At 39.4% G+C, this 115,343-nt stretch carries 82 protein-coding genes, 2 tRNA genes and 1 other RNA gene (1 of these 85 only partly in view); 50 read left to right on the top strand and 35 right to left on the bottom strand.

Translation table 11 applies throughout. The annotated features are described in order from the left end of the window. Positions 1-83: 83 nt before the first annotated feature. Both WDA22_06675 and WDA22_06670 read right to left on the bottom strand, forming a co-directional pair. Entirely contained in the window at positions 84-1,553 is a 1,470-nt protein-coding gene (locus tag WDA22_06675; GenBank protein ID MFA5833143.1) for an amino acid permease, read from the bottom strand. 55 nt (positions 1,554-1,608) lie between these two features. After that, positions 1,609-2,757, bottom strand: a complete 1,149-nt coding sequence (locus WDA22_06670) for an MFS transporter (protein ID MFA5833142.1) — start codon at positions 2,755-2,757, stop codon at positions 1,609-1,611. Positions 2,758-2,804: 47 nt separating this feature from the next. On the opposite strand from WDA22_06670, the gene WDA22_06665 reads away from it, so the two are divergent. From WDA22_06665 to WDA22_06620, 10 genes are all read left to right on the top strand, one after another. Beyond that, positions 2,805-3,497: a DNA alkylation repair protein gene (locus WDA22_06665; protein ID MFA5833141.1), complete on the top strand. Its 693-nt coding sequence runs from the start codon at positions 2,805-2,807 to the stop codon at positions 3,495-3,497. A gap of 101 nt (positions 3,498-3,598) precedes the next feature. Then, complete coding sequence (locus WDA22_06660) at positions 3,599-4,807, top strand: aminotransferase class V-fold PLP-dependent enzyme (GenBank protein ID MFA5833140.1); 1,209 nt, start codon at positions 3,599-3,601, stop codon at positions 4,805-4,807. A gap of 599 nt (positions 4,808-5,406) precedes the next feature. Beyond that, positions 5,407-6,312: a helix-turn-helix domain-containing protein gene (locus WDA22_06655; protein ID MFA5833139.1), complete on the top strand. Its 906-nt coding sequence runs from the start codon at positions 5,407-5,409 to the stop codon at positions 6,310-6,312. 136 nt (positions 6,313-6,448) lie between these two features. Next, positions 6,449-8,416, top strand: coding sequence for a hypothetical protein (locus WDA22_06650; GenBank protein ID MFA5833138.1), 1,968 nt, complete (start codon positions 6,449-6,451; stop codon positions 8,414-8,416). 73 nt (positions 8,417-8,489) lie between these two features. Continuing rightward, complete coding sequence (locus WDA22_06645) at positions 8,490-11,639, top strand: hypothetical protein (GenBank protein MFA5833137.1); 3,150 nt, start codon at positions 8,490-8,492, stop codon at positions 11,637-11,639. 19 nt (positions 11,640-11,658) lie between these two features. Continuing rightward, on the top strand, positions 11,659-19,185 hold the full coding sequence (locus WDA22_06640) for a fibronectin type III domain-containing protein (GenBank protein ID MFA5833136.1): 7,527 nt from the start codon (positions 11,659-11,661) through the stop codon (positions 19,183-19,185). Between the two features lie 19 nt (positions 19,186-19,204). Further along, a complete protein-coding gene (locus tag WDA22_06635; protein MFA5833135.1) occupies positions 19,205-20,278 on the top strand; it encodes a hypothetical protein in 1,074 nt (357 codons plus the stop codon). Positions 20,279-20,314: 36 nt separating this feature from the next. Next, a complete protein-coding gene (locus WDA22_06630; protein ID MFA5833134.1) occupies positions 20,315-21,997 on the top strand; it encodes a DUF11 domain-containing protein in 1,683 nt (560 codons plus the stop codon). A gap of 52 nt (positions 21,998-22,049) precedes the next feature. After that, positions 22,050-23,720 carry a hypothetical protein gene (locus WDA22_06625; GenBank protein MFA5833133.1) on the top strand — a complete coding sequence of 557 codons (1,671 nt, stop codon included), beginning with the start codon at positions 22,050-22,052 and terminating at the stop codon, positions 23,718-23,720. An 89-nt stretch (positions 23,721-23,809) separates the two neighbouring features. After that, positions 23,810-28,474 (top strand): OmpA family protein, encoded by a 4,665-nt coding sequence (locus tag WDA22_06620; protein ID MFA5833132.1) that lies wholly within the window; start codon positions 23,810-23,812, stop codon positions 28,472-28,474. Between the two features lie 101 nt (positions 28,475-28,575). Here WDA22_06620 and WDA22_06615 read toward each other — a convergent pair whose 3' ends face one another. Next, complete coding sequence (locus tag WDA22_06615; GenBank protein ID MFA5833131.1) at positions 28,576-29,448, bottom strand: c-type cytochrome; 873 nt, start codon at positions 29,446-29,448, stop codon at positions 28,576-28,578. 503 nt (positions 29,449-29,951) lie between these two features. Here WDA22_06615 and WDA22_06610 point away from each other — a divergent pair. From WDA22_06610 to WDA22_06505, 22 genes are all read left to right on the top strand, one after another. Further along, positions 29,952-30,026: transfer RNA gene (locus tag WDA22_06610), tRNA-Val, on the top strand. Positions 30,027-30,486: 460 nt separating this feature from the next. Beyond that, on the top strand, positions 30,487-32,679 hold the full coding sequence (locus WDA22_06605) for a S9 family peptidase (protein MFA5833130.1): 2,193 nt from the start codon (positions 30,487-30,489) through the stop codon (positions 32,677-32,679). Positions 32,680-32,788: 109 nt separating this feature from the next. After that, positions 32,789-34,708, top strand: a complete 1,920-nt coding sequence (gene thrS, locus WDA22_06600; GenBank protein ID MFA5833129.1) for a threonine--tRNA ligase — start codon at positions 32,789-32,791, stop codon at positions 34,706-34,708. A gap of 25 nt (positions 34,709-34,733) precedes the next feature. Further along, positions 34,734-35,321 carry a translation initiation factor IF-3 gene (infC, locus tag WDA22_06595; protein MFA5833128.1) on the top strand — a complete coding sequence of 196 codons (588 nt, stop codon included), beginning with the start codon at positions 34,734-34,736 and terminating at the stop codon, positions 35,319-35,321. Between the two features lie 15 nt (positions 35,322-35,336). Next, positions 35,337-35,528 (top strand): 50S ribosomal protein L35, encoded by a 192-nt coding sequence (rpmI, locus tag WDA22_06590; GenBank protein ID MFA5833127.1) that lies wholly within the window; start codon positions 35,337-35,339, stop codon positions 35,526-35,528. Between the two features lie 46 nt (positions 35,529-35,574). Next, on the top strand, positions 35,575-35,922 hold the full coding sequence (gene rplT, locus WDA22_06585) for a 50S ribosomal protein L20 (GenBank protein MFA5833126.1): 348 nt from the start codon (positions 35,575-35,577) through the stop codon (positions 35,920-35,922). Between the two features lie 72 nt (positions 35,923-35,994). Next, entirely contained in the window at positions 35,995-37,008 is a 1,014-nt protein-coding gene (gene pheS / locus WDA22_06580; protein ID MFA5833125.1) for a phenylalanine--tRNA ligase subunit alpha, read from the top strand. A gap of 10 nt (positions 37,009-37,018) precedes the next feature. After that, on the top strand, positions 37,019-39,454 hold the full coding sequence (pheT, locus tag WDA22_06575) for a phenylalanine--tRNA ligase subunit beta (protein ID MFA5833124.1): 2,436 nt from the start codon (positions 37,019-37,021) through the stop codon (positions 39,452-39,454). Beyond that, the gene (locus WDA22_06570; GenBank protein MFA5833123.1) at positions 39,454-39,789 is read left to right on the top strand and encodes a hypothetical protein; all 336 of its coding nucleotides are present in this window, start codon (positions 39,454-39,456) and stop codon (positions 39,787-39,789) included. Before pheT ends, WDA22_06570 begins: the two co-directional genes overlap by 1 nt. A 48-nt stretch (positions 39,790-39,837) precedes the next feature. Beyond that, the gene (locus WDA22_06565) at positions 39,838-40,131 is read left to right on the top strand and encodes a cell division protein ZapA (GenBank protein ID MFA5833122.1); all 294 of its coding nucleotides are present in this window, start codon (positions 39,838-39,840) and stop codon (positions 40,129-40,131) included. A gap of 294 nt (positions 40,132-40,425) precedes the next feature. Beyond that, positions 40,426-41,985: a ribonuclease Y gene (gene rny, locus WDA22_06560; protein ID MFA5833121.1), complete on the top strand. Its 1,560-nt coding sequence runs from the start codon at positions 40,426-40,428 to the stop codon at positions 41,983-41,985. 9 nt (positions 41,986-41,994) lie between these two features. Then, positions 41,995-42,603, top strand: coding sequence for a dephospho-CoA kinase (coaE, locus tag WDA22_06555; GenBank protein MFA5833120.1), 609 nt, complete (start codon positions 41,995-41,997; stop codon positions 42,601-42,603). Next, the gene (locus tag WDA22_06550) at positions 42,600-43,781 is read left to right on the top strand and encodes an aspartate aminotransferase family protein (protein MFA5833119.1); all 1,182 of its coding nucleotides are present in this window, start codon (positions 42,600-42,602) and stop codon (positions 43,779-43,781) included. The genes coaE and WDA22_06550 overlap by 4 nt, the downstream gene beginning before the upstream one ends. 196 nt (positions 43,782-43,977) lie before the next feature. Further along, positions 43,978-44,664, top strand: coding sequence for an OmpW family outer membrane protein (locus WDA22_06545; GenBank protein MFA5833118.1), 687 nt, complete (start codon positions 43,978-43,980; stop codon positions 44,662-44,664). 80 nt (positions 44,665-44,744) lie between these two features. Next, entirely contained in the window at positions 44,745-46,340 is a 1,596-nt protein-coding gene (gene nadB / locus WDA22_06540) for an L-aspartate oxidase (protein ID MFA5833117.1), read from the top strand. Continuing rightward, positions 46,341-47,843: an amidophosphoribosyltransferase gene (gene purF, locus WDA22_06535; GenBank protein ID MFA5833116.1), complete on the top strand. Its 1,503-nt coding sequence runs from the start codon at positions 46,341-46,343 to the stop codon at positions 47,841-47,843. Then, positions 47,843-52,078: a S8 family serine peptidase gene (locus WDA22_06530; GenBank protein ID MFA5833115.1), complete on the top strand. Its 4,236-nt coding sequence runs from the start codon at positions 47,843-47,845 to the stop codon at positions 52,076-52,078. The genes purF and WDA22_06530 overlap by 1 nt, the downstream gene beginning before the upstream one ends. Continuing rightward, positions 52,078-52,632, top strand: coding sequence for a CDP-alcohol phosphatidyltransferase family protein (locus tag WDA22_06525; protein MFA5833114.1), 555 nt, complete (start codon positions 52,078-52,080; stop codon positions 52,630-52,632). The genes WDA22_06530 and WDA22_06525 overlap by 1 nt, the downstream gene beginning before the upstream one ends. Before the next feature lie 36 nt (positions 52,633-52,668). Next, on the top strand, positions 52,669-53,622 hold the full coding sequence (gene ftsY / locus WDA22_06520) for a signal recognition particle-docking protein FtsY (protein ID MFA5833113.1): 954 nt from the start codon (positions 52,669-52,671) through the stop codon (positions 53,620-53,622). Further along, complete coding sequence (locus WDA22_06515; GenBank protein MFA5833112.1) at positions 53,619-54,632, top strand: dipeptide epimerase; 1,014 nt, start codon at positions 53,619-53,621, stop codon at positions 54,630-54,632. The genes ftsY and WDA22_06515 overlap by 4 nt, the downstream gene beginning before the upstream one ends. Then, the gene (gene mutL / locus WDA22_06510) at positions 54,632-56,473 is read left to right on the top strand and encodes a DNA mismatch repair endonuclease MutL (GenBank protein MFA5833111.1); all 1,842 of its coding nucleotides are present in this window, start codon (positions 54,632-54,634) and stop codon (positions 56,471-56,473) included. Before WDA22_06515 ends, mutL begins: the two co-directional genes overlap by 1 nt. A gap of 311 nt (positions 56,474-56,784) precedes the next feature. Next, on the top strand, positions 56,785-58,452 hold the full coding sequence (locus WDA22_06505) for a methylmalonyl-CoA mutase family protein (protein MFA5833110.1): 1,668 nt from the start codon (positions 56,785-56,787) through the stop codon (positions 58,450-58,452). A gap of 78 nt (positions 58,453-58,530) precedes the next feature. Here the strand turns inward: WDA22_06505 and WDA22_06500 are convergent, their stop codons facing one another. Next, complete coding sequence (locus WDA22_06500; GenBank protein MFA5833109.1) at positions 58,531-59,559, bottom strand: STELLO glycosyltransferase family protein; 1,029 nt, start codon at positions 59,557-59,559, stop codon at positions 58,531-58,533. Positions 59,560-59,623: 64 nt separating this feature from the next. Here WDA22_06500 and WDA22_06495 point away from each other — a divergent pair, with 64 nt between their 5' ends. The 16 genes from WDA22_06495 (at position 59,624) to polX (ending at position 76,011) form a co-directional block, all read left to right on the top strand. Next, on the top strand, positions 59,624-60,379 hold the full coding sequence (locus WDA22_06495) for a glycosyltransferase (GenBank protein MFA5833108.1): 756 nt from the start codon (positions 59,624-59,626) through the stop codon (positions 60,377-60,379). A 3-nt stretch (positions 60,380-60,382) separates the two neighbouring features. Beyond that, a complete protein-coding gene (locus WDA22_06490) occupies positions 60,383-62,419 on the top strand; it encodes an NAD-dependent epimerase/dehydratase family protein (protein ID MFA5833107.1) in 2,037 nt (678 codons plus the stop codon). After that, positions 62,419-64,089 carry a M14 family metallopeptidase gene (locus WDA22_06485; protein MFA5833106.1) on the top strand — a complete coding sequence of 557 codons (1,671 nt, stop codon included), beginning with the start codon at positions 62,419-62,421 and terminating at the stop codon, positions 64,087-64,089. The genes WDA22_06490 and WDA22_06485 overlap by 1 nt, the downstream gene beginning before the upstream one ends. Positions 64,090-64,160: 71 nt before the next feature. Then, the gene (locus WDA22_06480) at positions 64,161-65,363 is read left to right on the top strand and encodes an ATP-grasp domain-containing protein (GenBank protein MFA5833105.1); all 1,203 of its coding nucleotides are present in this window, start codon (positions 64,161-64,163) and stop codon (positions 65,361-65,363) included. A gap of 2 nt (positions 65,364-65,365) precedes the next feature. After that, on the top strand, positions 65,366-66,100 hold the full coding sequence (locus WDA22_06475; protein MFA5833104.1) for an SDR family oxidoreductase: 735 nt from the start codon (positions 65,366-65,368) through the stop codon (positions 66,098-66,100). Further along, positions 66,097-66,987 (top strand): DMT family transporter, encoded by an 891-nt coding sequence (locus WDA22_06470; GenBank protein MFA5833103.1) that lies wholly within the window; start codon positions 66,097-66,099, stop codon positions 66,985-66,987. The genes WDA22_06475 and WDA22_06470 overlap by 4 nt, the downstream gene beginning before the upstream one ends. Further along, positions 66,987-67,262, top strand: coding sequence for an acylphosphatase (locus tag WDA22_06465; protein MFA5833102.1), 276 nt, complete (start codon positions 66,987-66,989; stop codon positions 67,260-67,262). Before WDA22_06470 ends, WDA22_06465 begins: the two co-directional genes overlap by 1 nt. Next, positions 67,262-67,741 carry a 2-C-methyl-D-erythritol 2,4-cyclodiphosphate synthase gene (gene ispF, locus WDA22_06460; GenBank protein MFA5833101.1) on the top strand — a complete coding sequence of 160 codons (480 nt, stop codon included), beginning with the start codon at positions 67,262-67,264 and terminating at the stop codon, positions 67,739-67,741. The genes WDA22_06465 and ispF overlap by 1 nt, the downstream gene beginning before the upstream one ends. Positions 67,742-67,747: 6 nt before the next feature. Next, the gene (locus WDA22_06455; protein MFA5833100.1) at positions 67,748-68,359 is read left to right on the top strand and encodes a DedA family protein; all 612 of its coding nucleotides are present in this window, start codon (positions 67,748-67,750) and stop codon (positions 68,357-68,359) included. Beyond that, a complete protein-coding gene (locus tag WDA22_06450) occupies positions 68,352-68,939 on the top strand; it encodes a phosphatase PAP2 family protein (protein ID MFA5833099.1) in 588 nt (195 codons plus the stop codon). The genes WDA22_06455 and WDA22_06450 overlap by 8 nt, the downstream gene beginning before the upstream one ends. Then, positions 68,936-70,555, top strand: coding sequence for an apolipoprotein N-acyltransferase (gene lnt, locus WDA22_06445; protein MFA5833098.1), 1,620 nt, complete (start codon positions 68,936-68,938; stop codon positions 70,553-70,555). Before WDA22_06450 ends, lnt begins: the two co-directional genes overlap by 4 nt. Before the next feature lie 2 nt (positions 70,556-70,557). Further along, positions 70,558-71,595, top strand: a complete 1,038-nt coding sequence (gene ltaE, locus WDA22_06440) for a low-specificity L-threonine aldolase (protein MFA5833097.1) — start codon at positions 70,558-70,560, stop codon at positions 71,593-71,595. Between the two features lie 53 nt (positions 71,596-71,648). Further along, complete coding sequence (locus tag WDA22_06435) at positions 71,649-72,110, top strand: thioesterase family protein (GenBank protein ID MFA5833096.1); 462 nt, start codon at positions 71,649-71,651, stop codon at positions 72,108-72,110. 9 nt (positions 72,111-72,119) lie between these two features. Beyond that, entirely contained in the window at positions 72,120-73,604 is a 1,485-nt protein-coding gene (trpE, locus tag WDA22_06430; GenBank protein ID MFA5833095.1) for an anthranilate synthase component I, read from the top strand. A gap of 88 nt (positions 73,605-73,692) precedes the next feature. Continuing rightward, positions 73,693-74,262: an aminodeoxychorismate/anthranilate synthase component II gene (locus WDA22_06425; GenBank protein MFA5833094.1), complete on the top strand. Its 570-nt coding sequence runs from the start codon at positions 73,693-73,695 to the stop codon at positions 74,260-74,262. A gap of 6 nt (positions 74,263-74,268) precedes the next feature. Further along, on the top strand, positions 74,269-76,011 hold the full coding sequence (polX, locus tag WDA22_06420) for a DNA polymerase/3'-5' exonuclease PolX (GenBank protein MFA5833093.1): 1,743 nt from the start codon (positions 74,269-74,271) through the stop codon (positions 76,009-76,011). A gap of 83 nt (positions 76,012-76,094) precedes the next feature. Here polX and dapF read toward each other — a convergent pair whose 3' ends face one another. From dapF to WDA22_06355, 13 genes are all read right to left on the bottom strand, one after another. Further along, the gene (gene dapF, locus WDA22_06415) at positions 76,095-76,922 is read right to left on the bottom strand and encodes a diaminopimelate epimerase (GenBank protein ID MFA5833092.1); all 828 of its coding nucleotides are present in this window, start codon (positions 76,920-76,922) and stop codon (positions 76,095-76,097) included. A gap of 63 nt (positions 76,923-76,985) precedes the next feature. Beyond that, positions 76,986-77,346: a transfer-messenger RNA gene (ssrA, locus tag WDA22_06410) on the bottom strand. Between the two features lie 16 nt (positions 77,347-77,362). After that, positions 77,363-78,220, bottom strand: coding sequence for a transglutaminase-like domain-containing protein (locus tag WDA22_06405; protein MFA5833091.1), 858 nt, complete (start codon positions 78,218-78,220; stop codon positions 77,363-77,365). Further along, positions 78,217-79,053 carry an LOG family protein gene (locus tag WDA22_06400; protein MFA5833090.1) on the bottom strand — a complete coding sequence of 279 codons (837 nt, stop codon included), beginning with the start codon at positions 79,051-79,053 and terminating at the stop codon, positions 78,217-78,219. The genes WDA22_06405 and WDA22_06400 overlap by 4 nt, the downstream gene beginning before the upstream one ends. Continuing rightward, entirely contained in the window at positions 79,050-79,544 is a 495-nt protein-coding gene (locus tag WDA22_06395) for a GAF domain-containing protein (protein MFA5833089.1), read from the bottom strand. Before WDA22_06395 ends, WDA22_06400 begins: the two co-directional genes overlap by 4 nt. Further along, positions 79,531-80,391: a hypothetical protein gene (locus tag WDA22_06390; protein MFA5833088.1), complete on the bottom strand. Its 861-nt coding sequence runs from the start codon at positions 80,389-80,391 to the stop codon at positions 79,531-79,533. Before WDA22_06390 ends, WDA22_06395 begins: the two co-directional genes overlap by 14 nt. A 2-nt stretch (positions 80,392-80,393) precedes the next feature. Beyond that, on the bottom strand, positions 80,394-82,631 hold the full coding sequence (gene purL / locus WDA22_06385; protein MFA5833087.1) for a phosphoribosylformylglycinamidine synthase subunit PurL: 2,238 nt from the start codon (positions 82,629-82,631) through the stop codon (positions 80,394-80,396). Between the two features lie 2 nt (positions 82,632-82,633). Beyond that, entirely contained in the window at positions 82,634-83,131 is a 498-nt protein-coding gene (locus WDA22_06380) for a biotin/lipoyl-containing protein (GenBank protein ID MFA5833086.1), read from the bottom strand. Continuing rightward, on the bottom strand, positions 83,124-84,614 hold the full coding sequence (locus tag WDA22_06375) for an acetyl-CoA carboxylase biotin carboxylase subunit (protein MFA5833085.1): 1,491 nt from the start codon (positions 84,612-84,614) through the stop codon (positions 83,124-83,126). The genes WDA22_06380 and WDA22_06375 overlap by 8 nt, the downstream gene beginning before the upstream one ends. Before the next feature lie 5 nt (positions 84,615-84,619). Continuing rightward, on the bottom strand, positions 84,620-86,989 hold the full coding sequence (locus tag WDA22_06370; GenBank protein MFA5833084.1) for an endonuclease MutS2: 2,370 nt from the start codon (positions 86,987-86,989) through the stop codon (positions 84,620-84,622). A 6-nt stretch (positions 86,990-86,995) separates the two neighbouring features. Beyond that, entirely contained in the window at positions 86,996-87,535 is a 540-nt protein-coding gene (locus WDA22_06365) for a CvpA family protein (GenBank protein MFA5833083.1), read from the bottom strand. 2 nt (positions 87,536-87,537) lie between these two features. Then, positions 87,538-87,975 (bottom strand): GatB/YqeY domain-containing protein, encoded by a 438-nt coding sequence (locus WDA22_06360; GenBank protein MFA5833082.1) that lies wholly within the window; start codon positions 87,973-87,975, stop codon positions 87,538-87,540. Positions 87,976-87,977: 2 nt separating this feature from the next. Next, positions 87,978-88,697: an SDR family NAD(P)-dependent oxidoreductase gene (locus WDA22_06355; protein ID MFA5833081.1), complete on the bottom strand. Its 720-nt coding sequence runs from the start codon at positions 88,695-88,697 to the stop codon at positions 87,978-87,980. A 123-nt stretch (positions 88,698-88,820) separates the two neighbouring features. Between WDA22_06355 and bshC the strand changes: the two genes are divergently transcribed. Beyond that, positions 88,821-90,461, top strand: a complete 1,641-nt coding sequence (gene bshC, locus WDA22_06350; GenBank protein ID MFA5833080.1) for a bacillithiol biosynthesis cysteine-adding enzyme BshC — start codon at positions 88,821-88,823, stop codon at positions 90,459-90,461. A gap of 73 nt (positions 90,462-90,534) precedes the next feature. On the opposite strand, the gene ugpC is transcribed toward bshC, so the two are convergent. From ugpC to WDA22_06265, 17 genes are all read right to left on the bottom strand, one after another. Continuing rightward, positions 90,535-91,623, bottom strand: a complete 1,089-nt coding sequence (gene ugpC, locus WDA22_06345) for a sn-glycerol-3-phosphate ABC transporter ATP-binding protein UgpC (protein ID MFA5833079.1) — start codon at positions 91,621-91,623, stop codon at positions 90,535-90,537. A gap of 9 nt (positions 91,624-91,632) precedes the next feature. Next, on the bottom strand, positions 91,633-92,916 hold the full coding sequence (gene aroA, locus WDA22_06340; protein ID MFA5833078.1) for a 3-phosphoshikimate 1-carboxyvinyltransferase: 1,284 nt from the start codon (positions 92,914-92,916) through the stop codon (positions 91,633-91,635). Between the two features lie 57 nt (positions 92,917-92,973). Continuing rightward, the gene (gene pnp / locus WDA22_06335) at positions 92,974-95,094 is read right to left on the bottom strand and encodes a polyribonucleotide nucleotidyltransferase (GenBank protein ID MFA5833077.1); all 2,121 of its coding nucleotides are present in this window, start codon (positions 95,092-95,094) and stop codon (positions 92,974-92,976) included. A 36-nt stretch (positions 95,095-95,130) separates the two neighbouring features. Continuing rightward, positions 95,131-95,400, bottom strand: coding sequence for a 30S ribosomal protein S15 (gene rpsO / locus WDA22_06330; GenBank protein ID MFA5833076.1), 270 nt, complete (start codon positions 95,398-95,400; stop codon positions 95,131-95,133). Positions 95,401-95,409: 9 nt separating this feature from the next. After that, entirely contained in the window at positions 95,410-96,360 is a 951-nt protein-coding gene (locus tag WDA22_06325; protein ID MFA5833075.1) for a bifunctional riboflavin kinase/FAD synthetase, read from the bottom strand. After that, complete coding sequence (gene truB, locus WDA22_06320) at positions 96,357-97,073, bottom strand: tRNA pseudouridine(55) synthase TruB (GenBank protein MFA5833074.1); 717 nt, start codon at positions 97,071-97,073, stop codon at positions 96,357-96,359. Before truB ends, WDA22_06325 begins: the two co-directional genes overlap by 4 nt. Next, positions 97,073-97,432, bottom strand: coding sequence for a 30S ribosome-binding factor RbfA (gene rbfA, locus WDA22_06315; protein ID MFA5833073.1), 360 nt, complete (start codon positions 97,430-97,432; stop codon positions 97,073-97,075). Before rbfA ends, truB begins: the two co-directional genes overlap by 1 nt. Continuing rightward, positions 97,432-100,062, bottom strand: coding sequence for a translation initiation factor IF-2 (infB, locus tag WDA22_06310; GenBank protein MFA5833072.1), 2,631 nt, complete (start codon positions 100,060-100,062; stop codon positions 97,432-97,434). The genes rbfA and infB overlap by 1 nt, the downstream gene beginning before the upstream one ends. 25 nt (positions 100,063-100,087) lie before the next feature. Continuing rightward, positions 100,088-101,377 (bottom strand): transcription termination factor NusA, encoded by a 1,290-nt coding sequence (gene nusA, locus WDA22_06305; GenBank protein ID MFA5833071.1) that lies wholly within the window; start codon positions 101,375-101,377, stop codon positions 100,088-100,090. Between the two features lie 28 nt (positions 101,378-101,405). Further along, positions 101,406-101,858, bottom strand: coding sequence for a ribosome maturation factor RimP (gene rimP, locus WDA22_06300; GenBank protein MFA5833070.1), 453 nt, complete (start codon positions 101,856-101,858; stop codon positions 101,406-101,408). A gap of 153 nt (positions 101,859-102,011) precedes the next feature. Beyond that, entirely contained in the window at positions 102,012-105,494 is a 3,483-nt protein-coding gene (locus WDA22_06295) for a hypothetical protein (GenBank protein MFA5833069.1), read from the bottom strand. A 93-nt stretch (positions 105,495-105,587) separates the two neighbouring features. After that, positions 105,588-105,672: transfer RNA gene (locus WDA22_06290), tRNA-Leu, on the bottom strand. Between the two features lie 108 nt (positions 105,673-105,780). Then, the gene (locus WDA22_06285; GenBank protein MFA5833068.1) at positions 105,781-106,107 is read right to left on the bottom strand and encodes a hypothetical protein; all 327 of its coding nucleotides are present in this window, start codon (positions 106,105-106,107) and stop codon (positions 105,781-105,783) included. 35 nt (positions 106,108-106,142) lie between these two features. Beyond that, the gene (locus WDA22_06280; GenBank protein MFA5833067.1) at positions 106,143-107,375 is read right to left on the bottom strand and encodes a hypothetical protein; all 1,233 of its coding nucleotides are present in this window, start codon (positions 107,373-107,375) and stop codon (positions 106,143-106,145) included. A 29-nt stretch (positions 107,376-107,404) separates the two neighbouring features. Beyond that, positions 107,405-107,866 (bottom strand): T9SS type A sorting domain-containing protein, encoded by a 462-nt coding sequence (locus WDA22_06275; protein ID MFA5833066.1) that lies wholly within the window; start codon positions 107,864-107,866, stop codon positions 107,405-107,407. 441 nt (positions 107,867-108,307) lie between these two features. Further along, a complete protein-coding gene (locus WDA22_06270) occupies positions 108,308-109,366 on the bottom strand; it encodes a N(4)-(beta-N-acetylglucosaminyl)-L-asparaginase (GenBank protein ID MFA5833065.1) in 1,059 nt (352 codons plus the stop codon). Between the two features lie 143 nt (positions 109,367-109,509). Continuing rightward, entirely contained in the window at positions 109,510-112,875 is a 3,366-nt protein-coding gene (locus WDA22_06265; GenBank protein MFA5833064.1) for a T9SS type A sorting domain-containing protein, read from the bottom strand. A gap of 159 nt (positions 112,876-113,034) precedes the next feature. Here WDA22_06265 and WDA22_06260 point away from each other — a divergent pair, with 159 nt between their 5' ends. Continuing rightward, a complete protein-coding gene (locus WDA22_06260) occupies positions 113,035-114,357 on the top strand; it encodes a YCF48-related protein (protein ID MFA5833063.1) in 1,323 nt (440 codons plus the stop codon). Positions 114,358-114,423: 66 nt separating this feature from the next. Here WDA22_06260 and WDA22_06255 read toward each other — a convergent pair whose 3' ends face one another. After that, positions 114,424-115,343 carry the 3' portion of a T9SS type A sorting domain-containing protein gene (locus WDA22_06255; protein MFA5833062.1) on the bottom strand. 784 nt of this gene lie beyond the right edge of the window, so 920 of the gene's 1,704 nt are visible here — the last part of the coding sequence; the start codon falls outside the window, past its right edge; the stop codon is at positions 114,424-114,426.

Here is a 115,343-nt window from a genome sequence, read left to right as displayed (position 1 = left end):
CCGTGCGAATAGTGAAAAAAAAAATTTGCCCGCTTGTGTTAAACACAATACAGAGCGGGCAAAGATGTTCTACAATACATCGATTATTTTTTTTGCAATTTACTGTTTTTAATACTGTACGTAAAATAGATTACGAAGCCGATAATGAGCCAAACACCTAGTCGAGCCCAATTTTCAAGTCCTAACCCAAAAATCATCGCACCGCAGACAAGCATTCCTAAAATGGGAATAAGAGGTACAAAAGGTGTTTTGAAACCTCGCACCATGTCCGGATTTTTTACTCGCATAATCCAGACACCGGCGCAGACAAGCACAAACGCAAACAGCGTACCGATACTAGTCATATCACCGGCGACACTTCCAGGAATAAATGCCGCAAACAATCCTACAAAAAGAAAGAAGACAATATTTGATTTGTACGGTGTTTTAAATTTCTCATGAACGTCAGAGAAGATACTTGGTACCAAACCATCACGCGACATGGAAAAAAACACACGTGTTTGTCCCAGAAGCATCACAAGAATAACGGAAGAAAATCCTGCAAGAATAGCGACAGTAATCAGCAATGCAAGCCATTCAAATCCAGGCATGTAATGTAAAATTGCGTAGGCAACGGAGGCTTCTTTTCCAGCCACTCTAAAATCTGTATACGGTGCTATACCAGTCAATACATACGAAAAGAGAATGTATAAAATTGTACAAACAACAAGAGAAGCCAAAATGCCGATCGGCATATCCCTACCCGGATTTTTCGCTTCTTGTGCCGCGGTCGAAACGGCATCAAATCCAATGAATGCGAAAAAGACGACGCCTGCACCTCCAAGAATCCCCATAATACCGCCAAAATTAATGTCCGACCCGAGGTGAGATTTAATGACCATCGGTTCCGGAATCAGTGGTGTTTGATTCATAGGATTGATGTAAGCCCATCCAAATCCGATAAAAAGAAGGACGATAGAAACTTTGATCACAACAATAATTCCGTTGACAAATGCAGACTCTTGAGTTCCTCGAATAAGCAGCATGGTAATTAAAAATAAAATTAATACCGCAGGTAGATTTACCAACCCGCTAATTCCATCGGGAGAAACCTCAAAAGGAGAGTGACTCCATTCAAATGGAATTTGAATATTCCAATTTCCAAGAAGCTTGTTAAGATATTCGGACCACGCAATGGCAACTGTTGCGGCGCCGAATGCATATTCCAGAATTAAATCCCAGCCAATAATCCACGCAACAAATTCACCCATAGTAGCATACGAATACGTGTAGGCACTTCCGGCAATAGGAATGGACGATGCAAATTCAGCATAACATAAACCTGCAAATGCGCATCCAATGGCGGCAACAATGTAAGAAATTGTCACTGCCGGTCCGGCATGTTCAGCCGCAGCGGCTGCCGTGCGAACAAATAACCCTGCACCGATGATAGCACCGATTCCAAGCAAGGTAAGATTAATCGGGCCGAGTGTTCGTTTCAGAGAATGATCATTCTCCTGCGAGTCTGCCATCAAGTCTTTTAGTGGTTTAGTAACAAACAGTTTTGACGCCATTACTTTCCTCCTATGGTTAAGATTTGGTATTAGATACGGAAACCGTTGTAAGAAATCAAGGTGAATTTTTATAAGAAATGATAAACGCTACAAGTACAAAGAGCGCTCCGGCGATAAAAGGGAAGGAGGCGTTTTGTTCAAAAAGTATTCCGGCAGCTATAGGACTGACCACCATTGCACCGGTCATAACCGACGCAATAATTCCCATTACCTCACCCTTCATTTTGGGATCTGCATGCTTCATGGCTTGGTTTGCTACTACAACTCGGTACACAGCCTGACTTGTTCCTACAAATGGAAATGCTAAAAAGAACAAAAGACGATTTTGTGTGGCGGTAAGGAGCAAACCAATAATCATTAGACCGAGCATAATCAGTTCCAATTGATTGTTGGTAAATTGTTTCACCCAAAATTTGTTGAGCAATAACGTTTGATTTATTGCGATAACGATGCCAATGAGAGTGAACAAAATACCCGTTTGGAATGAGTCATAATTGAATACTTGTTGAGCAAATAATGCAAAAACCGTTTGAATAATAACAAATGCAACGCTTGCTAAAAACCATTTCAGATATAACGACCGCAGGGAAATAGTATTATATGCTCGAATGAGAGGAGTCAGCGGATTATATCGTAATGGTTCGCTATTTCGATTGTGATGTGATTCCTCCAAAAAGAAAAAAGCTGAAATACCATTTATCAATGCCATTCCGCCGGCAAAATAAAAAGGGAATGCGTGAGAAATCTTGCTGAGAATGCCGCCGACCATTGGTCCTAAGATAAATCCTATTCCAAACGTTGCGCCAATGATTCCTAAATTTTTAATTCGTTCTTTTTCATCATTCTTTGAAATATCAACAAGATAACTTTGTGCTGTCGAAAAATTACCGGCTGCCATTCCGTCTATGATCCTTCCCAAGAAGAGAAACGGAATAGAAGCTGCACTTGCAAAGACGAACCAACCAATAGAAGTTGAAAAAATAGAAAGAAGCAAAACAGGACGACGCCCGATTCTATCAGATAATGCACCCAACAATGGTGCGCTGAGAAATGCACAAAATGAAAATGTAGAAAAGAGTATTGTGATGGTGAATGCTGATGCGCCGAATTCAATCAGATAAAAGGGAAGGATGGGAATAACAATTCCGAATCCAAGGACATCGACAAACACGGTGGAGAGAATAATTATTTTTTGTTTGGACATGACTGCAGAAGATACTGAATTATTGTATATTCCCCAAAAAAGAACATATGATAGTTTCTCAAATCCTTACTGAGCTACGTTTGCTTGGTAGTCAAAAAAATGTAGAAGGAATGAAGCGGTACAACATTACCGCTCAAAAAGCGTTTGGCGTTTCCGCCCCTGATATTCGAGCACTTGCTAAACATAATAATAAGGATCATAATCTTGCACTTTCATTGTGGCGTACAGAATATCACGAAGCAAGAATCCTTGCAGCATTTATTGCCGATCCTGGAAAAATGAATCTACGTTTGCTCGATCACTGGGCAAACCAGATCGTCAATTGGGCACAATGTGACTGTTGTTGTGCTGAACTGTTCCAAAAAACAGCATATGCCTTTGTGTTGCCGTTTCGATGGACAAAAAGCAAAAAGGAGTTTGTACGTCGCGCGGGATTGGTAATGATCGCCGAACTGGCAGTGCACCATAAACAGACCGATGACAGCGAGTTTGAAAAATTCTTCCCGTTAATTTATACCTATTCTACAGATGAAAGAAATTTTGTAAGGAAAGGGGTGAATTGGGCTTTACGACAGATAGGGAAAAGAAATCTTCGATTGCACAAAAAAGCAATTGCACTTTCGAAAGAAATTCAGAACATTCCCTCTCCATCGGCACAATGGATAGCCAGAGATGCAATCAGGGAACTTAACGATCCAAAAACAATCGCGATGATAAAGCGAAGAAAAGGTGTATTATGAATTTCAATGATATCGACCGACGAACATTCATCTCCAACATAGGAAGAGGTCTTGGTCTTGCAACTCTTTCTTCAACTTACCTCATGTCCTTACAAGAACGATTGTTTGCAAAGACCAAAGAATTTGACCATCTCAGCCCTATTGAATCTGCCAATAACGAGGATTTCTGGTTTCCCATCCAGCAATCGTTCTCCATTACACGCGGTATCATCAACTTGAATAATGGTGGTGTTTCACCTTCACCTCGTATTGTCACAGAAGCATTGATTCGATATCAGTGGCAACAGGAAGATGCTACGGCGTACACAATGTGGCAGATTCTGCAACCTCAAGTTGAAACAATCAGGACGGGGTTATCTGAGCTGTTTGGTTGTGATAGGGAAGAAATTGCCATAACGCGAAATGCTTCGGAATCACTGGAAATATTGTTGATGGGAATGGATTTGAAAAGCGGTGATGAGATTTTGACAACCACACAAGATTATCCTAGAATGCTCACAACACTAAAACAGCGCGAAATACGTGAAGGTTTGGTGCTTAAAATGGTAAAAATACCGGTTCCTGCAAAGTCAAATAAAGAAATAGTTGATGCATTTGCGAAAGGAATCACAACAAAAACCAAAGTAATTTTAATGTGTCATCAGATTAACCTGACCGGTCAAATATTACCAGTCAAAGAGGTATGTGAGTTAGCAAAATCCAAAGGAATCGAGGTAATCGTAGATGGTGCACATTCATTTGCACAGATTGATTTTAAGCAAAATAACTTGGAATGTGATTATTATGGAGTTAGTTTGCATAAATGGCTCTATGCACCAAAAGGAACAGGGCTTTTGTTTATTAAGAAAGACAAAATCGAGAAAATATGGCCTTTAATGGCTGCTGAAAAGAAACAAGCAAATGATATTAGAAAATTTGAAGAAATTGGTACAAATTCCATAGCACCTAAGCTTGCGATAGGAGAGGCAATAGCATATCATAATGGGATTGGTGGAAAGCGAAAGGAAGCAAGACTACGATATTTAAGTCGATATTGGATGAATAATCTTAAAACTACTCCAAAAGTATATTTTAATACCTCGTTTGATGATCAATTTTCGTGTGCTATTGGTAATTTTGGGATTGAAGGGGTAGAACCCGTCGAATTGGTTGGACATTTAATGTCAAAATATAAAATTTATACGACACCGATTGTACATGACGAATTTAAAGGTGTGCGTATTACCCCAAATCTATATACGACTACTCAGGAATTAGATAGATTTTGTGAAATTGTCAAAGAAATTGGAAAAAACGGCATATCGAAATAGTCAATTTTGATTTTTGCAGAGCGAGTTTAGATATAAAAACGTTACTACTCCGCAGAAATACATAAAAATTCAAAAACATTCCACCAAATCACGAAAATGTAATTTTTGTTAAACCATTACACCAAAAAGATTGGTAAAATTTTGTGTTTTCGTGTTTTTAGTGGTAAAGAATCATAAAAACTGAGTATTTACAAAAAACAAAATAAAGTAATTATACACATTCGCTACACAGTAATCGTTACTAAAAAAGACCCTACCTAACTTTCCCCTTAGTTTCTTTAGCGAAACTATCAAATTAACTACATTTTAATCTTGCATTTGTGTGTAACCTATCACAATATACAAATAATGTGTTGTAAAACTCTACAATAAATCAGTCAAAATTATCTCTTATTAAAACATTCTAATTATGTCAAATATTTAATATGTAACCCATCATTATCTATAAAATATTTATTAGAGAATTCTAATGTGTCTTAACTCAAGCTAAGAATTGTATTAAAATACTCTAATTCACATTGTATTGCTTGGGTTTTCTAAACTTCCTACCTTTGTAGTAGAAAATAGTTCAAACCGCTCATTTAATTTTTGAGGATCGTATGGGAGAAGTTTTATTCACAACACATGACGTCGCAAATATTTTGCACGTGGACAAGTCAACAGTAAAACGTTGGACAGATGAAGGAAAACTTAAATGTTTTCGTACTCCGGGTGGACATCGAAAATTCCGTTCGGAAGATCTTTACAATTTTATCACTGAAAACAATTATGGAACTCAACCCGCTCAGGCGCTTCCTCAGTTGATGAGTGATGAAATGATCATCCGTTCAATCGTTCACAAAAAAGAATACAACGTTTTACATTCCGTCTGTTTTTCTTCGGCGATCAAAGGAAAGAAGCAAGAGATCCTCACATTGTTTAGTGAAAGTCTTAATGCAGGGTTATCAGTTGCATCGTTGTTCGACAATGTTGTAAAACCAACAGTAAAGAAGTTAGGGTTTTTACTTGTTCAAGATAAACTCTCCATCAGCGAATTTCATTTGGCACAAAATGTTTTGACCTCTTCGCTCAATCAATTAAATGAAACAGTGAACAAACAATCGCGCAATTATAAACCAGTGGTTTGTGCCTCTATTGAAAATGGAAAAAATGATGTCGAGTTAGCAGCAGTGATGACTTTGCTTGAAGTGAATGGATATACGGCGATGAATTTAGGTTCTGGTATCAGTGCAGAAGCAATCAATCAATTTGTTGTTCGCACAAAACCATTTGCAGTTTGTCTGTATACATCATTTACCGAAAATAAAGAACAATTGGTCAATGAATTAAAGAAGGTAGCAGAGTTGGCAAAATCGAGCGGTTCGCATTGTATCGTTGGCGGCAACGCATTTAAAGATCTCTTGGTAAATCAACTTGACTCCGTAACATATTACGCATCATATGCTGAGCTTGAATCAATGCAATTTGGAAATATGAATTTAACAACAATACATAATCACAAATAAATTTATCACTATTAAAAAGGAAAATAATATGTATAACAAACCACCATAGTAAAAAAAGTGTTAAAAGAAAAACAGATTAAATAACAAAAAATTAAAAAACAAAATGAACAAACTCACAACACAAGGAGATACACATATGAAGAACAATAAAATGTTCTCTCGCTTAAGCATAGCATTAGTCATAATGCTGGTGCTTTCTTCAGTTCAGTCTGCATTCGCAACGGGAACGACTGCAGGAACAGCAATTAGCAACACAGCTAGTGTTACATTTACCGATGGAAGTAATTCTCGTTCGAAAACATCGAACACAATTTCCTTCTTTGTAGGGCACAAAGTTGCCGGTAGTTTTTCGACTGTTGCTGACCAAACTGCGTTGCAAAATCAAAGCGTATACATTCCGGTATCATTTTCAAGTACTTCAAACTATTCGACAACATTTTCAGTTGGTTATAGTCTTCCCTCTGGTACTGGAACAGGTAAATTTACTCCAAGTACCTATGAATTGTATGTCGACAATGGAACCCCTCTAGTTTTCGATGGGGCTGATGTATTAGTTTCTGGAAACGAAGTTTATGTAGAAGGATCACCGACAACAAAAAACTATTTATTAAAAATTACAACTCCTGCATCATTAAACAATGACGATTCTGCAAGGGTGAGAGTTACATTTACAAATTTCCCGGTTGATAATTCTGGGGCAGATGTATTTTACGTAAATAGTGGTTTCTCAACTGATAGAGATGTTAGCGTCAGGATACAAAAACCAGTAGTTAGCGTGACAATTACACAAACCCCACCAACCCCTGCAATACCTGGGGCACCAGTACAGTACTCAGTTGTCTATAGCAATACCGGAACAACAAATCCTACCAGTGCAGCAACATTCACTTTTGTTGTTCCTTCTGGTTTAACATGGAATGGTGGAGCAGGGCCAACAACATTAGCTACCACCAATACTCTTAGTTCTCCTGTTCCACCAACGCCTTCTGATGTATCATATTCCTATTCAGCAGGTACTGTTACTATTACAATACCACAAGCAAATCTTGCATATACAAATTTCACTACCACATACAATACAAATACACAAACATTTAGTTTTGGCAATTTGTTAACAATTGATACAACGGTAGCTACAGGTCCTGCATCCGGTGCAACTATTACTACTTCAGGAACAAGTGCATGGCCTGCGGGTAGTTATAGTATATCAACAGGTTCAATTAATTTCACACCAAATAGTACATCTAGTGTTTCAAATATCACGGTAGCAACCTCATATGGATTTAAATGGATTCCAGTAAATCCAATCAACTCGACTTTATCGACGGGTTCTAACGAAATAGTAGAGTTTCAGTACTTCTTAAAAAATATGGGAAACACTACCAATAGTGTTAACCTCACAAAAAGTCATAATGCAACTGGATCGATTGCTGATTCTGCTACTGCGACCACCGTGTATTTTGCATCGTCGCCGTTGACAGCAAATGCTGCGATTACTGAAAACTCAATAACAAGTCTATCAAATGTGGCAAAAGGAACCGGTCAATATGTCTATGTTCGAGTTTATACTCGTTTGTATAAAACCGGATCAACACCTGCTGTGTTAAATGATTCATTAAAGAAAACCATTACAGCATCAGCCGTTACCACGACCGGAAACATTTTCTATGGTTATACATCGACTGATGATAATGGTGTGGTAGTCACGAAGATCACAATGCAAACACTTTCTATCTCAATGGAAATTGACAGTGTACTTCGCGTTGGTTTTAATGATAACTACACAGCATTTTTAGGAGCGTCAATGAAAATTGGACCTTCCGATACAGTGGTCTATAAAATCACAGTATCGAATGGATCGGCAGCTTCTATTTCCAACATCCTCATTTCAAACGCGATCCAAACGGAATTGACCCATTTAACAAACGGGTACGGTTCAGGCGAAGGTATTACCATCGATGATGGAGTAACTGTCTCCAATTTAACAACGGGTGCTGATATAGACGTTGCTCAGGTAGTTGGTACAACATTCAGTACAAGTTCTTCATTTTCTTTGAATGGTGGGGCTACACGTATTTTTAGATATCGTTGCATAGTGGACTAAGTATTTTTGGTCATATCGGGAGTGATCTCGATATGACCACAAAAAGAAATAAAAAAATAACAAAATAGAGCAAATGCTCAACACCTTAAAAAAATATTATTCACTTGTTATCATCAGTCTGACGATGCTGACTTCTTTCGCAGAGGCGCAACTCATCATTACTGAACCGAAGGAAGGAACGACTAGTCATTATACAAGTCAGTTTTTATCCGGCGTCGGTCCGACAGGTGTAAAGGTTGTCTTATTCGCAAATGGTGTTGCTCTAGATTCTACTTCAATTAGACCTGATGGAGTATTTGAATTCAACGGTGCAATTGTAAATCCTGGTCCTGTTCAATTTACAGTTGAAACAAAAACAGTTTTTGGGAAAGTGATCAAAGCAACAAGAAATATACATGTATTTGGTACTCCCGATTCTATTATTGTTAATATGCCAGAGAATGAAGTTCGCGCCGATGGCCGTTCAATATTGAATGTTACTGCAAATGTAGTGGATCAATGGGGAGCAAAGATTCCAGAAGGTTACTTTGTAACTATCGAAGCAGACAATATGAAGATTGATGTGAAAGATGCAGATCCTAATACGATCGGTGTTCAGGTTCGATTGAATAATGGAGAGATCGCTATACCAATGCGAGCTCCAAAAGATGCTGGAAATTATACTCTAAAAGTTTCAACAGCATCAATTGCAACTCGAGTTTCTAAACAATTCAACACACCAATCGAACCATTAATGTTGGTTGGTTCTGCAAATGCTGAAGGAAGCATATTGTCAGCATCCGGCAATCTTGCTGGATTGAAAAATGAAAGTAAATTGAATAACGGATTCCATAGCGACGGTCGCTTGGCATTTTATGGCCGCGGTTCAGTGTGGACTGATTATCTGTTGACCGCATCTTACGATAACAAACGACGTGAAGACAGATTGTTCAAAGAACTTGATCCGGATGTGCTGTATTCTATTTATGGCGACAATAGCACAGTCGATTATACAGCGCAATCCAACAATCCATTCTTCGTAAAATTAGAAAAGAATCGTTCATACGCATTGTTTGGTGATTTTAATACCGGTCTTGCTCAGAACGAACTTGCTCGTTATGATAGAACGTTCAACGGTGTAAAAGCACATTATGAAACAAAGAAAGATAATGCGGATGTGTTTGCAACCTTGACCGATCGTAAAGTTGTGCAGGATGAAATTCGTGGACAGGGAATTTCCGGATTCTATTTCTTAGGAAAGAGCAATATTGTTATCGGAACAGAAAAAGTGCGCATCGAAACACGCGATAAAATGCATAACGAAATAGTTCTTTCACGCAACGAAAAGAGCCGCTTTGGTGATTATGAAATTGATTATCAACAGGGAACATTGTTCTTCAAACAACCGGTTGCAAGCATCGATGGCAGCGGTAACCCTGTCTATATAATAGTATCATACGAAGCGACCACAACCATTGCGACAGAATACAGTTATGTAGTTGGTGCACAAGGAGAAAAAGAGATTATTGACGGATTGCGAATTGGTGGAACACTGGTCCATGATCGATCGAACAGCAATTTCACGTTGTTGGGTGCAAACACAAAGTATAACCTTGATCAACAATTAACAGTAGGCGGAGAATTTGCACGCGGTTATGATAAAATCAATACCGGCGGTAATGCTTGGAAAATTGACGCCTCCGGATCACCAATTGAAAAACTTCAACTGAAATCATACTTCAGAAAAGTTGAAAGCGGCTTCATGAATCAAACAATGGGCGCAGGCGGATTGGCGAACGAATCCGGTTCAACAAAGTACGGTGCTGGTGCAACGTATAATGGTTTTGAAGCGACAAAATTGACAACAGATTACTATCATACTATTCAATCAGTCTCAGGCAACGAAGTGATCATCAATTCTATTATTGCCGGTGGTGAACGTTCATTTGGAAACACAGCAACACTTGGTGCACGAGTAGAGAATATTTCGTATGAAACACCGAGTGACACAACGGCAAGTGCAAAACAATCAACAATGGTTGCATTACGCGGTTCTGTTCGCCCGATGGATCGAATGAATATTATCGGCGAATATGAACACAGCATTAGTGCTTCAGAAAAGAATGAAGTAAAACCGTCAGCCGCTACAATCGGTGTGGAATACAGAATATTTGATCCCGTAACACTCTCATTAAGTCAGAAGTTCTACGGTAACGGTGCTAACACATCATTAATTGGTATCAGTTCAGAACTTGGTTATGGAACATCTGCTACAGCACGGTATCAAATTGGAAATAGCATCAGCGGTCAACGAAATCAAATGAGCATTGGCTTAAAGAATACCGTACACATCACCGATGAAGTAACATCAAATGTTTCCTATGAACGAACACGCGCTTTGGATCGTAATATTGTAGAAGTTCAGACAGATGATAATGATGCCGTCTCCGTTGGATTGGAATATTTACCGAATGAATCGTATAAAGGATCAATCAAAGGTGAGTTCGCAAAGAATTCCCAATCGATTCGTCGTAATCTCACATTTGGCGGTGATATCCGATTGGCAAATGATTTCACCCTGATCGATAAAATGTCGTATTTCGAAGAAGATCGCGTCCAACCACAGTCGTCTTCCAATACATTTGCAGGTGGAACGTTATCAACCGGACAAATTGGTAGCGGTATCAACAGTGGATTGTTGAAAAAGTTTGAAAACATCGTCGGCCTTGCATATCGTCCGGTGAATATTGATTGGTTCAATGCGATTGGCAAATTTGAAAAGAAAGTAGAATTTAACGGACTGGTTGAACCGCAAACATCATACAATGTAAATATTCTTTCTATGCACACTTTTGTTGAACCGATCATCGGTCTTGAAATCGGAACAAAATATGCTATGAAGTATGCTTCAGAACAGGCATTTGGATTACATGTTTCTACCATGACCGATTTCTATTTGCTTCGAGCAGAATATGATTTACAATGGAATAATTTCGATGTTGCATCGGAATATCGTATTTTGAGCTCAAGAATCGTTGGCCAGGAAAATTCTACATCGGTAAAACATGGATATAGTGCCGAAGTTGGAAACGTTGTATTCGAAAATATTCGTGTAGCAGTCGGTTACAACTTTATTGGAACAGAAGATCGTGATCTGGTTGGACAAGATTATCAATCAGCCGGATTCTTCCTTTCATTCCGTGCAAAATTCACGGAAAAGATTTTGGATTTATTTAGCAAATAAACTGTCAAACAACAATCGAATGAACAACGGATTCAAAATATTTCTTACCATCTTTATGAAACAGCGAGCGTTGATTCTGTTTTTGGCATTTCTCTGTACCGGTTCGATACAAGCACTTTTTGCACAAAGCTTGGCAAATTATAAAACTCCCAACGGAAATCTTGTTCGAACAACCGGAATCACTTATAATTCAATTGAATTTACAGGGAATGCAGTTCCGTCGTGGAGATTCACCGGAGCCGGTGCAGAAGATGATGATCGAAGTTATCCAATCAATATTGGATTTGATTTTTGGTATTTAGGAACCCGCTATACGACATTTTCAGTTTCTACGAACGGTTTTATTGATTTTTCCTCTTCTACAAGAGATGGTGGTCCCGCGACAAACCAATACGGATCGACAGATAATGATTTAAGTCAGCCATCAAGTGCCACAACAAGGACAATGCCGTTGACGATCGCCCCTCTATATTATGATCAAACAACCGATACGAGCGCTGGAGGTTTAGATGCCCTTGGGAATGGTCTTAAATATTTAACGTCGGGAACGATAGGTAATCGTGTGTTGACAGTGGAATGGATCCGTACTCAACCATGGTATACTGGTGCAAACGGACGTCCTCAGTTTAATTATCAAGTAAAATTGTATGAAGGGACCGGCACTATTGAATTTGTGTACGGAGCCATGACGATTGGGTCATTTAGTTTTGCTGCGCAGTCAGTGAATATCGTGCAGGGATACACAAGCGGAATGAACGGAACAACCATTAGTACAGCCCCGACAGCAGCTGAAATGCTTGTTCAACAAACACAAAATTCGACAACTTTTTCTAACGGGGGCGTAAATGGCGGTCCGACGAATGCGCCGCATACGCTTCAAACGCTTCCGGCGTCAAATTCATCGATAAGTTTTTCGCCGCCAGTTCCTACGGCACCGTCGAATTTGACGTTCCCAAGCGTGTTACAGACATCCATGCAGCTTCAATGGAGTGATTCTCCAGATGAATATGCCTATGTCATATATCGCTCAGATGACGGTGGAGCTTCCTACAATTGGATCACTCAACTGTCCGCAGGCGTAACGACCTATTCACAAACCGGATTATTGTCCGGAACAACATATTATTGGAAAATATATGCTATTTCAGAAGGTGCGTTAAGTACTGCGTTAGCAGGATCACAAGCAACTTTGCCACCGGGAAATGATACGTCCAAAGTTTCAGTCTCTGGGTTATGGAGCGATCCATTAACCTGGAAGAGCGGTGTTGTTCCTGGCACGTCATCCAACGTAGTTATTGACGATGGTACAACGGTAACCATAGATCAAAACGTTTCGGTGAATTCTGTGGCAATAGGAACAGGAACAAGCGGCGTTTTACAAATCGGTAATAATGCTACTGCTCGTACAGTTTCTGTTACGGGAACAATTGATGTTAGAAGCGGCGGTATTTTTAGAGTTAATACAACCTCGAATACTTCGGCACATGTGTTAAATACAACTGGAAATATTCAAAATAGTGGAACATTTGACATGTCTTCGGATGCCGATAGCAGGGCAACAGTCAATTTTGTCAAGTCTGGAACTCAATCAATAAGTGGCACCGGCGTTACCTCTCGATTTTATCTTATCACGATGAATTTAGGTGGTATTGAATCGAACTTCTTGGATGTTTTTGCAACAAATTTCACTTCAACCACGACAAATTATTTAACTCTCACGAGCGGAACATTTAATCTAGCAACTGGTGTAACAACAACTCCCTTTACTGGAAATGTAACGATACCGTTGATTGGTGGTTTGCGAGTGAATCACAGTTCTGCAATCTTAAATACAACCGGAGGTAGTCTTACCGTCGTTGGAGAAGTGAGAGTGATGTCTGGAACATTGAATGTCGGAAACGCTTCTGATAATAGCTTAATTTCAAATGGGGGAACGTTTATATTTTCTGGTGGTGCTGTAAACGTTGCTGGCAGATTTGATCAAGCAAATAGTTACGCATTGACAAATCTTACAATGAGTGGTGGAATATTGACAGTGAATACTGTGGGAAGTACTTCTACCACAAGCGCTCCATTTACTATGAATGTTGCCGGATCTGTCTTTACAATGTCAAGCGGATCTATCATTATACAAAATCCAGGAAATGCAGGGGGACAAAACTTAGGATTCGTCAATACCACCTATACAAATTATAGCATCACCGGTGGGCTTATTCAAATAGGAAATGCATCAACTCCAGCAGCATCTACAATCAAAATCAATAGCTCCATTCCTGTATATAATTTTGTAGTGAATAGCTCGAACGTTACAGCACAGTTAGCCACAAATCATTTGACAATTCTGAATAATGTCACAATTACGTTAGGTACATTAGATGCAAATGCTCTTAATATGACGGTTGAGGGTAATTGGGTAAATAATGGAACATTTACTCCAAGCACAGGCAAAGTAACGTTTAATGGATTTGGCAGTCAGAGCATCACAGATCCTTCCGGTGAAAACTTTTATAAACTTACAATAAATAAAAGCAGTACTCTCTCCTTATCAAATAATGTTACAGTTGCAGATTCTTTTGCCGTAACAGCTGGAACGCTGGATATTTCAACTTTTACGTTGACGTTGAATGGTAATGTCGTAGGAGGCGGAACTCTGACAAGTTCAGTCACTGGAACGGTTAACTATAATAAAGGAACTGCTGCACAAACTATTTTAACGGCAAATTATGGCAATCTTATACTCAGTGCGTTCAGTAAAACATTTCCTTCAACTGTAGTTGGAATAGCGGGAAATTTCACAGTTCCGAATCCCGCCACAGCACACATCACAACGGGAAATACTATTGATTTTAACGGAAGCGGTGCTCAATCAGTAACAGCGACGACTGCAAATTTTGTCTATAATAATCTAACACTAAGCAATGGCTTATCGAAGACTGCTGCAGGAGCAATTACTGTTGCTTCGAGTCTTTCCATTGGTTCTTCAATAACTTTTGACGGAGGGGTGAATGTAATTACTGTTAATGGAAACGTGAGTAATGCAGGAAGTATTACAGGTAGTGGTGGAGGTGTATTACAGCTATCAGGTGGATTTACGGCACATACTCTTTCCAGTGGTGGTTCATATCAATCCGTAACGTTGAATGATGCAAATGGAGCGCTGCTTTCCAGCGGGATCACAGTAAACGGAACACTGACATTTACTAATGGAGTTATTACAACGAATACCGACACTGTAACTGTTTTGGGAACTATCTCAAGAACAACGGGACATGTGAATGGTTGGTTAAAGAAATCAGTCGGAACCGGTGCAACATCAGTCATCTATGAACTTGGTGATGCAACAAATTACACTCCTGCTACCTTTGCTTTTGGTAATGTTTCAAACGCAGGGGATTTAACAGTAAGAACAATGAATACTGAACATCCTAATATTAATACATCGTTTGTTGATATCACAAATAATGTTAATCGATATTGGGAAACTCGATACTCTAATCTCGCCTTCGACACATATGCTCTTACACTGACTTATGTTGCAGCTGACTGCGATGTTGCCGGAAACGCTAACTTTAGGTTAAACATCTTTAACGGTACAACGTGGGATAGTACCACCGCCGGCACTCGAACAACAACAACAAACCAAGCTACCGGTATTAGTTCGATAGGATCATATGCCATTGGTATGCAAGATGTTACCGGAGCGTATCGTACCAAAGCAAGCGGACGTTGGACTGAGTATTGGAATGTATGGGAACGCTATAATGGATCGATCTGGGTTGCAGCGACTGTATATCCAAACAGAAATGATGGTTTAATTACGATAAGCAGCGGACATACAATAACCGTTGATACTATTCTCACCGCAGCGACGAAACGTGTCGACCAACTTGTGATTGAAACCGGCGGACAAATTACCATTACTACAGGAGGTAATCTCCGATTAAACGCCGGTGCCGGAACAGACTTGACTATTTATGGAACATTAAAATTAACTGGAACCGGAATATTTTCTGCTAATACCGCCGCTGTTACGGTAACAGTAGGCAATGGCGGAGTGTATGAACATAATATTAACAGTGGCGCAATCACAACTAGTACGAATGCGACAGTATGGGCATGGGATGTGAATTCAACATTATTAATTTCTGGTATTACGACAACGCTTCCAACAAGTATGAACCAAACATTTGGAAATGTAATTTGGAATTGCACTGGGCAAACAGCAACATTGAATCTAGCCGGCTCTCCTGCAACTATCAACGGCAGCTTTACTGTTCTGTCAACCGGATCAGGGAGACTTGGACTGACGACTACGCAGACAGCATTAACAATCAATAAGAATTTTATTGTAAGCGGTGGATCTGTATGTTTCAAAAATGGTGGTACGGGTAATCTTACGGTTTCAGGGATAGATTCTTTTTATGTTACAGCTGGTTATGTTACACTCGATTCTAATTCTGCGGCAACAACAACAACAGTGAATATTGCTAACTATTTTGGAGTAACTGGTGGACAAGTGAACATAAATAGTGTGAATAATCTTGCGAATGGTGGTGTCATTAATCTGTCCGGTAATTATGTTCATACTGCTGGCACAGTAAAAGTTGTTGCTACAGGAACTGGATCCGGGGTTATTAATTTTAATGGAACATCGCCTCAATCGTTTATAAGTGGAGGGACAATATCCGGTAATGTTGATTATACGGTAAATGCAGCATCCTATCTTATGTTGGGAACAAATATCGTTCTCGGTCGAAATTTTACAGTATCAAGTACATCAACATTAGAAATTGGTTCACCGGATGGAATCACTTCATCTGGTGCGACTGGGAATATTCAAGGTACCGGAACACGAACCTATAATTCGGGTGCAAATTATATTTATAACGGTTCAAGCGCTCAAATAACCGGAGTTTTTACAACATCTCCCACAGCATTTACCGTGAATGATCTTACGATAGATAATTCAGCAGGAGTAACGTTATCTGGTAATCTTACTGTCGTTGACTCCCTTAAACTGTTAACCGGTGTCTTAAGTATTTCATCGCAGACATTAATGCTCAATAACGTGGCATTGTTAACCAGTGGTAGTTTTACAAGCGGGGCTACCGGTACGGTAAATTATAATAAAGCATCAAACGGTCAAGTTGTATTGGTAGCAGACTACGGTAATCTGATCTTGAGTAATTTTAATAAAGTATTTCCATCAAGCGGAACAGTTCGTATTGCCGGAACATTTACGAAAGGTCTTGCTAATCCAACGTCGCATACCGTTACCGGGAGTACGTTCGAATTTAATGGTGCATCTCAAGCAATTCCAAAGTTTACATTTGAAAATCTTATTTTCAGTGGTAGCGGAACGAAAACCGTTGACTCTTCAATCATCGTTAATGGTAATTTAACATTCTCCGCCGGTACGGTAGATCTTAGCACCTCCAGTGTTATTCTGTATGCAAATGGTAATGTTGTCAACAATGCAGCAACTTCCGGTAGCGGTAAAGTATCGTTAGCAGGTGGATCGACAATGCACGTACTTTCTGGCGTTGGATTCTATAATAATTTAGAAATTAACGATGCGTTGGGTGCTTCCACATCATCCGATATCACAGTGAATGGGACATTATTTTTAACGAACGGTGTTTTTGGAATGGGATCGAATACAATGGTGATAGGGAGTTCCGGAACCACTGTTCAAAGTTTAGGGTATGTGAATGGAAAGATGCGGAAAACCATACCGGTGAGTGCTGTGCCGCAAACAATATCATTTGAAATAGGAGATGCTGTCGCTTACGCACCTGTTGCGTTAACATTTAACAACGTATCAGTGAGTGGAACCTTGAATGTTTCAACAACCGGCATAGATCACCCGAATATTAAATATTCTGGTCTTGATAAATTCAAGGATGTGAATCGTTATTGGACATTGACGAATAACGGTATTGTTTTTACAAATTATGATATTACGCTTAATTTTGTTGCAGGAGACCTGGATGCCAGTGCAAATACTAATGCATTTTTTGCAAAACGATATAATACAGCATGGTTTGCGGCAACAACAGTGCTTCGAAATTCTTCTTGGATAAAAAATCTAAGCAATACAGACTTTGGTGAATTTGCGACAGGCGAAATCTCCTCCGTTATTTATTGGACAAAGGGAGCTGGAACGAACAACTGGGCCGATAATAATAATTGGAGCACGAATAGTCCGCCGACAATTTTCAATGATGTGATCTTTGACATCAATGATTCCATTGCCGTTAACATTGATGGCACAACAAAAAATCTGACGATTCAAAATGACACTTTACGGTTAACAATACTCTCTGGCAATACATTAACAATTGCTGATACCTTAACACAGTATAATGGAACAGTAAGTACGCTTGGAGCATTTCCGACAGTGAGCAAAGCGCTCTTTTATGGCGGAACATTTGGATATGATGCTCTCAGTGGCGGTCAGACCGTTTCTTCGCAGACATATAATAATTTAAGAATCAGTGGCGGTGGTACCAAAACGGCCGACGGATCGTTTACCGTGAATAATATTCTATCAATAGGATCGAATGCAACATTTGCAGATGCCGGATATATTGTAACGGTAAAGGATAGTGTCATCAATAACGGAGCACATACCGGCACAGGAAAAATTTTATTGAATGGCACCGCTGTTCAATACGTTTATGGAACCGGCACTTTTGCGAATACCGAGCTGAATAATTCCAACGGTGCAAATTTCCGGGGAAGTTTAAGCACCTCCACAATTGCAGTAACTACTGGAATAATAAATACAGGGACAGATTCTCTCACCATTACCAATACTCGGACTGGTAATGGAATGATTATTGGCAAAGTTCGAAGACTCCATTCATTCTTACCGAATGTATCATATGAGTTTGAATCTCCGAATACAACACTGAATTTCTCTAGTGGCTCGTTACCGACGTCCATTACAGTGAAGACTATTCTCGACAGTAGTTCTGTGACGAATACGTATATGAATCCGATTAATCGGTATTACGAAATGTCACAAGTTGGCGGTACAGGATATCAATACAAACTTCGGTTGCATTACGAAGATTCCGAACTCGGTAGCGCAAATTCAGAATCTACTCCGCCATTACGGTTGTGGAAGAACGATTCGTTGAATGTTTGGACGAGAATGGGAGTTAATTCTAATGACAATGTGAATAATTGGGTCCAATGGGATTCAGTTACTTCAGTCGGCAGATTTTCAATATCTAGCCGGACGATTACGAATGTCACTATGGCGCTTTCTGCCAATGTAACGTACCCTGCACCGCAGGATACGGCAGAATATACAATTTCATATTCTAATTCAGGCGACGGGAATGCCACAAATTTTATTATTGTTGCACCCATCCCTTTAAATACATCATATGTTCCGGCGAGTGTCATCATCAACGGTACTCCGACATCCGATGCGGTACTCGGGATACCGATAAATCCTACGTCAATTAATATCAATTTGAGTACATTAGTAGGCGGAGCATCGGGTACCATTGTCTATAAAGTTATTATTAATTAATCAAAATACAGGAGTTTACATGAAAAAAGGAATATTGTTGATCACGTTAATATTTGCTGGCATGGTGATGGTGACTGCACAGCAAAAACAACCAAGTGTTACGATAGCTTTTCCTAATCATATGGTTGAATTTTTTGCTCAACCGGCAAATGCAAATTCTAAAACACTTCCGCTTATTCAGGCAAAGACTAAAGCAAATGAGTCGTTTGGATTGAGTTTCCAAGGAGTTGATGGGAATTCATCTGTTATTGAATTACTTGATTCAACTGGAAAAATGGTAAAAGCAATATCCGTGAATGAATTGTTGGGGAAAACATCTAATAAGGGAGTGAAACTCCTTTCATCCACAGTTGCCGGTTCGTTCAATCGTTCTGAAAATGAGTATGAAATAGCTTCTCCACAGGGGAAATATTCTGTTGTTGTAACTTCGTTAGCAACATCAGGAAGATCAACAAAAGAAGCACCGGCAAAAATGCTGATAAGAATTGTTCTGAAAAATCAACCCAAGACAATTTCATCCACTCGAGTGATATTGCCGTTTGACGGAATAGCAGAAACCAAAGTGAATGGATTTATTCTTTCTGGAAAAAAATCGACACAGCCGATGTTTGCCTCCGTTTTCCCGAAGGCAGAAAAGTTAACTGTTGAGAAAAAAAATATTGTTGTTACAACTAAGGTGTTAAAAACGGACTATGAAACAATTGCTTTATTACTCTCATTTGATTGCACAAATACAAAAGAAGAGGCTGCTGCAGCTTTATTAGCACTCGATCAAAAAAGTGAAATAAATATTTCCATTGTGAGTGTTTCAAATGCAACAACAGCCAAACCTACGGATACCGTTTCCTATCAAATAATTTGCACAAACATTGGTACAGGAGGTGCAAAGGACATTGTCATTTCAAATCCGGTGTCTGCCGGAACGCAATATCTGGAAGGAAGTGCGGTTGGTAATGATACGCAAATAACATTCGACCGAGCTTCAACTGTTGCACCGGGTCAGGGTGAAGTGAAAACAATTAATTGGAAAATGACGAAAGTCTTAAATGTAGGCGAAGAAAAAATTGTAAGTTTTAAGGTTATTGTTCAATAATTGATATACGCTAGAAAAATTAAAAATGGTGTTCATATGAAACAGATAAATAAAATATTGACAGGGTTCATGCTGACAGCATCATTGATGTTGGTGAACAATGTGGCATTTGCCGTAGGCACTCCGGCAGGAACGGTAATTCAAACTCGTTCCACAGTAGTGTATACAACATCCTCAGGATTGGTGAGTGATACTGTCTACTCAAATATTGTCAGCATCACAGTAGCGCACGTCGCTGCGGTGAATATGAATCCGTTGACAAATGCATCAACCACCACATCGGATAGTGTATTCGTATCGTATCCTGTCACGATAACAAACTCCGGTAACGGTTCGGATCAATTTACTCTTACGAGTACTTCTTCACGAGGGTGGAGTCGATCACTATTCTATGATACAAACGGGAATGGTGTTTTGGATACCGATGAAATTACGGAAGGAGGGATTACGCAGACATCCACATTTGCTGCTGATGCAACCTACAAGATTATGTTAAGAGTTTTTGTTCCGCGGGATGCTTCATTGAATGGACTAAAAGATACTACCACAGTGACGGCAACATCCGTTTTTAATACAACGAAATCCATTTCAGCAAAAATGATTACCACGGTGAATACGGTAAATCTTTCGGGAATTGGGACTGGTCTTAGTGTACTTCCGTCAAATCCAATGCCTGGTGATACGGTTACCTATTCTTTGACATTGACAAATACTGGTAGCGTATCTGCAACGAATGTATTCCTTACAGATCTCATCAATACATCGCAATTTAGTTTTGTATCGGCAACAACTGACCAAGGAACATTCAGCGCTGCAAGCGTTCCTGCAACATGGACAGTTGGAACAATACTTTCCGGTGGAAGTGTATCAGTGACTATCCGACTTAAAATACTTCCATCGTTATCGTTTGGTACTGTTTTGAACAATACTATTGTCGCAACGTACACAGTCGGCGGAAATACAACGATGGTAAGCAGTAACAATCCATCCGCCGCAATTGGTGCAGTACGAGGAGTTGAGATAACTCCGACAACTTTATCAATTGCTGCTGAACGGGAAGATACCATTGTCTATGGAATGCGGATAAAAAATACCGGAAATACAAGCGATGTACTGGAACTATCCTACACTTCAACAAAATCGTTAGTGTGGAGGTTATATTTGGACAGCAGTCCGTTTGGAGCATACAATTCTGGAGATGCTCTATTGACAAATACCAATGTAACCCCGAATAGCGTTGACGTTAATACGGTAACTTCTTCGGATACAGTGCGAGTTCTGGCATTGGGTGTTGTGCCAACTTCCGTAACTGATCAAGATCAAGACGTTACGACCTTTACGGTATCATCTGCTGATCAAACAAAATCTCAAGATGCAATCGCTACAACTACTTTTAATGTACCGGTACTTTCATTAGTAAGAAATGTTACACCTGCTGGTGAAGTCCCTCCCGGTGAAGAAATGGTATTTGCTATCACGTATCAAAATATTGGGCATGGAAAAGCCTACGGTGTAAAATTCACCGAAAATGAACCGGACAGCATGACCTATGTTTCTAATTCCGTAACCATTGACGGCGTTGCTAAAACAGACAGCGAAGATGGTGATGGAGTAACGGTTACCACAGTATCAGGAAGAAAAGTAATTACATTTACGTTGGGAACATTAAATACCGGTACATCGGCGGCAGTGATACGATTTCGAGCATTGATCAATTAATGTAACCGTACTATGACTCACAGGAATATTTTGTTAAAAAATTAACGAGCATATGAAAAGAAGATTCACAACATATTTGTTCATTGTCTTTCTGATTGGTTCGTTTGCAGAACTCTTTGCTGCGGGCACACCCGCCGGAACGGTCATTCGAAGTCGTTCGCAAGTGACGTTCTCATCCAAAAGTGGATCTCAAATTGATACTGTATATTCTGCCTATGTCAGTTTTACTGTTGCGCAAAAGGGAGCGTTTAACGTCACTCCATTGACAAATTCTATAACAACTCAGAGCGACAGTACATTCGCAGACTATGCGGCAGTGTTGATCAATTCTGGTAATGGTAATGATCGGGCAAAGATTTCTGCCGTGTCATCGAAAGGATGGGTGATTCAACTATATAGCGACGGTAACGGAGATGGAATTCTACAAACGAATGAAGTTAATTCAGGATTGATTTCACTCTCTTCATCACTTGCAGCAGATGTTTCCTATCCGATTATAGTTCGTGTCGCGGTTCCGCGAGATGAGACATTGAATGGAACAAAAGATACAACATCGGTAACGGTAAAATCGAATTTTGATTCGACAAAATTAATCACCGGAAAATATATCACCACTGTCCGAACGACCGGATTAAATGCGCTGAATCCTGGATTAACTGTGAATAATCCTACACCGTCTGTCGGACAACAAATTACTTATTCATTTGTGTTGACGAACAATGGTGGAGTTCCGGTGAACTCGTTATCGATCAGTGACAAAATTCCAAGCGGTTTATCCGTTGTTTCAGGTAAAACTACACAGGGAACATTCATCAATAATACAAATCCCATTACTTGGAATATTGGAACTCTCTCTCCGTCACAGTCGATAACCGTTTCCGTTACGATGCAGTTAAATTCCGGATTGACCAATGGTATGGTGATTCCTAATCAGTTTGGTATTCAGTATTCAACTGGATCTAATACATACACAATTGCGTCGAACATAGTTTTGGTGACTGTGAGCGGAAAATTTGAATATGGAATTGAAATAACGCCGATGTTTACATCACTCACAAAAGAGGCATCCGATACCGCTTGGCATGGAGTGAAAATTAAAAACACCGGGTCATTGAAGGATCTCTTTGAACTTAATGTGACATCGTCTCAAAATCTTGCATGGAAATTATATCGTGACAGAAACAACAATGGGATTTGGGATTCTTCCGATCCAGTGTTAACAAATACAAATGATTCTGCTGATGTGGATATTGATACATTGGTTGCTGGAGACAGCGTTAGAGTATTTGCTCAAGCAATTGTTCCAAGATTTGAATCCGATTTATTGCAAGACACACTTCATTGGCATGCTGTTTCAGCAGGGGATCACTCAAAGTTTGATACGAAACACGTAGTTACCATAATGAAAGTTCCAATGGTAAGAATTGAAAAAAGTGTTTTTCCCGTTGGAGACCAGCCGGCAGGGTCAATTATCGGTTACACCATTAAATATTTTAATGACGGAAGTGTCGGTGTAAAAGACTTTTCTGTTATTGATACTGCGCCAATTCAGACAAATTATGTGATCAATAGCGTAAAAGTAAATGGTGTCTCTGTTTCGGATAATGAAGGTGGTGTTTCAATAACAAAAGATGAAAGTAATGGCACTGTCATAACTGTTTCGATTGGTGCATTGGCGGCGAATACAAATGGTTCCGTAGAATTTAAAGTGAAAATTAAATAATAACGCTGTAAGTTATGTCGGCAAAACAATATTCCATATCGTTGAAAAATCGCATTATAACAGTTTTTACATTCCTGTTTGGATTGTGCATGTTTGTATATTCACAGACTGCTCCGAATACTGTGATTTCGAACCAGGCAAACGCGAAATTCCAATTCAAATCGTTTCCGATCGATTCCATTAAATCGAACAATGTGCAATTCAGTGTTCTTGAATCTCCTAACTTTGAAATGAGCTTCAGTAATCCTGATAGTTTTGTTTTTAATCGGGAAACGTTGATTGTAAAAATCACGTACAAAAACATCGGTAATAAAACAGCCGATACGGCGATTGTTGAAGGAATGTTACCTCCGGCGGGATTGAGGTTTGTCCCTGGATCGACTGGCGGTGTCATTTCCGGAAGTACCGTTACGTGGAAAGTATTCAATGTTCTCGCCGGCAAGTCCGACTCCGTTAAAGTGAAAGTAGTAGTAGACAGCACGCTCGTTGTCAATACACAGTTGAATATCCAGGCTGATCTTAGTTGGCAGAATACGAGTATTAATTCATCGAAGATGTTTATTGTCAGCAGTTTCCCTCGTTTGGATCTTTCATTAACCCCCGAAACAAATATTGTAGGTTCTGGTAGAACGTTGATCTATCGAATTTTGATAAAGAATACAGGAAATGTTCCGACAGCGAATACAGTACTGTATGATACAATATCGTCATTTGGAACATTCCTGAATTCATCGATCGCACCGGATAGTATTGCAGGGAACAAACGGTTGGTAAAATGGAAGCTCGGTTCTGTGCCGGCATTTTCTACAAAAGAATTGACCATTGGTGTATTAATCGAACCAAATCTGATAGAAGAACAAATAACAAATGCAGCATTCATTACTGCTTCCAACTTCTCTCAGGGTGATAATGCTTTCACATCAAGTATGATAGTACCGGTAATTCCAAAAACAATTGCAATTACCCCTGAACCTGATTTTATCTTTGGGAAATTGAATGGAGACAGTTCAAAAATATCAGTTGTCTTAAAGGATTCGTTAGGTCAAGAACTTCCGGATGGTGTTCCGGTGCAGTTTTCTTCGACACTTGGCACATTCTCAAATAATAGTACGTCTTTTTCAACAACCATCATGGATGGCAAGGCTATCGCGATTCTTCGTTCTATCAACGTTGATAATAATATTTTACGATCAAAAATAACGGTGATTGGCGGGCATCCTGCGGCTAAAACAATTCAAGACACCACGAATGTGTTTTTTTATCCCGGAGCTGTTACAGGTGGTGTTGTTAGCGGAATCAGCAGATTGCCATATAAGGGGGCTATTGCACGAGTATTCAATGCATCTCAAGTAATTGTTGGTACCGATACTACAAAAGAAGATGGAAAGTTCTTTATTGCTCTTAGAAAAGATGTAGAGAAATATAAGCTGGAAATATTAGTCATTGATAAATTCGGCGATTCTATCAAAACAACTACGGATATTGATCCAACCAAATTCCCGCTGCCTCCCATTATTATTCCTAATATTATTTCGGGAAGAATTGAATATAGTATTACCGGTAATCCCGTACCGGCGGAAAATGTAACGGTGGTATTGGATTCCATTGGACCCGCACAATTAATACGGACGAATCGTTCTTCCAGTGCACGGAAAATTAAAAACCCTGACGCTTTAATACGCGTTCAGGAACAACGAACAGATGCACAAGGTAGGTTTAAATTTGAAAATTTGCGTCCGGCAAAATACGTCATTTCCATTGACAGTGCTGAATTTCCAAACTTTACCGGTTTTTCATTCCTCTCCGATACAGGATCTGGAACATTTACAATTAATCTCAATTTGCAGATAACATTAGACTCCAATGTGGTTCTCTTGTCAACTGCTCCTTCTGTTGCAAATGCGGGAGATACAGTGAATGTTGGAATGAGCATCATAAACAGCGGTACGGCTGAGCATCATGCAGTTACGGTTAGTGATACACTTTCACCATTTGCAAAATTTGTATCTGCAACCAAGGGAAATTTTTCATCTGTGTCGTACGATTCAATAACTCGGATAGTATTATGGCAGCGCGATACACTAAAAACTCTTGATAATGACACAATGAACTTACGTGTGGTCATTTCAAAAAATATTCCGGACAGTACAAAAGTATCCAATCATATATGGTTTAAGTCACATATCCGGGCAACGGGTTCCTTAAACAGTACAATAATTCGTTCAAAAGGATTGGTGCAATTCTTTAACAGATTTGTTGTCTCTAATGATACAATCGTAGCAGGCGACAGTATTCAACATGTGTTTAAGATCAAAAATGTAGGTACGGATAGTCTGCGTGGATTAAAGATTATAGATACATTGTTTTCAGCCGGTTTAAGCGGAATTTCTCTGGCAAAAGCTGCACATGATTCTATACGTATTGTTGACAGTATTTCCATCATCTATATTAAAGCAATTGCTCCGGAGAAGGAAGATTCTGTTTCTCTTAAACTACTTACTGATTTTGGATTGCGGAAAGATGCAAAAATTTTATCGCATGCATATTTACTGCAGGGTGATTCTATTGTTGCTCGAAGAGACACGTTGTTGGCAGTAAAGGAAAACCAAAATCTTTCTACGTTCCTGAAGATTGTAAAAACGGCAAACAAAAAAACTGCCGAAATTGGTGACGTTGTTACATATCAAGTACAAATCAGTAATACTAGTCCGCAATTTGTAAAAACGATCGGCGTCTACGATCTGTTGCCATATGCATTCCAGTATGTAAAGAATTCAGCACGATTTAACGGGAAGGCGATTGAGCCAACAATAAATCCGACAATTAACCAATTGAAATGGAATGTGCCCGATACAATACTAACGTCCAAACATGCAACATTGGTCTATCAGCTTGCTGTTGGAGCTGATGCGTTAGAAAGTGAAGGAGTCAATACGGCATATGCGAGTGCCCTTGCCGGTCTCGGAACATTGCTTGTCTCAGATAAATCACAATGGCAGGTTACTGTACGGCCTGGTGTGTTTACGGAAAAAGGTTTAATCATTGGGAAAGTATTTTATGATGATAATAGAAATACATTTCAAGATGGGGGAGAAAATGGTGAGAAGGGGATTGAAATATGGATGGAGGACGGAACCAGAATCATCACTGGAGATGATGGAAAATTCTCATTACCAGAGGTGAAACCCGGACAACATGTTATGCGTGTGAATGAAGTTACACTTCCGAAAAAAACAGAATTGCTTATTGGTAATAATTCTTTTGCCAAAGATCCCACATCAAGATTCGTGAGAGTTACCGAAGGAGGAATTGCCAAAGCAAACTTCTATCTGAAACGAAATGTGGCAGATTCTCTTGTCCAAACCTTATCAAAAGTCAATAAGCTCATCGCCGTTCGGCAATTGAAACCGAAGTATTTGTATGAAGATACGTTGCGAAAACTGAAAGTTGATACTGTTCAAATGTATGTCTCCTTTACGTATTCGGGAAATAAGCCGGTCGCATCGATTGAGATTATTGATCAACTATCCGATCGGCTACATATTGTCCCCAATAGTTTTACATATAATGGCAGGACAATTAATCCAATGGTTGGTGATAATATCATCAATTTCAAACTTGGACGAGCGAGAGATGTTTTCAGTGGAGTGGTTAGTTATAAGGTAGTTGCAACGGATCTCTCTCATACTGGAATGCTTCTCCCGTCGACATCAATGATAAAAGTAACATCGATGGATAGTATTGTTGTTGAGAGTAATAAGATCTATGTCGAAAACGTTATCCGCGATACTACCAAGAATAGAATTGAAACTTCCGAGATCATGATCAGCTCAAACAATCCAAGAATTTCGAATCATTTATCTGATTCGATTTCGATTACAGCAGGCGACGCAGTGTTTTTCAAGACATCATTGTATATCGATCCGAAGAAAAAAATTAAAACGGTAAAACTATTGGATTCTCTCGAATCTGCCTTTATAATTAATGAGCGTTCCTTCACTGTTAACGGTGTTCCATTATCATCGAAGAATCTTTCGGTTAAAGTCCGATCGTCTTCGCTCTCTATGAATACAAGAGAAATTCCGGATGATTTGGAATTTATTCGAGTTGCATCGGTTAATCTTACCGATCTGCTTCGTTCAGGGAAGAACGAAATAACCTATTCTGCTACGTTACAACGTGCAAATAGGGATACAATGTTTCGAAAATATTCGTATGCCATTATTACCAATCAGTTTAATGAAGAAAATATAGTGCGAACGAATGATGCGAAGATCTTTGTGAGAGCTGGTGTAATGTCCCAGTCGCTTCCGTTAGAAACAACTTATGTGAATATTCCTCGCTCTTCATTAAAAGTTGAAGAAAAGATCGCTGAAGCAGTAAAACTTATTGAATCTCTCAAACAAATATCCACAAAAGCAGTTGTGATGGAAGGGATTACGTTTGAATTAGCAAAAGCAACGCTAACGACGGAATCTAAAGTTGTGTTGGATAACATTGCCAGGATTTTGTTAAGCAATAACGAAATTAATATGCAAATCAATGGTTATACCGACAATACCGGGAATGCTGCATCAAATCGTAAAATGTCACTGAACCGTGCAAAAGAAGTGACTGCATATTTAGTCAGTCAAGGTGTTGATTCGAAAAGACTATTACCGCAGGGATTCGGTCCGACGAATCCTATTGCATCGAACAAAACAGAGGAAGGTCGAGCGAAAAATCGGCGTGTTGAGTTTGCACGGGTGAAATAAATATCCTGCGAACACTATTCAAGATTTATTATTACACTTCAGTGTGAAATAAAAGAGGGCTGCAATTGCAGCCCTCTTTGTTATTAAAAAACGAGTATTGATTAATTTGGGAATGCGACAGTATCCGCAAGAGCTTTGTAAAGATCTTTCAATTCCGTGATTGTTATTTTTGTTGGTTTCATTACTGCACCCAATTGTCCAAATTTAATTTTATGTTGTGCTTCATTTGGTTTTGTCCGGACAAATTTACCGGCAGTCATTCCGGGAGTTGCATCAAGATTTGATATCATGGTTCCATTTGTTCCGTGGCATGTTGCACAGTTTGTGTTGTAAAATGTTTTTCCGCTTGCTGCATTTCCATCTTTTCCAATAGCACTGTACGTTGCTTTTCCGGTAGGATAAGTGCCCGTATATGTTGCATCATATAATTGCGTTACATCATTAGCACCTTCTTTTAAGTATTTTACAAGATCCCAAATCTGAGCATCGGTCAATAACGTTCCATAATTGGGCATTTGATCACCAATGGTCGGGCTTGTAAGAGAATATCCGGTTACAGCAGCAGAATCTGAAAGTTTTCTTCTACCTGTGCTGCTTTTAAGTGCATCAAATAATTGCTGTGCTGTTTTTGACTGTGATGGGATCAGTGAACCTGCAATATTTGGTCTTCCGGCAGCAGTTGCCGTACTTGCCTTTGGACCTCGATTAATATAAGATCCGGTATTACCTAATCGATCCCAAGCGTGACATTGTTTGCAGCGATAGAAGTCGGCATATTTGTTCAAATGACTAATTTTTGCTGCATCGGAAAGATCGTATCCGGATTCTGTTGCCCAAAATTTATCGTAGAGTATCCCGCCTTTTACGGCATCTGCTTTATCATATGCTGATACTACCGGTGTAGTGGCTTCATCTTCTTTGCAAGATGTTAAACCAAGCACAGCTATTACAAAAAGTGCAATTACATGTTTCATAGATACTCCTGTGTTGTGAAAAATATTTCTCGTGATTTACATATGAGAATTCAACAATTATCATACCAGAGATATAGGTCTATTATTGTTGAAAAATTGAATCAATATTTTTTCTAATCCGACAAATTTGTTTGATTTGTATTAAATATGAGAAAAATTAAGATAGATTACTCCGATTTAATTTTTGTGATGGGATAATAGTAAAAAAATATTTGAGCATTTTATTTTAAAATTAAGAACACGTTAGAAATAGTTCAATTTCAAATTTTATTTGTTCTGAGCTATTGAATACACAAAAATCGTATTCAACATACTTATAAACTATTTTTCAAAGAAAGATTAGTCAACCCAATACGTAAGATTATGCGCATCAAAAATTGGTGTTTGAATTTTGGGTACGGTTTACTATATTTGTATGGCAAAATTGAAATTACCTAACATTTTGTTGAGGGAAAGTCATTTTTAGAGAAATATGTGAGTTTGGATTCCTATCAATAATATAAGGACGCTTAGCTCAGTTGGTTTAGAGCGCTTCCCTGACACGGAAGAGGTCATAAGTTCGAATCTTATAGCGTCCACACCATATTCTTCCGCAATATTCTCCATAACCTCAAAAGTTGTAATTTCTGCATCGGTCATATCAACGATATCCAACGGCGATATTTCGTACATATTAGAAAAAATCTATTTTTTATAGAGCCATTACTCTAAAGGAAAATAGTAGGGAAGTATAGTATGTTTTATTCAAAAACAAAATTGTTGGTTTAGAGCGTCCCGATGTCACGTTTCACGTGACATCGGGACGCTCACATGTTCGAATCTTATAGCATTCACAATAATTTTTTCCAAATCCTCCAATCTGTTACATCAATAATAATCTTCACAAGAAATTCTTTTTGATAGACACTAGCAGGTTATACTTTCTCGGGAAAATCGGATAAACATATCTGTTAAATTCTATTCCTCCCTAAGTTTCTCCTTGCTCACGCCCCAATCCTTGGTTACATTTTTGCACTAAACTAATTTTAGAGGAACATTATGAAATTGCGAGTGATTCGAGTTGTACTATTTTCTTTCCTATGGAGCATCATTCTATTCGCAGGTGGCAAAGAGCTAACATTAGATGACATTTTTGGATCATCAAAATTTTCTACCAAATCTATCAAAGGCTTGCAGTGGTTGAAAGACGGAAAATCATACACCTATCTCGATACTGATACAGCATCAAAATCGAGCGGTGTGTATCAATGCATTATTAAGAACAATTCAAAAAAGTTGATCGTTACCGGCGCGATGATGAAATTGAATGAGCAAGATCCTTCTTTCCGTTTCAGTTCCTACCAGTGGTCACCGGATGAAAAACAGATTCTCTTTGTTTCAGCTCCGCCGGAGAAACAATATCTATCTCGTTTGACACCGGCGGGGAATCTTTTCCTTTATGATGTTACTTCAAAGAAATTTAATCGTGTTACGAATGTTTCCGTTCCTCAATACAATCAAAAATTTTCTCCAGACGGAAAGAAGATCGGTTATGTACGAGAGAATAATATTTATCTTTATGATATTCAATCGGCAAAGGAATTTCAATTGACAATGGATGGAACGGAACATATCATCAATGGAAAATTTGATTGGGTATACGAAGAAGAATTTGGAATTTCAGATGGTTGGAGATGGTCACCTGATGGTTCTAAGATTGCGTATTGGCAGTTAGACGAAAACCGCGTGCCGGAATATACAATGACGGAGTGGGATTCTACGCATTTAAATCTTGTGAAAATGCGATATCCAAAACCGGGTGATCCTAATTCTATTGTGAAGATTGGTGTGGTAGATGTCGCCTCAGGCAAAACGGATTGGATAGATCTTGGTGTAAATGACGATATATATATCCCAAGAATACAATGGACCAACAATAATGACATCCTTTCCTTACAACGATTAAATCGTGAACAGAATACCATTGAGTTATTGTTTTATATCGTTTCAAAAAAAACAAGCAAGACAATTTTGACGGAAAAAAGCAGTACATGGTTGGATGTGCAAGATGATCTTCGATTTCTGAAGAATGGCAATTTCACATGGTCGTCAGATCGTGATGGTTTTAATCATCTATATCTTTACAAAAATGATGGATCTGTTATTAATCAAATTACAAAGGGTGAATGGGATGTAGATGCATTCTATGGTGTTGATGAAAGAAATGGTCTACTCTATTACACATCGTCCGAAAGCACTCCACTTGACCGACATATATATTCTATAAAGCTTGATGGAGATAAAAAGAAACAAATATCAAGCTTACCTGGAACGAATTCAGCAAATTTTTCGCCTACATTTGAACAGTATATAGGTTACTACAATAACGTTTCAATGCCAATGAAAATCAAAATGATGAAGAATGATGGGAAGGAATTATTCTCGATTGAAGAGAACGAAATGCCCATGCTAAAAGAATATTCTTTGGCGAATATAACGTATTTCACCATTACAACTTCAGACAGTGTTTTGTTATACGCTAGTTTACTTAAACCTTCGAATTTTGATTCTACTAAAAAGTATCCCGTACTCTTTTTCACATATGGGGGACCCGGATCACAAGTTGTAAGAAATTCATGGGGAGGAAGTAACTATTTGTGGTATTCAATGCTAGCTGACAAAGGGTATCTTGTCTTTATGGTTGACAACCGCGGAACAGGTGCAAGAGGTGCTGCATTCAAAAAAATCACTTATAAAAATCTTGGGAAATGGGAAGTGAATGACCAGATAGAAGGCGCAAAATATCTTGCCGGACTTCCGTTTGTTGATAAGGAGAGGATCGGCATCTGGGGATGGAGTTACGGAGGATATATGGCGAGTCTCACCATTTTGAATGGTGCTGATTATTTCAAAACGGCCATTGCAGTTGCTCCTGTCACGCATTGGAAATTCTATGACAATATCTATACAGAGCGTTTTATGGGAACGCCGCAAAATAATCCCGAAGGGTATAAAGAAAGTGCACCAATTGAACAGGCAAAAAAATTAAAAGGAAAATTTTTATTAGTCCATGGAACGAGCGATGACAATGTTCATTTTCAAAACGCTGTTACGCTCGTTTCGGCATTACAGCAGGCAAACAAGCAATTTGAAACGATGTATTACCCAAATAAAAACCATGGAATCGGTGGGGGAATGACTCGTATTCATCTTTATACGTTATTAACAAGGTTTTTAATGGAGAATTTGTAGTCATTTCATTGCATTTTGCACTGTTTTTTGCTAAATTAAGAGGGCAAAATTTACGATAGTTGAGATCGGAGATTGCAAGTTTCTCCGATTTTTTTTTGATGTACATTCAATGAATCCGATTAAAATTACATTTCCTGATGGTGCTGCGAAAGAATTTCCTGTGGGAATCACCGGCATGCAAATTACCGAAAGCATCAGCAATTCGCTTGCGCGAAAAGCATTGGCAATCTCCGTTAATGATGAAGTGTGGGACATGAATCGTCCGATACGTAACGATGCTGCAATTAAAATCCTTACGTGGGATAATGACGAAGGGAAATCAACCTACTGGCATAGTTCTGCTCATATTATGGCAGAAGCGATTGAATCAGTTTTTCCAGGTACGAAATTCGGAATCGGTCCTTCAATTGAAAATGGTTTTTATTATGATATTGATATGGGAGATCATTCTCTCACATCAGAAGATCTAAAAAAGTTAGAAGCGAAGATGTACGAGTTTTCAAAACGGGATGTTCCTTTTGAGCGAAAAGAAGTTACATGGGAAGAAGCGTTTGCGTACTTCACAAAAAAAAATGATCCATACAAATTGGAGTTGCTCGAAGAATTTAAAGGTCAAAAGATCAGTATGTACCACCAAGGTGACTTTACTGATTTGTGTTATGGTCCACATGTTCCGTCGACCGGTAAGATTAAATTTATAAAATTGCTCAGTATCGCCGGCGCATATTGGCGCGGAAGTGAAAAGAATAAAATGCTTCAACGCATTTATGGTATTACTTTCCCGACAAAACAAGAACTTGATGACCATTTATTCCGGTTGGAAGAAGCGAAACGCCGTGATCATCGAAAACTTGGCGTTGAATTAGAATTGTTTATGATTTCCCCGAAAGTCGGTTCCGGTTTGCCGATCTGGCTGCCAAAAGGTACGATCATTCGAGAGAATCTGGAAAAATTTTTACGCAACGAGCAGCGGAAACGCGGATATCAGTCAGTGATCACCCCGCATATTGGAAATTTAGAATTATATAAAACATCCGGACATTATCCATATTATAAAGATTCACAATTTGCCCCGATCACGATGGAAAACGGCGAGCAGTTTTTGTTGAAACCAATGAACTGTCCGCATCACCATCAGATCTATTCTTCCAAACCACGTTCATACCGCGATCTTCCTGTGCGGTTAGCGGAATTTGGTACAGTCTATCGATATGAGCAGTCCGGTGAGATGAATGGATTGACGCGTGTTCGCGGCTTTACCCAGGATGACGCACATATCTATTGTACACACGATCAGTTAAAACAAGAGATTAAAAATACCGTTGAGTTAACGCAGTTGGTCTTTTCAACATTTGGAATGGAAGTAACAACACGTTTATCCTACCGTGATGAAAAAAATGTCGAGAAATACGGCGGTGATACAAAGTATTGGGAACAAGCGCAGCGGGAGATTAAAGAAGTTGCTGATGAAATGGGATTGAAATATTTCATTGGTATCGGTGAAGCATCGTTTTACGGTCCGAAGATCGATTTTATGGTTAAAGATGCTATCGGTCGCACATGGCAATTGGGAACAGTTCAGGTGGATTATGTTATGCCGGAACGATTCCAGTTGGAATATGCTGGTACCGACGGTCAAAAACATCGTCCGGTTATCATTCATCGCGCCCCGTTTGGCTCTATGGAACGTTTCGTTGGATTATTGATTGAACATTACGCTGGAGATTTTCCGTTATGGCTGGCACCGGTGCAAGCCGTTGTTCTTCCTATTACCGATGCACAGATGGAATATGCAGAACAGGTTGTTTCCATGTTGAATAATGCGGGATTACGGGTTGAAATTGATTCACGAAATGAAAAGATTGGTTATAAGATTCGTGATCATGAAATGAAAAAAGTGCCGTATATGTTGGTGGTTGGTGAAAAGGAAAAATCGGTAAATGCTGTTTCCGTCCGCCAGCATAAACAAGGTGATTTGGGTGTGATGGCCGTAAACGATGTAATTCAGAAATTATTGCAAGAAAAGTAGTATATTCTAACACTGTTTATCAACAATAGGAGAAATTCTTATTAAAGAAAAGCGACCTCGTATCAATGAAGAAATTCGCGGAGATGTTATCCGTGTAATCGAAGATGGCGGCGGACAAGTTGGCGTAATGTCTCCGAAAGAAGCACTTGCCATTGCCATACAAAGGGGAAAAGATCTTATTGAAGTTGTTCCGACTGCAAATCCTCCGGTTTGCAAGATCATGGATTTCGGAAAATTTAAATATGAAATCCAGAAAAAAGAAAAACTTCAAAAGAAACATCAGCATGTCTCTCAGTTGAAGGAATTACGTTTTCACCCGAATACTGATACGCATGACTTCGATTTTAAAGCGAAACATGCTATCAATTTTCTTGAAGAAGGTGATAAAGTAAAAGCGACCGTGATTTTCAAGGGACGTGAGGTTGCGTATAAAGAACAGGGTGAAGAATTATTAAATCGATTAACAGAAAAACTTGCTGCGTATTCTAAAGTCGATCAGCCAGCAAAGATGGAAGGTCGATTTATGATTATGATCTTCACACCCGATAAAACGGCAAAAGCGCGAGTTGAAAAATTAAAACAAGAACAAGAAAAAGCACAAGCACAATCATAAACTAAGGTTAACAGTATGCCTAAAATGAAATCGCACAGGGGTGCGCGGAAAACGTTCGGACTAACAGCGACAGGAAAGATCAAACGCCGTAAGATGAACCGTAGCCACATCCTGACCAGCAAAACTACAAAACGAAAGCGCAGACTTCGCAAATCGGGTTTGGTTTCAAAACCGGATACAAAGAAGATCAAAATGTTATTGTTGTAAGTTAATTCACCGTTCCATTCATTAAATATCAAGGAGAAGAGCAACTATGCCTCGTTCGCAGAATAAAGTTGCCTCCCATCGCCGTCGCAAGCGGATTTTATCGCAAGCGAGAGGTTACTGGGGTGCGAGAAGTAAACTGATCACCATAGCAAAGCATCACTTGGATAAAGGGATGCAGTATGCATACCGTGATCGTAAAGCCAAAAAACGAACATACCGTCAATTGTGGATTGCACGTATCAACGCTGCAGCCCGTTTACATGGTATCACGTACTCAAAACTCATCGCCGGATTGAACAAGAAAGAAGTCAACATTAATAGAAAAGTGTTGGCTGAACTTGCAGTACACAATCCCGAAGCATTTACAGAGATTGTAAACTTTGTTAAAGCGTAATTTAAAACTTCCCATCGCATCATGTTTATGACTGCGGTGGGGAGTTTTTTATTTTATCGATAGGTTGCATGTATGTTAGAACAAAAAATATCCGATATCCGATCTGAGATCGAAAAGCTCCTTCCAACTATTGTTTCTACAGAAACTCTGGAAAAATTCCGTATTGAATTTTTGTCTCGCAGCGGTAAAATTGCATCGCTATATGACGATCTGAAAACTGTTTCGGTCGATCAAAAACCGTTGTTTGGACAAAAGATCAATACGTTGAAAAAATTTGCCGAAGCTCAATTTGAAACCTTTAAGGTTTCCTTACAATCATCAGCTGCCAGACAAAAAAATGATATTGATATTACTCTTCCCGGCAGGGAACGAGCAAGAGGAACCCGTCATCCCATTACTCAGACCATGGAAGAAATGAAGAACATATTCGTTTCAATGGGATTTGGAATTGTGTATGGTCCGGAAATTGAAGATGACTATCATAACTTTGAAGCATTGAACTTTGCTCCAAACCACCCCGCGCGCGACATGCAGGATACGTTTTTTGTAAAGGAGGATATCGTTTTGCGTACGCATACGACTCCTGTTCAGATTCGAGTGATGAAAAATCGTCCATTGCCTTTGCGGGTGATTATGCCCGGACGCGTTTATAGAAATGAAGCGGTGAGTGCAAGAAGCAACTATTTCTTTCATCAGGTTGACGGACTGTATGTAGACAAGCATGTTACTTTTGCTGATCTGAAAGGGACGCTGGTAACATTTGCAAAGAATTTTTATGGAAGCGACATTAAATATCGGTTTCGTCCGAGCTATTTCCCATTTACAGAACCGAGCTTAGAGATGGATATTACCTGTTTCTTATGCAGTGGAAAAGGATGCCGGATTTGCAAAAATACAGGGTGGCTTGAGGTTCTTGGTGCCGGAATGGTTCATCCTAACGTTCTTCGCAATTGTGGACATGATCCCGAAAAGGTGTCCGGTTATGCTTTCGGAATGGGGGTCGACCGTATCTCACTACTGCGATATGGTATTGATGATATAAGAATATTTTTTGAAAATGATGTTCGATTTCTAAATCAGTTTTAATGAAACCCGTATGCGCATAAGTTATAATTGGTTACAACGATATATTCAATTAAATATTAGCCCTATTGATCTTGCTCAAAAACTGACAAGCATTGGATTGGAAGTAGAGTCGATAGAGTATTTGGGAAAACAGTTTGATGGATTTGTTATTGGAGAAGTGTTGGATGTCCAAAAGCATCCAAATGCTGATCGTCTAAAATTATGTAAAGTCCGGGTGGAAACTAACGGTGAATCGTTGCAAATTGTTTGTGGTGCCCCAAATGTTGCCAATGGACAGAAAGTTATCGTCGGTTGTATCGGTGCTGTTGTTCCGCATAATCAGCATGATCCTTCCGGGAAGCCATTTGAGTTGACGAAAGCAAGCATTCGGGGTGTTGAATCATCAGGAATGATCTGTTCAGAAAAGGAATTGGGATTGGGGGATGATTCCAGCGGAATTAAAGTGTTGGAACAGAATGCAAAAATTGGTTTATCCCTCGCAGAATATTTGGGATTAAATGATGTAGCATTTGAAATTGGTATTACTCCAAATCGTCCGGATTGTTTAAGTCATCTTGGTATTGCTCGAGATCTTGCGGCGGTTCTCAATAAAAAATACTCCCGGCCGAAATACAAACTTCAGGAGAATAAAAAAGCGTCCGTTTCCAAATTAGCAAAACTTGTTGTCGAAAACTCTGTTGATTGCCCTCGTTACATCGCTCGAATTATTCAAAACGTAAAAGTACAGGAATCTCCGGCTTGGGTAAAACAGTTATTAACAGCCGCAGGTCTCCGTCCCATCAATAATGTTGTTGATGTAACAAACTTTGTCATGCTTGAATACGGTCAACCATTGCATGCATTTGATTATGACAATCTTGCCCGCCACACAATCCTTGTAAAAAGCGCTACAAAGGGTAAAAAATTCAATACACTAGACGGAAAAGAACATGAACTTTCGGGAAACGAATTAATGATTTGTGATGGTGAAAGACCTGTTGCAATTGGTGGAGTCATGGGGGGATTGAATTCAGAAATATCTTCTGCCACCACTACAGTGTTGCTCGAAGCAGCTTATTTTTCTCCAGTCAGTGTCCGGAAGACAGCAAAACGACTCGGTATCAGCACCGATGCCTCATACCGTTTTGAACGAGGAATCGATCCAAACATTACTGATGAGGCTTCAGCCTATGCAGCAAGTTTGATTGCGGAGTTATCTGGTGGACAGGTGGCGGGTGGAAAACTCGAAAAGTATCCCAAGAAGATTATTGCAAAGAAAATTCCGATAAGAGTTCAACACGTTAATGCAATTCTTGGAACAACACTCACATCGAAAGAAGTTAAAAAATTTCTTGAATCGATCGAGATTAGTGTCACTGCTGGAAAAGAAAAAAATACTTTTGCGTGTACCGTGCCAACATTTCGTCCGGACATTGAACAAGAGATCGATCTCATTGAAGAGATTGCCCGGCTGTATGGGTACGATAACATTGACAATAAAACTTCTGCAGAAGTAATGTTCAGTAAACCGGATCTGGTTGAACTTCAGCTAAATAACATACGCAAATGGTGTGAAGCGAATGGATTGAATGAGATTTTGACAAACAGCTTGATTGATGCTCAGACAGCTGCGGCTTTTTCAGAACATCCTGTGACTGTCAAGAATCCATTAAGTGTTGAATTAGAAACCCTGCGCCCTTCGTTGTTGTCGACTATGCTTCAAACGGTAGCGTACAATTATAACCATGGATCGTCGCGTTTGCAGTTGTTTGAAATTGGAAATGTTTTTTCTTCAGTCACGGAGAAAAAAACCTCGACGTATATTGATGGATATGAGGAAAAAAATCTTATTGGAATGTGTTTGTCCGGTGATGCGAACCCGATCTCATGGTATGAAAAGCAAAAACAAGTTGATCTTTTTGACCTGAAAGGTCTTGTTTTGTCATTGCTAAAGGCTATAGGTCTTGACAATAGTGATTTAATTTATTACAATGCACCAACTTCTTTAACTGAAATGACGATAAGCGTTGAAATCAATAACACTTATGTCGGTTTCATTGGGAAGGTAAAGTCAGAAACGTTAAAGAAATTTAAAATTGAAAAAGAAGTGTTTTTTGCGGAACTTGATCTTGGCATTATTGCGACACTCGGTTCTGTAAAAAAATATAAAGAGTTCTCTAAGTATCCTACGGTTGTTCGTGATGTGGCGTTTATCGTGCGAAAGAATATTCCTGTAGGAGAGATTGAAAAATGTATTAAAAGCTCTGGCGGCAAACTCATTACCGCTGCAACATTGTTTGATCTTTACGAGGGAAAATCGCTTGGCGAAGAAATGAAAAGCGTTGCATTTTCGTTAAGTATCAATTCGATTGAGAAGACGTTAACGGATGCGGAGATTGACGGAGTGGTAAAAACCATTGTGCAGTCTGTAACAAAAACATTTGAAGCAACTTTGCGAAGTATTTAATGGTGGAACAAAACTTAGAACAAGAATCGTCCGATAGCATGCATAGTGTGGAGAACGCTCTATCGTCGTTATGGGATAAAGCACGTGAAGCTTCTCTTCTTATATCTACGCTGCGGGAAGAAAAGCGGCAACTATTGTTGAAGATTGAAGAGATGGAAAGTGAGATGGTAAGTGCGAAAAATGAGATAATGCACTTACAGTCCCAAATCGAAAATCTTCAGTCCAATGCTGCCATCAAGAATGTTGCAATAAATCTTGAAGAAGGTGAAAAGAGATTGTTGCAGCAAAAATTGCGGAATGTTATTTCAAAATTAGATCAATACTTAACACCATAAAGGTTAGTTTTTTTCGGCTGACAGAAACTCACTTTTACTTTACGACCTATGGATAGAAAAAGCGTACGTGTAAAAATATTCGGATCCGAATATCCTCTTCGTGGAGAAAGCGAAGAGTTTACAAAGAAGGTTGCCAATCATGTGGATGCAATGATCAATAGTGTCCATGATAAGATACCCGAGCAGCCTCCGTTGACTATTTCTGTTCTTGCTGCGCTGAACATCACTGAAGATCTCTACAAAGAAAAAGAAAAGGGTTCACATCTCGTATCATCGTTAGAATATGAATTATCAAAGATTACCAATTATCTTGATACGAGCATTAACAGCATAGAATCGTAAAGAAAAAGGAGAACTAAAGAGTCTAAAATACCCGCACTGTCAGCCACGGACAACATAAATAAAGAACCTATAGTTTTATTTATAGGGAGCTTAGCTCATAAACGTAATATTACAGGCCTCAATCAAACTCACGTTTGATTTTGCAATAAACCTTCGGGTTTTCCGCCTTGAGCGGAATAGCAAACGGTGGAAGTAAGAAACGGTTTGGCGGCACCCACTGTGTATAAGAAAGAGGGTTCTTTCTACACTTGTCTGAGGTTGTTGTGCGGGTTGTTTATTTTAAATGGAGAAATCATGGATATTCAATTTTTAGTGTTCGGTGCAGTAATGACGGTTGCGGCATTCCTTGCCGGATGGTTCATAAATAATAAAATTGGGAAAAATAAAGTCTCATCATCCGAAGACCAGGCAAAAAAGATACTTGCTGATGCGGAACGGGATGCTGCTGCAATCCAAAAGGAAAAATTACTTGAGGTAAAGGATGAATGGTATAAAAAGAAACACGAGTTTGAAAACGAAGCAAACCAAAAACGAAATAAACTCCAGGCATACGAAAAACAACTGGATTCCCGTGAAGAGAATATCGACCGTAAAGTAGAACTTCTCAACAAGAAGGAAAAAGAGGTTCAAGCACAGCAAAAGAGCAATGACCAAAAAACGACAGATCTTAGTCAAAAACTGAGTGACGTAGATCGTATGATCGCTGAAGAGAACACGAGATTGGAACGCGCTTCAGGAATGTCTCGCGATGAAGCACGAAAACTATTGCTGGATAACCTTATTGATTCCGTTAAAACTGAAGCTTCACAGACATTGAAAGATATTCGTGATAAAGTAAAGGAAGAAGCGAAACGGGAAGCTCAAAAAGTAATTGTGCAGGCAATTCAACGCTCCGCTGCAGACCATGCTGTTGAAACAACTGTAAGCGTATTGCAGATTCAAGGGGATGAAATGAAGGGAAGAATCATCGGACGCGAAGGAAGAAATATTCGAGCTTTTGAAGCCGCGACGGGGGTAGATGTTATTGTAGATGACACACCGGAAGCTGTTATATTATCAGGGTTTGACGCGTTTCGTCGAGAAGTTGCACGAGTATCCTTAGAACGGTTGATTGCCGATGGAAGAATTCATCCTGCTCGTATAGAAGAAGTGGTGGAAAAAGTAAAAGCGGAATTGGAAGAAGAAGTTGTCAGGGTAGGAGAGAATACTCTTTTAGAAGTTGGTTTACCTGGTGCGCACAACGAAATAATCAAACATATTGGTAAGATGAAATATCGTACCAGTTATGGACAAAACCTTCTTCAACATAGTATTGAGGTAGCATATCTTTGCGGTGTAATGGCTGCTGAACTTGGTATTGACATAAATCTGGCAAAACGAGCAGGTCTTCTTCATGATATAGGAAAAACGGCCGATCGTAGTGTTGAAGGACCGCATGCGATCATCGGATTGGAGATGACTAGGAAGTATAATGAAAACCCGATTGTCGTGAATGCTGTCGGAGCCCACCATGACGATATTCCTATGGAACATCCCATTGCTGCTCTTGTTCAAGCTGCGGACTCGATTAGCGGTGCACGTCCCGGCGCACGGCGCGAATCTGTTGAAGGATATGCAAAACGTTTGGAGAAGCTTGAGGAGATAGCGAAATCATTCAAAGGGGTTCATGCAACCTATGCAATTCAAGCAGGACGTGAGGTTCGGGTGATTGTAGAACATGATAAAGTGGATGATGCACAAGCGGATCAACTAGCACATGATATTGCCCGTAAGATTCAACAAGAGATGGAATATCCAGGACAGATTAAAGTTGTGGTGATCAGAGAAGTGCGATCTGTTTCATTTGCTAAATAGAATTACTCTATGATCTTTATTGGAGTTACAGGCGGCATTGGAAGTGGAAAATCGACCGTTTGTTCCTTGTTCGAAAAAAAAGGAACACCCGTTTTTTATGCAGATGTTATTGCAAAAGAAATATCAGAAGGGATTGGGTTGAATGAGATTGTGAAAGAATTTGGGGAACAAGTGTTAGATTCCTCAAAGAGGCTGAATAGAAAAAAGCTTGCGGAAATAGTTTTCAAGGATCCTCAACAACTGGAAAAACTCAACGCAATTATTCATCCCAAAGTCTTCAAGTCCTTTAACCACTGGAAACAACAGAATTTCCCCAATGCTAAATTTGCGCTAGTGGAAGCGGCATTGATGTTTGAGTCAGGAATGTTTGAGTTAGTCCACTACAATCTTGCCGTTGTCACGGACGAATCAATGAGAATCCAGCGGGTTTCGGCACGCGACCATTCTTCTGAAGAAGATATAACTGTACGAATGAAGAATCAAATATCCACCGAAGAGCTATTAGAACTTTCCGATTTTCAAATTCAGAACAATGGTTCACTTTCTGATCTGACCGAGAAAGTGAATTTCTTTTTTACATTGTTTTCAACCCTCACATTACCCAAAGAAATTGCATGAACTTCAAAGAAAAAGAATCCCAACTGTTTTTCCATACATACAAACGATTACCGTTAGAAGTAGAACGAGGCGAGGGTTGTTATCTCTTTACAAAAGATGGTAAAAAATATCTGGATATGTTTTCCGGATTAGCGGTAAACGCATTAGGGTATGCCCATCCTGCAATTATTAAAGCAGTTGATGAGCAAGTTCGTAAGTACACTCATCTTTCAAATTTTTTTGTGCAAGAACCGCAGCTTCAATTAGCGGAGCGATTGCTCTCGCTCTCCGGTTTTGATAAAATATTTTTCTCAAATAGTGGAACGGAAGCGATTGAAGGAACGATCAAACTTGTACGGAAATGGAGCAAACAGAACGACAAAAAAATAATTTATGGCATGAGCAACGGATTTAGCGGACGAACAATGGGTGCCTTGTCGTTGATGGATAAAGAAAAATACCGAGATGGATATGAACCGTTTCTTCCCAATTTCGGTTCAATCGAATTTAACAGTGTGGACGATCTGAATGCAAAAGTGAATGAACAGACGGCGGCAATATTTCTAGAATTCATACAAGGTGAAGGGGGAATTGTCGGCGTTACGCAGGAATTTATCAAAGCGATAAAATCACTGCGTGAGAAATATGGATTTCTCATAGTAGCAGATGAGATACAATCTGGAATTGGGCGGACTGGGAAAATGTTCGGGTTTCAACACTTCGATATTATTCCAGATATTATTACCGTTGCAAAACCAATCGGAGGAGGGCTTCCGGTTGGAGCTATCATCGGATCAAAAAAAGTAGCCGATGTTTGGACATATGGTGTTCATGGAACCACCTTTGGCGGTAATCCTGTTTCATGCGCCGCAGGTATCGCCACAATCGATATAGTCATGAACGATTCTTTCCTTAATAATGTGAAAGTGAATGCTGAATATTTCAAATCAAAGGTGTTGAACTTAAAAACAAAATATCCGGTTATTAAGGAAGTTCGAGTGTTTGGATATATGATAGGAATTGAACTTTCCGTGGAAAGCGCCTCCTTAGTCGATGCGATATTACAAAAGGGAGTTCTTGTTAACTCAACGGCAAATACTGTAATTCGTATTCTTCCTCCGTTAATTGCAGGAAAACCGGAATTTGATATTCTGTTGTCTGTATTAGACGATGTACTTTCTGATCAGTCGCTCCAATAAACCTGTCTGACTCACTAAGACGAGATACAAGAGAAATTCCAGATCCAATTGAGTTCACATAGGTTCTTGTGTGATAGTCTATTTATAGATTTATATGATATATTTTCTCTTGACAATTCAGTAAACCCCTTATATATTTGCTTTGCCTTTAAGATATATAATTCACTAATCTTCAATAATCTACTGGAGTTACACAATGAAAAAATTCCTAGCTGTAGTATTAGCAGTTGTGATGATGTGCGGAGTAGTCCTGGCTCAAGATGCGCAAAATCTTGGCACAAAAGCAGGGGATAAATCAATGAATTTCTCGTTTGGTGGTCTTGCAACATTAACAACCGGTGCAGCAGGTCCTTCAGGTGGTCTTGGACTGTCATATTTTCTTTCTTCTGATGCAGCAGTTCGATTTGGTTTACAGGTAAGAAGCACAAGTACAACAGTGCCTGCAAATCCTGCAACAGGTCAAACAGGAACCGATGGCAGCACTTCAAATTTCACACTTGGTGTAGCAGCAGATTATTTGATGTTTATGCAAGGTGCCACATCACGTGTACGTCCGTATATGGGTGCTGGTTTTAGTTTCACAATGATATCAACAGAGAGTAAAAATGCGGTTATCGCACCAGTAGTTCAAGCAACAACAAAAGGGGCGGGTGCTAGCACAACATTAGGACTGATGGGTATCGTTGGTGCAGAATTTTATCTTTATCCAGAAGTCAGCGTGTCAGCAGAATACAATTTGACACTCTTTAGCATGACTTCTCCTGCGGACGTTGAAGTATCATCCGGAAGCACAACAGTTACAACAAAGCAGACCAGCTCAACACAAATCCTTGGATTTGGAGCACCTGGTGCTGCAAACGTTGGCGTACATATTTATTTCTAACCTGAAAAAGTTTAGTGAATAAGCAGGCGTCTCGATCATACGAGACGCCTTTTTTATTGTAGTTTTTAGTATATTCCTTTATGAAAATAGAATCGGACTTTCTTGTCATTGGCAGCGGAATCGCAGGACTTTCCTATGCATTGAAAGCTGCACAACATGGCACTGTTGCGATTGTTACCAAAAAAGAAAAAGCTGAATCCAATACGAATCTTGCGCAGGGAGGTATTGCTGCAGTTGTCTCTACCAGCGACGCTTTTGAGAACCATATTAACGATACGATGAAGGCGGGAGCATATCTTTGCCATAAGGATATTGTTGAACTTGTTGTGAAAGAGGGTCCGGAACGGATCCGAGAATTAATTGAAGTAGGAGTTCAATTTACGCAAAAAGGGAAAGAACTTGATCTCGGTAAAGAAGGTGGTCATTCCCATCATCGAATTGTTCATGCAGCAGACCTGACGGGAAAAGAAATTGAACGGGCTCTACTTGCCAAGATAGCTTCTCATCCCAACATTAAGATATTTGAAAACCACATCTCTATCGATCTTATCACTGAACATCATCTTTTTGGAACGGAAAAACAATCTCGAGATGCAATCCATTGCTGGGGGGCATATGTTTTGGACGTTGAGCAGAATTCCGTAAAGACATTTTTGGCGTCGACCACTCTTTTAGCTACAGGTGGTGCCGGACAAGTATATTTACACACAACCAATCCTTTAATTGCCACTGGAGATGGTGTTGCAATGGCATACCGCGCCGGGGCAGCTATAGCAAACATGGAGTTTATTCAGTTTCATCCAACAACGTTATATAACTCCGGATCACCTTCCTTTCTTATATCGGAAGCCGTGAGAGGTTTTGGTGCGATCCTTCGAAATACCAAAGATGAAGATTTTATGAAGAAGTACGACGCACAAGGTTCACTTGCTCCTCGTGATATTGTGGCAAGAGCAATTGATGCTGAATTAAAACGAAGCGGTGACGAGTGTGTTTATCTCGATCTAAAACACTTGAATGCAAGTGCTGTAAAAGACCATTTCCCAAACATTTACGAACGATGTCTCAAATTTGGAATAGATATTACTAAAGACTTAATCCCTGTCGTTCCAGCAGCACACTATTCGTGTGGTGGAGTAGTGGCTGATATGAATGGGGCTACATCAATATCCGGATTGTATGCGGTGGGCGAAGTAAGTATGACAGGATTACACGGAGCAAACCGTCTTGCTAGTAATTCGTTGTTAGAAGCGGTGGTATTTTCGCATAGAGCAGTTGAAATAATAAAGATGAATCCAAGAGATAAAACTTCTGTCTCTAAAAATATTCCTGATTGGGATGAGAGCGGAACAATCAATAGTGAAGAATGGATATTAGTATCGCACAATCGGAGAGAAATACAGCAATTGATGTGGGATTATGTCGGTATCGTTCGTTCTAATCATCGATTAGAACGTGCTCAACGAAGGATCAAATTGATTTTAGAGGAAGTAAAGGACTTTTACAAAAGGACAAAAGTGACCGAAGGACTTATTGAACTCCGAAATCTATCTTCGATTGCCGATCTGATTATACGTTCAGCGTTAGAACGAAAAGAAAGTCGAGGGTTACACTTTACAACAGATTATAATTTTTTAGAGGATACTCACTGGTTGAAGGATACGGTAATAAAATAAATGAAATCAAAGAACTATAAGCGTTTTAAGAATGATAAACCTCGCACAGCTTGCGGAATTTTTGGAATATTTGATCATCCCAGCGCCGCTGTTCTGACCTATTATGGCCTTCATTCTCTGCAGCATCGCGGACAGGAGGCAAGTGGAATTGTCTCTTGCGAATACAGAGAAGACAAGCATCGTCATCACTTCAATATTGTTAAGGGTATGGGATTAGTGACAGATGTGTTTAAGGACCATCAGATCCTGTCAAGCACACTAAAAGGGAAAGCGGCTATTGGACATAATCGCTATTCAACTACCGGTTCTGCAAACAATGATAAAAACATACAGCCGCTAATTGTAAATTATCGTGACGGCAATCTCGGAGTTGCTCATAATGGCAATTTGACCAATTTTCGGACTATTCGAAAGCAGCTGCAAGACGAAGGGACAATCTTTCAGACAACATCGGATACAGAAATATTTCTTCATTTAATTGCACGAAGCAGACAAAAAAAGCAAATTGACCAAATAAAGGAAGCAATTGATAAAGTAGAAGGTGCATTTTCTCTTTTGCTCATGACCGATTCAATGCTTATCGCAGCACGGGATGTGCATGGATTTCGACCGCTGGCGTTGGGTGAAAAAGATGGAAGTTATGTTGTTGCGTCAGAAACCTGCGCTTTTGATATCATCGACGCAAAATATATCCGTGATGTTGAACCGGGCGAAATTCTTATTATCGATTCCCGTGCCGATTCAAAAACACCACTGGTTTCATTGCGAATTAATAATCAGGTAGAAAAATCTCACCATTGCATTTTCGAATATATTTATTTTTCCCGTCCCGACAGCTTTATTTTTGGTGAAAGTGTCGACAAAGTACGTCGTAAACTAGGAAAATCGCTTGCTCAGGAATCACCTGTGATACCCGGTGCAGATGAAAAAACAATTGTCATCAGTGTTCCAGACTCGAGCAATACTGCGGCGTTGGGGTTTGTGACAGAATCAATCAAACAAGGGATCAATACAAAACTTGAACTTGGTCTTATTCGTAACCACTATGTTGGCCGCACATTTATTCAGCCTGAACAAGGTATGCGTGAAATGAAAGTGAAGACAAAATTCAACACAGTGAAGGGAGTATTAAAGGGGAAGAAATTGGTTGTTGTTGATGATTCTATTGTGCGTGGAACGACATCCAAACAACTTGTGAAGCTGCTGAAAGAAGCAGAACCAAAAGAGATACATTTCAGAATTACTTCGCCTCCAATTATCAACTCTTGTTATTATGGAATGGATTTTCCAAACAGGGAAGATCTCATTGCTGTAAAATGCGATGAAGATATTGAAAAGATCCGTAAAGAACTTGGCGTGGACAGTATTCACTTCCTCTCTCCAAAAAAAATGCTTGCCTCCGTTCCTACGAGTGAAAAGAAGGGGTACTGCACGGCATGTTTTGGCGGAAAATATCCTGCTCCCATCGAAAACGTGACGGATAAGAATGACCTTGAGGCATAATGCAGTGGCGTATCTCGGGATATATTATTCTGTTTGCTGTTAATGTACTGTTTGGACAGACATATATCGTAAAATTTAAACAAGCCACGAGAGATTCTGCGAACACATTTCTACTTGTTCAACAATCGCTGAACAACATAAAAACAATTGTTGCTCAACCTAATACATTTACTATACAACCCCTTTCACCCTCAATCCCCTCAAACAAGAGTTCTTTTCCGTGGCAGCAATATTCAATCATCCGGTTTTCGCAGCAACCGAGTGATGATGTCATTCGCTCTATTTCGTCAAATCCCTCCGTCGAATTTATAAACCCGAGTAATCAATATAGGACATACACTGTTCCTAATGATTCCGCATATCACTCCCAATGGAATCTTCGACAAATAGGAATTGCTTCATTATGGGAAAGCGGATTGATTAATGCATCATTACCATCAGTAACGGTTGGTGTTATCGACACTGGAATTGATGATGATCATCCGGATCTCACCAATACAATTGCATTGAATACGGGGGAAATGGGAAACGGAAAAGAAAACAATCGCATCGACGATGATGGTAATGGTTTTATTGATGATTGGAGAGGGTATGATTTTGTTGATGGAGAATCTGAGGATGTTGGGGACTGGAATGAGCGAGATAATGATCCAACTGATGAAAACGGACACGGGACAGCTGTCTCAGGGATTATTGGAGCACAATCAAACAATATAATCGGACTGACGGGAATATTCCCCGTAAAAATCCTTCCGATGCGCGCATTTGGAAAAAATGGAAATGGCAGTGATATTGACATCGCTATTGCTGTTGTATATGCAGTTGACAACGGTGCAGATGTAATCAACATGAGTTTTGGAGATGTTGTCTCCTCAACGTTGTTGCATGATGCAATTCGATATGCGTATTCTAAAAATGTGATTCTTGTCGCTTCCAGTGGAAATGATGGTAGCAGTAATCCACATTATCCATCCGATTTTAGTGAAGTTATTTCAACCGGTTCTGTCAATCCATTTAATGTTCGTTCATTCTTTTCCTCAAATAGTCCTTCGCTCGATATTATGGCGCCGGGTGAGCAGATCGTTACTACGGTTTTAGGGGGAGGGTATACCGGTCAATTTTCAGGTACGTCTGCTGCAGCTCCTCACATATCAGGTATTTCTGCATTGATGAAGAGTTTTGAGAAAAAGAAAAAGGTTACAAACGCAAGCTATGTTGAACTTTCAAATGAAGAGATACGGGGAATATTATTAAACACAGCTGACGATGCCGGTGAAAATGGTTGGGATGCATCATATGCGAGTGGAATCGTTAATATTGTCAAAGCGATACAAGCAATTTCAGGTTCAACTGTTTCTATACATTCTCCAATGTTGGATGATATTATAACTCAAAACTCCATTCCGTTAGTTATTACGGCATTCACACCATATTTACAATCGGTTCAAATGTTTTTTGGAGAAGGAAATAATCCTTCGCAATGGACCCTTATCAAGTCCATTCCAAATAAAATATTTATTCGAGATACGTTTAGCATATTGGATGTATCCTTTTTTAAAACAAATGATTACCAATTGCGACTAGTAGTAAAAAATAGCAAAGGAAATGACCTGGAATTTAGACAGCGCATTGTCATCAACCAAAATAATCCCAAAGTGCTATCATTTCGATTCCGTGATTCTGTTATTATAGGTAATGAGTTTGGTGCGTTAATCGAAGCTGAAATTGATCGAAAATGTACAGGAATGATATATTATCGAAAAGTCGGTGAAAACCAATATCAAACAAAAAAGAGCATCGGAGTACAGTTACATCATTCGTTTGTTTTGTCTTCAAATGATCTTGATCCTTCAATCCAATATGAATTCTTTTGTCTCTTTACGGAGAATTCCATTGAAAAACGTGTAATACGATTTCCCTTAAGCTCTATCGTTGGATTTGATCATTTCCAAACAAAAATTTCACCACTTTCCATTGCGACAACTGGTTTTGATAAAAAATCATACTCGTTGCCAAAAGGGTTTTTGCTTAATCAAGTACAAAATCTTGGAATTCCAAACATAGTATTGAATACATATAATGAAAACAATGATTTTGGAACGGTAAAGTTATTTCAATTCAAAGGAAATCAGTTTGAAGTAAGAGATTCATCAGTACGATCCTGGGTGCCAAGATCGTTTATCACTAATCCTGTGGAAAATTATACGGCATTGTTGGTACAAGATAGGGGAACGAGCAGTTTACAGTCTATTGATCTAAATTTAGGAAAGTATTTTGAAAAATCACCGCTTTGGACAGATTCAACCGATATTTGGGCAAGCCAAATGGTCGATCTTGATGGGGATAATCAACAGGAAATTATTGCCCGAAGCAGTTCGGAATTTTTAATCTATAAGAATCTTGGCAATAAGAAATTTTCTTTAGTATCGCGTCTTTCAAATCCATCGAATGCACTTTTTGGAGAAGCGCGAAATCAGTTCGGTCCGCCTCGATCAATCGTTGGAGATTTTACAAATTCCGGTAGAAAAGAAATTGTCTTTGCTGATAATGATGGTGATGTGGTTATGTACCGTCAAACAGTCGCCAACAGTCTGAATTTTGAAATCGGTGGTATTGATTCATCAGATCTTTACGAAATGTCCGATTACATCACTTCGGGAGATTTTAATGGTGATGGAATATTGGATTTTGCTGTCGCAGGACATTCCAGTTTGGATTGGAATGAAGACCGAGAATATAGTGCTCCTGTGTGGACTATCAGAGTATTTTCTCATCTACCGACCGACATCGTCGGGAAAGTTTCAAAAATTTGGGAACAGCATTTTTTCGGTGTAAAATCCGGAACCGGTTATGATAATGGTTTAGTGGGGGGAAAATTACGGAAAAGCGATTCTAAGGATGCTTTGTTTATTTCCTTAAATCCTCAACTGTATATTTTTGTGTGGAACGAAGTGAAAAAGACATTCGAATCAAAATGGATGCATTCTTCGCAAAGCAATAGTGTTATTGTCTATGATTTTGATGGGGATTCAACAAATGATTTGGGATTTCATACCAATGGGAAAACAGAATTTTGGTCAGAGCAAAACATCACAGCAGTTCAATCGCCGTTTGGGTTAACGGCTTTACCATTATCAGTATCAAAAATAAAACTTCGATGGAGTTCTTTTGCAACAAATCATAAAATATTTAGAGGACTCAATAAAGATACATTGAATTTGGTATCCTTAGTAGCTGGGACAGAATGGATTGATTCGACTGTATCAACAAATAATCAATATTTTTATGCTGTTTCTGCTGTGAATGGAGGAGAAAGTTCCCGTTCTAACATCGTTTCCGTAACACCGCATATCGCTCCAAAAATATTGTCAGTATCTCAGGCATCGCGTTTTCAGTTGAGCATTGAATTATCATCCGATGTCACCTCAGAGAATATTTTATCGTCGATATTCTTGATTGATTCAATACTTGAATCATCATCCGTCGTGTGGAAATCTTCTCGAATATTGTTAGCGACATTTCCAACTACGATTACTGCTGGCAATCATGTGCTGAATATTCGTCAATTAACTGATGCCAGCGGAATGAGCGGAGATACCGTGCAGCATTTTTTATTTACGTCGACATTACAAAATGATGATCTATTCTTTGTTCGTTCCAGCAATTTACTTTCGAAGAACAAAATTCAAATTGAATTTAACGGACAACCTGACTTTACTATTGCGAAAAATAGTAGTTACTATTCTGTTCATACAATTGCGAGACAATTTTTTGTTTCATCCGTTGATTCCATTCAACCGCAAAGTGTCGTTTTGAATTTTTCGACGGGAACCAACCTTTCCGAATTAGCTTTAAGAATAGAGATCGTGATTGGCGAACAAATCACGTCAGTTTTAGGTAAACAATTGAATGGTGGAAAAGGACAGGTTGTTTCCATTGCTCAAGAAACCGAGAGTATCAACAACATTGCAGTCTATCCAAATCCCGTAAAAAATAATCAGAGAATTTCGTTTGCAAATATTCCTGCAAATTGTAAGATTACAATATATACTCCTGATGGAGAACGGATCAAAACAATAGAAGAAAAGACGACAACAGAAGGAGCTTCCTGGAATTTAAGGAATGAAAGCGGGAATCTCGTCTCAACAGGAATCTATTTATACCGCGTGGAACAATTCAATGCAGCCAATGAAGTGCATAACACAACAATTGGAAAATTTGCTGTAATACGGTGATGACTGGAAAAATCTGGACTATATCGAACATGCTGTCGCTCAGCAGAATCGTTCTTATGATTCCCGCAATATATTATTTGATGACACCGGTGAAGTTTCATCGGGAGATTGCACTTCTCATTATCCTTGCTGCGATCGCAACGGATGCATTAGATGGTTATGTAGCAAGAATTCGTAACGAAATTTCTGAATTTGGCAAAATTATCGACCCACTTGCGGATAAGATCAGCATTGGCATTGTGGTTGTAATGCTGACCATTTTTGGCGATATTCCTCTGTGGTTTACACTGTTAGTACTTGTTCGTGACCTGATTATTTTTGTTGCCGGATTATATATAAAATTTAAAGCTGGTATCATTCTTCCATCGTTAATGTCAGGTAAAGTTGCTGTATCAATATTGGCATTCACGCTGGTCTTTCCAATTCTTCAGTATCCATCATTGTTATGGGTGTATGAAATATTTCAATGGATAACAGTTGGATTGTTGATGTATTCATTTTTCATTTATACAAAACGATTTTTTGAGACAATTCATCTGGCGAATAATCGCTGACGGATTGGTATTATGATCGTATAAAAAGGAAACACATTGGGATTTTTTGATTCATTAAAATTTTCACGCCTCAAAGAAGGATTAGCGAAAACCAGGAATTCACTTGTTGCGAAGGTCAATCGTTTGATCTTTGCGAAAGGAAAGATTGATGAGGAATTTTTATCACAGTTAGATGAGATTCTCATTTCGAGTGATGTGGGGGTTGATACTTCGCATCGTATTATTGAAAGCATAAAGAAAAAAACGAAAGAGCATAAGTACGAATCGCAGGAAGAATTAAATGAACTTGTCCGCACGGAAATTACAAACGCGCTTGTGTTGAATTCTTCTAACGCGAAAGATCCGTTTGAATTTCCTCCGCATACCAAGCCATACGTGATTATGATTGTTGGTGTGAATGGTGTGGGAAAAACAACCACGATTGGAAAACTTGCACACAACTACAAAACGGCAGGGAAGAATGTGTTGATTGGTGCCGCCGATACATTTCGCGCCGCTGCTAATGAACAGTTGGAAGTATGGGGAAAACGCGCTGGTGTAGAAATTATTCAACAGCTCCACGGTTCTGATCCAGCTTCTGTTGCATTCGATACGGTAAAAGCAGCCCAGTCTCGCGGAGCTGATGTAGTGATTATTGATACTGCAGGGCGGCTGCACACGAAAACAAATTTGATGGAAGAACTAAAGAAGATTAAACGTGTTATCACTAAAGTCAGTGCCGAAGCTCCGCAAGAAGTTCTTCTCGTATTAGATGCAACGACGGGACAAAATGCAATTCAACAAGCGAAACTCTTCAACGAAGCAGTAGGATTAACAGGATTGATTATTACAAAATTAGATGGGACCGCAAAGGGAGGAGTAATCTTTGCTGTGAGTAATGCGTTGAAAGTACCGGTGCGATTTATTGGTGTAGGGGAAAAGATTGATGATCTTCAACCGTTTGATGCTGAAAAATTTGTTGAAGCACTTTTTGAAAAGGAACAACAATGAATATTACCTGGAAGCAATATGATTTGCAGTTAAAACATACCTTTCGTATTTCCCGAAGTGCGCGCGATGTGGCTCCGGTGATTATTCTTCAGATAGAACATGATGGCATTATCGCATACGGAGAAGCTTCTCCCACAAAACGGTACGGTGAGAGTCTTGAAACAATCGCTGGTTTTTTCAAAAAATTAAATTTTTTGCCATTTGAATCTCCTTTTCAATTAGAAGAAATCTTGACGTATGTGGATTCAGTCGAACAGGGAAACACATCGGCAAAATGTGCTGTTGATCTTGCTCTCCATGATTGGGTTGGGAAAAAACTTGGGATTCCTCTCTATCAATTATGGGGGTTAAATCCTGCAAAGACGGCGCAATGTTCATTCACCATTGCGATTGATTCCAAGGAAGTAGTTGAACAAAAAGTTCGTGAAGCAGAAGAGTATCCGATCCTCAAAGTAAAAGTTGGTTTGGATAATGATGAAGAGATGATTAATACAATTCGAAAGATTACCGATAAGGTATTATATGTTGACGCCAATGAAGGATGGAAGGATAAACACCTTGCGTTGGAACGCCTGAAATGGTTGAAAGACCAGAATGTTGAATTCGTAGAACAGCCGATGCCCGCCGATCAATTTGATGACCTGAAATGGCTGCGCGACAAATCGGATATACCGTTGATTGCCGATGAAAGTGTCCTTCGTTTGAGTGAAGTTCCTAGACTTGCCGAAGCATTCGACGGGATCAACATTAAATTGATGAAATGCACTGGTGTGCGTGAAGCAATGCGAATGATCAATACAGCGCGTGCTCTGAATATGAAGGTGATGATGGGGTGTATGATTGAAACGGCTGTAGGAATTTCTGCCGGAGCACATTTGTCTCCTTTGCTTGATTATGCAGATCTAGATGGAAACGTATTGATTTCCAATGATCCATTTGATGGCGTGCGAAATATTCGCGGTGAATTGAAATTGAACAATCAGCCTGGACTAGGAGTGACACTGAAATAGTGAGTACAAGTATCATCAACATATTACCTGATCATTTAGCCAATAAAATTGCAGCAGGCGAAGTTGTACAACGTCCTGAATCTGTCGTAAAAGAATTGCTTGAAAATTCCATTGATGCCGGTGCTACTTCAATCGCAATCATAATAAAGAATGCGGGTAAATCCCTTATCCAGATAACCGATAATGGAAAAGGGATGAATGAAGAAGATGCGGTGAAGTCTTTTTACCGTCATGCGACCAGTAAAATTTCTTCTTACGAAGATCTTGAAAATATCCGCACGCTGGGATTTCGAGGAGAAGCGTTAGCGTCGATTGCCGCCGTTGCACAAGTAGAATTACAAACAAGGCGAACGGATGACGCGGTAGGAACGCTCTTGAGAATTGAAGGGAGCGAGATTAAAGAGCAATCAAAAGAAGCCCATCAAACCGGGACAACTATCAGTGTTAAAAATCTTTTTTATAACACACCGGCAAGAAGACAATTTCTCAAATCGAACAATACTGAATTCAAACATATCTACGACACGATTCAACGCCTTGCACTTTCAAAGCCAGAGATCGCTTTAGAATTCGTCAGTGATGAAGATACCATCCTTGCACTGCCATCACAATCATTAGAAGAACGATTAAAGAGTCTTTTTGGGGATAGACATTTCGCTACGTTGATTCCGGTGAGTGAATCAACCGAATTATTATCCATTACAGGCTTCATCGGCAAACCGGATTTTGCACGGAAGTCAAAAGTAGACCAAAGTATTTTTCTCAACAATCGATTCATCGTTAGTCGTTCGATCAATCACGCAATCTTTTCCGGGTATGAACATTTGGTGGAGAAGGGGAATTTTCCATTCTTCTTATTATTTATTGAACTTGATCCCCATAAAGTAGATGTAAATGTTCATCCATCAAAAATGGAAGTGAAGTTTGCCGATGAACAAAGTATTTATCGTATTGTCATGTCCGTTGTTCGAAAAGCGCTCGGAGGAAGTGATATTACTCCAACGGTAGAATTTCAGCGGAACACTGATAATTTTTCTTCTCTGAAGCATACGGCAATACCGCGATTCTATTCTGACATTCCTCTATCATCCGTTCCGTTATTTGGATACAACGAACAGAAAAAACCTGCATCGTTTGAAAACGAAGAGATCCCGTTTGATTTGACGACGAAATTGGATCAGATTTTCGCACAAACTCCTGCATCAGAAACAATTCCTCCTGAAGACACACAAACGCAGTTCCAGCACGGTACGCGCGACAGTGAAGCCCTGGAAGGAAAAGGAATTTGGCAACTGCATAATAAATATATTCTCACACAGATCCGTTCCGGTTTGATGATTATCGATCAACACGTTGCGCATGAACGGATATTGTATGAACGTGCTTTAACACGAATGAACAATGCTGTTCCGTCATCACAACAACTTTTGTTTCCTCAGACGATCCAACTGCCGTCCGGTGATTATACATTGACGAACGATCTTTTGCCATTTCTCAATTCTATTGGTTTTGAGACAAAACCATTTGGGAAAAATACTTTTGTACTCGAAGGAGTTCCACCGGAAGTGAAAGCGGGAACCGAAGCGAATATACTGCAAGATATTCTCGATGAATTCAAGAACAATCAATTGCGTGTAAAACTTGATGCTAGAGACAATATTGCTAAATCGTTCTCCTGTAGAGCAGCGATTAAAGCAGGAGAGAAATTAAGTGAAGTGGAAATGCGATCGTTGATTGATCAGTTATTCGGGACATCAATGCCGTATGTTTGTCCACACGGTAGGCCGGTGTTGATCAAATTATCGTTAGCAGAATTAGACAGACGTTTTTTTAGGACATGAACGAATGAAGATTATCACCGTGCATTGTACAGCAAATCCCGAAAAACGCAATGAACTTATTGCGTTGTGTAAAAGTAAGATTGCGTTATCCAAGAAGAAAATAGATTCATTTTCTATGAAGAATGGAATGACCAATCTGATATCGAGCTTCATAATTCTACAAAACATATTTTGGAATTTCAGTAGAAATTCAAGAACTTTATCAACTGTGACGCAATAGTGACTGTTTATCAAGCAGGGTAAACGGAGAATATTTCGATCACCATTCGAATATTCAAACAACATCGATCAAACATATCGGAGAGATATCAATGGCAACGTTCAACGATCCGCAGGCAATTTCAGATGCAACCAAACAACACAATGCGAAGGCTGCTTCGTCCAAAACGCGGAATGTTAAGTTTACGACCGTCAGTGGAGAGCCGGTAAATCTATTATACACACCGGAAGATGTGAAAGAGATCAACTATCTTGCAGAGATAGGATATCCTGGTGAATTTCCCTACACACGTGGGATACACAACACAGGCTATCGTGGAAAATTATGGACAATGCGCCAATTTGCCGGGTTTGGAACGCCTGAGGATACAAATCAGCGATTTAAATACCTTTTGGAGCATGGACAGACAGGCCTTTCGACCGCGTTCGATCTACCGACCCTTATGGGACGTGATGCCGATGATCCGCTTTCAGAAGGGGAAGTTGGTATTTGTGGTGTAGCGGTCAGTTCTCTGGCGGATATGGAGATTCTTTTCAAAGGAATTCCTCTCGATCAAGTGACGACTTCCATGACCATTAATGCACCTGCGGCAATGATTCTTGCCTTTTATATTGCAGTCGCTGAAAAACAAGGAGTGAAATCTTCTGTTCTTCGTGGGACTATTCAGAATGATATTCTTAAAGAGTACATCGCACAAAAAGAATGGATCTATCCGCCGAAACCTTCTATGCGGATCATTACCGATATGTTTCAATATTGCGCGAAAGAACTTCCGCAATTCAATCCTATCTCTGTGTCTGGCTATCACATACGTGAAGCAGGTTCAACCTCAGTACAGGAGCTTGCATTTACATTGGCAGATGGATTCGCGTACATCGAAGCGGGAATTGCTGCTGGAATGGATGTTGATGAATTTGCACCCCGCATATCATATTTCTTCAATTCCCATTTGGACTTTTTTGAAGAGATTGCCAAGTTTAGGGCTGCGAGAAGGATTTATGCAAAACGGATGAAATATAAATATGGAGCGAAAAATCCAAAATCGTGGACACTTCGATTCCATACACAGACTGCTGGTTGTACGTTAACCGCACAACAACCTGAAAACAACATCGTCCGGACTGCCATTCAGGCATTAGCGGGCGTGTTAGGCGGTACTCAGTCGCTTCATACAAACTCTATGGATGAAACACTTGCACTTCCTTCAGACAAAGCAGTCAAAATTGCACTTCGTACACAACAAATTATTGCAGATGAAACTGGTGTTGCAAATATGATTGATCCTTTGGGCGGCAGTTATTTTGTAGAATCACTCACCACAAAAATGGAAGAGGAAGCAGAGCAATATTTTGAGAAGATTGAAATGCTCGGGGGAGTGATTCCTGCGATTGAACAAGGATTCTTCCAGCGTGAAATTGCGGAAGCTGCTTACCGTTATCAGCGTGAGTTGGATACAAAAGAAAAAGTAATTGTAGGCGTGAATCAGTATATAGAGGAAGATGAAAAGATTGATATTCCAATCCTCGCAATTTCACCAGAAGTAGAAATTCTCCAAAAGAAACGGCTGGCTGAACTGCACCAAAGCAGAAATCAAGAGGCAGTGAAGAATGCTATGTCTGCATTGAAACAAGCAGCTTCGGATGGTTCTAACTTAATGCCTCACTTACTGAATGCAACGAGAAATTATGTTACACTTGGAGAAATGTGTAATTCGTTGATCGAACATTTTGGAATCTACGAAGAACAAGCGGTATTCTAAAGAAGAGAAATTATGCTTTACAAAAATGGCGAAAAGAAAATCTCTTTTCGCCATTTTTTTTATACGCTACAACGAAAATTATTGCAGATCTTCCAGCCATGCATTGAGGATAGGAAGTTCTTCATCCTTCAGAATGTTATTCTCAACGAGTGCATTATAACAGCATAAAAGATTTTCTTGAATATTTTCCTTACCATTTTTCAGATTCAGATCAGTTAAAATGCTAATTATTTTTTTATCATTTAGGTATCCACTGATTTCATCCTGAAAATCTTTGATCAAACTATGTTCATTCCTGTCTTGATAAACTGTAGCATTTCCAAAACTTAATCGAGCATCAATAGTCCAAAGAATTCTTTGAGCAATATAACTTCGAAAAATGTCCGTCATACGAAATGAACAAGTGGAAGGGAGATACAACAGAGGAAATACTTCCTTAAACCAGACTGTGTTTTGCGAATTGAACGGACACCAGGAATATGCATCGAGAGCCACATTTTGCTTTAAATCATTAAAGTCCAATTCTTTGTTGATGACGAGCCGATAGACAGCATCAACATCGGGATTTTTGTTTGCAAGATATTGTTGAATGGGGCTATAGACCGATGTTACTTCACCGAGCTTTGGAACTTCTTTCGTCACCAGATCGAGCGGAAATCCTCGAGGCCAAATATGTTCAGTAGTAAAGTAGCGGTAGACATTTACCCAACCAATATGAGACACTAATTGCCCGGTAATTTTTTTGGAGAACTTGCAATGATAATTTTCCTGCGGATAATTATCATCATCTGTTTCCATAATCAGTTCAGCATTGTTTTTAATTGCGAGAATATAACCAATATTTTTTCGGGTATAATGATTAAAGGGGAGAACCGATGTTATCTTAAAGGGTAATTGCTGTTGTTGATCTGCTGTATAATACCCCCCTTTGAATTGCTTTTCCTTTTGATACTGGGAGAACAATTCAGTCAGTTCGGGTTTCGTTTTTTTATCCCCCACAACTATGAATTCTACACCGTTCTTTGAGCAATGAATTCCGTATTCCTGCAGCGCTCTGTTAAGAGAACCAATGGTGGTGATGATCAGTGATGTTTTGCCTAAGTTCATAATTTTTCAATGTTTTACAGTAATTAATGAAAAAAATAATTAAATTTACCGTAAGAACAAAACGTTGGAGGCAATTATTCTTACCGGAATGTATTACAATCATTGGGCAATTGTTATCCCGATGGCAAATGAGGAACAAGATTTTCAACCGTTTATCGAACGGATGAATTTTGTGCTGGATACACTGAATCCAGGGAAAGTATATTTCATCGTTGATACCGTATCAAAAGATAAAACATACGAACTTTGTCTTGATCTGCAGAAAAAAAATAACCGTTACGAAACGGTGTGGTGTCCACAGAACAAGAATGTTGTCGATGCATATATTAACGGACTGCGCGTAGCGTATGATGCCGGGTATGATATTATCATTGAAATGGATGCAGGTCTTTCGCATGATCCTCGCGCTATTCCTATGTTCCTTCGTGTTTTGAATGAAGGGAATGAATGTGCTTTTGGAAGCAGGTTCATCAACGGCGGATCAATAAACGGTTCTCCCTTCAATCGATGGTTTTTATCGAAAGCCGGAACGTTTCTTGCAAATATATTGCTCGGAACCAAGTTAAAAGATATGACATCAGGATTTCAAGGATTTCATCGCGATGTTGTCGGCCGTTTTATTAATTATCCTTTTAAATCCAAAGCACACTTCTATCAAACAGAACTCCGGTATTTATTACGGAAGCGGAGGATTGCAGAAATACCAATCCATTATGTCGCTCCGTCTCCGAGGGTATCATCAAACTCAATTAAAAATTCTTTATCGACATTACTGTATTATTTCCTCCGCAGAATCAGATTCCAATCAGTTGAATTATAATCAATGAGAGAAAAGGTCGTTGTCACCGGCGCATCAGGTCATATCGGCTTCCATGTTGCAAAATATTTATGCGACTTGGGGTATGAAGTTCATTTGTTAATTCGTAAAACAAATGCAAACACTGAAATTCTGAAGAGGGCTGGTGCTGTTGTACATATTGTTGATCTTTTTAAACCAGAATCATACCGAGAAATATTTCAAAATACCGCATCGTTATTTCATCTTGCGGCAGAGAATACCACGGATACATCTGATGAAAGCCGAGTCATTCAAAATACAGTGACACTTGCACAGAGCGTTCTTACCACCGCAGTCGAATCAAACGTAAAAACCATTGTCTACACAAGTTCAGTTGTGGTGTTGGGACGTTCTTCTGATCCGAATACACTGATTACAGAACATGACAAAAACCTTTTTCCAGAGAGTCCTTATGTTAAAGGAAAGATTCTGGCAGAGGAATTTTGTGAATCATTAATTAGAAATGGCTATGATATTCGCAGAATTTATCCTTCATGGGTTGTAGGATCTCATAATGTAAAACTGACTCCTCCGCATACCATTATTCAAAATGTTTTGTTGAAAGGACAACCCTTTTATTTTGACGGTGGAATATCTATAGCAGATGTTCGAGAAGTGGCAAAAGGACATGTTCTTGCTTGGACAAAGGGATTACCGCAATCACAATATATACTTGGGGGGGTGAACGTAACTTTTTTGGAATTGTATTCCCGATTAGCAAAGCTCAATAGAAGATCGATACCAAAAATAGAAATACCAAAATGGATTATATATCTTGGCGCGTTCGTTGCAAAATTATTATTAGGGAAACGCTCTCCAATAGATCCGCAATATGTTCAATCAATTATCGGAAATTACAGTTGGTATGATTCTTCAAAAGCGATGAAGGAAATTGGTTACACTATTCCTTCGGTTGAATCAACACTTACCGAAGGAGTAAACGAGGTTCGATATCATCTTGCCGGACTCACCTGTATTCTTCAACATTCTGATACTGAATCCTTATCAAGGAAAAAATATGCGGATGGTGATGTTCTTTTGATCACAGGATTCCCCGGATGGTTAGTCAATAGAATGATCGATATTTTTATGAATGGAGATCGCAAAGGTGACTATGCCATTCATCGAAAAGTGCGATTACTTGTCTTACCATCGTTCAAAAACATTCGACTTGATCTTCCGGATAATTATGAAATAGTGTATGGTGATCTGCAAAACAAAGAGACGCTTTTGAGTGCACTGAAAGGAGTAACGACAGTATACCATTGTGCAGGCGTAATTTATCCTCCGAAAATACAAACGTTGTATGATGTGAATTGGCTTGGAACAAAAAACCTTGTGGATGCTTGTATTAAAATTGGGGTGAAGAGGATAATATATATGGGGACGGATAGTATTTGTGGATTCGGAAGAGAAAAACGGATTTTTGACGAAAACACAAAATCAATACCATACAAGAATTACGGAAAAAGTAAATATCTTGCAGAACAATATATTTTTGATAAAACCGCTGAAGGTGTAATAGAAGGGACTTCGCTTCGGGGATTTTGGTTCTTTGGTCCCTACATGCCGTTAAGAAATCAAACTCTTATCAGAATGATGAAATGGAAACGTCAGATCATTTTCGGAAACGGAAAAAATTACCGTAGTCTTACGCATATCGACAATGTTATTCAAGCATTTATTAAGAGCGAAAAACTGCCTGCAACAATCGGAAAATGGTATTGGATCTCCGATAAAAATTATGCAACGACTGTAGATAATATCTTTATGCATATGGCAGATACATTGGGCGAACTATATCGTCCGTTGTATATCCCGAATTTCATCTGTTCTATCTTTTCTATTATTGATGTTCTATTGGGAAAAACAGGAATGCTTAATTCGACGATCCATGCAGCTGGAAAATTTCATAAAGATATCGCCGGGGAACATTCTCCAGCTGTTCGTGATTTTGGATATGAACCAATCGATACGTTTGAATATTTCAAAAAAGATGTTGAACATTTTTATTTTTCATGATGAAATCGAATTGGATCACATATTTTGAAAAGTCTGGACTGATTGGTTCTCCACGATATGAAGAATCGATGGCATACTTCCGACAGTTTGAAAACACGACCCCATATGCAAAAATGTTTTCAATCGGTTTGTCTCCACAGGGACGGTCAATTGAATGTCTCGTTATTTCATCGAAAAAAGAGTTTACTCCTCAAAAAGCGAAAAGAAGCGGAAAGGCGGTTGTCCTTATCCAAAATGGAATCCATTCCGGTGAAATCGAGGGAAAGGATTCCAGCATGTTGTTGCTACGTGACATTCTCATGACAAAGGAGAAATTCCATCTTCTTGATCATGTAATCCTTCTTGTTATACCGATATTGAATGTTGACGGTCATGAACGCATCAGCAAATTCAATCGGCCGAATCAGAATGGACCCGAAGAGATGGGGTGGCGCACAAACAGCTTGAATTTAAATCTTAATCGCGATTACATGAAGGCTGATACACCCGAGGTGAGAGCATTTTTGTCATTATTCAATACATGGCTTCCCGACTTTTTTATTGATAATCATACAACCAACGGAGCAGATTATCAATATAATATCACCTATGCACTTGAGAAATGCGGAAATATTGATGCAGGATTATCGAAGTGGGGAACAAAACAATTTCTTCCATCTATCCTGAAAGAAGTAGAAGAGAAAGGATTTTTGACAGCACCGTATATTGAAATGAGAAAAGAGCGCCTTGAGGACGGAATAATTGACCCGCCGGCTAGTCCTAGACTTTCTACTGGTTACACCGCTGTTCAAAACAGACTTGGTCTGTTAGTGGAGACTCACTCACTGAAGCCATTTGAGAACCGTGTTCGTTCAACTTTTGCAATGAATGTGGCCGCTTTAGAATTTCTTAATAAGCATTCAAAAAGTATAAAGTTGTTGAATAAAAAAGCCGACGCGGCATCTTCAAAGATAAAAACCTTGCCGGTAAAATTCGAATTAACAGAAAATTATAAATCCTTTTTTTTCAAAGGTTACGAGTCTTTTGATGAAGAAAGTCCTATTACTGGCGCAGGTGTCGTTCGCTATACAAAGACAAAGACAGAGTTTGAACTTCCATTCTTTGATGACGTCCAAGAAGTAAAAACAATTCAGGTTCCAAAAGCATATATCATTCCAAAAGAGTTTGTTCACTTTATTAGTATACTTAAAATTCACGGAATAGAGGTAAACCAACTTCCACAACAAAAAGAAATTACAGTGGAGCAATATGAGTTCTGGGAATCGAAATTCTGGAACAGACCATATGAAGGACGTTATTGCGTTGATGTTAAATGCAGAGTCATCAAAACAAGAAAACAATTTCCCAAAGGTACATTTTTTGTCCCTACTGATCAAAGGACGAGACGGGTCATTGTCAATTTATTAGAACCGGAAGCACCCGATTCATTTGTCAGCTGGGGATTCTTCAATGCATATTTTGAGCGAAAAGAATATGCCGAAGCGTATGTTATGGAACCGATAGCACAAAAAATGCTTGAATCAGATGAATCGTTACAGCAAGAATTTCAAATGAGTTTGGAAGATCAGGTTTTTAGAAATGATCCACATGCTCGGTTAGAGTTTTTTTATTGGCGCTCTCCATATTTTGATACTAACGAAAAGAAATACCCGATTTATCGGATGGTCTGATGTTCGGTAATGATTAACCCTTCGCAAGTTTTTAATCTTTTGTTATATTGAAAGAGACAACAGGGAATGATATGGCAAAAACAATTCTGTGCATTTCAAGTTACGAAAAAGGTCAGGAGTTTCTTCGTCAGGCAAAACGCGAAGGATGGAAGGTACTGTTGCTGACGTCGAAAAGCTTGGAATATGGAGACTGGCCAAAGGATCATATCGATAATATTTATTTCATTCCCGATGTCAACAAAGAATGGCATATGCCCGATGTCATTAATGGTGTCAGTTATCTTGCCCGTACAGAACAGATTGACCGAATTGTCGCGCTGGATGATTTTGATGTAGAGAAAGCGGCAACATTACGCGAACATCTCCGCGTTGGTGGTATGGGTGAAACCACCGCACGATATTTTCGCGATAAGCTTGCAATGAGAATGAAAGCGAGAGAATCTGGGATCAACGTACCTGATTTTGTCGGCATCTTAAACTATGATCGTATCAGAGAATTTCTTGGAAAAGTTTCTCCTCCATATGTATTAAAACCACGCCTTTCCGCCGGTGCGATCGGAATAAAAAAAATTCATCATGCTGAAGAATTATGGCGAAAACTTGACGAATTGGGAGACCAGCAGTCATTTTATTTATTGGAGAAATTTGTACCGGGAGATATTTTCCACGTGGATAGTATTTTGGTGAACAAAGAAGTATTGTTTTCCATTGTCAGCAAATATGGATTACCCCCTATGGAAGTTTCTCATGAGGGACGAGTATTTATGACAAGAACAGTTGAACGGGGAAGTGACGATGAAACTGCACTTCAGAAATTGAATAGATCTGTTTTACCGATGCTGGGATTGCTTCAAGGTGTTTCGCATACAGAATATATTAAAGCACATGGAGACGGAAAAATTTATTTTCTGGAAACCTCTGCACGAGTTGGTGGTGCCCATATTGTAGAACTAATTGAAGGGGCCACAGGGATGAATCTTTGGGCAGAATGGGCAAAACTGGAAACGACTGAAAATGTGTCAACCTACATACCCCATCCTCAAAGAACGGAATATGCAGGACTCATGGTTTCATTGGCGAAACAGCAGTGGCCGGATTTGTCTTCGTATAATGATTCTGAAGTAGTGTGGAAGATCAATAAAGAGTTTCATGCAGGTCTTGTGGTACGATCCCCAAAATTTGAACGAGTAGAAACTTTATTGAACAGTTATACAGATCGGTTTTATAATGACTTTTTTACATCTGCACCTCCAAAAGAAAAACCGTCTTATTAAATATGAAGTATGTATTGATCGTAGGTGCAGGTTCAGATCTTGCCTTACCGCTAGAACATTTGTATGCAAAGGCAGGATATGGTCTCTATCTTGCCAGTCGAAATATCGATCAATTGCGGCATGATGCGGATGAAATCAAACGGCAAAATGGAACGGATGCAGCGGCATTTCGTTTTGATGTAACAGAAACGGAATTGCATCAGAAATTTTATGATGCCTTACCGCAAAAACCGATTGGGATTGTTTGTCTTGCCGGTGCACTTGGAGAACAAAAAGAATCTGAACAGTATTTTACGGAAGCTAAAAAAGTGATCGAAGCAAACTTTGTAGGTCTGGTCTCTATTGTTCATATTGTCGCAAACGATTTTGAACAGAGAAAAGAAGGATTTATTGTTGGCGTAAGTTCCGTAGCAGGTGAGAAGGGAAGACAAAGTAATTATGTTTACGCAAGTGCGAAAGCGGGGTTTACTGCGTTCCTTTCCGGTTTACGAAATAGACTGCACAACTCACATGTTCAAGTCCTTACAGTGCATCCCGGATTTATCCGCACAAAGATGATCGAAGGAAGAAAAACCTCGAGTTTTATAACAGCAACACCGGAGAGAGTTGCGTACGATATTTTCAACGCTCAGCAGTCCGGAAAAGATTTTATTTATTCAAAGTGGTTCTGGAGATACATTATGTTTCTGTTTAGAATGATTCCTGAATCGATTGTGAAGAAATTAAATTTTAAATGACAACAAGAAGCAGAGCTGAACTTGCTTTATTTGCAACAACGTTTATTTGGGCAAGTACGTTTGTTGTTGTAAAAGCTGGCTCGGGAAATATTTCCCCATCCCTTTTTATTGCATTACGGTTTGGTATTGGAGCATTGATTTTTGGAATGCTGTTATTTAAACAGCTTCAAACCATTCGATTTCAAACCCTAAAAAGCGGACTACTACTCGGAAGTATACTTGGTGTTGGAATAATTTTGCAAAATTACGGGATCTATCAAACAACGGCATCTAAATCTGCCTTCATTACCGGATTAATGGTTATCTTTACTCCAATTGCACAATTGATTCTTGAACGGAGACCGTCGAAGGTTGGAAATATTATTGGAATTTTTATTGTTACATACGGATTGTATTTACTTACATCACCTTCCGACTCCGAAATGAATTTCGGTGATATATTAGTTCTGATTTCTGCAGTAATATTTGGTGTATATATCGTGTACCTTGATATGTATTCAAGAAATGAAAATGTTTTGCACTTAGCGTTTGTTCAAGTAACTGTCACAACCATCATTGCATCGGTTGTAGCTTTATTTGAAGGGATTGTCTTTGTTCCGACAAATCAATTACTCCTTTCTTCGTTATATATGGGAATTTGTGCAACAGTATTTACAACGTATATTCAAACACGATATCAAAAAGATACAACTCCGACCCGTGCCGTTATTATTTTTACTATTGAACCAGTGATTGCAGCAGTTCTAGCATTTATTTTCCTGAATGAAGTATTGGGAATTTCGGGGATTATGGGCGCCTCTTTAATTGTCTTAGGAATATTGATTTCTGAGTTTTCAGATCTTATGGTGAGTAAATTTTATCATAAAGTACAACAGATAGAAGAATAATGATTGTTAATGCGAAAATAACTGTTAAAGGAATTGTTCAAGGTGTTGGGTATCGATGGTTTGCTGACCGTGTTTCCCGAAAATATGAAGTAAAAGGTTATGTAGAGAATCTTCCAGATGGTTCAGTCTATTTAGAAGTTGAAGGGAAGAGGGATTGGATTGAAGACTTAATCAAGGAATTGAGGATGGGACCAAAACCTTCGCGCGTGGAAGACGTCATTGTGGAATGGGGTAATCCACATCATTTATTTATTAACTTTAAAATCAAGGCATAATGACACGTATTGGATTTGGATTTGACGTGCACAAATTGACCTCCAACAGAAAATTGATCCTCGGCGGGGTTGAAATTCCTTCTGAAAAAGGACTTCTAGGGCATTCAGATGCCGATGTGCTGCTACATGCCATTTGTGATGCACTGCTCGGTGCAGCAGCATTGGGAGACATTGGCAAACATTTTCCGGATACAGATCCAAAATTTAAAGGTATATCAAGTATAGTGCTATTGAATCATGTCGGCAACTTAATGCGGCAGAATAACTACACTATTGTAAATATAGATTCAACGTTGGTTCTCGAAAAGCCAAAAATTGCACCATATGTTGACAATATGAGACATAACATTTCTACCGCATTAGGAATTACCTCAAATCAAATATCTATTAAAGCGACTACTAGTGAAGGATTGGGATTCATTGGCATTGGCGAAGGTGCTGTTGCTTATGCGGTTACATCAATTGCTTCAATAAAATAAAAGTATATGGTGGAAGAAATAATAACATATCTTCAACAACTGAGTCCGTTTTGGATTTATGCATCACTCTTTTTTATCGCATACATTGAGAATCTTTTCCCACCGTCTCCAAGTGATTTAATGATCGTTGCGGGGGGATATTTGGTAGGAATAGGTCGAATTGATTTTTTTACTGCTTTATTGATCTCTACGCTAGGCAGTACTACAGGCTTTATGACAATGTATAAGATTGGGGATTGGTTTGGTCTCAAGATTATCGAAACGGGGAGGATAAAATATTTTCCATTGGAATCAGTTCATAAAGTCGAAACATGGTTTAGGAAATTTGGTTATTGGCTCATTATCGCAAATAGGTTCCTCTCAGGTACCCGTGCAGTGGTAGGGTTTTTTGCAGGGATGGCGGAGGTAAAATTTATCCCGACAGCCATACTTTGTTTTATAAGTGCATTTATCTGGAATTGGATACTGGTCTATGCTGGAACATTGGTCGGTAAAAATTGGGAATTGATAGGTTTCTATTTAACAACTTATAGTCAAATTGTTACTTCACTATTAGTTATGGCGGCACTTATTGGAATAATTATATGGTATCAAAGAAGAGGAAAGAAGAATGATTGAGTTCTTGTATTCCATTGATGTTGCAATCTTCTTTTTTATTAATCACACAATCGCCAATCCGATTTTGGATTGGATAATGCCTTTTCTCACCGACTTAAACAAACAAAAACCTATTTTGATAGCTGCAGGGGTTTGGATGCTCTACGTAATATGGAAGGGTGGTCAAACAGGAAGGATTACGGTTGGAATATTGATAATAACGATAATCTTTAGTGATCAATTGAATAGTTCATTTATTAAGGAAATTTTCGGAAGAATACGTCCATGTAGAACTCTTGACGGAGTTAGAATGCTGGTGGATTGCGGGGGAGGACTTTCATTTCCGTCTACTCACGCAGTGAATAATTTTGCTGGCGCTACTGTTATTTCACATTTTTATTCAAAACAGAAATGGTATTGGTATACGTTTGCAGTTTTAGTTGCTCTTTCTCGTCCTTACGTTGGCGTACATTATCCTTCTGACATTCTTGCTGGTGGAATTTTAGGATTTGGAATAGGTTTAACTAGTGTTGGTTTATGGAAAATAGTTAATTCAAAATTAAAGAATATACATTCGAATAATAATTCTAACTCATTGTGATTTCATATTTTAGATTCGATTCTCAAAAGCGATTTTTACTACTCCTTTCTATCGCGACTGCAGTTATTTTAAGCTCCTCATTTCCACCCTTTCAATTTGGAGTTCTAGCGTGTGTCGGACTAGTTCCATTTCTTATCTTAGCAGATTCGATTGATTCTTTTGGAAGATTTTTTCGATACGCCTATTTTACATTTTTTTTATTCTCGCTGCTATCATTGTATTGGGTTGGTGGTTTTACTCATGGTAGAGATCCTTATCTTATGATCGCCGGTGTGGCATTATACTTTTGGGAACCTTTGGTATTGACAATTCCCGCGTTAGTCTATTTTTTTATTAAGAATAGATTCAAAAGTAGATACTCGGTGATATTTTTTCCTTTTATCTGGATTTCAATGGAATGGCTGTATGCTCTTGGAGAATTAGCTTTTCCGTGGCTGACACTCGGAAACAGTCAAACATATCAGCTCGAAAAAATTCAATTCGCAGATATAACAGGTGTATATGGGATATCTTTGTGGATTTTAATAATTAATGTATTGGTTTATTTTTTAGTAAGAATTGTTCAATCTGGCATTCGAAAAAACACAAGATATTACCTTGGGGTGACGATTCTCGCAATTTATATTTTACCTAACGTATATTCGGTAAATGAACAAACGTTTCACAATATTGAAAATAAAAAAATAAATGTCGGAATTGTCCAACCCAATGTTGACCCTTGGAACAAATGGGAGAATGTAAATACCTTTTCAGGTCGTTGGGACCAAACCAAGCGATATTTACAGCTTATAGGCAAACACTTCGATAAAAATATTGATCTAGTTGTATTACCGGAATCAGCTATTCTGCTTAATCTACCGTCGTACTATGAACAAATGCAGGAGTTCCAAAATATTATCGATAGCCTCGAAATTTCTGTTATCTCTGGGTATGTTCGCGTTCAATACTATGAAGCTGAAAATGCGCCAGCAACAAGTAGTGTTATTAAAGGAACGAATATTAGGTATGACTCGTTTAATTCCATTATGCATGTAGAACCAAATTCTAATATAGTGCAGACATATAGTAAAATGAGACTTGTTCCATTTGCTGAACGTATTCCGTATGCAAATAAGGTTCCTTTTCTCATCGAGCCATTGCGATGGGGTGTAGGAATCAGCAATTGGGGATTAGCAAAAGATAGTACGATATTTGAAAGTAAAAAGTTCAATGCAAAATTCCTTGCAATGGTTTGTTATGAATCTATTTTCCCGGAATTTGTAGCACAATTTGTCAATAAAGGGAGTGAGTTCCTTGTTTTTACGACCAATGATAGTTGGTGGGGAAATACGTCCGGTGCTAGACAACACAATCAATATTCCATTTTGCGGGCAGTAGAGAATCGTCGCTGGGTAGTTCGCTGCGCAAACGGAGGAATCTCTTCATTTGTGGATCCTATGGGGAGAATGTACGACCAAACTACAATGTACACCGAAGCATATATTCACCATAAGATAGAACCATTACAAACGAAGACTTTCTATTCTCAACACGGAGATTGGTTAGCAAGAATTTGTGCGAGCATAACAGCATTTATTTTTTTATTTTCAATAGGTTATGGATTTTTTAGGAAGTAATTATGAGTCAACAATTTATTGATCTTCGAAGTGATACTGTGACAAAACCATCCAAAGCAATGCGTGAAGCAATGGCAAATGCCGAGGTAGGAGATGATGTTTTTGGAGAAGATCCGACTGTAAACAAACTGCAGGAAACGGTTGCCTCTCTGTTGGGGAAAGAAAAAGCATTGTTTGTCCCTAGTGGATGTATGAGCAATCAGCTTGCTTTAAAGGCTCATACCGAAATGGGTGATGAAGTGATTATGGAACAGGACGCTCATATGTTTAATTACGAGACTGCGGCGCCGTCAATAATGTCCGCAGTTCAAGTCAAAACGATTCCCGGGGTTCGTGGAGTCTTTCGTGCAGAGGAATTACCGCCGCATATCCGTCCTGCGCTATACTATATGCCAAGGACGAGAGTGATTTGTGTGGAAAATACACATAACCGTGCCGGAGGAGCTATTTTTCCGATAGACGAAATCAAAAAGCTATCACAGTTTTGCAAAGAGAGGGAAATTATTTTTCACCTTGATGGAGCTCGGTTATGGAATGCGTCGGTAGCAACAGGAATTCCTGTAAAAGAATGGGCACAATATTTTGATTCTGTTTCAGTCTGTTTTTCCAAAGGTCTCGGCGCACCGGTAGGATCAACCATTTGCGGAACAAAAGAATTTATCACAAAAGCACATAAATGGAGGAAAGTTTTTGGAGGGGGAATGAGGCAGTCCGGAATTATTGCTGCGGGAGCTCTTTACGCTGTTCACCATAATATTGAGCGTTTAAAAGAAGATCACGATAAGGCGAAATATTTTTCACAAGTACTTTCAACTATTGACGGATTTGAAATTGATCTTGAAAGTGTTCAAACCAATATCGTTCTTGTGGATGTGACAAAAAGTGGAAAAACACCGCAAGAAGTCATTGCTGTGATGAAAGATCAAGGGATTCTTGTCTCTGCAGGTACATTCACAAAGTTTCGCGCACTAATGCATCTTGATGTTTCGATGGAACAAGTAAAATTTGCAGCGGAAAAATTCAAACAGATGTTTCATTAATAGAAGCATGGTTCTTTCTATGTGAACTATGTGCCTATATGTTTCAAAAATTTATGGATATTTCAAAATTTAAACATACTCACGGCGTTACAGTTCGAAATTACGAGATTGATTGGCAGGGAATTGTCCACAACGGAAATTATCTACTCTATTTTGAAATTGCACGTGTAGAATATTTCAAATCGATTGGAATGAAGATTGATGAACGATCGATTTCCGGGTCGGTGCGGATTGTTATCGTACGAAATGAGCTTGATTATTTTAACTCAGCAACATTTGATGACGAGCTGAAAATTTACACTCGTGTTGCTTCAATAAAAAATTCGAGCTTTGTCTGTGAAGCGTTTATGATCCACACTGGAACGAAAATCCCTATTGCGAAAAATGTTGCAATTATGGTGTGGACAGATCCAAAAACAGGAAAATCTATTCCTGTTCCAACCGAAGTACGAAAAATGGTAGACGCATACGAAGAAGGAAAATCAGAAATTACGTGGCCTTCCATCGAAGTATAATATTAGAATATGATCTCATTTGAAGAATTTAAAACATTAACGTCACAAGGCAATGTCATTCCGCTGTTTGATGAGGTACTGGCAGATACAGAAACGCCGGTTTCAGTCTATCTAAAAGTGCGTGATGAAAGTCCGTACTCATTTTTATTAGAAAGTATTGAGGGGGGAGAGAAGATTGGACGCTATTCATTCATTGGATTCAACCCATTCAGTAATTTTATTATTCGTGGGAAACAATTTGAAATTCAATCTCGTCATCCCGATGTTACCGTCCTTCCAAAATTGGTTCAGGGGATCACGAGTCCAATTGAAGCGCTGAAGAAAATATTCTCTCACTATAAGACTGCACATGTTGATGGTTTGCCGCGTTTGGCCAGCGGAGCAATCGGATATTTTGGATATGAAACGATTCAATTGATCGAAAACATCCCTTCGGCAAAACTGGATGAATTGAATCTGGATGATTCTTTATTAATGTTTCTCGATACCTTGTTTGTGTTCGATAATGTAAAGCGAAGATTGTTGATTGTTTCTAATGCGTATGTTCCGAAAGGCTCCACAGACATATATCTCCGTTCTGAATATGAAAAAGCTGCAACGGAAATAGCGAAGATGAAACAGATTCTTAACAAATCTGTTTCGTTGCAAACAGAACATTCTGTTATAGGGGAAATAGAACAATCGATCAGCAAACAACAATATGAGAAGATGGTGGAACAATCGATCGCTTATATTGTTGAAGGAGATATTTTCCAAGTGCTCCCTTCACACAGAATGAAGCGGAAATATCTGGGGGATCCATTTGCAATTTATCGAATGCTTCGCGTGATAAATCCCTCTCCATATATGTATTATTTTTCGTTAAATGGACTGTGTATTGCTGGTTCATCGCCGGAATTATTGGTTCGTGTAGAAAATGGCATTGTGGAAACTCGTCCTCTAGCTGGAACTCGCCGACGCGGTAAGACGGAAGAGGAAGATGCTGCCTTGGAAAAAGATTTGCTTGCTGATCCGAAAGAGGTTGCCGAGCATTTAATGTTGATCGATCTTGGCCGTAACGATATCGGACGCATCAGCGAGTTCGGGAAAGTGGATGTGACGGAATATATGGTAATTGAAAAATATTCACACGTGATGCATATTGTTTCCAATGTAAAAGGAAAACTTAAGAAAGAACTCTCTGCAATCGATGCGTTTTTTTCTTGTTTTCCTGCAGGAACACTTTCCGGTGCGCCGAAAATTCGTGCGATGGAGATTATTGCTGAATTGGAGCCGGTGAAACGTGGTATTTATGGTGGAGCAATCGGGTATTTAGATTTTTCCGGTAATCTTGATTCATGCATAGCCATTCGGACAACAATCATAAAAGATGGTTATGCTTATTTTCAAGCAGGGGCGGGAATAGTGTATGATTCTGTTCCTGAAAAAGAATATCAAGAGACACTGATTAAAATGGATGCGGTGATTCGTGCCGTAGAAGCAACAGTACTTTAAGTTTTTCCACAAATTTATAAAGATACGGAGAAGTTCTAAAATATTATTCATTCTGTGCCTCCGTGACTCTGTGGTTAAAAATAAAAATATGATTTTAATAATCGACAATTACGATTCTTTTACATACAATCTTGTTCAATATGTTGGCGAGCTGAACGTTGAGATGCATATTGTTCGGAATGATAAAATAACAATTGAAGAAATTCGTAAACTTAATCCTCAGGCAATTATTATTTCTCCGGGACCTTGCACACCAAAAGAAGCTGGTGTATCGGTGCCATTGATAAAAGAATTTTATAAGAAAATTCCAATTCTGGGGGTTTGTCTTGGCCATCAATCAATCGGTGAAGCTTTTGGCGGCGATGTTGTAAAAGCTCCAACCGTTGTTCATGGTAAAACATCTGAAGTGCTGCACGAAGGGAAGGGAATCTTCAATTCCATTCCAAATCGCTTTCTCGCAACGCGATATCACTCACTTGTGATTGCACCAAAAACAATGCCGAGCGAACTTGAAGTAACGGCAAGGACTGAAGATGGTGTAGTGATGGGTGTACAACATAAAAAGTATCCGGTCTTTGGTGTTCAATTTCATCCAGAATCAATAGCGACACAGCACGGAAAAGTGTTACTCAGTAATTTTGTGAACAAAAAATATTGAGCGTTTATGGATAAAACACAAATAGCAGATATACTTGATGAGGTCGGAACGCTTCTTGAATTAAAAGGAGAGAACCCTTTTAAAAGCAGAGCGTTCCACAATGCTGCTCGTGTACTTGGCGGCGTTACTGATGATTTGAAAGGACTTGTTGAGAGCGGTGGGATCCGTAAAATAAAAGGGATCGGTGAAAGTACCGGAAAGGTCATTTCTGATCTCGTGACCACAGGTAAATCTCCCGATCACGAAAGTCTTAAAAAATATTTTCCTCCCGGTATCTTCGATATGATGAAGATTCAAGGGATGGGACCGAAAAAGGTTGCATTTTTATATAAGAATCTCAAAATCTCTTCCATAGAAGGTTTGGAGAAGGCTGCCAAAGCAGGGAAACTGGAAAAATTAGAAGGATTTGGGAAAAAGACTGAAGAAAATATTCTTCTTGGTATTGAACAGGTTCGTAAACATTCTTCAAAATTCCATATCAATGTAGCTGAGAATGCTGCCCAATCGATATTTAGTGCGATTACTTCACACAAAGGAATTATTCGTGCAGAAATTGCCGGAAGTCTTCGGAGAAAAAAAGAGACGATTGGTGACATCGATATTGTTGTGAGTGCAAAAAAGAATGACGTTTCGGCGATCATGAAACTGTTTACGTCACATAAGAGCGTCGAACGAATCACCGGAGACGGTGAAACAAAATCAAGTGTGGTGTTGGATGCCGGGATTAATTGTGATCTACGAGTAGTAGCCGATGCAGAGTTTCCATTTGCACTCAATTATTTTACAGGAAGTAAGGAACATAATATCCGCGTTCGTGCATTAGCGAGAGAGAACGGATGGACATTAAATGAATATGGTTTTGCCATTATTGATTCCAGTGAAAAGGGAAGAAAGTCCAAAAAAGTAGTTACGTGTAAGACAGAAGAAGATATTTATAAGGCAGTCGGTCTTGATTACGTGGAGCCCGAACTGCGCGAAGATTTAGGTGAGATTGAAGCCGCTCAGTCTGGAAAACTTCCAAAATTAGTGACATATAATGACATCAGAGGAACATTTCACTGTCATACTAACTATAGCGATGGTCATAATACGCTTTCCGAAATGGCTGCAGGAGCACAGAAACTCGGCTGGGAGTATCTCGGCATTGCTGATCATAGTAAAGTTGCAGCGTATGCAAATGGATTGACTGAAGATCGAGTCAAAAAACAACATAAGGAGATTGATTCGCTAAACCAAAAATTTAAGGGGTTTAGACTCTTTAAAGGGTCAGAAGTTGATATTTTAACAAATGGGGATTTAGACTTTAATGATAAGACGTTAGCTACATTTGATTATGTTGTTGCATCAGTGCATAGTAACTTTAAACTGAACGAAGCAGATATGACAAAACGAATCCTAAAAGCTCTTAAGAATAAGCATGTAACGATTCTTGGTCATTTGACTGGACGATTGTTGCTTGAACGGGATGGTTATCCATTAAATCAGACGGAGATCATCAACGTAGCAGCAGATCTTGGAAAAGTCATTGAGATTAATGCTCATCCAATGAGACTCGATCTTGATTGGCGAATGGTCAAATACGCGATTAGCAAGGGTGTAACGATTGCAATCAATCCCGATTCACACGTTGTTACCGGATTGACCGATGTTCGATTTGGGGTCGGTATAGCCAGAAAAGGATGGTGCGAAAAAAAGAATATTTTGAACACAAGAACTACAAAACAAATTGAAGAATATCTGAAGAAATAAGAAGTATTTACTTGATGTTAACTAACTTAACATAATCCTTATTATATCTATATGCCAAATATAAGGAAAAACCTTGAGTATTATTATATATCTATTTCTCCATAAAAAGTCACTTTTGCACTTCCTTTTAATCGCACATCGAAAAAATTATTGATTGTCTTCTGAAATGATATTTCCAAAAACTCCCCGCTCAATACTTTTACTCGAATTGGACTTTTCATTTGATACTTCATGGAGCTTAATATTGCACTTGCTACAGATCCCGTTCCGCAAGCCAAAGTTTCATCTTCAACTCCACGCTCATAAGTTCTTATTTGTATGATATTATCCGTTAACTTCGAAACAAAATTAACGTTCGTCCCTTTTGGTTGATAGATGTTATGGTAGCGTATCTTTTTTCCTATTCCAAAAATATCTGCACTCTCAAGCGTTCCTAATTGAGAATTATCATCCAGGAAAATGACTGAATGATCTGTACCTGTATTTATATAATTAGCTTTAACAGTCGTGCTGTCTAACGATATCTCTTGATTTAACTTTACATCAAAGGGATTTTTCATTTTTAAATCAAACAATGTGCTGTCAATCCTTGTTGATTCATAAATGTGTCCAAATGCTTCGAATGAAAAATTATCTGAAGTAACGACACTGTTATCATAAGCAAATTTTGCTATGCACCGACCGCCATTGCCGCACATTCCTGCATTTGAACCGTCAGCATTGTAATATTTCATAGTAAACCCGGAAATATCACTTCGCTCAAGCAATAATACACCATCTGCACCGATTCCAAGTCTTCGGTTGCAAACTGTATTTGAGAAGGAATGCGGATCAGAAATTATTCCTGACCGATTGTCAACAACAACGAAGTCGTTGCCTGCACCGCTCATTTTTGTAAAGTGAATTTTCATAGAAATATCTCAAAATGAACTTGCCAAGTCTTTTGAACTTGGCAAGTTACATCGTTTCATTTGTTGTGGAGGTGCGGGGATTCGAACCCCGGTCCGAAGTGAAAACCAATAGACCTTCTACATACATAGTTCAGCTTTTTATCTTAATTCCGGATTCTTGGCCGAACGCAAAGCATCCGAAACGCAGCAAAGGATTTGATAGCTCATTGATATTACCTTCACTGAATATCAACTATCCTGACTAAGTCGACGCCGTTACAGATCCATCAGGAGAGCTCTGTATTGGCGCTCGTGGCTAATTAAGCGGCGAGTGCGTAACCGTAGTTATCTGCATTTATTGTTTGCCCTGAGATTTACGTGCGTAAAGGCGTGCACGGTATGCAAATCTATCCATTCCCGACCCCGTCGAAGCCAAAACACCCCCATTGGATATAGACAAGTTACAAATCGGAATTGATAGTATCAATGAATTGGCGGATTGTTTCTATCCGTTCATTTTCATGTTTTTTTTCGAGTGTTAAAATGATATTTCGAAGCATTCGCTCAAGAATTTGCTTATTTGATACCGGCTGCAAGTACTCTTCCGTGAATTTGAATCCTAAATTTGTCACAATCTCTTCACAATCGCTTCGGGAAAGTATCTTCCCACCATTAAACGGATCAAAATATACATGCGAGTTTCCAAACGAAAATCTCAAAACGAAATGTCCCGGTAGTCCGATACCTTGGATGGGTAGATCGATGCGCCGTCCAACAAGCAGATAAACAACACTCAACGTTATCGGAATACCGATCTTTGTGTCCAGCACACGATTAATATAATGATTCTCTTCGCTATAATAATCGTCGCGGTTGCCGACAAATGATTTTTCATCAGTAAAAAATGAAATTACCCTTCGAAGAATTTCCGTTTCGTCCGTATTGGAACTTAGTTTTTCCTTCAGTTCTGACGCATACTGATTCAATTGCACAACATAGCGAGCAACATCAAGATCCTTGTATCGCTGCCTGGCAAAAAGAAACACGCCATCTTCCAGATCAATATCACCTTCTTGGTCACGTTTTAATTTCCGAAGTTGTTCTTTGAATGAAGCGCGGATGAGGATTTCACGGACCTCGCTCAGGCGTTTTTCGGCGACAGTGTTTTTATCTTCAATAAAAGGTATAAATTCCAGTACAGATTCTTTATAACTTAACAAACGTTCTCGAGCAACGGCATAGACCGATTCATCCTCATCATCGATCAATGTGATGAGCGACTTAATTTCACTCACTTCTTTTTCGGTTAAATCATTCATCGAAATTCGGAATAATTTTTCAACACATCTTTTTTCAAAATAGCGAATGCTTCTTTTGGAGTTTCTGCAAAGGAAAACAAATTCATATCATCCGGACTAATCATGCCGTATTTTACCAATGCCTTAAAATCGATAATCTTATTCCAGAAATTTCTTCCATAAAGAATCACAGTCATTTTTTTGCCGACCTTTTTAGTCTGTAGTAATGTTAATAACTCAAAAAATTCATCCAGAGTTCCAAACCCGCCCGGAAATGCTACGAGAGCCTTGCCGAGGAACATAAACCAAAACTTTCTCATAAAGAAATAATGAAATTCCATATTAAATTTTGGAGTAATATATGAATTTGGATATTGCTCAAATGGAAGACTGATATTTAATCCGATAGACTCTCCTTTTGCCATCATCGCACCTTTATTGGCAGCTTCCATAATTCCTGGTCCGCCGCCGGAACAAACTAACAATCGGTTTTTTGTCTTGAGTTTGGTAGACCATGCAGTGATCAACCGCGAAAGTTCCGCAGCATCTTCGTAATACCGAGACATCTCTACTGCCACTTCGGCTTGTAATAATTGCTCATGATATTTTTTTGAATGAATATTTCTTTTGTTACCACTCTTTGCAAGTGCCCGAAGATGTTTAATTGTTTCATTTCTCGGTTTGATTCTTGCAGAACCGAAAAATACAATCGTATCTTTGACATTATAGTAGTTGAACCGGCTTAATGGTTCTAAAAATTCAGACAAAATCCGTAATGGACGAGCATCCCTGCTTGCGAGAAATCCTGAATTTTTATATGCCTTTGGTGCTTTTTGAAGTTTTCTTTTTTTCATGTCAGACTAATTTTTTCAGAAATAGTGTGCATCAATTGTTCAAGATATAGTTTATCTGTTTCATTAAAACTGTCGAATTCGTGACTGTCAACGTCAAGCACACCTATAATATTTCCTTTATCATAAATTGGTACAACAATTTCAGATTTTGAATCGCCATCACAAAAGATATGACCTGGAAATTGATTCACATCCTGAACAATAAGCGTCTCCTTCTTTTGATACGATGTTCCGCAGACACCTTTACCGACGGCAATTCTTGTGCAGGCAATTTTTCCCTGAAACGGTCCTAAGACAAGTTGGTTTGATGTATTTTCGTACAAATAGAATCCGACCCATGAGTAATATGAAAAAGCTTGTTTTAGAGCAGCAACAATATTTGCCATATTGGCAATCGGATTCTGTTCATCCGCAACAACCGAATATATTTGCGGGAGTAACTGTTCGTATAATTCTTCTTTTGACTCTGCAATAATTTTAATTTCTTCCATATGCTTCTTTCGTAAACACCCTTTCAATCTTTACTACTGTCTTGGTTCCTTTTACGTTCACTTGTTGTTGTTCCACGGCATATTTCATTTTGACAATTGCCAATCCAATAAAACCAGATGCGATGTTTATTACGCTCGTAAGTTTTCCTATCTCGGCACCGGAATCATCAACCAGCACTTCTCGTTCTGTTAATTGTTCGTTGGAGGATACTAGACATAGTTGACGTTGAATTTTGTTGTAGGTATCAATCCTTGCGATAACTTCCTGACCGATATAGCATCCTTTTGTGAAGCTGATCCAATCCCATAAATTTAGTTCTAATGGATTATAATCTTGCAGAATCTCCTTTTTTGCTACCGGAATACCATGTTCAATTCGCCACTGCTCAAATGCCTCTCTTGAATGATGATCAACAGATTTTGTAACATCATTTGAAAGCTGTACATCAAAAGATACAGGAAAACCGAAATAGTCTGTATGGTAGAAGTTGTCGAGGTATCCGAAATGGAGATCAATACTATACTGAGAAGTAACATCGGTAACGACAATATCTTCCATGATGATATAGTTGTTCACGAAAGAAATAATTTCAGAAGACATTTGTTTGCTGGTCAATATGATCAAATGATTATTACGGTGAATAACCCAAATAGTATCCAGTATTCTTCCTTTGTCCGTGAGCAACAGTGTTTTTTGGATCTTCCCTTCCGTAAAATCTTTGAAATCATTCGTTGATATGCGCTGAAGAAAATCTATCGCTTCGTCTCCGGTCATTTTCAAAACATCAAACGGAAAATGATGAATCAATGAAAGTGATACGGGTAATATTTTTTCCGTCTCTATCATTCTTAATTACCACTGACTTTTTTATGAAGAACGTTAAAATACAGATCATCTGCCTTTTTCATATCAATACTGACTGTGTCATTAACATTTGCAATGTTCTTTGAAGTTACGATGCCAATCTTTAATACGGGAACAGTATGTTGTGCGCAGATTGATTTGATTTTGGCTTCTTGAGATGCATCGGCAGAAATAATAATTCGGGATTGCTCTTCACCAAAAAGAATATTATGAAGTGAAAGACCTTGCAACGGAAGATTGAGATCAAATCCAAATTTCTGTTTTCCAACGATCGCACTTTCGATGAGAGATACAATCAATCCTCCGTCCGAAATATCGTGTGCCGATGCAACTAATCCTTCCTGAATAAGCTTTAGAGCACATTCCTGCAGTTTCACTTCAAATGCCAGATCAAAATATGGAGCATCGCCGACGGTCAATCCATGTTCCAGCACTAGATACTCACTGCCAGAAAGATCTCCGCGATTAGTACCAAGCAGATAGATCGCGTCGCCAGATTTTTTAAAGTATGATGTTGTAACGTGCGATTCGTTTTCAATAACTCCAAGCATCCCAATGGTCGGTGTCGGAAATACTGCTGCCTGAGCACTTTCATTATAAAAGCTTACGTTGCCGCCGGTGACAGGAGTTTCCAACGCGTTACATGCATCGCTGATTCCAAGGATCGCTTCTTTGAATTGCCAATACACTTCAGGTTTGTATGGATTACCGAAATTTAAACAATTCGTTATCGCTATCGGTTTTCCTCCCGTACAAACAACATTTCGTCCGGATTCTGCGACAGCGATCGCTGCACCTTTACGCGGATTTAAATATACATAACGACTATTGCAATCTGTTTTCATTGCAAGAAGTTTTTCCGATTTTTTTATTCGGACAACAGCAGCATCTGATCCCGGAAGCACAACGGTATTCGTCCGAACCATTGAATCGTACTGTTCATACACCCAACGCTTACTGGCAATATTTGGAGACAGTAAAAGTTTATAGATAGATTCCGAAATATCTTTTGGTGTTGATAATGAATTGAAATCGAACGAACGAGTTTGTTTAAGATACTCCGGTTCCTTTGTCTCTCGAATATATACCGGAGCACCACCACCAAGCACGCACGTCTCAGCAGGAACTTCAGCTTTCAATGTCCCTTGTTGGAAAATACGAACCATACCGTCGTCCGTAACTTTTCCAATGGTCACACAATGCAGATCCCATTTTTTAAAAATATCGATGATTGCATTTTCATTTTCCGGTTTAGCAACAATCAGCATCCGTTCTTGAGATTCCGAAAGCATAATTTCATATGCCGTCATCTTTGTTTCGCGAGTCGGAACGAGATCCAAATTAATATCCATGCCGCTGTTTCCTTTGGCGCTCATTTCGGTGGACGAACAAGTGATACCTGCGGCGCCCATATCCTGAATTCCAACGACAAGTCCTGCATGTATTACTTCTAACGTTGCTTCAAGCAAAAGTTTTTCTGTAAATGGATCACCTACTTGTACCGAAGGACGTTTTGCTTCGGATGCTTCTGAAATCTCTTCCGATGCGAATGTAGCACCATGAATGCCGTCCCTTCCCGTTGCAGAGCCGACGATCATCACCACATTCCCTTTTCCTTTTGCAATCGCCGACGCTACGTTTCCGTGTTCAACAATTCCGACTGACATGGCATTCACAAGAGGATTGGTTTGATAGCACGGATCGAAAAATACTTCACCGGCTACAGTCGGAACTCCAAAACTATTTCCGTAATCCCCAATGCCTTTCACTACGCCTTTCAGTAAATGTTTTGTTTGCTTATCATCGATATCACCAAAACGCAGAGAGTTTAATCCTGCGATTGGACGGGCACCCATCGTAAATATATCACGCATGATTCCACCGACACCGGTGGCGGCTCCTTGATACGGTTCGACTGCTGAAGGATGATTATGACTTTCAATTTTGAATGCGACAGCCAGTCCCCCGCCAATATCAACCAGGCCGGCATTTTCCTCACCGGCACCTACAAGCAGGCGTTTTCCGGAACGCGGGAGTGTCTTGAGTTGAGCGATAGAGTTTTTATAGCTGCAATGTTCGCTCCACATTACAGAATAAATTCCTAGTTCAGTATATGTCGGTGTTCGACCAAGGATGATTAATACTTTCTGATATTCCTCTTCCGTAAGTCCATGTTGAAGCGCAAGTTCATTAGTAACAATCGGTTCTTGAATTGATTTCATAGTTATTCTATCGTAAATAAATTATCGTTTTTTTCTACAGGTTGTTTTTCTTTAACAAAGATTTTTTTTAAAATCCCTGATTTGGTGGATTTAATTTCATTCTCCATTTTCATCGCTTCAATCACAAGAATTCCCTCACTTAAATTAACCTGCGATCCTTCTTTTTTCAGCAGTTTTGTGATCAAACCAGGCATTGGTGCTCGAAGAGTAATAGTGCTGATAGTAGATTGCGCCTCTTTCTGTAGTTGTTTTGTGAGCTTATCTCTCAATGTTTCACGTTGGATTTCAAAAATAAAATTATTCACTGTTGCCGTATATGAATTCTTTGTTCGTGAAAGGAAAAGATGGTATGATTTTCCATCTACAAGAACACTGAATTCACCTTCAGAGATTTTCATAACATCTGCCGGAACAACATTACCCTGAGTATTTACAAGAATCCCTCGAGTTTCATCATAGGAAAACGAGTATTCTGCAATATTTATGGTTGTGTTATTCATTACGGAATTGCTGTTTCCATTGTGAATGTTTTTCGGAGCCGGCCGACTCTACTATATTTTTTCCAAAATTACTATTTTGCGAAACGAACGCAGAAGTTATTGCAATACTTTCCTTCATATCCAGTACGCTATCTGGTGCTAAGTAATATTTTGCTACAAAATTAATATCATACATTCCATTGACAAACTCTGGATGAAAAAGTACCATTTCACAGAATGGAATTGTCGTCTTCACACCATTGATTTTATATTCCCGAAGAGCTCTTTTCATTTTTTCAATGGCCTCTGAACGTGTCTTTCCGTGAGCAACTAATTTCGCTATCATCGGATCATAAAACATTGTAATTTCTGAACCAGCTCGAATGCCGGAATCATTCCGCACTCCTAATCCTTCACTTGGTTGATAATGTGTAATTATTCCGGTGGATGGGAGGAAATTATTATCATATTCCTCGGCATAAATTCGAACTTCAATCGCATGCCCATTGATGCGAACTTCATCTTGAGTCAAGGATAGTTTTTCTCCTTGAGCAATGCGAATCTGTTCTTTGATAATATCAATTCCATACACCATTTCTGTAATCGGGTGTTCTACTTGAATTCGAGTATTTACTTCAAGAAAATAGAAATGCTTGTCAGCATCAAGCAGAAACTCCATCGTTCCTGCATTGACATATCCAACTGTTTTAGCTATTTCAACTGCTGTTTGACCCATTGCAGCACGTAATTCAGGGGTTACGGCAGTGCTTGGACACTCTTCAACAACTTTTTGGTGTCGTCGTTGAACTGAACACTCTCGTTCACCTAGATGAATGACATTTCCATGCATATCAGCGAGGATTTGAATTTCAATGTGTTTTGGATTGATGATATATTTTTCAATGTAAACACGATCGTCAGAAAATGCTTTTGAAGCTTCATTCTGCGCGCGCTCAATGGCATTGGCGAGTTCATCCGCAGAATCGACACGTCGCATTCCTTTGCCTCCTCCACCTCCGGATGCTTTAATCAAAACAGGAAAACCGATACTAGTTGCAACATCAATTGCCTCTTCTAAATTCTTGATCGGTTTGGTAGTTCCGGGAACGATTGGAATATTTTTCTTTACCAATAAATCTCTTGCGGAAGTTTTGCTCCCTAAAAGTTCTATAGTCTCAGATCGTGGACCGATAAAAATAAGACCCGCATTGGTTACAGATTTAGCAAAAATTTCCTTTTCAGACAGAAATCCATATCCAGGATGAATGGCATCAACCTGAGCATTTTTGGCTATTGTCAGAATTTTTTCTATTTGAAGGTATGTTTCTGCTGAAGTAATTCCATGTAACGGGTATGCTTCGTCGCACAACAAGACATGTGGAGCAGTTCTATCTGGGTCAGAATATATTGCTACGGTTTGAATGCCCATTTCCTTCGCCGAACGGTGAATTCGTACGGCAATCTCGCCGCGATTAGCAATCAATATTTTCTTAATTTTTTTCATTGTAATTACTGAGCAATTTCTACTACCGTCACTCCTGCACCACCTTCAAACCGTTCGCCAAATCGATGGCTTTTTACCCTTGAATCATTTTCCAAGAATGCTTGGATTCGTTTTCGTAATGCACCCGTTCCATGACCATGAATAATATCGACACGGTGTAAACCTGCAAGGATGGCATCGTCAACAAATTTATCCACGATCTCTACCGCTTCATCACCATATAACCCTCTAATATCTACTTCAGTCAAGTATTGTTTATCTGATGTAAAAGAAGAAGTTACATCGATTCTTCTTGCCTCCTTTTTAGAAACAGTTTTGATATTCGATATGTGAACTTTTGCCTTAATTGAGTTGAATGCAACTTGAAGGTTTCCATTTTTATCAGGCAATGTCAAGACTGTCCCCGTTTGTCCTCCAGACCTCAAAACAACTAAGTCATTCAACTTTATATCCAAATGTACATCTGAATCAGCAGAAATTGTATTGGTTATTTCTTTTTCCAATACTTCAATTTCTTTTTCCAACTCCGCTATTTGATTTTTTCCCTTTCGAATTGCTTCACGGTCAGCTTGTTGAGTCTTAATTTCACGAACAGTATTTTCCACAGTCGACGATGCGCGATCAATGATCAATTTTGCTTCTTCTACAGCTTTGCGTTTTACTTCTCTGACTTCCTTATTTAAATCAAGTAATTTACTTTCATAGGATAGTGATAACTCTTTGTATTTCTTACTATCAGTGTCAGCAGTTGAAAGTTTTTGCTCTAACAATTGTGAACGATTCTCTAACTCTAATATCAATTGTTCTAACTTAGCTTTTTGTTCCCCAAGCATACTTTTAGCATTGGAAATGATCGCTTCACTTACACCTAAACGTTCTGCAATTTCAAGAGCATAACTACTTCCTGGCAACCCAACCTTAAATCGATACGTTGGGATCAACGTTTCTTGGTCAAATTCCATTGCCCCATTTTCCATCCCTTGTGCATTATGAACAAACGCTTTTAAGGATGCTTGGTGAGAGGTTGCAACCGTTAATGCACCTGCTGAAGTTAAATGTTCTATGACTGCGGCTGCAATAGCTCCCCCTTCTGTCGGATCTGTATTGGAACCGATCTCGTCAATAAGAACTAATGATGTATCGTCTGCTTGCTCTGTGATCTTTTTGATCTGCAATACTTGAGAGCTATATGTGCTTAAATCATTTTCTATTGATTGATTATCTCCCATGAGCACAAAAATTTTCTTGAAGATCGGAAATTCAGAATCGGGCGAGACCGGAACATGAATACCCGATTGGACCATTAAAGAAAGTATGCCAAGGGCTTTTAATGCAACGGTTTTCCCGCCGGCATTTGGGCCTGTTATCAAAAGTGTTGTAAACGAGTTGCCAACTTCTATTCCCAACGGGATGATACTGTTTCGTTCATGACGAAGGAGAAGAATGGGATGATATCCTTGAATAATTACCAGTGAACCATTCTCTTTTAGAAAAGGTTTATTTCCTTTGATTTCAATAGAGTATCGAGCTTTTGCATAACACAAATCTATATGTGTTAAAATATTTATAGTCTCTCTGATTTCAGAAACAACCTGAAATATTTGACGCGTCAATTCGCGAAGTATCCTTTCTACCTCTCTCTTTTCCTTAAAGAATAATTCCGTAATCTCATTATTATAGGTCAACGTTTCCGAAGGTTCGATAAAAACTGTTTGTCCAGACGAAGAAGCACTATGAATAAAACCGGGAAACTTATTTTTTAACTCTGCTTTGATGGGAATAACCATACGGCCATCTCTCGTTGTGACTATCTCATCCCTAACCATACCTTGTTCGGCGGTAGCGCGTAAGATTTTTTCGAGAGCCTTCCGAATTGCACTCTGCTTATCAGAAATGGATTGGCGAATAGATCGAAGTTCTTTACTCGCGGAATCTTTGACTTCAGCGTTACTATCTATTGCTTGATTTATGTTGAATTCAATTTCCTTAAAGATTGATATAGAAGAGGTTAAGAGATTTAGCTGACTCAAATACACTTTTCTCTTTTCGATAAACGATTTGATGTTTCTGCCGGCTTGAAGTGTTGACGCAATGTTTAAGAGTTCTCTGGTTGAAAGGACATTGTTCTCGATGGTTGATTGTTGAAGCGATAATCGAATATCCTTAATTCCGTCTACGGGAAAGGCTCCCTCGCCTTCCAGAACACGTTTCATTTCTGAAACTCTGTTATGCTCAAGGGAGATAGATTCTAGGTCAGAAATTGGTTCAATGGATTCTGCGGCTTCTTTGCCGAGTTCAGAAGAGGCGTAAAACTGGATTCGATGAAGTATTTTTTGGAGATCTAATTTATCAGCTGCTGCGTCAAACTGACTCATATATTGTTATTTCTTCTCCATCTTTTTCTTCTCGTCGGAGGCGAAATTGAGAATTTCGTAATAGAAATCCTTTGATTCGGGAAGAAAAGTATTCACCTGATCGAATACCATCGGAGCAAAATTCTTAATCGGTTTATATAAATCGGATGAAGTACGTGTTTCCGTGGATGGGAGTCCGAGAAAAATACTTAATACGATCAAAGTAATGCTGATGGCAATTGTCCCTTCGAATAGTCCCATAAAAATACCGAGGATTTTATTCCACATAGCATCAAACATTTCCTTGAACATAATCTTATAAATTAGCGACTGCGCAAATGTAATCGCCAAAACAATTAAAATAAAAGAAAGAACGAATCCTGTACTACCGGTGATGCCAATCTCAGCAAAGACCAATTCGTTCACATCAGTGGAAAATTTTGCACCTGCTATAAGAGCAACCACGAGGCAAATAATACCAACGATTTTTTTAACAAATCCGTTTTTAAATCCTGATATCATAAATCCTATCAGTATCATTCCGATAACAATGTCGATAAAGGTCATAATTATGCTATTTTTTGTTTGACAATTTCGTTAATAATTTTTCCTTCCAGCTTCCCTTTTAACTCTTTCATCACAAGGGGCATCACTTTGCTTAATTCTTTTGAACCAGCTTCAGAAATAATTTTCGAAATAACAGTTTCAGCTTCTTCCTTGCTCATTTGTTTTGGAAGATATTCCTGCACGATCTCAATCTCTTTTGCTTCCTTGTCTGCCAGATCTTTTCTGTTTGCTTTTTCATACATCTCAATTGAATCTTTCCGCTTTTTCACTGCGGAAAGTAGTATTTTCATATCGTCGTCGGCGTTCATCTCTCGTCCAGCTCCGCTCTTTTCGAATTCCAATACTTGAGCTCGAAGCATGCGCAGTGTATCTGTCTTTAACTTGTCACCGGATTTCATTGAAGTAGTTAAATCCTGCATAAGCTTTTCTTTTAATCCCATACCTATACCTTACCGTACATTTGAATAACTTGTCCATTAATCGCAACGCCAGCGTCAGAGCAAAGATGATCGATCATTTCTGCTATTTGAAGAGGAGTTACCCATTTTTTAAAATCCGCTTCTGTTCCCCAAGTCTTATTTTCTTCCGTCAATATGATGCTTGGTGCAATGGCATTGACGGTAATATTTCCGAATTCTTTTACTTCTTCTGCAACAGTTTTTGTCAGTGCAATAACACCAGCTTTTGCGACTCCATATCCTCCCCTTTTTGCTTCGGGAGCTATCGCCGGCATTGCGGCAATATTGATGATTCTTCCAAATCCGTTATTCTTCATCTCTTGAATCACTTCTCTCACCATCAAGAAACATGAGAGGAGATTCAGTTCCATCATTTTGTTCCATTCATCCAATGTTATTTCGTCAATGAATTTTTTTTTGTTCACTCCACCGACGAGATTACATAGAATGTCTATCTTTCCAATGCGCAAATGTATTTCTTGGTAAAACTTCTTTACGGAATCTTCGGAAGTGACATCAACGTTAATTCCTTCCATCTGTAAATATCTTTTTTGTAAAGCCGTCACAACATCTACAGATTTTTTACTTCCTGTATGAGTCGCAATAACTCTGGCTCCTGATTCTAATAACCGTTCGACGACAACTTTACCCAATCCACCAGTTCCTCCGGTAACGATCGCTATTTTTCCTGAAAGTTTCGTCATTTTGCTCTAGCAATATATTATAACATTCTGCTAAAATCAATGCACACAATGAATAGTCTGTTCATTGATTATGGTGTGAATTGAACGTATATTTATCAAATTTTTAACACAATTTAGGCAGTTATGGAATTAATCAATTATCGGCATCTTTCAGACCGTGAGGCGGTGACTAATCTCTTTGCGGATTACAATTCAAATTTTGACAAGGTTGCAAAGTATTACTCCGGTAATTTTCAGGATAAAAAATCATGGGAAAAAACGATTCATTCAATTCAAAAGAATCGATATGAGCGACAGTTGCTCCATCGAGTGTTGAATGATCAGAATCGTGAATTTCACGGTGGAATTAAGACACTCGCAAATATTGATCTGATAGGAAACGATAATACCTTAGCTGTGGTGACAGGCCAGCAATTAGGGATTTTTACAGGACCTTTATATACGATCTACAAGGCAATCACTGCCGTTAGACTTGCAGAAAAACTGGCGGTAGATTTTCCCGAGTATAACTTTGTCCCGATATTTTGGCTGGAAGGTGAAGATCATGATTTTGCTGAGATCAATAAAGTAAAATATATCAACTCATCCAATGAACTTTCTTTTGCAGAATATTTGGTTGGAGGAAAACCGTTAGAAAAAAATATCGGTGCTACCGGAAACATTGTTTTTGATGAATACATCGACAATTTTTTTGCAGCTCTTGATTCGACAATGCCGAAATCAAATTTCTCTCCAGCGTTATTTGAAATGCTGCGAGGATACTATAAACAAGGCAATACATTTCTGAAGGCATTCACAGGGTTCTTCAATCATGTGTATGAAGATTCGGGATTAATTTTTATCAATGCTAACAATCCCGAATTGAAAAAAATAGTGTCAAAAATATTTGTCAACGAAATTAATTCCAATTCAGAATCATCCAAACTGGTGATACAGAAAAGCGTAGAGCTGGAAGAGCATTATCACGCACAGATAAAAGCTAAAGCACTGAATCTCTTTATGCTCCATAAAGGAGGAAGACATTTAATTGAACCGTCAGACAGTGGAGATTATTATCTGAAAAATCTGCGTCAACGATTTACCAAAGAAGAATTACTGGCCATTGCAGAAAACACTCCAGAACTGCTTTCACCCAATGTAGTAACGCGTTCCTTGTGTCAAGACACACTCCTTCCGACCGTTGCATATGTTGGCGGACCGGGCGAGATTGCCTATTTTGCTCAATTAAAATCAGTCTATGAGTACTTTCAAGTCACAATGCCTATCATTTATCCACGCGCTAGTGTTACATTGATGGAAGAAAAAATTCAGAAAGTGCTTGAGAAATATTCTTTGGATCTGGAAGAAATGTTTGGCGATGTGGATGGCGTATTAAGAAAAGTATCTGAACAGGTTTCCGAAGTAAAAGTTGACGGACTGTTTGAAATTCTCAATACCAGAATTACCGAAGCATTGAATGAAGCGCGGTTTGGCATTCAGCAGATAGACCAGACGCTGAATGGAACAATCGACGGAACAATTGGAAAATTTCAGCAACAGTTGGATGTACTGAAACAAAAAACGCAGAAAGCTCAACAACAAAAAGAAGAAATCTCGTTGAAGCAAATTACAAAAGCGGCGTTGAACATTTTCCCCGATGGAAATTTTCAGGAACGGGAATTCAGTGTGATCCATTATCTCAACAAATATGGACCTGACTTTGTGAAGTGGGTTTCAAATGAAATAGCGATAGATAAATTTCAACATCAAGTGATAACATTGTAATCTTACCAACACTGCTGAAACAACAAAGCCGTCCAAAAATAACTGGACGGCTTTGTTGTGAGATCTAAAAATATTATCGAATGACATTTTCCGTTGTTTTATCAAAGAAATGCGCCTTACTCATATCAAACGTAAAGTCCTTTTTATCCCCTGCCTGAATATCGACGGGAGTCATTCTGGCAACCAGTTGAGAGACACCGCAGGTAATATATGCGAAGATCTCATTTCCCATCGGTTCTACCACTTCAATATTTGCTGTGATCCGTGAAGACTTCGTTTTTTCTGCAGAAACGTGTTCAGGACGGATACCTAACCATAATTCTTTTCCAATGTATGGTTCAAGAAGCTTCTGCTTATCTTTTGGAATGTCGACAGAGAGTGTTGTTCCCTTTTCCAAAAACTTCATGCCGCTTTCTTTTTGGAGAGATCCGTCAATAAAATTCATTGCGGGGCTTCCAATAAATCCTGCGACAAATTTATTCGTCGGCTTGTTGTAGAGGTTTAATGGAGTATCGATTTGCATCACGTAGCCATCCTTCATCACAACAATTCTGTCTCCCATCGTCATCGCTTCGGTTTGATCGTGTGTTACATAAATCATTGTTGCATCGAGCCGTTGATGAAGCTTGGAGATCTCCGTTCGCATTTGAACACGCATCTTCGCGTCAAGATTCGAAAGTGGTTCGTCGAATAAGAACACTTTCGGCTTACGAACAATTGCGCGACCGACTGCAACACGTTGGCGTTGACCACCTGAAAGCGCTTTTGGTTTTCGGTCCAGATATTCTTCTATGCTGAGGATTTTCGCCGCTTCATGTACACGTTTATCAATCTCTTCTTTAGGAAATTTGCGTAATTTTAAACCGAACGCCATATTCTCATACACGCTCATGTGAGGATAAAGAGCGTAGTTTTGAAATACCATAGCGATATCTCTATCTTTCGGCGGAACATCGTTAACTACTTTCCCATCGATGGTTATTGTACCGCTGGATATATCTTCTAATCCCGCAATCATTCTTAGTGTGGTAGATTTGCCGCAGCCTGAAGGACCAACGAGAACGACAAATTCTTTATCGTGGACTTCAATGGAAACGCCCTTGACTGCTACGACGCCGCCTTCATATTCCTTTTTAATGGTATCCAGTTTTACGTTAGCCACAAGAAACTCCTATCGTTGAAGTGAGTGAACCGTTTCCCAAAATGTCGGGAATGAAATTGAAACACATTCTGCATTGATGATCTTTGATTCTTTTTTCAGTGCAAGACTCGCAATTCCAAAGGCCATTGCTATTCTATGATCATCAAAACTATCAAATTCAGAAGAAAGTAAATCCTTTTTTGAATCAAAAGCAAACCCGTCCTGATGCTCCTGCACATCGATTCCCATTTTACGAAGGTTAAAACAGACAGCAGCAATGCGATCAGTTTCCTTATTTCTCAGATCGTGAGCGTCTCGTACTTCGAAAGTTCCGCTTGCAAATGCAGCGGCGATGGAAAGAATCGGAATTTCATCGATGAGATTGGGAATAATTTCACCGTTCAAAATGAAATCTGTTTTCAATGAAGAAGATTTCACAACAAGATCCCCTAATGGTTCACCGCCAACAATTCTTTCATTTTCAATAGAAATATTACCACCCATCTGTCGCAAAATTTTCAGAAAACCGATTCGCGAAGGATTCAATCCAACGTTCGATATCATGATCTCGGAATTTGGAACGATTAAAGCTGCAACGATAAAAAATGCTGCGGAAGAGGGATCTCCGGGAACAGCAAATGGTCGAGCGTGAAACATTGTTCCCCCTTTAATGGAGATAAATGTTTTTCCATCTTTATGCTCAGGAACTAAATTTAACATCCTTTCAGTATGATCGCGAGAAGGTTCATGTTCGATCACCCGTGTAGTACCATCAGCAAACAATCCAGCAAACAGCACTGCGGACTTCACTTGCGCGCTCGCTATCGGAAGTTCATAATCAATTGCCTTGAGTTTTTCAACCGGGTGAATGGTAAGAGGTGCGGTAAATTTATCGGTTGCAGAGATCTTTGCTCCCATTTTCATCAGTGGATCGATGATTCTTTTCATCGGACGTTTAACGAGATATTGATCCCCGGATATTTGTGTTGAGAATTTTTGTCCTGCTAAGATTCCAGACATGAGCCGAATGGTTGTGCCAGAATTTCCCGCATCAAGCATTGAAGCGGATTGTTTCAAACCATGCAGACCTTTGCCATGGATAAACAATTTCTCCCCTTCAAATGAATGATTAATTCCCAACGATTGAAAGCATGAAATAGTGCTTAATGGATCTGCCGCGTTAAGAAAGCCAGTGATTTCTGTAACGCCTTCTGCAAGCGCGCCGATCATCACGGAACGATGAGAGATTGATTTATCACCGGGAACAGAAATTGTTCCCTGTAAGGATGTTGCTTGTGAAACTATCTTATCCATGTCCTATAATAAAAAAATCCCCGACGCATGTCGGGGATGAAATGTTTTCGTATGAAATTATTTCGTTTCCGGTTCCGGAACAGGGTCTTTCTTTTCCGGGGTCATTAAGGCTTTACGGCTCAAGTTCATTCTTCCCTTTTCATCAATCTCGAGAAGTTTCACATCAAACGTATCGCCAACTTTCACAACGTCTGATACTTTTGCAACACGTTTCGTATCAAGCTGTGAAATGTGAATCAGTCCTTCTTTTCCGGGAAGAATTTCTGCAAAAGCACCGAAGTCCATAATGCGTTTAATTGTCGCTTTGTAGATCTTGCCGGGTTCCGGCACAGCAGTGATTGCATTGATCAACGCAAGGGCTTTGTCGCTGGCTTCCTGCGATGTTGCAGCAATTTGAATGGTACCGTCGTCTTCAATATTGATTGAAGTCGCTCCGGAATCTGCAACGATGCTGCGAATCATTTTTCCGCCCGGTCCAATGACCGAACCGATAAGATCTGTCGGAATTTTGATGGAAGTAAACCGAGGTGCATACGAGCTTAACGCCGGTTTCGGTTTGTCTATGGAAGCATTCATTTTTTCCAATTTGTGCAAACGACCAGCTTTTGCTTGTTCCAATGCAGTTGCCATGATCTCAAGTGTAATGCCTTGGATCTTGATATCCATCTGGAACGCAGTGATTCCGTCGACTGTTCCAGCGACCTTGAAATCCATATCGCCGAGATGATCTTCATCGCCAAGAATGTCGCTGAGAATGGCAACACGATCTCCTTCTTTCACAAGACCCATAGCAATACCGGCGCATGCTTTTTTCAACGGAACACCCGCATCAAACAATGCCAGTGAACCGGCGCAAACAGTTGCCATGGATGAGGATCCGTTTGACTCAAGAATATCGGAAACGATACGAAGCGTGTACGGAAATTCTTTTTCACCAGCGATGAGATTTTTCAACGCACGTTCTGCCAAATTTCCATGACCAATTTCGCGGCGACCGGTATTTCCCAAACGTCCAACTTCGCCGACACTGAATGGGGGAAAATTATAATGCAACATGAAACGACGCGGCTGGAATTCAATCAAGCCATCAGTTTTTTGTTCATCATCTTTTGTTCCGAGAGTCACGGTCGTAAGGGATTGGGTTTCACCGCGCGTAAACAACGCGGAACCGTGTGCTCGCGGCAGAACAGCTGTTTCAATCGTGATCTGGCGAACATCTGCCAAACCGCGGCCGTCGAGCCGTTTCTTTTTACCGAGAATCATTTCCCGCATTTCACGTTTTTCAATGTCGTGGATGATTTCTTTAATAACACCATCTTGTTCGGGGAATTTTTCTTTCAACGCTTCCAGAACACCGGTGACGATCTGATTTCTACGGTCTGCACGTTCTTCTTTAGCAGAAACGGTGTTCGCTGCTGTTCGCAGCTGCTCAGTTGCAAGCGTTTCAACTTCTGACAACAGTGCAGGGTCATACGATTTTGGGACAACAATTCGTTTCGCTTTTTTCACTTCGGTAGCAAATTCTATTTGAACTTGGCAGATCTTTTTGATTGCTTCATGTCCAAAAGCTAATGCAGCGAGCATATCCTTTTCGGAAATCTCTCTTGATTCCCCTTCAACCATCAAAATGGAACTTGCTGTGCCGGCAACAGTTACATCCATGTCGCTCAATTCAAGTTCAGTGAAGGTAGGATTCAAAATGAATTCGCCATTCAACCGTCCTACGCGGACTTCTGCGATCGGTCCATCAAACGGTGAATCAGAAATCATCAACGCAGCCGAAGCAGCGCATGCACCAAGAACATCGGCGTCATTTTGCTGATCCGATGAATACACCGTAACAACAATCTGTGTGTCGCAGTTATAATTTTCAGGAAACATCGGGCGAATAGGGCGATCGATCAATCGAGCAGAAAGAATTTCTTTATCCGACGGTCTTCCTTCGCGTTTCAAATATCCGCCCGGAATTTTTCCTGCGGCAGACATTTTTTCACGAAATTCAACCTGTAACGGGAAATAATCCATTCCGGGTTTCGGTTCCTTTGCCGCAACAACGGTCGCAAGGACCATGGTATCGGCGTATCGGATCATTACGGCACCATCTGCTTGTTTTGCAAAACGACCTGTTTCAAATTCCAGTGTGTAATTCCCGATCTGGACGCTCTTTTTTACTATCATATTATTTTCTTCTTTTCTATGTACGATGAATACAGCTTATTTACGAATACTTAATTCGCCAATGATCTTTCTATAACGTTCAATATCTTTTTTCATCAGATAATCGAGTAGACGGCGGCGTTTACCGACCATGCGAAGTAAACCGACTCGCGAGTGATTATCCTTTTTGAATTTCTCAAAGTGTTCAGAGAGTGAATTGATGTTTGCCGTGAGAATTGCAATTTGCACTTCAGGCAAACCGGTGTCGTTGGCACCTTTACCAAATTTTTTAACGAATTCGTTCTTTTGTTCTTTTGTGATAGCCATTGTGACTCCTTATGAAGATATGTGTTTATATTGTTCTAAAATTTTCGTGATTGTTATTTTATCGTTATCGATTTCTTTGATCAGTGCATCGACGGAATCGAATTTCTTTTCGTTCCGAGTTCGTTCTATGCATGCGACTGTTACTGTTTCGTCATAAATATCTTTATCAAAATGAAAGATGTTTACTTCAATGGTCTGCGCTTGTGCATCCCCGAATGTCGGATTATGCCCAATACTCATCATGCCGCCGTACCATAGGCCTTCTACTTCGATCTTTACCGCATAAATCCCGACTTGTGGTGCAAGTTTTTTAGGATTATCCAGCTTAATGTTTGCTGTTGGATATCCAAGTTGTTTACCTCGACCAAAACCTCTCACCACCGTTCCGCTGAACTGATACTCATATCCGAGCATTCTATTGGCAAGTGAAACATTTCCTGTTAACAATGCATCTCTTACGGTAGAACTGCTGATGACAACATCGCTTTCTTTCATCATAGCCACTGCTTCAACAGAGAAATTATGGGCTCTTCCAAGTTCAACAACTTGGTTCATTCCCCCTTCTCTGTCCCTGCCAAATTGATGATTGAATCCTTCGATAACTTCGGTAACACCGATACCGTTAATAATGTATTTTGAATAAAATTCTTGAAATGATAATCGGGAAAACTCAAATGTAAATGGGATGATAAATACTTCATCAACTCCTAATTTTTCAATGCGTTGAAGCTTTTCATTTACAGTAGAAAGTAGATCGATAATTTTCTTTCCGTGCGTTACAACTTCTTTTGGATGCGGTTCAAACATCACTACTACACTTCTACCGTTGATTCTTTTCGCCTTCTCCACTACCTTTTGAACAATTGATTGGTGAGCACGGTGAACCCCGTCGAACATACCAATTGTTGCTACCGAGTTCTTATCAAACTTTACTTCTTCAAGCGAGCGGAGAATCTTCATACAAGGGCAGCTTTCGTATGAATTTTCTGTTCCAATAAATGCAGTTGTTCTACCGGCAAAGCATCATTAACGCTAAATTGACCGATACGTGTACGATGCAATTGTTTTAGATAAGCACCGCAACCAAGCTTTACTCCAATATCATTTGCCAACGTTCGAACATAAGTCCCTTTGGAACAGACAACTCGAAAACCGATATGTGGAGGATCAAATGAAGTCATTTCAAACTCTTTAATAGAAATTTCTCTTGTTGCCCTCTCCACTTCTTTTCCCTTACGAGCATCTTTATACAAGCGTCTGCCGTTCTTTTTGATAGCTGAATACATGGGTGGAAGTTGTTGTTGAACACCTAAAAATGATTTCAATATTTGCTCTACTTCATCTTTAGTAACAGCATTAAAATCTTTCTGTTCAATGACTTCTGTCTCTGTATCAAAGCTTTTTGTAACAGCACCGATTTCAATAAGACCAGTATATTCCTTTTCCCAACCGATGAACTGGTCAATTTTTTTGGTCATTTTTCCTGTGCACAAGATCAATAACCCTGTTGCTCTTGGATCCAATGTACCGGCATGGCCAATTTTTTTGATCTCAAACATTGCACGTATTCTTGCTACAATATCAAACGATGTCCAATTTAAAGGTTTATTTACAAGAATAATCTCACCCGCTTCAAGATCTAGAGCCTGCTTCTCCCCGGCATGCTCCCACATCACTCTTCCTTCTTATCATCTTTATGGATTTGTTTGATCAATGCTTCAATATGCATCGCATTATCAAGAGACTTATCATGATGAAATTCTATCACAGGAACAAACTTTAGATTGATCCTCGCTCCAAGTTCGGAACGATAATGTCCCTTATGCTTCTCTATCTGCAACATTGTCTTTTCCTGCTTCTCCTTTGATCCCATAATGCTGACAAATACACGGGCAGTACGGAGATCTGGAGTCACACGTGCTTCGGTAACAGTCGTGAAACCATATTCCTTACTTCCACTGAAAGCCCGGCTTAACATTGTGCCAAGTTCTTCTCTAATGAGCGAAGCAACACGTTCTGTTCTGATTGACATTAGATCAACTTCCGTTTCGTTTCTACCAATTTATATGCTTCAATAATATCTCCAACCTTCACATCATTAAAGTTTTCTAAACCTAAACCGCATTCAAAACCCTTCTCAACTTCTTTCACATCGTCTTTAAACCGTTTTAATGATACCAGTCCTCCCGTAAAGACAGAAACACTGTCTCTTACCAATCGAACCTTGCTATTACGTGTGATTTTTCCATCAAGAACAAAACATCCAGCAATAAGTCCGATTTTCGGAACTTTGAATGTGTCACGGACTTCAACTGTTGCAACAATTTCTTCCGTTACAGTCGGTGCCAATAATCCTTCAAGTGCATTTTTAATTTCATTAATTGCGTCATAGATAATGCTATAGAGACGAATGTCCACTTTTTCTGTTTCGGCAAGACGGCGTGCATTTAAGTTCGGACGAACATGGAATCCGACGATGACCGCGCGTGAAGCCGCCGCAAGAACAATATCGGATTCGGAAATTGCGCCGACGCCTTTATGGATAACTCTGATCTTTACTTCTTCTGTCGATAACTTCATCAACGAATCAGCAAGTGCTTCTACCGATCCGTCAACGTCACCTTTTACGACGATGGACAATTCGCGAACCTGATGACCTGCTTGAATCTGCTGCGAGATATCGTCCAGAGTAATCATCCTCACTTGACGGAAATCTTGTTCACGTTTTAACTGCTGTCGTTTCAAACTGATTTCACGAGAGATACGATCCGATTCAACAACAATAAATTGATCTCCTGCGGCAGGTATTCCATCAAATCCAAGAATCTGCACCGGCGTTGACGGCGGAGCTATTTCTACTTTATTTCCGCGTTCATCAAACATCGCTTTTACTTTACCGCTGTAAATTCCGCTAATGAATGGATCACCGATTCGCAACGTTCCTTTCTGAACCAACACAGTACCGATTGTACCTTTTCCTTTGTCCACCTGTGATTCCACCACAGCTCCTCGAGCCATTCGATCTGGATTTGCTTTCAGATCAAGAACTTCTGCCTCCAACAGAATTTTTTCCAACAACAAATTCATGTTCTTTCCGGATTTAGCAGAGACTTCTACTGACTGATACTTGCCGCCCCACTCTTCCACCAAAACACCGCGATCGGAAAGCTGCTGACGGATTCTATCCGGATTGGCTTCCGGCTTATCGATTTTATTGATTGCGATGATGATCGGAACATTTGCTGCTTTAGCGTGGTTGATTGCTTCAATTGTTTGCGGCATGACATTATCTTCTGCTGCAACAACCAGCACAACAATATCCGTCACCTGTGCACCGCGAGCACGCATAGCAGTAAACGCTTCGTGACCCGGTGTATCGAGGAATGCAATATGTTTTCCATTTGGCAGTTCTACTTCATAGGCTCCAATATGCTGTGTGATGCCGCCTGATTCACCAGCAACGACATTCGCGTTACGAATATAATCCAGCATAGAAGTCTTACCATGGTCAACGTGACCCATAATTGTAACCACCGGTGCACGGGATTTTAAATTTTCTATGGCATCCGGTGTATCTTCAAGAACATCGATAGTGAATTCAGATTCAAATTCTACCAATTTTCCGTACTCATCCGCCAATAAAATGATCGTATCTTTATCCAATCGTTGATTGATAGATACCATAATGCCAAGACCGATACATTTTGCAATAACATCGGAAGCACTGACTTTCATTAAATTTGCCATCTCGCCAACAGAAACAAATTCTGTTACGCGAATTTTATTTGCTTCGAGCGCTTTTGCTTCGTCTTGTAATGCTTGCTCTTCTTCCCGTTCTTTCTTTCGTTTTTTTCTATGGGCAGCACGACTGCTGATAACCGTCTCTCCGTCGTCCAATTCGGCCAACGTGCGTTTAATGGTATCGTCTACCTGAGCTTGATTAATTTCGTATGGACGAAGTTTTCCTTTTTTCTTTTTCTTCGCTTTTGAATCAGCATCACTTTCCGTTTCAGGAGCTTTTGTTTCGGCTCCGCTCGCTACTTTCTTCTTTTTCTTCTTTTTCTTCTTTTGTTCTTCCGCTTCAGCTGCTGCTGATAGTTTCGTTGGGATAATTGGTTTTCCTGGCCGTTCAATGTTTCGTGCCGGTTTCGGTTTCACCAGTTCCATTTTCCCTTTGACTGTTAACCCCTTCATTTGAGAGCCACGATTTGCTCGAAGTGTTTCCAAAGGAGAATTTGACCGTTCTTCCTCTGCTTTTGCTTCGTCAACCGGTGGTTCTTGTGGTTGAAGGGTTTTTACAACAACAAATTCTTCTGTCTTTTTCTCTTCAGGAGCAGGAATCTGTAATGGTTGTTCTTCGTTAACTGGTTCATCTTCAACCGTTGTTTTTTCTTCCGCTTCTTCTTCCTTCGTCTTGGTCTCAGCCGTACGACGGCGGGTTTCTTTCAATTCCGCAATCTTGCGTTGATGACGTTCAGCGCTGTCTTTTTCTTTTTTAAAGTGAGCGTTGAGCTCTCTCATCATGTCATCATCAACAGACGACATCAGGTTCTTTACTTGTTTGTGCCCTTTTTTGTTCAAAAAGGCGACGACATCGTTGAAGCTGATGTTGAGATCTTTAGCGACGTCTTTTACTTTAACTTTTTTTACTGCTTCGGACATTAGTTTCCTTTAGTGTAGAGCAATATTATGATGCTGACTTTTCTGGTTCTGTTTTCGCAGCTTCTTCTTCGTCATCATCTTCGTCAACTTCAGCTTCTTCGTATTCTTTTTTGATTAATGTTACAACTTCATTCAGTTTTTCACCGTCAACATTTAGTTCTTCAATCAAATCGTCAATATCGGCGTCGATTACTTCTTTTGCTGTTTCGTAGCCTGCCTCAACAAACTTGTTATACAAGTCTTCTCCAAGTTCTTCTTTAAACTCGGCTAGGTCGATATCGTATTCACTACCTTCTTTTACAAGCTGAATATCATAACCGGACAATTTGCTTGCCAGTCGGATATTCTGTCCCCCTTTACCGATCGCCATGGAAACTTGTGATTCTTCTACCGTGACAATCGCTTTATTGTTTTCTTTATCCAACTCAATGGATTTTAATTTTGCAGGAGCAAGAGCACGCGAAATAAATGTAGCATGATCTTCGCTGAAATTAATCACATCAATATTTTCGTTGTTCAATTCACGAACGATGGCGTGGATTCGAACACCTTTCATTCCAACGCATGCGCCGACGGCATCAATTCTGTCATCCGATGATTCTACGGCGACTTTGGCGCGTTCACCCGGTTCGCGTGCTATGCTCTTAATTTCAATAATACCATCGTATACTTCAGGAATTTCTAGTTCAAATAATCGTTCCAAAAAACGTGGGTCAGTCCGTGAAACCACAACGACTGGATTCGATGCATTTTTTCGCACTTCCTTCACCACGCCTCGTACGGTATCTCCCTTTTTGAACCGTTCTTTCGGAATCTGTTCACCGCGTGGAAGAAGCAATTCATTCTTATTATGCATAATCAACAGATCGTTATTGCGGATCTGATAGACTTCGCCGACAACAATTTCTCCAACGGAATTTGAATACTCGCTGAAAATGAGTTCTTTTTCAATTTCTTTGATGCGTTGCGTGAAGTTTTGTTTTGCCGTAGTCACCAGTCGACGCCCAAACTGTGCGAGCGGAATAATTTCAACGTATTCTTCACCGACTTCCAATTCTTCACCGGAAAGTTTACGGGCTGCTGCTACGTCGATCTGTATTGCGGAATTCTCTACAACATCAACGATCTGCCGTTCCAGGTAGATTTCGATATCCCCTTTGTCCATATTCACAACAACGTCAAACTTTGCGTCGAGACCATATTTTTTCCGGACCATCATTCCAAAGATGTCCTCTACGATTCCCGCAAGAATATCCTTGTCAATACTTTTATCCCGCACTAAGCCGGAAAATGATTCGACTATTTCATGATTCATTCTACTTCTCCCAAAGATGTATTACATACTAGATTTGAGGTATTATATACGTTTCACTGATTGCACCAAACGGTATCTCAAAACGTTTCCCGCTTTTACTGATACTAATATTATTTTCTGATACACTCTCCAATCGTCCTTCTTGGACGATTTTTTTCCCATCGACGTCATACTTCACTTTACAGGTACGCCCGATATTCTTTTTGTATTGTCGTTGAAACTTCAGCGGTCTGTCAAGATCCGGCGATGAAACATCGAGCCGATATCGTCCGGGAATAATGTCCGCTTCATCCAGTTTCTCAGACAGTGCCCGGCTGATCTGAGAGCATTCATCAAGAGAAATTCCCCGATCGGTGTCAACGTACACTTCAATGACCTTACTCGTTCGCTCTCCGCGAAGAACAACATCTACAGTAAACGCGTCGAATTGTTCAGTGATTGGCTGAAGGAATTCCTGTATTTTATCGGGAATTGAGGACATAAAAGTGCGTATCAAAAAAAAGTCCCGCAATTAGGCGGGACTTTTACTGCACAAATATACACTTCTTTGATATTAACTGCAAGATATTTATTGGATCGGGAAACAAACTTTCACTGTAAAAAAGATCCTGCTAAGTCCAAATATCAGATTCATTTAAAAAAACGCTTTTACTTCCATCCTTCCGGTATGCACTACAGTGGATCGGGTTGTTGTTCTCCCAGAATATAATAATGAAAATTGGACATTCCCTCCTAAGCGATATTCTGACGAAATGTTCCACAGATAATTTTTCCCCAAATCTCTGCCGGATGTTAATTCATATGGAGGATTATATGTGCTGAGTTTATTTCCTATAAGGACTTCTTCTCTTGATACATCAAATCGAATTTGTCCATTCCCTAAAAAACCATATACTACTCTCACCGTTTGGCCGTTAAAATCTGCTATGACAGGATTAACAGCAACGCGATCTTCTGCTTGACTTGTTTCAATCTTGATGCCGATCTCAATATTCGATTCAGGACGATATGCAAGATCGGTAGTCAAAGAAAAAATAGCGATTTGCCGAGGTAGATTGATAAGTGATGAGGATATAGCATTATCATCTTTTACAATAACATCTGTTTGATTTGAAAGCTCATCTGAAATCTGAAATCGAGACCGGGCCGATCGTTCTCGGGAATAATTCTTTTCCACGCCCGAAGCGAATTGACTTAATCCGTTTCTTTGATTGAATCGGAACCGGAAAGAGTAATCAGGATTATATTCGAAAAGAAAAAGATCCTGTTGAATGAATTGGAAACCCAATTGTGTCGTGGCTGGGCGTAAAAAATAATTCATATCTAACAAATAGATCCGTTTGGTATTGAGTTCCGTGCTCCGTTCTTCCAAGCGCAAAAATGTTTCTGCGGAGATTACAGAACCTAATTTTTCCAGAGTGGAATTTGGATCTGTGATCCATCTGCCGGGATTTATCCTCACTCGTGATGAAGTCTTGAGATTAATAATAGGAATAAGATTATCACTATTTAAGGTGAGTGCTACATACTCTCCATCATACCGATTTGGAGTAAATTCCCTTTCATCGTTGAGATCAGCAATACCATTACTATTTTTGTCTGACCAAACATACTGCCCTTCCCCTTTTCGTACTTTATAAAACACCCGTTCAAGTTTTGCAGTCCGCTGAGTGGCTACGTCATAAAACAAATCGATGTCGAGACCTTGTGAAAACGGCCTATACCTGGTTTGTGCTTTGATTAATGTTGCCTGCTGTTTGTTATTATTTGTTTGAAACACTTTTTCATATTTCTTTTCTCGAAGGGTAACAATAGTTGAGGCAGAGAAATATCCTGCTTCCCTGACAGCGAAAGAATAATTTTGCGTCAACGAATTCGATTGTGAAACTAGTTCACCTTGAAGTGGAGCATTGTCATTTCTCCATTCAAATTCAGAAGAAATATCTATCCCCCATAATTTATCCACTGCTATTTTAGGAGCATATAATTGAAAAGCATAACTGGATGATTCCAACGAATCAGTAAGTTCATTATTGACCATCCTCTGTTCGTTTTCATAACGCAGCGAAGGATTGATATTATTGATGGAATATTCCGATGTTCCTTTTTGTCTAATCCATTCATTCGACAATTTTAGAACATTTTCTTTTCCTGAAATATTTTCGACGTAATAGGAAAATGAAGGATATATTCTACTCTTCATTTCAATCAAACCATCATAGCGAAGTGATGAAAATTGTTTTTTGCGTTCAAGCGTTCCAATACTGGTGGAAAGAGTTAGCGATTCCATCGGTTTGTACTTGAGTGCACCTTCCCTGATCTCCTCATCTGCTCCTCCGGCAATAGAAAGGCTGTCCGTGCTCCACTTTCTCCCAAATTCAACTCCATCTGTTCTATCCAGCGCAAAAAAACGTTTTTCTTTATAGCGTTCATAAAACGATACGTCCATATCACCAATCTCTTGCCCTCCAATCATGATATTTTTGGGATTGTAACGAGCCGAAAACTTTACTGCACCACCGCTATTAATATTGTCATCAAAGGAAGAAAATCTATTTTGATCAAATTGACTTGCTGCAAATTCACCATCGATTGTAAGATCTGCCGCAGGAACAATAGAAGATTGAAATGAATATTGCTGGTGTAATTGTGGAGTTGGCAGAAGAATGATAGGAGCATAACGACCTGCGTTAATTCCTACGAAGGTGTATCTTCCCACACTTTCGCGGATATAATCCCCATTTCCTTGTCCAACAAAAGAAAAGGCGACATTATAAAGTGAGCTTGTAGTATTTTGTTCAAAACGATAGATGCGAATACTAGATCCATTGAAGACAGTATCAATGGCAGAATAATTTCCTTTTCCTCTGCCGAGAGAATCCACCCCAGTAACAAGAACGCCGGATTTTGTGGCAGACTTATTTCCTGATTCTCTTAATAGTGCTTTATCTGCATCGCTTAATGAAATATCAATCGGGGCATCCGGATCATCTGATTCACGAAAATAATTAGCTCGGAACGAAAAACCGTCTGTTAGTTTTGTTGAAGCGTCAACCCCCACAAAATTTCGGGTGAACTGTCTATCCGAATATTCAAAATCAATGACTATTCGTGAGGCACCTGTGATGAGCCTTCGCGTGGAAAAAGTAACTTCAGCTGATCCATACTCAATAGAGTAGTCATTATTGTCACCACGAACCATCAACTCTCCATCAACATATACTTGTTCTGTTCCAGCAATAATGATAATTGCGCGTTCATTATTTTTTCCGGTAAGTCGATATGGACCCTGCACACCTTCTATTCCTTGAATTGCGTTCGTGTTAAATTTTCCTCTACTCGTTGCGCCAGTCATTTGTAATTGTACCTGTGGAGAAGTTGTTTGATATTCCGCAAGCAATTTTGCTCCTTGTAATTTTCTATTGACGTTTACGAATTCGCCAACTTTGGAATTGAATTGAAAATCACCAAGTGTTGCTGCATAGACCGGACTTTTTATTTCGACAAAAACATTGTCAATTTCTTGAAGTGTTTGAGTATTGCCCTGTGGTTGAATAGGAGTATTTTCATCGGTTAATGCAGCAAGAATATCAATATCACTGGAAAGTTTGCCGGCCATTTGCAGACGGAATCCTGAACTTAACGTAAGATCGCGATTAGAACCGACAAGAAATCCTCGACTAATGGAACCGCTCTTCGAAAGTTCCGGACCGAACATATTTGTAAAAACACCCTCGGATTGTGTTATGAATGCCCGTTGTTTTTTTTTATCAAGAGAATCATTTTTAAAGACAAGCGTGCGAAGACTATATGTTGATTTTAACTCCAACGGCAAATAAGTGTATGATACAATTAATATGGAAGGTTTAATTTGAAAGGAGTCTAACCGTACAACAATTGCATTGAGTGATTTGCTAAACAAAAATGAATGCAGCGAAATGGAATCGCAAAGGACTTTTATCGAAGATGGTGAGATAAAGTTTTTGGATAATTGTAATGAAACGGTATCGCTGGTAGGATTGATAGGAAACGATTCAACATGAAATGTCGACGAGGTCTGCGCAGAAACAAACAGAATTGGAAGAACACATAACCAATATACTATTGAGAATTTCATTGTCTAAAATGATTCAATAGTAAAAAGTTACGCTAAACCTCCGTCAATTAAAATAAAAAAGTCATCCGGAGTGCGAATGACTTTATGAGAGTGTGCCGAAAGTCGGACTCGAACCGACACTCCTTTAAAGGGAACTGGATTTTGAGTCCAGCGCGTCTACCAATTCCGCCATCCCGGCAAGTAGATTTGTCTTTTGACGATACTTAAGACTCAATCAATATACAAAAAAGTTGAAATTGTGGCAAGTAGTGAACATTGCAGATATACTGAGTTAAAATAAAATAGATCAACTTTCAGCAAATGTTTTGATTGCATCAATAAATTTTACTATTGCTTTTGCTTTACTCTTACCAAATGTCAACCAATGCCACGATGTTTCCGGGTTAGGATCTTCAACGAGAGGAATACGCAGTATCGGTTTTCCTTTATATTCATCAATAACAGGTTGTACTTCTTTTTTGCCATCTTCCATGTAATTTCTTTCCTTCTCTGTAAACTTTTTGTTTGAATCACCATAGTAAAGATACTTGGGAGATTGACTGAAGTCAATCTCAAAGTAGTATAAAAGAAAAGCCCGCACATCATCAAGATAATATGCAGGCTTCTTTTCCAAATACTAATTGTGTACAAGAAAAATAATGAATATTACTATCTTGAATATTTTTGAGTAACTATTTGTAACAACTTATTTATTGCTTTCCTATCACTTGCGCTTTTCGGTTCTCCTTTAACAACAGGAGCATTAAAAGAACCATTTGTGACTGTGATTGGTTTCGTGGGATCCGGGATGGCGTTATTGACAAAGAGGCCGCTTCCACTGAATGTTCCTTGTGCATTGTCTGTAGTAAAGGCAGATAAATTAACTGATCCACTTGTCAATCTATAACCGACAGTGAATGGATCATCATCACTTTGAAGATTAGGATTCCATGCTACACCATATCGGCACATTGCTCTTTTCATGAAACCGGGATCATCACCAAAATTATAGGTTCCAGTTTTAACGCTGAGAGTATCCTGAATTTCAATCATTGCTACATCCCAGCTCGTATCAGAATTTTTGAAATACCCTATAACTATAAGGTCTGCTTGGTGTGAAGAACTTATTGGATTTATCATGTAAAATCCACCGACACCCTGACTGTTGGTTGGAAGTGAATCGGTATTAAGGAAGATACCATTTGCAGAAAAATTCTTTACGGTATTGTCGAAGGACATTATTCCAGGAGTTGTAAATGGAATCCAAACCCGAACTTCAATTGTGGTAGTTTTAAATGGATTGGAATTATCTTTTACCACAAAAAATGTTCGGCCGCCGCTCACACCGTTGATTGTTACTGTTGTTCCGCTTACCGTGGCAGTTGCAATCGTTGGATCTGGTGGCAGATGAATAGAATACGGAGCAGTTCCCCCTCCAATTTCCGATGTTTTAAACACTCCTGGTTGAACTTCTACATAGGAAGGATTTGCAAAGAGTCCACCTGGCCCTCCCATGACCGAAATAAATATTTCTATATATTTTGGTGGAATGGAATTATCACTGATGCCAACACTGGTATAACCAATTGCTACAGCATTCACAGTGACATTATCTCCGGTCAACGTAGCCGTAGCAACCATCGAATTTGGAAAATTCTCAATTTTATAAGGAGTCACACCACCGCTGATGTGTGAGAACATTGATTTCCCGATTTCGATATTGAGATATCCAGGATTTGCCATAAGGCCGCCGGGATTAAATGAAGTTGTAAATGTGATGCTATCAATCTTTCCCAATTCCATTTCGACATTTCCGGCTGACTTTGAATGGATAATCATTTTTTGGGCAAGGGATACTTGTATGAGAAAGATGGCACAGAATATAGTAATAATATTTTTCATGACGTTTCTCCTATTGTTCAGACATTCGTTTATTTAAGCATCATCATTTTGCGCGTGATGACGGATCCTTCAAAACGTATTTCGCTGATATACATTCCGCTGGAGACAAGTTGTCCCGCACTATTTCTACCGTTCCATATTATCCGATGTTCTCCTGATTCCTGATAGGCATCGTATAAAGTTGTTATCAGTCTCCCGGTAACATCATAGATACGAACAGCAACAACATTTGACTGAGGGATGGTATATGTGATTGTGGTTGTTGGATTGAACGGATTTGGATAGTTTGGAAGCAGTGCGAATGTTTGAAGAACATTGGTAATCAACTTTTGCGTACGGTCATCCACTGATGTTGGAATGTCAAAAGTAATTTTTGATATTGTTTCAATTGGAAATATCTGAAGCGATCCATCTTTCATTTTGATCCGCATCATGTCCTGTGCGGACAGGATCGTACCAAAGAGGAAGATGAAACAAATGAATTTTTTCATGTGACCCCCTTAATAAATGAAAGGAATTAGTGAAACCACACAAACATGGTTTTAGCTTTCATAGAACTCCTTTTGTTGCGACGAATGTCGAGGTGTGTTCTGTCGGAATGTGTGAATACCGGAAGAGGTGTTACTGCGGGTATGTGATATGCCCTTGTTCATCGAACACACTCAACAAAGATGTTGGAACGTGCAAATGGAACAGGATTATTAGTACAATTTTATAGAATCAAACAGTGAATAGCAAGAGACCGCATGATGGACATCACCGGTTTTGAATTATATTTTTTCAATTCAAGATAAATTTATCTTTATTGCTCAAATTGAAAAATAGACAAGAGAAGTAGTTGTGGGATAAAAAAATAATTTATTCTGAAAAATATGTCTCAATCAACGGTAAGATTCTCTCTTAAAGATCATTGAAAATCTTACCGTTGAGATTTATAAACGCTTGTACAGATATGCAGATTCATTTTTCTTATTGACGGTGCCATCATTAATGACAAACGTTCCGCCATTCCAAATTGAAGCACTTCCGTATTCACCCCGCTTATTGATAGCGTAAAATGAAACGTTAAAATTTGGTTTGCCGTCATCTGTCAGTAATCGTTTCATCTTTGTTTGTTCTGTAATTCGTTTACACGCCATAAGACATGCCTCTTCCGGCGATTTTCCTTGCCGCATGTATTCAACAATCATCACCGAGCTGCAGCTGGTTAGATTTGCCTCGCCTCTTCCGGTTGAACCGGCACCTCCTATTTCATTATCAACAAACAGTCCTGCTCCAATTATCGGCGAATCTCCGACTCGACCGGGAATTTTATACGAGAGACCGCTTGTTGTAGTCACTCCCGAAATATTGCCGTTGAGATCTTTGCCAAGACAGTTGATGGTGCCGTATGTTTGCATTACTTCGTGAAATTTGGAGCCAATATTTTTATCATCAAGGGAATGCGGCGGTAAATAATCATCTTGCGTGGAAAGATTTTCTTTCCACTTTACCCACATTTTTCGAGACTCTTCCGTGAGAAGATTCTCTTCCTTAAAGCCATGCATTCGTGCAAACCGTAGCGCTCCTTCCCCAACCAACAACACATGATCTGTTCTTTCCATAACCACCTTTGCAACGGAAGAAGGATTTTTAATATTTCTGAGTGCCGCCACAGACCCAGCGCGATGTGTCGGTCCGTGCATCACTGAGGAATCAAGTTCTACGATTCCCTCTTCATTCGGAAGTCCGCCATAACCTACCGACATGTCATTGGGATCATTTTCAACAATATTGACTCCTGCAACAACAGCATCGAGAGCGTCGATTCCTTGCTTAATCATTTCCATTGCTTTTGCCGTAGCTGCTATTCCATTTCCGCTAGAGATGACAACTGTTTTCCGCACCTCGGTATTTTTATTCTGCGACATTAGTGTTTCGGGAAATGTTGTTACGGCAGCACCGGACAATAATGTCGATGTCAGGAATGCGCGTCTGTTGATGTTGGACATGATACGATCTCCATAAATTATTTTAATGGTGTCAAAGTAATAGTTCAAGAAGAGAGAAGCAACAGTTGAAAATTGTTTCTTTGTTTAAAATACGAAAGGGATGCTATGCATCCCTTTCATATTAAACCATAGTATTGTTGATCCTATTTTAAGATCAACATTTTTTTAATGCTGGAGAAACTACCCGCAGTGAGTTTATAGTAATACACTCCGCTGGAAAGAGACGATGCATCAAATTGGACTGAATAGACACCAGTTGAATGCACACCTTCTACTAATACAGATACTTCTCTACCGATAACATCATACACTTTCAATGAAACAAGAGACTGTTTCGGGATATTGAATTGTATTGTTGTTGTCGGGTTGAATGGATTCGGGAAATTTTGTTCCAGCATGAATTCCGTCGGAACAGTTCCCGCGATTTGTGTGGAAACACCGGCAACAGCATCAGGATCCAGAGCAATAGTCTGAATGTCTGCTTTTCCCAGGTCACCTATTACCGTGGCAGCTCCTGATGATGTATCAATCCTAATCAGTTTGTTTGTTTCCAATCCCGTTCCACTTAAACCGTACAATTTCCCATTTTTATCAAATACGATGTCAACAACACCAATTCCTAATCCTGTTTTTCCAACCAATGTGGAAATTCCAGTTGTTCGGTTAACTTTATAGATATTGTCCTGCGTTCCACCAGTTCCGGTATTTCGAAGTGACATCCATAATGTTCCGTTGACAGGATTAACTGCAAATCCACCAGGACGTTGTGAAGATCCGTTAGTCCCGATCTGAGTCAACACACCGGTATTGATATTGACAGTATAAATAGCTCCGCTAAATGCTCCTATGTATGCCATGGAATCATTATAGATGGCTAATCCTTTAAGATTTGCAGTACTCGTGGTAGAAATTTGTTGGAAATTCACACCATCGCTGCTCAAACGGAAAAATGCTCCGCCGCTCGCCGAACCAGAAAGATCATAACCGATCAGTTCTTTTGTTTTCGGATGAATTCTCATGGAGGTAAGTTGTGTTACTGGAAGTTTCGAGATCAATGCCGGTTTCCCATCAAACGAATTGACATTAAATAAGTTACCCCCCTCAGTTTTTCCAGAAGCTGCATATATTATTCCGGCAACAGTTTTGATAATCTGAAATCCTGCACCGGACAATTTGAATTTGTAGGTCGGATTAAGCGGATCATTCGTGGTGAACATAATCGAATCTTTTTTCGATCCGCCTGAAAGAGGTTTAAAATAAACTTTCAACTCCAGTACACCTTCACTTGGAATTTTATACGGCGTTGTTGGTTTATTCAAAACAACAAAATCATTTCCTGTAGCAGAAATATTCGAAATAGTCAAAGAGTCTAATCCATCATTCGTAATAGATAACGAAAGTGTGTCGCTGGTTTGGTTTACATTCTTCGTTCCAAATTCGAGGAACGAACGATTGATTGCAAAAATGCCTCCAGCAAGCGGGCCGATCTTTGCAGAACCAATCCATGTTGCCCATGTGTTCTTTCCTGATGCATATTCAGTGTGTGCCCACATTGTTGTGGAATCCGATGGATCGACGGCAATTCCGCTGTAGTCACCCCAACGATTACGTGTTCCGCTAAAGGTCAGCACATAATTACCAGCACCTTCCTTCATTGTTACGCTGGAAGACAATCCTAATGGGTCATTCTTTTTTCTTCCTGAAACATATGCTCCCGGATATTCCGTTAAACCACTGCGCGAATATGTAACAAGAATATCTTGGTTTTTATTGACAGCAATTGCAGGATAAAAATACCAATATCCAGCCGCTCCAAATGCAACGTCTTCTATTACTTTTTTGGCAAATGGATTGAACTTCACATATCGCACCGCGGAATATTGATTAGCTGATCCTGAAGCGACTGCATGCACAACCCAAAGTGAACTGTCGCGATAGATTCCGTTTGCACGAATTTGTCGTCCGCCGCTTTCTAATAATGGTGAACCTCCACCGAGTTGTTGCGGTTGAGTCGGTGTTCGATACGGAGATACAATAATATTATCTGCTGTGAATGATGCATTTTTTGATGTCGGATCGGACAATGTCCAAAGCGTCATATAATTTGCAGTACTTGTTGAGGGAATATTAACGAAAAATGCTTTTGAACTTGGTGTGTATGCATTCGGCGGTCGGATACCGTCAAACACAGAATTTTGTTCCGGGTCTCTAAAATCCCAAAAGTCTGAAAATGTTATTGCATTAGTATTTCCTGCATACAACTGCGCTTTAGGAATGATGCGCAATTTATTATAGGCAAAACTACCTCCGGCAAGCGGAAATTGTCGCGATGATAAATAGAGTGCAGCACTATCATAACCAAGTGCAGGATAGTCTCCCCAATGTGGCGTCAAAGAATCACCAACAGCAATGGCGGAAGTGTTCCATTGATACCATGTTCCGACAGGATCTGCATCGTCAGAAACAGCGAAGAGATGACGGTGATCTGTTGCTGTTGGACTTGTCATCCATAACATCACCCATCGGTTAGCGTAATGGTCAAAAATTATTTGCGGATCATTCGGACCTGAACCAGGAGCGATCGCGGTAAAAAAGTTTGCTGCGGTGATGGTTTTTACTAACGTTCCGTTCTTTTCAAAAATTCTGAACGATGTATTGACCATAACCATCACGTGGTTTGGTCCAACGGCCATAATCGGATCCGGTGGAATGGAATTTCCCATTGGAAATCCTTGGTATCCTTTTTGAATAACAGGACGACCAATCGAGGCGGAAGAGACTGAAGCATCTTCATAAAAATTTGTGACTTGTTTTTCGTCAAATGTGCTTCGATATTTTTTGGGTGCAATTTCAGATAACGCCGGTATTTCATAATGAGGATGATACGGTACTTGAACGCGATCATCAACCGATGTTTCATCTCCGCTCATCATAGCATTCGTGAAATCATTTGTGTTGACCGTAATACCGGCTGCGGTCGTACCAAATTTTGGTCCTTTAACATAACTTGGTGCGGTACCTTCAAATATTTTGAACACCAAATCACCACCGGTCGGAGTGCCTCCACTGGTTCCTCCTCCGTGCCACTCACCCACAAGAATGTAATACGTCTTACCGGCAAGCAACTTCATAAAAACTTCTGATTGACGCACGCCAACAGCATCATCGTTACAACGTTCTTCCACCAGTGCACCACATGTTCCTGTGTACACTCCCATCATAACATCGAAATCTGCTGTCGGTGTACTTCCCACTGTACTGATGTACACAAAACGGTCAACATCTGCTGTATACTTAAACCAAACAGTTTTTCCTTGTGCAGCAGTATCGTTACAGCTAATGTTGGGATCACCGACATTTACTGTGGCTAATCGAGTGTCTTGTGTGGTATTGAATGGAAGAGCTGAGACAACAGTTGCGGTGGCACATTCATCATTTGGAGCTTGCGCAAACGTTATTGATGAAAGTAAAAGCAAACAACAAGAGACAGTGTAAATAAATTGCCTCATCGAACCTCCTATGTATGGTGAAATATGGATTGGCAAAACAATGTCTGAATATAGGATTAGCAGATTACAAAGTAAAGCATAGGGAGCACATTTGATGGAAATTTCGTCCTGCTTATCACTAAGGATATTTGATGAAAATTATATATTTTGAAAGCAGTTATGGTTAAAAAACAATATAACAGTGTAAAAGAAAACGCTTCTTTGATTCGACTCATTGCTACAATTATCATGTTTTGTAGTTTTACGAGAACGTATGCTCAGCAGGTACAGTATTGGACTGCATTGCCAAAACCAACTCAGTATACACTGAATAGTGTGTATTTTACCGACAGTCTACACGGATGGATTACCGGACAAAACGGCGTTCTGATGTACACTTCAAATGGTGGAAGTTCTTGGCAGCAAAAAATTTCCGGAACAACAAGTGAAATCCCATCTATCTTTATTCGCACAACCAACGACATTTGGTCACTAGAATTCAAATATCCTATCGACGATACTTCTTGGTATGGAACAAATATTCTTCACTCTACTAATGGTGGTTCAACATGGTCTGTGCAACGATACGACAGTACAATTTTTAGAACGATTGTCTTTCAGGATTCGCTGACAGGATTTATGGGAGGCTCGTATGGAACAATTGTGAAAACAACGAATGGTGGTCAATCTTGGTATAAAGTTAGTGATAGTTCTCTCCATAAATATCCTGTCTATAAAATAAAATTTTTTGATAAAAATTATGGTTTTGCCATTGGCGGACAATTAGAAATCGCCGGTATTGTATGGAAGACAACGGATGGCGGAGAAACTTGGAGATCCAAAATTATCGGTGGAGATCCTGTCTTTAGTATTCACTATTTTGATTCGCTGCATGTGTTTGTTGGTATGGCAGATATTGATCAGTCAGGTGCAATATTTTTACGCACCATTGATGGAGGAATTTCTTGGACTGCAGAGAATACGCCATTATGGGGTGAACCAACGAATATTGCTTTTCGTACTGCAACGGAATTTTGGGTTCCCATGGGAATCGGCGGATTGTGTTTGCGATCAATCGATGAAGGATTCACATGGGAACAAATTCCCGTTCAAGGACAAATACCTGTGTATGACGTTTGTTTCCCAAATGAACGAACAGGATATATGGTGGGTCACAAAGGTGCTCTGTATAAATTTAATGCAGCTGTCCTTTCTGTTAATGAACAAAAAAAAAGTAGACAAGAATATTCTCTTTCGCACAATTATCCCAATCCGTTTAATGGTACAACAACTATCACCTATCATCTCTCTAAAACATCATACGTTTCTATTACGGTTTATGATATTGTAGGAAGGAACATAGAATCATTGGTTGACGAAGTGCAACAAGAAGGCAATTATTCTGTTCGATGGGATTCGAAAAATATTTCCAGCGGACTGTTTTTTTATCGTTTACGAGCAGGTGATTTTGTTCAATCGGGAAGAATGATTTTGCAGCGATAAACAGAGTAGACCATCACCTCTACGGGGTCGTAGACCTTAAAGGTGACGGCCTACTTACGGAAGGTTTTATTTTTGCAAAATCATTTTTTTAACGAATCTGCTCTCTGATGTTTTCAATTGATAGAAATAAATCCCGCTGGAGAGTGTTGATGGAGCATCAAACACTATAAAATGTTCTCCTGCTGATTGCATAGTTTCAACAAGTGTCGATACTTCCCTTCCTAAAAGATCAAATACCTTTACCGTGATGAATTGTCGCTTCTGTAATGAGTATTGAATTGTCGTTGATGGATTAAAAGGGTTTGGGAAATTTTGTGTTAATTGATACTTGGCAGGAATGGACGTTTCCTTTTTTACAGTAACGAGTGTTGCAATGGGAACTTGCGAAGACCAGATTTGATATATTCCGCTCGAATTATCCATCCACATTGGAATCAACGTTCCACCAACACTTGTCATTGAAATATTATCACCTTGATATCCTTGTCCTAGTCCGCCGATGGCTTGCGGTCTAAAATGGTGATCCCCTATTTGAAAATCATTCCACGAATCTCCACCATCTGTTGAACGGGAGAGAAAAATTCCGACCGAATCACTTGTGGTGTTTCGATCGTCGTAATACAACACATTTATTCCACCGCCGTTATCAACATGAACCGCAGGAAAATATTGAATTTTTCCGTTATTCAATGGATCCTGATTCGCTCGAATTCCTTGGGACCAACTTTGTCCATTATTTGATGAACGATATAAAATAACATCCGGATCATTTCCTGCCGAAGAAAAATTCTTTTGTGTTGTTACAATATAGATCCATCCGCGATGAGTACCGTTTGTGTGATCAACATCAATTTTTGGAAGTCCGTTGACGCGAATGGATGATTTTTGTGGTAGAGTTCCTTGAATTCCATTCATATCAATCGATTGTTCAACCACACTCCATGTCACTCCGCCATTCACCGATCGCGCAAACCCAATAAAATCTT

It is taken from the genome of Bacteroidota bacterium (assembly GCA_041658205.1).
Taxonomy (GTDB): domain Bacteria; phylum Bacteroidota; class Ignavibacteria; order UBA10030; family UBA8401; genus UBA8401.
This window is presented reverse-complemented; position numbering and strand designations above follow the sequence as displayed.

Excerpts from the sequence above, each read along its gene's own strand:
- WDA22_06675 (MFA5833143.1), bottom strand. The coding sequence starts at position 1,553 with ATGGCGTCAAAACTGTTTGTTACTAAACCACTAAAAGACTTGATGGCA.
- WDA22_06670 (MFA5833142.1), bottom strand. The coding sequence starts at position 2,757 with ATGTCCAAACAAAAAATAATTATTCTCTCCACCGTGTTTGTCGATGTC.
- WDA22_06665 (MFA5833141.1), top strand. The coding sequence starts at position 2,805 with ATGATAGTTTCTCAAATCCTTACTGAGCTACGTTTGCTTGGTAGTCAA.
- WDA22_06655 (MFA5833139.1), top strand. The coding sequence starts at position 5,407 with ATGGGAGAAGTTTTATTCACAACACATGACGTCGCAAATATTTTGCAC.
- WDA22_06650 (MFA5833138.1), top strand. The coding sequence starts at position 6,449 with ATGAAGAACAATAAAATGTTCTCTCGCTTAAGCATAGCATTAGTCATA.
- WDA22_06645 (MFA5833137.1), top strand. The coding sequence starts at position 8,490 with ATGCTCAACACCTTAAAAAAATATTATTCACTTGTTATCATCAGTCTG.
- WDA22_06640 (MFA5833136.1), top strand. The coding sequence starts at position 11,659 with ATGAACAACGGATTCAAAATATTTCTTACCATCTTTATGAAACAGCGA.
- WDA22_06635 (MFA5833135.1), top strand. The coding sequence starts at position 19,205 with ATGAAAAAAGGAATATTGTTGATCACGTTAATATTTGCTGGCATGGTG.
- WDA22_06630 (MFA5833134.1), top strand. The coding sequence starts at position 20,315 with ATGAAACAGATAAATAAAATATTGACAGGGTTCATGCTGACAGCATCA.
- WDA22_06625 (MFA5833133.1), top strand. The coding sequence starts at position 22,050 with ATGAAAAGAAGATTCACAACATATTTGTTCATTGTCTTTCTGATTGGT.
- WDA22_06620 (MFA5833132.1), top strand. The coding sequence starts at position 23,810 with ATGTTTGTATATTCACAGACTGCTCCGAATACTGTGATTTCGAACCAG.
- WDA22_06615 (MFA5833131.1), bottom strand. The coding sequence starts at position 29,448 with ATGAAACATGTAATTGCACTTTTTGTAATAGCTGTGCTTGGTTTAACA.
- WDA22_06605 (MFA5833130.1), top strand. The coding sequence starts at position 30,487 with ATGAAATTGCGAGTGATTCGAGTTGTACTATTTTCTTTCCTATGGAGC.
- thrS (MFA5833129.1), top strand. The coding sequence starts at position 32,789 with ATGAATCCGATTAAAATTACATTTCCTGATGGTGCTGCGAAAGAATTT.
- rpmI (MFA5833127.1), top strand. The coding sequence starts at position 35,337 with ATGCCTAAAATGAAATCGCACAGGGGTGCGCGGAAAACGTTCGGACTA.
- rplT (MFA5833126.1), top strand. The coding sequence starts at position 35,575 with ATGCCTCGTTCGCAGAATAAAGTTGCCTCCCATCGCCGTCGCAAGCGG.
- pheS (MFA5833125.1), top strand. The coding sequence starts at position 35,995 with ATGTTAGAACAAAAAATATCCGATATCCGATCTGAGATCGAAAAGCTC.
- pheT (MFA5833124.1), top strand. The coding sequence starts at position 37,019 with ATGCGCATAAGTTATAATTGGTTACAACGATATATTCAATTAAATATT.
- WDA22_06570 (MFA5833123.1), top strand. The coding sequence starts at position 39,454 with ATGGTGGAACAAAACTTAGAACAAGAATCGTCCGATAGCATGCATAGT.
- WDA22_06565 (MFA5833122.1), top strand. The coding sequence starts at position 39,838 with ATGGATAGAAAAAGCGTACGTGTAAAAATATTCGGATCCGAATATCCT.
- rny (MFA5833121.1), top strand. The coding sequence starts at position 40,426 with ATGGATATTCAATTTTTAGTGTTCGGTGCAGTAATGACGGTTGCGGCA.
- coaE (MFA5833120.1), top strand. The coding sequence starts at position 41,995 with ATGATCTTTATTGGAGTTACAGGCGGCATTGGAAGTGGAAAATCGACC.
- WDA22_06550 (MFA5833119.1), top strand. The coding sequence starts at position 42,600 with ATGAACTTCAAAGAAAAAGAATCCCAACTGTTTTTCCATACATACAAA.
- WDA22_06545 (MFA5833118.1), top strand. The coding sequence starts at position 43,978 with ATGAAAAAATTCCTAGCTGTAGTATTAGCAGTTGTGATGATGTGCGGA.
- nadB (MFA5833117.1), top strand. The coding sequence starts at position 44,745 with ATGAAAATAGAATCGGACTTTCTTGTCATTGGCAGCGGAATCGCAGGA.
- purF (MFA5833116.1), top strand. The coding sequence starts at position 46,341 with ATGAAATCAAAGAACTATAAGCGTTTTAAGAATGATAAACCTCGCACA.
- WDA22_06530 (MFA5833115.1), top strand. The coding sequence starts at position 47,843 with ATGCAGTGGCGTATCTCGGGATATATTATTCTGTTTGCTGTTAATGTA.
- WDA22_06525 (MFA5833114.1), top strand. The coding sequence starts at position 52,078 with ATGACTGGAAAAATCTGGACTATATCGAACATGCTGTCGCTCAGCAGA.
- WDA22_06515 (MFA5833112.1), top strand. The coding sequence starts at position 53,619 with ATGAATATTACCTGGAAGCAATATGATTTGCAGTTAAAACATACCTTT.
- WDA22_06505 (MFA5833110.1), top strand. The coding sequence starts at position 56,785 with ATGGCAACGTTCAACGATCCGCAGGCAATTTCAGATGCAACCAAACAA.
- WDA22_06500 (MFA5833109.1), bottom strand. The coding sequence starts at position 59,559 with ATGAACTTAGGCAAAACATCACTGATCATCACCACCATTGGTTCTCTT.
- WDA22_06490 (MFA5833107.1), top strand. The coding sequence starts at position 60,383 with ATGAGAGAAAAGGTCGTTGTCACCGGCGCATCAGGTCATATCGGCTTC.
- WDA22_06485 (MFA5833106.1), top strand. The coding sequence starts at position 62,419 with ATGAAATCGAATTGGATCACATATTTTGAAAAGTCTGGACTGATTGGT.
- WDA22_06480 (MFA5833105.1), top strand. The coding sequence starts at position 64,161 with ATGGCAAAAACAATTCTGTGCATTTCAAGTTACGAAAAAGGTCAGGAG.
- WDA22_06475 (MFA5833104.1), top strand. The coding sequence starts at position 65,366 with ATGAAGTATGTATTGATCGTAGGTGCAGGTTCAGATCTTGCCTTACCG.
- WDA22_06470 (MFA5833103.1), top strand. The coding sequence starts at position 66,097 with ATGACAACAAGAAGCAGAGCTGAACTTGCTTTATTTGCAACAACGTTT.
- WDA22_06465 (MFA5833102.1), top strand. The coding sequence starts at position 66,987 with ATGATTGTTAATGCGAAAATAACTGTTAAAGGAATTGTTCAAGGTGTT.
- ispF (MFA5833101.1), top strand. The coding sequence starts at position 67,262 with ATGACACGTATTGGATTTGGATTTGACGTGCACAAATTGACCTCCAAC.
- WDA22_06455 (MFA5833100.1), top strand. The coding sequence starts at position 67,748 with ATGGTGGAAGAAATAATAACATATCTTCAACAACTGAGTCCGTTTTGG.
- WDA22_06450 (MFA5833099.1), top strand. The coding sequence starts at position 68,352 with ATGATTGAGTTCTTGTATTCCATTGATGTTGCAATCTTCTTTTTTATT.
- ltaE (MFA5833097.1), top strand. The coding sequence starts at position 70,558 with ATGAGTCAACAATTTATTGATCTTCGAAGTGATACTGTGACAAAACCA.
- WDA22_06435 (MFA5833096.1), top strand. The coding sequence starts at position 71,649 with ATGGATATTTCAAAATTTAAACATACTCACGGCGTTACAGTTCGAAAT.
- trpE (MFA5833095.1), top strand. The coding sequence starts at position 72,120 with ATGATCTCATTTGAAGAATTTAAAACATTAACGTCACAAGGCAATGTC.
- WDA22_06425 (MFA5833094.1), top strand. The coding sequence starts at position 73,693 with ATGATTTTAATAATCGACAATTACGATTCTTTTACATACAATCTTGTT.
- polX (MFA5833093.1), top strand. The coding sequence starts at position 74,269 with ATGGATAAAACACAAATAGCAGATATACTTGATGAGGTCGGAACGCTT.
- dapF (MFA5833092.1), bottom strand. The coding sequence starts at position 76,922 with ATGAAAATTCACTTTACAAAAATGAGCGGTGCAGGCAACGACTTCGTT.
- WDA22_06405 (MFA5833091.1), bottom strand. The coding sequence starts at position 78,220 with ATGAATGATTTAACCGAAAAAGAAGTGAGTGAAATTAAGTCGCTCATC.
- WDA22_06400 (MFA5833090.1), bottom strand. The coding sequence starts at position 79,053 with ATGAAAAAAAGAAAACTTCAAAAAGCACCAAAGGCATATAAAAATTCA.
- WDA22_06395 (MFA5833089.1), bottom strand. The coding sequence starts at position 79,544 with ATGGAAGAAATTAAAATTATTGCAGAGTCAAAAGAAGAATTATACGAA.
- WDA22_06390 (MFA5833088.1), bottom strand. The coding sequence starts at position 80,391 with ATGATAGAGACGGAAAAAATATTACCCGTATCACTTTCATTGATTCAT.
- purL (MFA5833087.1), bottom strand. The coding sequence starts at position 82,631 with ATGAAATCAATTCAAGAACCGATTGTTACTAATGAACTTGCGCTTCAA.
- WDA22_06380 (MFA5833086.1), bottom strand. The coding sequence starts at position 83,131 with ATGAATAACACAACCATAAATATTGCAGAATACTCGTTTTCCTATGAT.
- WDA22_06375 (MFA5833085.1), bottom strand. The coding sequence starts at position 84,614 with ATGAAAAAAATTAAGAAAATATTGATTGCTAATCGCGGCGAGATTGCC.
- WDA22_06370 (MFA5833084.1), bottom strand. The coding sequence starts at position 86,989 with ATGAGTCAGTTTGACGCAGCAGCTGATAAATTAGATCTCCAAAAAATA.
- WDA22_06365 (MFA5833083.1), bottom strand. The coding sequence starts at position 87,535 with ATGACCTTTATCGACATTGTTATCGGAATGATACTGATAGGATTTATG.
- WDA22_06360 (MFA5833082.1), bottom strand. The coding sequence starts at position 87,975 with ATGGGATTAAAAGAAAAGCTTATGCAGGATTTAACTACTTCAATGAAA.
- WDA22_06355 (MFA5833081.1), bottom strand. The coding sequence starts at position 88,697 with ATGACGAAACTTTCAGGAAAAATAGCGATCGTTACCGGAGGAACTGGT.
- bshC (MFA5833080.1), top strand. The coding sequence starts at position 88,821 with ATGGAATTAATCAATTATCGGCATCTTTCAGACCGTGAGGCGGTGACT.
- aroA (MFA5833078.1), bottom strand. The coding sequence starts at position 92,916 with ATGGATAAGATAGTTTCACAAGCAACATCCTTACAGGGAACAATTTCT.
- pnp (MFA5833077.1), bottom strand. The coding sequence starts at position 95,094 with ATGATAGTAAAAAAGAGCGTCCAGATCGGGAATTACACACTGGAATTT.
- rpsO (MFA5833076.1), bottom strand. The coding sequence starts at position 95,400 with ATGGCTATCACAAAAGAACAAAAGAACGAATTCGTTAAAAAATTTGGT.
- WDA22_06325 (MFA5833075.1), bottom strand. The coding sequence starts at position 96,360 with ATGAAGATTCTCCGCTCGCTTGAAGAAGTAAAGTTTGATAAGAACTCG.
- truB (MFA5833074.1), bottom strand. The coding sequence starts at position 97,073 with ATGTGGGAGCATGCCGGGGAGAAGCAGGCTCTAGATCTTGAAGCGGGT.
- rbfA (MFA5833073.1), bottom strand. The coding sequence starts at position 97,432 with ATGTCAATCAGAACAGAACGTGTTGCTTCGCTCATTAGAGAAGAACTT.
- infB (MFA5833072.1), bottom strand. The coding sequence starts at position 100,062 with ATGTCCGAAGCAGTAAAAAAAGTTAAAGTAAAAGACGTCGCTAAAGAT.
- nusA (MFA5833071.1), bottom strand. The coding sequence starts at position 101,377 with ATGAATCATGAAATAGTCGAATCATTTTCCGGCTTAGTGCGGGATAAA.
- rimP (MFA5833070.1), bottom strand. The coding sequence starts at position 101,858 with ATGTCCTCAATTCCCGATAAAATACAGGAATTCCTTCAGCCAATCACT.
- WDA22_06295 (MFA5833069.1), bottom strand. The coding sequence starts at position 105,494 with ATGAAATTCTCAATAGTATATTGGTTATGTGTTCTTCCAATTCTGTTT.
- WDA22_06280 (MFA5833067.1), bottom strand. The coding sequence starts at position 107,375 with ATGAAAAATATTATTACTATATTCTGTGCCATCTTTCTCATACAAGTA.
- WDA22_06275 (MFA5833066.1), bottom strand. The coding sequence starts at position 107,866 with ATGAAAAAATTCATTTGTTTCATCTTCCTCTTTGGTACGATCCTGTCC.
- WDA22_06270 (MFA5833065.1), bottom strand. The coding sequence starts at position 109,366 with ATGTCCAACATCAACAGACGCGCATTCCTGACATCGACATTATTGTCC.
- WDA22_06265 (MFA5833064.1), bottom strand. The coding sequence starts at position 112,875 with ATGAGGCAATTTATTTACACTGTCTCTTGTTGTTTGCTTTTACTTTCA.
- WDA22_06260 (MFA5833063.1), top strand. The coding sequence starts at position 113,035 with ATGGTTAAAAAACAATATAACAGTGTAAAAGAAAACGCTTCTTTGATT.